Here is an 86,280-nt window from a genome sequence, read left to right on the forward strand (position 1 = left end):
CCATCAGGCGCGCCGCGGTCCTTGACGGGGATCAAAACCCACCGCCGCGACGCGCGCCAGCGCGAAATCGCCGCTCAGCCCGGCGTCGCACCCGAAGCGCGCACCACCGGCGCCCAGGCGGCGATCTCGGCGCGCACGAAGGCCTGCGCGTCATCGAGGAAGAGCCGCCCCGGCTGCGTCACCGTCTCCTGGTAGCGCCGGGCCACCTGCGGCGCGGCCATCGCCTCGCGGATCGCCGCGGCCAGCCGTTCCTGCAGCGCGCGCGGCGTGCCCGCCGGCGCCGCTATGCCCGCCCAGCCATCGGCGACGATGTCCGGATAGCCAGCTTCGACGAAGGTCGGCACATCGGGGAAGTCCGGCAGGCGCTCGCGCGTCGTGAAGGCGAGGACCCGCAGCTGCCCTGCCCGGATGTAGGCGGAAGCCGCCGTCAGGCTGTCCATCACCGAGGGCACGACGCCCGCGATCGCGTCCGTCGCGGCCTGCGCGCCGCCGCGATAGGGGATGTGCTGCAGCTCGAATCCCGCCGCCTGCGCCAGGCGCAAACCGACGAGGTGCGGCACCGAGCCGATGCCGCTCGTCGCGAAGGCAAGCCCCGGCGGGCGCTTCGATGCGTCCACATACTCCGCGAGCGTGCGATAGGGCGTCTGCGGATTGACCAGCAGGAGGTAGGGCGTGCCGAGGATCGTCGCGATATGCGCGAAGTCCCGGTCGGCATCCCACTGGATGCGGTCGCGGTAGAGCGTGTTCCCCACCGCCATGCCCGAGATGGTCGAGACGAGCAGCGTCGTCCCGTCCGGCGCCGCGCGCGCGACGAGACCGGTGCCGAGCGTCGCCCCCGCGCCGGGCCTGTTCTCGACGATGACGACGGTGCCGAGGCGCCGGCCCATCTCCTCGGCGATCAACCGCGCGATGATGTCGGTGGTGCCGCCGGTCGCGAAGGGGACGATCAGCCGGACGGGGCCGGGGTAGGATTGCGCGAAGGCCGGCCGCGCAAGCAGCGCGGCGGCGAGAAGGTGTCGGCGGCGCAAGGCGAAGCTCCCGGTCGCTGGTTGCGCTCCCGGTCTAGACCATTTCGCGACGGCGCGGCAGCGGCCTGTCGCACGTCACGCCCTCACCCTGCACGTCCGGGGCCCCGGCAGCCCCGGACGGCGGGGGGGGGCTCAGCGGCCGCGGCGGGCGGGCGCGGCGATGACGGCGGCCGCCTTCTGGCGGTCGAGCGCGGCGAGGTCGGCATCCATGTAGCCGCGCAGCGTCTGCGCGGTGTCGATGGTCGCGTCCGAATTGCGCTCGGCGCGGCCGATGTGCAGCGTCCAGTAGGTGCGGATCGCCTGGGCGCGGGACGCGAACCAGGCATCGCGATCGGCGGCCGATGCGAAGGAGGCCGGCGGCAGGGCGACGGTCGTATCGTAGAAGCGGCGGACGCGGCCGGTCTCGATGTCGATGCGGCCCTGGACGATGCCGTTCGGCCCGGTCGGCTGGTGATGGTGCAGGCCGAAGTCGCGCAGCGGACGGAGCGTCTCGGTCGTCGGCATGTGGCCGGCGGCGGTGCAACTCACCGTGGCCGGGCTGTTGCCACGGGCCAGTTGGACATTGCCCGGCGTCGAGGCGATCTCGGCGACCTGCGCGTTGTCGCGCGTCACGGTGCAGCGCGCGCCGGTCGGATCGGAGGAGATGGTGATCGTCCCGTTCCACTCCTGGGGCTTCTGCTGCCCGTCGAGCGCCGAGGAGTCCGCCCGGATATGGTAGGTGCCGCAGCCACTGAGCAGCATCAGGCCGAGCAGCGCGGGCACGACGGCTGCGCGGCGATGGGCGGGGACGGACGGCATCTGGCGGGCTCCTCGACTCCAGCGGACGGACCGCTGCCCCTGGCATGCGGTCACACACAAAATGCTAGATACCTCTCATTTTTTAGTCTGACTAGATAGATTCTTTACCATTTGTGGAATGGTTCGCCAATCCCCTGCTCTGGCGAAACGTACGGCGCCCTGCTATCGTGTCAGTTATGTCCAGGGTCCGGCACCACGCGGAGCGAATTACCGGCACGGCCGACTGAGGCTGCGCCCCGGGCGGGCGCGTCGCCGGCCGTTCGCCTTCCGCCGCCCGGCTACTCCCTTCCGGACACCCTGATCGCCATGACCGATTTTTCCGACAGCCACGTCCCCGCGCGCTTCCACGTGCTCGCGGAAGCCTCGCCCGGCCTGCTTGCCCGCCTGCTGCAACCGCTCGCCAAGCGCGACCTCGTCGCCGACCTCGTCCTCGCCCGACGCGAGGGCGAATGCGTCCGCGTGGAGATCGCGCTCGAGGCCATGCCGGCGGGCATGGTCCATCTTGTCGCCGGGAACATCGCCCAGGTGGTCGGCGTCATCGATCTGCGCGGCGGGGCAGAGGCGCGGCGCGCCGCGTGAAATGGCACGCCCGGCCGGACACGAAGGTCCGGCCGGGCGCCGTCACCCGACCTGTGCGGGGCCCGCCCACGCGCCGCGCGCGTCTTGCGGCCCGACGACGCTGGATCGGAAGACGATCCGGGACTCAGCGCAGCCGGTCGCGCGCCGCTTCGATCCCGGCATTGGCGCATTCCTCGTCGATCTGCCCGCTCGGGGCCCCGCCGACGCCGACGCCGCCGATCACCTCATCGCCCGCACGGACCGGCACGCCGCCACCGAGGGGAAGCACGCCCGGCAGGTGCACCAGGTTGCGCGCGCCCGGATTGTCGATCGTCGCCTGCTGCAGCGCCGAGGTCGGCCCGCGCAGCGAGGCTGCGGTGAACGCCTTGCGCACGCTCGATTCGACAGTGTGGGGCCCGGCGCGGTCGCCGCGCAGCGTCGCGCGCACCAGGCCGGCCCGGTCCACCACGGTCGCGGTGACGTTGAAGTTGCGCGCGGCGCAGGCCTCGACGGCCACCTGCGCGATCGCAACGGCCGCGGCGAGCGAGATGTTCCTCTCCTGCAGCACCTGCGCCTGGGCGGCTCCGGCGCCGAACAGCAGGGCGGCGGCAGCGATCGTGATGCGTGCGGTCATGGGCGTCCCCTCGGGCTTCCGCGGCAGGGCCGCCGCGTCCGGGCGGACCATGCTGCCCCGCACGCGCCCGCGGTATCGCGACCGCCACGGGACGCCCTCCGTAGCGCTACGGACGCGCGAGCAGCACCACCCGCGCCATCTCGGCGACCGACGCCGTGCCGAGCTTCGCCGCGATATTCGCCCGGTGCGTCTCGACCGTGCGCGGGGAAAGGTCCAGCGCGCGTGCGATCTCCTTGGTCGCGTGGCCGTTGCCGACCATGGCGAGGACCTCGCGCTCGCGCGCCGTCAGCCGCGCCAGCAGCGCCCGCGCCTCGACCCGCTCGGCATCGCGGCTGCGCGCGCCGTCCAGGCGCGCGAACCCCGCCTGAACGGCCTCGATCAGGGCTTCCTCGTCGACCGGCTTGGTCAGGAAATCCACCGCCCCTGCCTTGAAGGCTCGCCGGCAGGCCTCGAGCCCGCCATGGCCTGTGAGGAGGATGAACGGCCAGTCGCACCCGCCTGCGAGCAGCCTTTCCTGCAACTGCAGCCCCGACATCACGGGCATGCGCAGGTCCAGCACCAGGCAGCCCGGCGGCAAGGTCGGCAGCCGCGCGAGGAAAGCGGCCGGATCCGCGTGCTCCTCGACCGTCATCCCCACCGTCCGCAGCAGGAGCGCGAGCGCCGCGCGCACCGCCGCGTCGTCGTCGACGAGGTGCACGACCGGCGCGCTCACGCAGCCGCACCCGCCAGCCGCACCACGAAGCGCGCCCCGCCGCCTGGCGCCGCCTCCGCCTCGATGGCGCCGCCCATGCGCTCGACCAACGTGCGGCACAGCGGCAGGCCGAGCCCCATGCCGCCGGGCTTGGTCGTGAAGAAGGGCTCGAACAGCTGGTCTCGCACCGCGGGCGCGATCCCCGGGCCGGTATCCTCCACCTGGATCTCCGCCCCGCCCCCGGGCAGGGCCCGGGCCACCAGGCCGACCCGCCGCGGCGCGCCCGACGGGTTGCCCTCCAGCGCATCGGCCGCGTTGCGCAGCAGGTTGTGGACCACCTGCTCCGCCTGCACCGGCTCGGCCAGGGCGACCGGCGACGGCTCGGGCAGGTCGAGCTCCACCTCGACGCCGCGCGCTTCCATGTCCCGCGCATTCAACGCTGCGACGCCGCGCAGGATGGCGTTCAGCGCCACCGGCCGGGGCGGCGGCAACTCGTTCGCCGCCCAGTCGCGCAACCGCGCCAGGATGTCCCCCGCGCGGCGCGCCTGCGCGACATTGGCTTCCAACGCCGCGGCCAGCAGCGCGCCGTCGCCCTCCCCGCCCCGCTGTGCCAGGCGCAGCGCCGCCTGGCTCTGGCTCAGCAGCGCCGTCAGCGGCTGGGTCAATTCGTGCGCGATGCCCGAGGCCATCTCGCCCAGCGCGTTGATCCGCCCCGCATGCGCGAGCCGCGCCGCCTGCTCGCCCAGTTCCGCCCGCCTGCGCGCCTCGCGCGCCGCCCGTCGGGACCGCAACAGGCCGAGGCCGAGTGCCACCACCAGCGCCGCCGCCGCGCCGAACCCCGCGACCAGGCCCCAGGGCACCAGCGCGACGAGGGATGGCTGGCGCTCCAGCCGCAGCAGCATGGGCTGGCTCGCGCTGCCGATCGGCGCCGCGAAGGCGAGCCGCGTGGCGAAGGGCCCGCCCGGCCCCTCCCCGACCCGCTCGAGCAGCAGCGTCCCGTCCGGCAGGTAGAGCGTCAGCGTCGCGCCCGGCGCCGCCTCGCCGGTCGCCGCCTCGGCCTCGAGCAGCCGCGCGGCGTCGATCTCGAGCGCGAGGGCGCGTGTGCCGGAGGCATCCCGGACCCGCTTGGCGAGGCGGTAGCGGCCCGGTCCGAGCGGCAGGGGCACCGGCCGCGCATCGATCGCGGCGGCCGCGCCGCGTGCGACGGCGGCGGCGCAATTGGTCCCGGCCGCGCAGTCGGGCCGCGTGGTGAAGACGAGCGCCGGCGTCCCCTCGGCCGTGACGGCCGCCACGTCGGCAGCCAGGACGCGCGGGTAGAAGCGCAGGATGCCGTCGGCAAGTTGCGCCAGCGGCTCCCGCGTCACGGGCAGGCCGACGGCGAGCGCCGAGATGGCCGTCAGATGCGCATCGTGCTGGTCGGCGCGCTGCGCGAGCAGGCGTTGCAGCCGCCGGCCTTCCTCCTGGAGTTGCGCCTCGGCATCGGCGCGGCGCAGCGCCGTGCCGCCGGCCGCGAAGGCCAGCGTCGCGGCGGCCCACAGCAGCAGGGCCGGCAGCAGCGCCCGCTTCACGCGGCGTCCTCCGGGCAGGTCGGGCACAGTGTCATGGGGCGGACCTCGCGCAGCCTCCGCCGCGGAGGATGCGTTGCCCGCCGCCCCGGTTCAACGCCGCGCGTCAGCGCAGCGCGAGCACCAGCAACATCACGACGCCGAGGCCGATCCGGTACCAGCCGAAGGGCGTGAAGCCGATCCGTCCGATCACCGCGAGCAGGGTCCGCACGGTCAGGAAGGCCACGATGAAGGCCGCGACGAAGCCGACGCCGATCTGCCCGAAGGCCGAGAAGTCGAGCTCCGCGCGCGCCTTCCACAGCGAATAGACGGTCGCGGCGAGCATGGTCGGGATGGCGAGCACGAAGGAGAACTCGGCCGCCGCCTTCCGCTCCACGCCGATCAACAGAGCGGTGATGATCGTCGCCCCCGACCGCGACGTTCCCGGGATCATCGCCAGCGCCTGGCCGAACCCAACCAGCAGCGCGGCGAGTGGCCCGATCTCGGGCACCGAATGGATGCTGGGCGCGGGGCGGTTGCGCTCGATCAGGATGATCGCCGCCCCGCCCGCTATCAGCGCGACGCAGACGACCCAGGGATTGAACAGCACGGTCGTGATCGTCTTGTGGAGCGTCGCCCCGAGCACCGCGGCCGGCAGGAAGGCGAGGATCAGGTTGATCACGTAGAAGCGCTGCAGCCCCGGCCGCCACATGTTGACCAGCAGGTCCAGGATCAGCCGCCGGTAGATCACCACCACGGCCAGGATCGCGCCGAGCTGGATCGAGATCTCGAAGGTCTTGCCCGGAGGTCCCTCGAAGCCGATCAGTTCCCCGAGCAGGATCAGGTGCCCGGTCGAGGAGATCGGCAGGAACTCCGTCAGTCCCTCGACGATGCCCATCAGCAGGGCGGAGAACAGCGAGCCGATATCCATGGGCGAATCCGGGTTCAGGGGCGCGCCACCTTATGGCGCGCCCAAGATGGCGTGAATCGGGCCCGGACATGAAAAAGGCCGTCATCCCGAAGGATGACGGCCCTTTCATCTGCCGGCCGCTCAGCGCGCGGCGGCGGCGGGGTAGGCGAAGTTGTCGAAGGAATTCTCGGCCACGCGGAACCACTGGTATTCCTCGTCGCGATAGGCGCGATAGGCCTCCCAGATCCGCTTGAAACGGGCGTTGCGCGTGCCGGTCTCGTCATAGACCTCGTGCGCGGCGCGCCAGGCGGCCTGCATGATGTCGCGCGGCCAGAAGCGCAGCTGCGCGCCGGCGGCGACCAGGCGGCGCAGCGCCTTCGGGTTGAGGTCGTCGTACTTCGCGAGCATCTCGGAATCCTGCTCGTTGCAGGCGACCTCGATCGCGTGCTTGTAGAGGTCCGGCAGCGCATCCCAGGCGCGCTGGTTCACCAGCAGGTGCAGCCGCGCGCCGGGCTCCCAGAAGCCGGGGGCGTAGTAGTAGCGGGCGACGCGCACGAAACCGAGCTTCTCGTCGTCATGCGGGCCGACGAACTCCACCGCGTCGAGCGTGCCGCGCTCCAGCGAGGGATAGATGTCGGCCGCGGCCACCTGCGTCGGCGCGGCGCCGAGCTTCTGGAAGACCTGCCCCGCGAAGCCGGCGATGCGGAACTTCAGGCCCTGAAGGGCCTGGAGGTTCGGCACCTCGTTGCGGAACCAGCCGCCCATCTGCGCGCCGGTGTCGCCGGCGGTGAAGCCGATGCAGTTGTAGTCGCGGAACAGCTCGTTCCCGAGGTCGCGCCCGCCGCCATGCCGCCACCAGGCGGTCATCTGCCGATTGTTCAGCCCGAAGGGCAGCGCGGTGAAGAAGGCAAAGGAGGGATCCTTGCCGACGTAGTAGTAGGAGGCGGTGTGGGCGCATTCGACCGCACCCGACTGCACGGCGTCCAGCGCCGCGAGCGGCGGGGCGATCTCACCACCCGGGAAGGCGCTGATGCGGAACTTGCCGTCGGTCAGCTGCCCGACGCGCCGCGCGATCGCATCGGCCGTGCCGAACAGGACATCGAGGTTGCGCGGGAAGGAGGAGGTGAGACGCCAGCGGATTTCCGGCATCTGGGTCTGGGCCAGGGCGGGCGCGGCGAGGGCGACGGAGGCGGCGGCGGCCGCGGCCCCCATCAGGGCACGACGGTTCATGCGGGGTTTCCTCCCGTTGGGACATGGGACTGACGCCCGCCACATAGGGGATCGCGCGGCGGGGGAAAAGGATCAGGCTGGCGCAGGCCGCGGCGGGCCCGGCTCCGGCGCGGGCGGGCTCGCCTCCCGGAGCGCGAAGACCACCTGCACCGCCCCGGCGAACAGCCCCATCCCCACGCCAAGCTTCCAGGCCAGCACGTAGTCCCCGTTCAGGTCGAACAGCAGCCCGCCCCCGAAGGCGCCGAGAAACGACCCGACCTGGTGGGACATGAAGGCGAGGCCCTGGATCAGCGCCTGGAAGCGCATCCCGAACATCTCGATCACCATGCCCGACACCAGCGGCGCCACGCCGAGCCACAGGAACCCCATGATCGACGCGAAGACGAGGGTCGAGGCCTCGCTGGGCGCCCAGGCGAAATACAGACCCAGCACGAGTGAGCGCACCAGGTAGATCCCCCCGAGCAGCGCGCCCTTGTTCCACCGCCCCCCGGCCCAGCCGAAGAACAGCGAGCCGAGCACGTTGAACCCGCCGATCAGCCCCAGCGCCTTGGCCGACAGCATCGGGTCCTGCCCGCAGAGCGCGAGGTAGGAGGGCAGGTGCGTCGTCAGGAAGACGAGTTGCAGCCCGCACACGAAATAGGCGCCGGCCATGACCAGGAAGGGCGGATGCGCCATCGCCCGCTTGAGGGCGAGCCCCATGCGCGGCGCCTCCCCCGGTGCGAGCGGCGGCACCGGCACCTTGTCCACGCGCCCCGCGATCCAGGCCGCCGGCACCATGGCGAGGCCCAGCAGCAGGAACCCCCAGACGCCGGCCCGCCAGCCCCAGCCCTCCGCCAGCACCTGGCCGACCGGGGCGGCAACCAGCGCGCCCACCGACCCGGCGGCCGAGACGATGCCGAGCGCGCTCGACCGCAGAGCGGCCGGCACGGGGCGCGAGGCAACGGCGAGCGCCATGCCACTGCCCGTGCAGGCGAGGGCGATGCCGATCAGCACGCCGGCGCCGACCAGGATCGCAAAGGCGCCCTGCGCCATCGCCATGACCGCGAGGCCGACAAGGTACGAAAGAACGCCCACCACGAGGACCGGCCGGAACCCCCAGCGCGCCGCTGCGGCACCCGCGAAAGGCTGCAGGAAACCCCAGGCGAGGTTCTGCACGGCGATGGCGAAGGTGAACTCGGCGACCGCCATGCCGATGTCGCGCGTCGCCGGGGCCATGAAAAGGCCGAGGCTCTGCCGCAGCCCCATGGCGAGGGAGAGCATGACCGAGACCCCGACGAGCATCGGCAGGGCGGGGCGCAAGGCATTCATGCGGCGCAGCGTGCGCTGCACAATCGTACCGCGTCGAGGACGAAGGCCATGCAACAGGCGCACAGGCCCATGCGCGGAGCCTAGGCCAGCGCCCGCACCGCCAGCCAGGCGCCGAGCAGACCCAGCGCGACCTGCACCACGCGACGGAAGGCAGCCTCATTGAGGCGCTGGCGCAGGCGCCGCCCGACCTCCATGCCCGCGAAGGCAGGCAGCAGCCCGGCGAGCGACATCAGGCCCAGATGCGCCGGCAGCAGCCCCGCCCCCGACAGCCCCGCCGCCATCGCCCCGTTCACCAGCACGACGCCGAGGCCGAAGCCCTGAACGAACTGCTCGCGCGGCAGCCGTATCGCCTGCAGCCAGGGGGCCGCGGGCACCAGGAAGCTGCCCGTGAACCCCGCGATGGCGCCGGAGACCGCGCCCATGGGCGGTGCAAGCCACCGTTCGGCGCGCGGCGAGGGCGCCGGCAGTTGCGGCGCCGCCAGCGCGAGCGCCGAGGAGCCCACCAGCACGACCCCGAGCATCCCCGACAGCAGCACCGCATCGGCCCGCGCGAGGTGTCCCGCCGCGAGGAAGGCCGCGCCCGCGGCCGACAGCAGGAAGACACCGATCCTCGGCGCGACCGTCGCGAGCGTCCCGCCCGCCATCGCCTGCCAGACATTCGTTGCGAGCGAGGGCACCAGCATCAGCGCGATCGCCTCCGGCAGCGGCCGGAACAGCGCGAGCAACGCGATGCTCACCGTCGGCAGGCCGAAGCCCGCCACGCCCTTCACGGCGCCGGCGATCAGGAAGACGAGGAAGATGGGGAGGAGGTCGGCCATGTGGTCATCCTGGCGCGGATGCGTTCCTCATCGGTCAGGCCCGCACCGAAACGTGGCGCCAGCCCGAGGATCGCGCCGAGCGGCAGCAGCCAGACGATCCGCGCCTGGTACCGTGCCGCTGGCCCGGACAGCGCCCCGGTCGCGAAGGCATTGACCGCGACGGCGATCACGAGGCCCGCCAGCACCCGCAGCCGCACGCGATCCCCCCGCCAGGCCGCGAGGCCGAGCGCGACGAGCAGCAGCGGCAGGCTCAGCACAAGCATCGGCAGATGCGGGGCGAGGAACGGCGCGGCGAGGTCGGGCAAGCGGCCCTGCATCTGCGCCGCGGCATCGAAGGCCGCGAGTTCGCGCGGCGGCAGCACCGCCACGGCGCGGCGGGCCGAGGCCGCGAGATGCGTGCTGCCCAGCGTGTCGGCGACCTCGACCAGTTCCAGTTGCCGCAGCGTGTTGCGCGCCATGGCGGCGGCGACCTCGGCGGGATGGTCTGCGATGGTCGAGAACACGATCGCGGCGGACTCCGGCGCCATGCGCATCGCCCCCATGGCGATCGGCCGCCCGTCCGCCGTGCGGTTCAGCGGCGAGTCCGGGTCCCAGAGGAAGCGGTCGCTGTCCATCGGCAGGCGCCGGAGCTGCGCGCAGAGCGCCCATCCGGCGCGCGGGCAGAAATCCCGCAGCGTCTGCGTCGCAGGCCCATCGGCCTGCAGCCGGGCCAGCAGGAACGTGGCCCCGTGCGGCGACACGGAAGGCTTGCCGAAGGCCCAGGAATTCGCCGCCACCAGCCCGGCGACCGCAATCGCGACCGGCAGCACGGCCCGCAGCGGCGGCCCGAAGCGGCGCGTCGCGATGGCCGCGAAGGCAACCAGCGCCAGCGCCGTCGGCAGGTGCGACAGATGCGCCGCCACCGCGAAGGCGCCGAGCAGCGTCAGCCAGGCGACCTCGAGCCGCGACAGCCTCTCCCGCGCGAAGGCCAGCAGCAGCAGGCAGAGCGGCCCGACCCCGGCGAAGACATCCGGCATCAGCGTCGCCGCGAACCACGGCGCCGAGGTCAGACCCGCCAGCGCGACGCACAGCAGCAGGTGCCCCGCCGCGGTGACATCACCCCTCATGGCTCGCTGCGTCACCCACAGGAGGTGCGACAGGATCAGCACCTGCCCGGCCAGCGCCGCCCAGAGCGACCAGCCCCAATGGAACAGATGCAGGAAGGGCCCATAGGCCGCCGTCTTGTCCCAGGGCCATTCGGGAAAGAGCGTGTGGCCGAGGTAGGAGACGCTATCGATGAAGACCAGCGGATAGCCGTTCAGCAGCGCGGGCCAGGCGAGCAGCGCCGCACCGACGAGGATCGCGGGCACAGCGATCATGCGCGCCTCCGCAGCAGCAGCAGCACCGCGACCACCGGCAACAGCCAGGCGACCCGCGCCTGGTAGCGCGGAAAGACGCCGGACAGCCCGCCCGTCGCCGCCGCATTCGCCACGATGCCGACGACCACCGCGACCGCGATCCAGATCCGCGTCGCCCCGCCTTGCAGCCACAGCGCAAGAAGGATCAGCGGCACGGCAGCCAGCAGGGCGGCGGCGTGCAGCGGCGCGAGCCAGGCCACGGCGTCGCGCAACGTCCCCCTCGACTGCCGCGCCGCATCGAATGCCGCGACCTCCCGCGCCGGGAAGCCCTCGCGGATGCGCGGCCGCAATGCCGTTGCCAGGTGGTCGGTGCCGAGCGTGTCGCCGATCCCCGCTGTCGCCACCTGCGCCGCGGTGTTGCGCAGGATCGCCGCCGCCACGGCAAGCGGGTGCTCGCGCAGCGTGATCGCGACGATCTCGCCCGCCTCCGGCGACAGCAGCGCGCCGCCGAGGAAGCGGGCGCGCCCGTCCGCATCGCGGTTCACCGGGCTGTCCGGCGCCCAGAGGAAATCGTTGGCATCCATCGGCAGGCGGTCGGCGAAGGCGCAGAGATACCACCCGGCCGCCGGGCAGCGCGCCTGGATGACCTCGGCGGCCGGCCCATCCGCCTGCAGCCGTGCGAGCAGGAAGGTCGCCCCATGCGGCGACAGCACCGCCCGGCCATGCCCGACCGCATTCGTGACCAGCAGCACCGCGACCGCCGCGACGAGTGGCACGGCGGCCGCGACGGCGCCGCGCCACCGCCCGCCCAGCACCGCCACGCCCACCATCGCGACCGCCAGCGGCACATGCGCCAGATGCGCCGCGATGCCGATCGTCGCGACCACGCCCAGCCACACCCGCTCGGCCCGCGACAGCGACGATCCCGCGAAGCCCAGCAGCGCCAGGGCCAGCACCACCACCGGCGCGAAGACATCCGGCATCAGCAACGCGACCGTGAAAGGCGCCGTCGTCGACGCCGCCGCGACCAGGCACACGCCGATATGCCCCGCGGCGGTCGCCCCGCCGCGCAGCACCCGCTGCGTCACCCACAGGATGTGCGAGACGATCAGCGCCTGCGCCGCCATCGGCAGCCACAGCGTCACGCCCCAATGGAACAGGTGCAGGAACGGGCCGTAGACCCACGGCTTGTCCCACAGCATCAGCGGACCGAGCGTCTGGTGCAGGAAGCCGCCGGTGTCGCTGAAGACCAGCGGGTAGCCGTTCAGCAGCGCAGGCCAGACCAGCAGGACGGTCCCGAGAAGGATCGGGGGGAAGGGAACTTCCCCCCGAGCCCCCCAACCTTCTTTGGCATTTGGGGACGGAGCAGCGTCGGGGAGGTTCACCCTCCCCGGCCCTCACCAGCGGGCGGCGGCGGCGTCATCCTCGGCCCGCGCCTCGACCCAGCGCTCCGTGCCGCCGGCGAATTCCTCGCGCTTCCAGAACGGCGCCCTGGTCTTCAGCCAGTCGATCAGGAAGGCGCAGGATTCCAGCGCCGCCGCACGGTGCGAGGACGCCGTCAGCACCAGCACGATCGGTTCCCCAGGCAGGATCCGGCCCACCCGATGGATCACCGTGCAGCCGGTCAGCGGCCAGCGGCCCTCGGCCTCCGCGGCGATCCGCTCGATCGCACGCTCGGTCATGCCGGGATAATGCTCGAGCACCATGGCATCGAGGCCGTCATCGCTGCGGCAGACGCCCAGGAAGGACGCGACGCCGCCGACATCGGTGCGCCCGGCCGTCAGCGCGGCGGTCTCGGCGCCCGCGTCGAAGGGCGCCTGCTGGACAAGGACCTTCGCCATCTCACCCCCCGGTGACGGGTGGGAAGAACGCCACTTCGTCATTCGCCGCGACCGGATGGTCCGGCGTCGCGAAATCCTGGTTCACCGCCGCGCGCAGCTGCTTCGGATCGGCGAAGGCCGCCGCGTGGCCGGGCGAACGCGCCGCCAGCCAGGCGACCAGGGTGGCGACGTCGCGCACCTCGGCCGGCGGCGCCACATCCTCCTCGGCGATGCCGACCTTCTGCCGCACCCAGGCGAAATAGAGCACGCGCATGGCGGTTCAGCGCGGCGTCGGGACGGTCGTCACGCGCCCGCCGGGCTGGATGACCGTGGTGGTGCCGCCATCCTGGATCGCGACGCCGCCCGCCGGATTACCGGGCTGGGTGATCGACTGGACGCGGCCGGAACCGCCGGTGACGACGGCGGGCGGCTGGCCCGGGATGTTCAGCACGCGGCCCTCGACGCGCTCGGGCTCGGGCACCGGCGGCGCGGCCGGCACGCGGGTGCGCGGCGGCGGACTCGGCGGCGGGACGGAGGCCACGGGCGGCGGCGTCGAGCTGCCCCGCGGCCGGACCGGCGTCGCATCCGCACCGCCGGGCGGCGCCATCTGGCGCTCGAGGTCCGGGCGCGGCACCGGGCTGTAGTCCGGCACCCGCGTCATCGCCGCCTCGGGCGAGGTCGGGCGGGACGTCAGCAGCGCACCGACGGTCAGGCGCAGCTGCTCGATGTCCTGGCTGCGCACTGGCTCGAAGGGCGCGTCCTCGCCGGCCACGCGGCGCACGGTCAGGCCGTCGCCCGGGATCGCCGGCGTGCTCGACATGTTCCAGGACGGCTGCCAGTCCGGCCCGCAGCCGGCCAGCAGGGGCGCCAGCATCAGTGCCGCCACCAGTCCGCCGGTCGTTTCGCGTCGCATCGGTTCCAGCTCCGCCATTGTCCCGGGAAAGATGACCTTGCCGCGCCGCACGCTCAAGGGCGCGCTGCGGTTTCGCCGCGCGGCGCGGCGGCCGCGTCCTGCGCGCCGGCATGGCGCAGCCCGGCCTGGAGATAGTCCCATCCGGTCGCGAGGGTCAGCGCCGCCGCGACCCACAGCCCGACCTCCCCGATCAGGGAGACCGGCAGGACGCCCAGGCCGATCACGGAGGCCCCGCTGTCGCCTGCGAGCAGCGTCCCGAGAGCGCCCATCTGGAACCCGGTCTTCCACTTCGCGAGCCTGGTCACCGGCAGGCCGACCCGCAATTCCGCGAGGTATTCGCGCAGGCCGGAGACCATGATCTCCCGCAGCATGATCACGATCGCCGGATAGAGCGCGAGGTGCGAGAGCCGGTCGAGCCCGACCAGAAGCATCAGCGCGGCGCCGACCAGCAGCTTGTCGGCGATCGGGTCCAGCATCCGCCCGAAGGAGGAGGTGACGCCCCGGTCCCGCGCGATCTTGCCGTCGAAGTAATCGGTGATGCCAGCGGCGGAGAAGACCAGGCACGCCGCCAGGTCGCCCCAGGGCTGGCCGACCGCCGCGAAGACGACGAGCACCGGGATGGCCGCGATGCGGGATATCGTCAGCAGGTTCGGCAGGTCGGTCGGCATGCGTCCCTGTCTCTAGCAGAACCGCCGCGGCACGGCGAGGCAGCCGCCTCTACACATACCGCAGCGCGAGGAAGCCCAGCACGATCATCACCGCGGCCGTGGTCGTGACCAGCATCAGCCGCTTCTCGATGAAGTCGCGCACCGCCGGCCCGTAGCGCCGGATCAGGGCGGCCAGCAGGAAGAAGCGCGCCGCGCGGGTGACCAGGCTGGTCGCCAGGAAGACCGCGAAATCCATCTTCGCCGCACCCGCGGCGATGGTGACGATCTTGTAGGGGATCGGCGTCAGCCCCTTGATCAGGATCACCGCAGCGCCCCAGCGCTGGAACCAGTCCTCGAACCGCGCCAGGGCGTCGGCGTGGCCGTAGGCGGTCAGGATGGGCTGGGCGATGGCCTCGAACAGGAAATAGCCGATCGCGTAGCCCAGGATGCCGCCCAGCACGGAGGTGACGGTGCAGATCGCGGCCAGCCGCCAGGCCTGATCCGGGCGGGCAAGCGCCATCGGCACCAGCATCGCGTCCGGCGGGATGGGGAAGACGCTGCTTTCCGCGAAACTGACCGTGCCGAGCCAGAACCGGGCGCGGGGATGCTGCGCGAGGAGCATCACGCGGTTGTAGAGGGCATGCAGCACGGCGGTCGGCTCCGGGTGGGCGACGGCGTGTTACCGCGCGCCGGGCGTGCCGGCTACCGGGGCGCTACCCGTCGGTCGGGTGGAAGTGCTGGTAGATCTTCCGCGCGACGGCCGGGCCGATGCCGGGCGCCTTCTCGATATCCTCCAGCGCCGCGTTCCGCACGCCGCGCGCGGACCCGAAATGATTGAGCAGCCGGCGCTTCAGCGCGGTGCCGACACCCGGGATCTCATCCAGTTCGGATGTCGTCAGCGCCTTCGACCGCCCCGCGCGATGGGCCGAGATGGCGAAGCGGTGCGCCTCGTCCCGCAGCCGCTGCAGGTAATAGAGCACCGGATCGCGCGGCGGCAGCTGGATCGGCGCGCGCCCGGCCATGTGGAACCATTCGCGGCCGGCATCGCGGTCCGGCCCCTTGGCCACGGCGACCAGCGGCACGTCCTCGACGCCGAGTTCCGCCATCACCGCCTGCGCGGCCGAAAGCTGCCCCGCGCCGCCATCGATCAGCACCAGGTCCGGCCAGGATTCGGATTCGCGCGCCGGGTCTTCCCGCAGCGCCCGGCCGAAGCGCCGCTCGAAGACCTCCCGCATCATGGCGAAGTCGTCGTTGCCCTGTGCCGCCTTGATCGAGAACTTCCGGTAGGCCTGCTTCATGAAGCCCGAGGGACCCGCGACGACCATGACGCCATAGGGGTTCGCACCCTGGATGTGGCTGTTGTCGTAGATCTCGATGCGCTCGGGTGCGCCAGGCAGGCCGAACAGCCCTGCGACGCCGTCCAGCAGCTGCGCCTGCGCCGTGCCCTCGGCGAGACGGCGCTCCAGCGCCTCCCGCGCATTGGTGGCGGCGTGCTCGACGGCGTCCTTCTTCTCCCCGCGCTGCGGGCGATGCAGCTCGACCTTGCGGTTGGCCTTGAGAGACAGCGCCTCGGCGATCAGCCCGGCCTCGGCAGGTTCGTGCGACAGCAGCACCAGCGGCGGCGGCGGCAGGTCGTCGTAGAGCTGCGCGAGGAAGGCGCCCATCACCTCCTCCGGGCTCTGGTCCTGCTTCGCGGTGCTGAGGAAATAGGGCCGGTTGCCGTTGTTGCGACCGCCGCGGAAGAAGAAGACCTGCACGCAGGCCTGCCCGGCCGCCTGGTGCAGCGCGATGACATCGGCATCGCCCACGGCCTCGAGGTTCACGCGATCCTTGCCCTGGACATGCGTCAGGCCGCGGATGCGGTCGCGCAGCGCGGCCGCGCGCTCGAATTCGAGATTCTCGGCCGCCTGCTCCATCTCGGCCGCCAGCCGCTTCTGGATCGAGGGCGTGCCGCCCGAAAGGAATTCCTTCGCCTCCCGCACCAGCGCCGCATAATCGTCGTGCGAGATGCGCTCGACGCAGGGCGCCGAGCATCTCTTGATCTGGAACAAGAGACAGGGCCGCGTGCGGCTGTCGAACACGGTGTCGCGGCACGACCGCAGCAGGAACACCCGCTGCAGCGCCGTGATGGTCTGGTTCACCGCCCAGGCCGAGGCGAAGGGCCCGTAGTAGGAGGCCCCCTTGCGCCGTTCCCCGCGATGCTTGGCGATCTGCGGATAGGCATGGTCGTCCGTGATGACGAGCCACGGATACGACTTGTCGTCGCGCAGGACGATGTTGAAGCGCGGCCGCAACCGCTTGATCAGGTTGGCTTCGAGCAGCAGCGCCTCGGCCTCGCTCGCGGTCGTCACGACCTCGAGGCTGCGCGTCTCGAACACCATGCGCCGCAGGCGTTCGGACAGGCGCGAGACCTGGGTGTACGAGGTGACGCGCCGGCGCAACGACCGCGCCTTGCCGACATAGAGCGCATCGCCCTTCGCATCGAGCATGCGATAGACGCCCGGCGTCAGCGGCAGGGTCGGCAGCGCGGCCTCGATCACCGCGAGGCCGTCGGCGACGGGGGGTTCGTCGGGCGTGCTCATGCGACGGTTTCGTTACGATGGAGGCGCGCCGCGTTGTCCACGAATCCTGTGGAAAACCCTGTGGGCAAACTCCGGGTCAAGCGCCGCTGTCCCAGGCCTGAGACGGGATTCAAAGAATTGCTACAAATGCAGCCAGCGAAGGCGCAAGCCGTCAACTCGTTGGTTTCGCTGGAAGTTTGCTGAATCAACAGGTCGGGGAATAGGTCAAGAGGCATTTTCTGCTTGACCCGCCGACGCGACTGGCCCGTCCGGGGCGGCCAGTGGACAAAATCCGGCCCCGGCCTGTTTCAAAATCGCGTCCTTTCAACGACAACGCCGACACTCGTTACATCCGCGAGTACATCCGGCTTCTCCACGGACACGCGCGCGACGAGCACGCGATCATCGTTCAGCAGCGCGATCGCGATGCGTTCGGCGAGCGTCTCGGCCAGGCGCACATGCCCCGCCGCGGCGATCCGGCGCGCGATCGACGCGACCGTCCCGTAGTCCACCACGCGCGACAATTCGTCGGGACCTTCGTTCATCGGCGCATGCGGATCACGCACCGACAGGTCCACCCCGATCACGACGCGCTGCGGCTGCGCCTGTTCATGCGCGTGGACGCCGAGCAGCGCCTGCACCGTCAGGCCGCGGACGAAGACATGGCGCAGCCCGCGCGCGGCATCCGGGGCGATGCTCATTCCTCAGGCTCCGCACCCAGGCTCGGCGCCCATTGCATGTGCTGCCCGCCATCGAGCGCGATCATCTGCCCCGTCATCGACGGCAGCGCGAGGATGGCGAGCAGCGCGCTTGCCACTTCCTCGGGCGAGGTGCCGTGGCGCAGCGGCACCGAATGCGCCTGTCGCGCGAATTGCTCCGGCGTCTGGCGCGGACTGGGCAAGGCCGGCCCCGGCCCGATGGCATTGACGCGGATGCGCGGCGCCAGCGCCAGCGCCATGGTCTGCGTCAGCGTCCACAGCCCCGCCTTGGACACGGTGTAGGAGACGAAATGCGGCGTCAGCGACCAGACGCGCTGGTCGAGCATGTTCACCACCACGCCCTGCCGTCCCTTGGGCAGCGCCTGCGCGAAGGCCTGGGTCAGCACGAAGGGCGCGCGCAGGTTGGGTTCGATGTGATGATCCCAGGATTCGCGTGTCGCGTCGTCCCACTCGTCGCGCTCGAAGGTCGAGGCGTTGTTGACCAGCACGCCGAGCGGCCCGAGCGCCGCCTCCGCCGCGGGCACCAGGCGCGCGACATCGGCCTCGCGTTCGAGCGCGCCCTGCACCGTCACGGCGCGGCGGCCGCGAGCGCGGATCGCGGCGGCGGCCTCCTCGGCCTCGGCGCCGCTGGTGGCGTAGTGGATCGCCAGGTCGAAGCCGGCATCGGCCAGCGCCAGCGCCATGGCCCGGCCGAGGCGCTTGGCCCCGCCGGTGACGAGCGCCGCGCGCGGAATGGTGTCGGGGATGGGGAAGGACATCGGCGGGGATGTAGCGCGCCGATGCCCCTTCGTCATCGGGCGGCGGTGCGCCACTCCACGGCCTGGCGTGCCAGGCCGCCCAGCATCAGCACGTCGAAGCCGTGCACCGGCAGGCGGTAGCCGCGGGCCAGGATGTCCTTCGTCTGCGCTTCGGTGAAGGCGATGGCGCCAAGCGGGATGCCGGCTGCGAAGACCGCGCGCTCGATCTGCGCTGCCGCGGCGCGGAATTCCGGCGCGTCGAACCGGCCCGGCACGCCAAGCTCGGTGGACAGGTCGAAGGCGGCGAGGATGGCGCAATCCACGCCCTCCACCGCGCAGATCGCCTCGATGTTCGCCACGGCGTCAACGGTCTCGATCAGCACCATGCAGACCGGGTCGTCCTGGTGGCGCGGCAGGTACTCGAACAGCGGCGCACCCCAGCGCGCATGGGCGACGAAAGGCCCCCAGCCGCGCCGGCCGCGCGGCGGATAGCGCATGAGGGAGACGCAATGCGCGGCGTCCTCGGCCGTGCGCACAAGGGGGAAGCAGATCCCCTCGGCGCCGAGGTCGAGGGCGGGCTTCACCCAGGCCTCGTCGCGCTTCGGCACGCGCACCAGCGGCGCGCAGCGCGTGCCCTGGGTCGCGGCGATCATCGCATGCAGGTTCTCGGGCCCGGTAGGGGCGTGTTCCTGGTCGATGATGACGTAGTCCGCCCCGGCGGCCGCCAGCGCCTGAACCGACACCGCCGAGGGGATGATGTTCACGTAGCCGCCCAGCACCTCGCCCGCACGCAGGCGCTGCTTCATGCCTGACATGGCCATGTCGCGTTCCTCCCGGCCGGCCCGGTGGCCGGCGGGGCGAAGCCTAGGCCTGCGGCGATGCCCGCCGCCACGGTCGCGTGTCAGGCCGCGGCGGCCTTGCGGACCTCCTCGCGGATCTCGCCCATCAGCCGCGCCTTCAGCGCGGCGAAGTCCGGGGTCGTCTTCATCGTCCAGTCGCGCGGATGCGGCAGGGGCACCGTCACCTCGGCCTTGATGCGGCCGGGCCTGGCAGACATGACCACGACGCGGTTGGCGAGGAAGATCGCCTCATCGATGTCATGCGTGACGAACAGCACGGTCTTGCGGTCGGCCTCCCAGATCTCGAGAAGCAGTTCCTGCATCAGTTCGCGCGTCTGGTGGTCGAGGGCGCCGAAGGGCTCGTCCAGCAGCAGGATCTCGGGGTCGTTCGCCAAGGCGCGGGCAAGGGCGCAGCGCTGCTGCATCCCGCCCGACAATTGCCGCGGCCAGTGATTCTCGAAGCCCTTGAGGCCCGTGCGGGCGATGAACTTCTCGGCGATGGCGTGCTGCTCGGTCTCGGGCAGGCCGCGTTCCTGCAGGCCGAAGCGGATATTCTGCGCGACGGTCAGCCAGGGAAACAGGGTGTAGGACTGGAAGACCATGCCGCGGTCCGGGCCGGGCCCGGCGAGGGTCATGCCATCCAGCGTGACGCTGCCGGCCGTCGGCGTGTCGAGCCCCGCGACGATGCGCAGCAGCGTGGACTTGCCGCAGCCCGAAGGCCCGAGGATGGCCACGAATTCACCCGGCGCGACGGTGAGGTCGGTCGGCTGCAGCGCGAGCGTCGGCTTCGCGCGCCCCTGCCCGGCGAAGGTGCGCGTCACGCCGGCGATGCGGAGGGTCTTGCCGCTCATCTCACAACACCGCCCACGGAAACAGTCGCCGGTTCAGCGCCTTGAACAGGAAGTCCGTCACCAACCCGATCAGCCCGATCACCACGATGCCGAAGATCATCTGCCCGGTGTCGAGCAGCCTCTGGCTGTCCATGATCATGTGCCCGATGCCCGAGGTCGCGCCGATCAGCTCCGCCACGATCACGTAGGTCCAGGCCCAGCCGAGCACGAGGCGCAGCGTCTCCATCACCTGCGGCGCAGCGGATGGAATGATCACCCGCCGGACGATGCCGCCCGACCGCGCGCCGAGCGTATAGGCCGCCTCGACCAGGTCCATCCGGGTCGCGCCGGCGATCACCGCGACCATGATGACGATCTGGAAGAACGACCCGATGAAGATGACCGACAGCTTCTGCGCCTCCCCCACCCCCGCCCAGAGGATCAGCAGCGGGATAAAGGCGCTCGCCGGCAGGTAGCGCGCGAAGGAGACGAAGGGTTCGAAGAAGGCCTCGACCGGCTTGAACGCGCCCATCATCAGCCCGAGCGGCACGCCGATCGCGGCCGCGATCAGGAAGCCACCGACGACGCGGAACACCGTGATCGCGATGTCGCCGGCGAAGCCGAACTCGGTCAGCAGCGACCAGCCGGCAAGCAGCGTCTTCCCGGGGCTCGCCAGGAACAGCGGCGGCACCCAGCCGGAATAGGTCGCCAGCGCCCAGAGGGCGACGAACATCACGAAGAAGCCGGCGCCCAGGACCACCCGCGCGCCGGCCGAGACGGGAACGAGAGGCTTCATCTCACCCGAGGAAGGAGGTGTTCAGCAGCGGCCCGAGGTTCACGTCCTGGCGCACCACGCCGGTCTCGCGCTGCACCAGGTGCGCCTTCTGCATGAACTGCGGCAGGCCGTTCGCGACGTAGTCCTTGTTCTTCGCCTGGTCGAGCCATTCGATGAACTGCGCGGACGCCTTGAACTGCTCGCCCGTCTGGTTGACGCGGCGGCCCATGATCTCGAAGGAGCGGTCGGGCTCGCGGGCGATCATCGCCACGGCGTCGAACCACGACTTCACCACGCGCCGCACCGCTTCCGGGTTCGCCTGGATGAAGGCGGGCGTGAAGCCGAGCGTGTCCACCACGCAGGGGTAGTCGAGCGTCGTCGCGAGGATCTTGCCCTTGTCCGCGCCCATGGCGCGCACCTGGGACAGGTAGGGCTCGTAGGTCGAGCAGGCGTCGAACTGCCCGGCGACGAAGGCCTGGGCGGCCGGCTGCGGGGCGAGCGTCGCGGTCGTCACGTCGCGGATCGACATGCCGTTCTCGCGCATCATGTAGGCGAGCACGAAGTAGGGCGTCGTGCCGGCGCCGTCGACCGCGACCGTCTTGCCCTTGAGGTCGGCCCAGGAATTGATCGCCGGCCGCACGCCGATGCCGTCCCCGCCGCGCGAGCGGTCGAGCACCAGCACCTGCGTCAGCGGCGCCGCGCTCGCCCAGAGGATCATGGTGTCGACCGTCGTCACGACGCAGTTCAGCGCGCCGGAGACGAGCGCGAGGTTGCGCTCCCGCTGCGGGACGAACTTGGTCTCGACCTCGATGCCGTTGGCGCGGAACAGGCCCGCCTGCTCGGCGAGCGTCAGCGGCGCGAAGCCGGTCCATCCCGACATGCCAATGGTGATCTTGGGCAGGGACTGGGCGCGCAGCGCGGCCGGCGCGGCGAGCAGGCCTGCGGCGGCGCCGAGGAGGTGGCGGCGATCCATGGTCTTCGCTCCGTCGGAAAGGGTCGGGCCCAACCTATCCGAGCGCCCGCCCGGCGCAAGCATTATGCCGGGCCGACTGCGCGCCGCGTCGCCGGTCCTGCCGAAGGCCGCGGCAATCGCCCGGGCCGCTGCGCGCGAAGCAGGCTTGCCATCGCCGCGCCGGCGGGCATAGGGTGCGCGCATGGTTGCGAACGGCATCCTGACGTCCCGATTTTGGTACCGCTGGTATCCACCAGCGGCCTAGGGATCCGTCACGCGACCAGATCTCCCGAAAGCCGCCGAGCCCTGGCGGCTTTCGCGCTTTCGGGACCCTGAGGTCCCGCATCCCGCAAGACACCAGGACCCGGCGGCCCCACCACCCAGAGGCACGCCATGCACCGCTCCGACTACGATTTCGACGTCATCTCCGGCCCGTCCACGCCGCAGCGCCCGCCCGCGCCGAAACCGGCCCCCGTACCGGCCAAACCGATGGGCAAGTGAGGCGCCCGCGCCGCTCATGCCGCGTTAACCAGCACGCGGCATGATCGGCGGCGTGGCCCCCCGAGCCGCGAACCGCGCCAGGACGGCGGATGATCCGGATGGAAACTCCATGCGGCCTGCCGACTGGACTCACCTCAGCGACGACCTGCAGCTCACCCTTTCCCGGGAAGCCTTGCGTCGCGCCGCCGAAACCCTTGCCGACCACGCCGAGATCCTGGCGCGGGAGATGGAGGACGGAGCGCTGCTCGATCGCGGCGGGCCGGACGCGCTGCGGCTGTTCGCCGCCGTGGTGCGGGCGACCAACCGCGACGCCTTCGGCACCGTCGGCCACGCCTGAACGCGGCCCTCAGCGCCGGACGATGTAGTAGTTGATCGTCAGGTCGATGGTGACCTGTTCCTCCGCCGTGCCCGGCGGGAAGGGCGGCAGGTTCGCGCCGCGGAAGACCGCCTGCGAATAGTAGTTCAGGTAGATCGAGCGCGAGGCCGAACGCAGCTCGACGCCCCGCACGCGCCCGTCTGCGCCGGTGGTGATCCGCACCGTGACCGGGCCTTCCTCGCCGAGGTCCGCGGCTTCGCGCGGATAGCGCAGGTTGCGGTCGAGCCAGGCGCGGAAGGCGTTGCGCCAGTCCGGGCCCGCCTGGGCGCCGCGCACGCGCAGGTTCTCGACATCGCCCGGCCCGGGGATCGTCGCGCCGGGCCGCAGGTCGAGCCCGCGCTGCGGCGCGCGGGCGCGCGAGGGATCGTTCTCGCCCAGCCGGATCGGCGGCCGGTCGGTCAGGTCCAGCGGCTGCTGCTGCGGCTGCGCCGGGGATGGCGGGGGCGGAGGCGGCGGGGGTGGCGGCAGCGGCACCTCGGCGAGCTGGCGCGGCGCCGGCCGGTCGGGCGGCGCGGGCGATGGCGTCGGCACCGGGGGCGCGGGCGGCGGAGGGGGCGGCGGCGGGCCGGCCTCCACCGGGCGGGCCGGTTCCGGGATGGTCGGCGCCGGGGGCGCCGTGCTGGGGGGCGGCGGCTGCGGTGGCGGCGGCGTCTCCGTGCGCGGGGCCGGCGGGGGCGGCGGTGCGGGGGGCGCAGGCGCCGGCGGCGGAGGGGGCGGCGGCGGCACGGGGGGCGCTTCCGCCAGACGCGGCGGCGCGGGCGGCGGCGGCGGGGGCGCGGGCGGCGGCGCCTCGGCGGTCACCACCGGGCCTTCCTCGGGCGCCTCGGCGCCGCGCGGAGCCTGGTCGGACCCGCCCTCGAACACCATGGCGAAGCTCGGCGGCGGCAGTTCCTGGGGGCCCCGGCGCGACCGCGGATCAAATTCGAGCAGCACGGCCAGGAAGAACAGCCCGTGCAGGAGCGCCGAGACGGCCGCCGGAATCCGCATGCCCGGCCCCGGGCGGCGCCGCATGGCGAGCCGGCCAGGCGGCACGGCCTCCTGTGGCGCCGCCGGGGGCGGCGGCTCGGTTCGGGCGCTAGGCGGGCGGCGCATCAGGAGGACCGGGGATCCTGCTCCAGAGTGTGGGCGGAATGTCCGAATCGGAGTCGGGATCGGGTTGCCGCTCGGTGGCGCTCTGCTACACCAAGGCGGCGCGCCGGGTTAGCACAGCGGTAGTGCAGCGGTTTTGTAAACCGAAGGTCGGGGGTTCGATCCCCTCACCCGGCATGGTCTTCATGACGATCCCGACATCTCCGGCACCTTGCGACCGGCGTGCCTCACGGATCGTCGCGCAGGAACGATCCGGCGGCGACGCATCGCCGTGCCCCCGGCCTGCGGCCCGCCGGACAGGTTGCAGGGAGTTGCCCAGCTTTGCACGCGCTCACCGCCCGACCGGGCTGGCGGCTCGGCGGCCTCGCCCTGGCGCTGCTGGCCGCCTGCGCCGCGACGCTGCCCCCGGCGCATGCGCAGTCCCGGCCGCGGCCCGAGCTCAACGGCATGGTCGCCGTCGCGGTCGTCGCCACCACCGATGGCAGCCCGGCCGACAAGCGGGCCTGCGGCGCCGATGCGGGGGAGATGGAACGCCGCGTCCTCGCCGTGCTCGCCCCGACGCGGCTGCTCGCCGCGCCCGGGGTGCGCGCCGTTGCCGACGCCGTGCAGGTTCACCCCGAGTATCAGCGCCTGTCTGCCGCGCATCGCGCCGCCGAAGCCACCCGTCGCGCGGCGGCACCGGAAGCGCGGCTCGAAGCCCAGCGCGCCGAGGAGGCCGCGCAGCGCGCGCTGACGCCGTGGGAGGAACCACCGCTGCTGATCGTCTCGGCCATCTCCCTCGTCGTCTCGCGGGGCGTCTGCGCGGAATATCTCGGGCTCGAAGTGACGGGGCGCGTCGAGCCGACGCGCATCGTCGGCACCGGCGCCCCGACGACGGGCAGCGTCACGCTGTTCCTGCGCGCGGCGATGATCAGCGGGCCCGCATCGAATTTCCGCGCACGTCGCGCCCGCGTCCTCGAGGAGATGGTCGGCGATTTCGCCCGGACCTGGGAACAGTCGAACCCGGCGCGGTGACGCCGCGCGCAACGATACGGCGCCGTTATCCAGGGGGTTCATCGCAGCCATGGCGCCGCGGCGGGACGACAGGACGGCACCGTTGCGCCTAGGCTGCGGCATCGCCTCACCTGCCGGATCACGACCATGCGCCGCCTCGCCCTCGCGCTCGCCTTCGCCACCACGCTCGCCGCACCCCTTGCCGCGCAGACGCTGCGCATCGGCATGGCCGCCGAGACCTCGGCCGCCGACCCGCACAACTACGCCGCCGCGCCGAACTCCACCTATCGCGACCATGTCTTCGAAGGCCTCACGGCGCTCGATGCGCGGCTGCGCCCCAAGCCGGCGCTCGCCACCGCCTGGTCGCGCCGCGACGACCGCACCTGGGTGTTCGATCTGCGCCAGGGCGTGACCTTCCACAACGGCCAGCCCTTCTCGGCCGAGGACGTCGTCTTCTCCTTCTGCCGCGTCCTGAACAACGAGAGCGAGGTGGTCGGGTCCTTCTCGCGCGAGGTCCGGCGCATCGCGGCGATGCAGGTCGAAGCCCCGCACCGCCTGGTGATTCGCACGCGGGAACCGGAGCCGCTGCTCGTCTCCGACCTCGCCTCGATCGCGATCATCCCGCGCGGCGAGCGCTCCGGCCTGACCTACTCCTCCGATGGCTGCGGCAAGGAAGGCCCCTGGCCGAGCGTCGCCGACTTCAACGAAGGCCGCGCCGCGATCGGCACCGGCCCCTACCGCCTGCGGTCCTACAACCGCAGCAGCCTGATCGAGCTCACCCGCAACGACGCCTATTGGGGCGAGAAGCCGCATTGGGCCGAGGTGCGCCTGCGCCCGGTGACGAATGCAGGGCCGCGCCTCGCCGGCCTGCTCGCCGGCGATCTCGACGTGATCGAGGCGCCGGCCACTGCCGACGTGCCGCGCATCCGGCAGAACCAGGCCTTCGCGCTCGCCGTCTCCCCCACCACGCGGCTGATCTTCCTGCAGATGGACCAGCGCGAGGCCGCGCCCTTCGTGCAGGGCCCGAACGGATCGAACCCGCTGCGCGACGTGCGCGTGCGCCAGGCGCTGTCGATGGCGATCGACCGCCGCGCGATCGCGGAGCGCATCATGGATGGCCTCGCCACGCCCGCCGGCCAGCTGCTGCCCGAGGGCATGCGCGGCACGGTGCCCGGCGCCGGCGTGCTGCCCTACGACCCCGCCCGTGCCCGCGCGCTGCTCGCCGAGGCGGGCGTGCCGAACGACTTCTCCTTCACGCTGCACGCCACCAACAACCGCTATGTCAACGATGCGCGCGTCGCCCAGGCGCTGGCGCAGTATTTCCAGCGCATCGGCGTGACCGTCGCGGTCGATGCCATGCCCTCCAACGTCTTCTTCCCCCGCCGCGGCCGGAAGGAATTCTCGGTGCCGATGGGCGGCTGGGCGGCCTCGGCCGAGGAGACGCAGCTCTTCCTCCGCGCCTGGGTCACGACGATGGACCGCGAGCGCGGCTTCGGGATGAGCAACTACGGCGAGTTCTCCGACGCCGAGATCGATCGCCTCGCCCGCACCGCCTTCGCCACCATGGACGAGGGCGACCGCGAGCGCCTGATGGAACAGGCGAGCCGCCTGGTGATCGAGCGCCTGCCGGTCATCCCCGTGCATTTCGAGAATGCCGCCTGGGCCTTCCGCCGCGGCCTCGCCTTCGAAGGCCGCATGGACCAGACCACCCCCGCATCCGAGATCAGGCCCGCCCGATGATCGACCCGCAGCATCTGGCTCGCGCGCTCGCCGCGCCGGGCCGCCTCGCCTTTCCCTTCACCGACGAGACGCATGCGCCGGGCAAGGAGCTGATCCTCCAGGCCTACCGCGCGCCGGGCGCCACGCCCGACAGCCCGGTCGTCTTCGTGCAGCACGGCATGGGCCGCAACGGCGACGAGTATCGCGACTTCTGGATCGAGGCCGCGGACCGCCACGGCCTGATGATTCTCGCGCCGACCTTCGCGGCGGAGACGCATCCCGGCGCCGAACCCTACAACAATGGCGGCGTGCTCGATGGCTCGGGCGCCATCACGGACGCGGCGACCTGGGCCTATCACATCCCCGCACGCGTCTTCGCCGCCGTGCAGGCCGGCGGCGTCACGCGCCGTCGGCAGGCCTTCCTGTTCGGCCATTCGGCGGGATCGCAATTCGCGCACCGCATGGCCTCCCTGACCGACCGCTCGCCGTTCTGCGCCATCGGCTGCGGCAATGCGGGCTGGTATTCGCTGCCGACACTCGACCGGCGCTTTCCGGAGGGCCTCGGTGGCCTCGGCGTGACCGAGGCCGACCTCGAGGCCTGGCTCGCCTATCCTTTGCTGATCCTGGCTGGCGACGCGGATGTCGAGACTTCGGGCCCGTCCCTACCGTCGAACCCCGAGGCCATCGCCCAGGGTCCGCACCGCTTCGCCCGCGCCCACAACTTCCTGCGCTTCGCGCGGGAGGAAGCGGCGCGCCGCGGCGTGCCCTGCCATTGGCGGCTCGAGGTCGTGCCCGGCATCGGCCATGACGGCAACGCCATGTCCAAGGTCTGCGCGGCGATCTGGTTCGAGGGGCGCCAGCCCGACGCGGCGCGGATGGCCGCGCTGGCCGGCAAGGTCGCGCTCTAGACGCCCGTGAGTTCCGCCAGCGGCCAGCGCGGCCGGGGGCTGTGGTCCATCCGATCGGTCAGCCCCGCGCGCAGCCGCTCGATCCCCGCCCAGGCCACCATGACAGCGTTGTCGGTGCAGTAGCGCAGCGGCGGGGCAAGCATCGGCACCCCAGCCATCCCCGCCACCCCGGCGAGCGCCGCCCGCACCGCCTGGTTCGCCGCGACGCCGCCAGCGACCACGATGCCCGTCGCCTCCGGCACCATCTCGAGCGCATGGCGCGCCCGGTCGGCCAGCACCGCGGCGACCGAGGCCTGGAAGGCCGCCGCGATGTCGGCGTGCGACGCGCCGCCCTGCGCCACCGCGCGGGCCACCGCGGTCTTCAACCCGCTGAAGGAAAAGTCGCAACCCGGCCGGCCCAGCAGCGGCCGCGGCAGCGGCACCGCCTGCGGATCGCCCCCGGCCGCCAGCCGTTCCAGATGCGGCCCGCCCGGCCAGGGCAGGCCCATGAGCTTCGCGGCCTTGTCGAAGGCCTCCCCCACCGCGTCATCCAGCGTCGAGCCGAGCCGGCGATAACGCCCGAGCCCTTCCACCGCGACGCATTGGCAATGCCCGCCCGAGACCAGCAGCAGCAGGTAGGGAAAGGCCGGTGCGCCCTGCGGCAGCAGCCCCGGCAGCCGTGCCGTCAGGGCATGGGCCTCGAGGTGGTTCACCGCCACGAAGGGCAGGTCATGGGCGATCGCCACGCCCTTGCCGAAGCAGGCCCCCACGATCAGCCCGCCGATCAGCCCGGGGCCCGATGTCGCCGCCACGGCGCCGAGATCCCCGAAGCCCAGCCCGGCCCGTCTCAGCACGCGCTCCGCCAGGCCCGGCAGGGCTTCCAGATGGGCGCGCGCGGCGATCTCCGGCACCACGCCGCCGAACACGGCGTGTTCCTTCTCCTGGCTCAGCACGCCCTCGGCCAGGATGCGGCCGTCGGGGGCGAGCACGGCCGCCGCCGTCTCGTCGCAGCTGCTTTCCAGCCCCAGCACCGGCCTGTCCAAGTCGAAGCCACCTTCCGCGCCCATGGGCGGGGTTCTATGACGATGCAATGTCGCTTGCCCACCCCGCCGCCGTGCCCAAGCACCGCCGGTCCCTGCCGCTGCGCGTCGGCACGCGGGCCTCGCCGCTCGCCTTGTGGCAGACGCGGGACTTCCTCGACCGCGTGACGCGCTTCTGCCCCGTGCTGCGCGACGCCAAGGCCTTCGAGGAACACCAGCTCATCACCTCCGGCGACCGCATCCAGGACCGCGCGCTGGCCGAGATCGGCGGCAAGGGGCTGTTCGCGAAGGAGATCCACGAGGCGCTGCTCGACGGCCGTGTGGATTTCGCGGTGCATTCGCTGAAGGACCTCGAGACCGAGATGCCGTCCGGCATCGTGCTGGCCTGCACCCTGAAGCGGGAGGATGCGCGGGACGTGCTGCTGCCCGGCCCCGCGCTGGCGGCGGCCGACCCGGGCGATCCCTTCGCGATGCTGCCGCACGGGGCGGTGATCGGCACCTCCTCCGTCCGACGGCAGTCGCAGCTGCTGCACCGTCGGCCGGACCTGAACGTCGTGATGTTCCGCGGCAATGTGCAGACGCGGCTGCGGAAACTCGCCGAGGGCGAGGCAGCGGCGACCCTGCTCGCGCTGGCCGGCCTCCGCCGCCTGGGCCTCGAGCACGCGGGCAGCGTCCCGATCGACGCGGAGGTGATGGTCCCCGCCGCCGGCCAGGGCATCGTCGGCGTCACCGTCCGCGCCGACGACACCGAGCTGCACGAATTGCTCTCCGGCATCGAGGACCCCGAGGCGCGGGCCGTGTCCTCGGCCGAGCGGGCGCTGCTCGCCGCGCTGGACGGGTCCTGCCGCACGCCGATCGGCGGCCATGCGCGGGTGCTCGCGGACGGACGGCTGCGGCTGACCGGGCTGGTGGCGCGCGCCGACGGGTCCTTCCTGCTCCGGCGCAGCGAGGAAGGCAGCGCGAAGGACGCGATCCGGCTGGGCAGCGAGCTCGGCCACGCGCTGCGGCGCGACAGCCCCGCCGATCTCTTTGCCTAGGCCCGGCGTTCTCGTCACGCGGCCGGAACCGGGCGCGGCCGAGACCGCCGCCGCCGTTGCCGCGCTGGGCTGGACGCCGGTCCTCGCCCCCGCCCTGCTGCTGCGCCCCTGCGCGCCCGCGCGCCTGCCCGCCGCCCAGGCCCTGCTGCTGCCGAGCCGCGCCGCCGCCCGCGCGCTGGACCCCGTCGCCATGCCGGTCCTGGCGGTCGGAGAGGGCACCGCCGCCGAGGCCCGTGCGCGCGGTTTCACCGACGTCATCGCCGCCGAGGGCGAGGCGGCGACGCTGGCGATCCTCGCCGCCGCCCGGCTGGATCCGGCGCGGGGCCCGCTGCTGCTCGCGGTGGGGCGCGGCTACAGCGTGGACCTCGCCGCCGCCCTTCGTGCCCGCGGCTTTCGCGTGCTTCGCCGCGTGACCTATGAGGCCGTCCCGGCCCCTGCCCTGCCGGCCGAGGCCGAATCCGCCCTGCGCACCGGCCAGGTCGACGCCGCGCTGTTCACGTCTCCGCGCGGTGTCCGCATCACCCTGGGTCTGCTGCGCCGCGCCGGCCTCGCCGATGCCGCCCGGGCCATCCGCGCGCTGGCCATCAGCCCCCGCATCGCCGAGGCCCTGAAATCCCTGCCCTGGGCGGAGATCGCGATCACGTCGCGGCCCGATCCGGCCCTGCTGCCGGGGCTGCTCGGTCCGCCTGCGGCATGACGTCACGCCGCGCGCGCCATCGGCCGCGCGGGTTGCTATACCGCCCGCCCGCCAGCCATAGGACCGGGCATGACCGACCAGACCCCGCCCCCGCGCCGCTTCCTCGATCCCGCCGCCATCCCGCTGCTGGCCGGCGGGGCGGTCCTGGTGCTCGCGGCGGCCTGGCTCTGGATGACGCCGCGCCCGGTGCCGCCGCCCAGCCCGACCGCCGCCGCCGTCGCCGCGCTGACCGCCCGCGTGGCGGCGCTGGAGGGCGTCGAGGCCCGCCTCGCCACCGTCGAGCGCCGCCGCGGCCCTGACCTCGCCCCGGTCGAAGCGCGCATCGCCGCCCTCGAATCCCGCCCGCCGGTCGACCTCGCCCCGATCGAACGGCGCATCGCCGCGCTGCCCGCGCCCACCGACACCCGCCCGATCGAGGACCGGATCGAGGCCCTGACCGCCCGGCTCGCCGCGCTGGAGGGCCGCCCGGCCGTCGATCCCACCGCCTTCGCCCCGCGCAGCGCGACCGACAGCCTCGCCACCCGCGCCGAGCGCTTCACCGAACGCCTCGATGCCCTGGCCGCCCGCCAGCAGGCCGCCGATGCCGAGGCGATCCGCCGCACCGAGGACCTGGCGCGTAGCCTCGCCGATCGCCTGGCCCAGGCCGAACGCGCCGAGGCCGAGCGCGTCGCCGCCGCCGGCAACGCCATGGCGCAGCGCATCGCCGGGGCGGAATCCGCCCTCGCCCGCCGCATCGCCGCGCTGGAAGCCGCGCAGGAGCGCATCGCCGCCCTCGAGGCGCGCGCCGCCCGTGCCGCCGCGCTCGACACGCTGCGCCAGCGCCTCGAGGCCGGGCAGGCGCTCGGCGAGGCGCTCGCTGCCTTGCCAGGCGCGCCGCCCGCGCTGACCCGCTACGCCGGCATGGCCCCGCCGACCGAGGCGGCGCTGCGCCTGACCTTCGAGGACGCCGCCCGCGCCGCGCTCGCCGCGAGCGAGCCTGCCCGCGAGGGCCAGGGCGTGCTCGACGCCGCCGCCGCGCGGCTCTCGGGCCTCGTCACCGTCCGCCGCGGCGAGCAGGTGGTCTGGGGCGACGCCGCCGCGGCCGAGGTCGAGCGCGCCCGCCGGGCGCTCGATGCCGGGGACCTCGACGGCGCCATCGCGCGGCTCGGCCGCCTGCCGCTGCCGGCGCAGGAGGCGATGCAGCCCTGGACCGAGCAGGCGCGCGGGCTGATCGCCGCACGCGCGGCCCTCGCCGGCCTGTCGGCGCGCTGAGGCCCCGCCATGCGTCGCGCCCTCCTGCTGCTGGCCGCGCTTTCGGCCGTCACCGCAATCGCCCTTTGGCTCGCCCGCGTGGGCGGGACCGTCGAGATCGCCGTCGGCGAGGTCTGGATCGGCGTCTCCTTCCCCGTCGCCGTGATGGGGCTGGTGGTCGCCTTCTTGCTGCTGCACTTCGTGCTGTCGGTGCTGGGCTGGTTCCGTCGGCTGCCGGAACGCCGCCGTGCCGCCCGCGCGGCCTCCCGCCGGGCCGATGGCGATGCGGCGGTGACGCGCGCGCTGATCGCGCTCGCCGCCGGCACCGCGCAGACCGCGCGGATCGAGGTCCGCCGCGCGCGGCACCTGCTCGGCGACACGCCGCAGACGCTGCTGCTCGCGGCCGAGGCCGAGCGCCTCGGCGGCCGCGAGGATGGTGCGGCCGCTGCCTTCAAGGCGCTGGCCGAGCGGCCCGATGCCCGCTTCCTCGGCCTGCGCGGGCTGCTGCGCCAGGCGATGCAGCGGGAGGACTGGGCGGCGGCCCAGCGCCTGGCGAGGGAGGCCGAGGCGGCCCAGCCCGGCGCCGCCTGGCTGCGCGAGGAACGCCAGTTGCTCGCCCTGCGCACCCATGATTGGCGCGAGGCGCTGGCATTGTCGGCACCGGATGCGCCACGCGCGGCCCTTGCCCTCGCCGCCGCGCTGCAGGAGGAAGACCCCGCCCGCGCCGCCGAGTTCGAGAAGCAGGCCTTCGCCGCCGACCCGGCCTTCGCGCCCGGCGCGCTGGCACACGCGAAGCGGCTCGCCGCGGCGGGGTCTGCGCGCAAGGCGCGCGGCGTGCTGGAACAGGCCTGGCAGGCGCGGCCGCATCCGGATATCGGCGCGGCGTGGCTGGCCGGCGAACGCAATGCCCTCGCCCGCGTGAAGGCGGTCGAGGACCTGACGCACCGGAACCGCGAGCATCCGGAAAGCCGGCTGCTGATGGCGCGCGCGGCGATCGATGCCGGCCTCACCGGACGGGCGCGGTCGGAACTGGATGCGCTCGTCGCCGGTGGCGCGCCGGACCGGCGCACCTGGCTGCTGATGGCGGAACTCGAGGAAGTCGAACACGGCGACACCGCCGATGCGCGTGCCGCGCAGGCGAAGTGGCTGCGCGCGGCGGCGAACGCCGAAGGCGCGCCGCGCTGGCGCTGCGCGGCCTGCGGTGCGGAGCATAATGCCTGGAAGGCGGAGTGCGCGTCCTGCGGGACGGTCGGGCGGATCGGCTGGACGGCAGTCTAGGCGTCGGAGGGGCGCTGCCCCTCCGAACCACCCCGCCAGGGGGCTGCGGCCCCCTGGACCGCGGGAACTTGAGTGTTGGTTTCCAAAGGCCTCTGGGCCTTTGGCGGGGAGAGCCCGAGAGGGGCAGCGCCCCTCTCGGTATCCGTCAGGCCGCCCTCACGGCGCTCAAGGCCTTCCACACCGTCTCCGGCGTCGCCGGCATGTCCACCGCGACGCCGAGCGCATCGACCAGCGCGTTGATCACCGCCGGCGGCGAGCCCACCGCACCGGCCTCGCCCGCGCCCTTCACGCCGAGCGGGTTGGTCTCGCAGGGCACCTCGATCAGGTCGACATCGATCGGCGGCAGGTCGTCCGCACGCGGCAGCGCGTAGTCCATGAACGACGCCGAGACGAGCTGCCCGCTCTCGGAATCATAGGCCGTGCGCTCGAGCAGCGCCTGGCCGATGCCCTGCGTCACGCCGCCATGCACCTGGCCGCGCACGATCAGCGGGTTCAGCGCATGCCCGACATCGTCCACCACGATGTAGCGCGGAATGGAGACGACGCCGGTCTCGGGGTCGACCTCCACCTCGGCCACGTGGCAGCCATTGGGGAAGGTGTGGGACTTGATCTCGGCCGTCTCGGTGGCGTCGAGCAGCGTCGCCTCGATCCCCGCCGCGGCCTTCTTCCGCTGCACGGCCGCGAGTTCGAGGATGCCGACCGCGCGGTCGGTGCCGACCACGCCGAAGGTGCCGCCCTTCGAGGAGAACTCGATGTCGGCGACCGAGGCCTCGAGATGCTCGGAGGCGGCGATCTTGCCCTTCTCGACGACCGAGGCGGTGGTCACCAGGATCGCCTGGCCTTCGGAATAGAGGCTGCGCGCGCCGCCCGTGCCGCCGCCATCCGGCAGCGTATCGGAATCGCCCTGCTGGACGCGGATCTTCTCGATCGGGATGCCGAGCTCGAAGCTCGTCATCATGGCATAGGCGGTCTCGTGCCCCTGGCCGGTCGACTGCGTGCCGACATAGACGTCGACGAAGCCGTCATCGGCGAACCTCACCGAGGCATTCTCGGTCGGCGCGCCGCCGGTGGCCTCGAGGTAGTAGGCGAGGCCGATGCCGCGCTTCTTGCCCCGCTTGGCCGCTTCCGCCTTGCGCGCCCCGAACCCGGCCCAGTCGATCTTCGCCAGCGCCGCGTCCATCAGCTTCGCGAACTCACCCGAGTCATAGCGCTGCCCCATCGCGGAGACGTAGGGCATGCGGGAGGACGGGACCATGTTGCGCTTGCGCAGTTCGATGCGGTCGATGCCGATCTCGCGCGCCGCGGTGTCGATCAGGCGCTCGACCAGATAGTTGCTCTCGGGCCGGCCGGCGCCGCGATAGGCGTCCACCGGCACGGTGTGCGTCATCACGCCGATTACCTGCGCGTGGATAGCCTGGAAGTCGTAGACCGAGGCCAGCACCTTGGTCCCCGCGCCGGTCGGGATGAAGGGCGCGAAGGTGTTGAGGTAGGCCCCCATCCCCGCCCAGTTCTTGGTCCGCAGCGCGAGGAACTTGCCGTCCTTGTCGAGCGCCAATTCACCGATGGTGATGTTGTCGCGGCCATGGGTGTCGGACTGGAAGGCCTCGGTGCGCTCCGACGTCCACCGCACCGCGCGCTTCAGCTCGCGCGCCGCAAAGCAGGTCAGCACGTGCTCGGGGTAGATGAAGATCTTCATCCCGAAGCCGCCGCCGACATCGGGCGTGACCACCCGGAAATTGTCGCTCGACAGGTTGAAGATGTTCTTCGCCAGCACGTTGCGGACCAGCCAGGACCCCTGGGTGTTGGTCGTCAGCGTCCAGTGGTTGCGCGCGGCGTCGTAGTCGGCGAGCGCGGCGCGCGCTTCCATCGAGGCGACGACGACGCGGTTGTTCACCACGCGCAGCCGCGCGACATGCGCCGCGCCCTTGATCAGCCCGTCCACCTTGGCGGCGTCGCCGACGTGCCAGTCGAAGCACGTGTTGTTGGGCGCGCTCGCCCAGACCTGCGGCTGGCCCGGATCGGTCGCCGTCGCCAGGTCGGTCGCGGCAGGCATGATGTCGTAGTCGACCTCGATCGCCTCGGCGGCGTCACGGGCCTGCTTGATGGTCTCGGCGACGACGAAGGCGACGGGATCGCCGACATGGCGCACGACACCCTCGGCGAGCGCCCGGCGGGGCGTGTCGGAGGTCGGGCTGCCGTCGATCGACTTCACCGGCGCGAGGCAGGGCAGGTGCCCGATGCCGGCCGCCGCGAGGTCCGCCCCGGTCCAGACGCCCAGCACGCCCGGCATCGCCTTGGCCGCCGCGGTCGAGATGGAATTGATGCGCGCATGCGCATGCGGGCTGCGCAGGACGTAGCCCTCGGCCTGGCCGGGGACGGCCACGTCGTCGGTGTAGCGGCCGCCGCCCTTCAGAAGGCGCGGATCCTCGACGCGGCGGATGGATTGGCTGAGGCCGAACTTCGCCATGCGCGGGGTCTCCCTTGGTTCCTCGCCCCATCATCTGCGATGCGGGCCGGGGATGGGAAGGGGGGGCGCGTCAGCCTTCGGCCGGCGCCCGCCCGAACATGCGCTTCGTGCGTTCCCGCATGGACTGGAACACCACGTAGAGCATGGGGATGATGAAGATGCCGACCAGCGCCGCGGCGATCATGCCGCCGAACACGGCCGTGCCGACGGCGCGGCGGGAGAGCATGGCGGCACCGGTTGCGAAGACCAGCGGCACCAGGCCGAGGACGAAGGCGATCGAGGTCATCATGACCGCGCGGAACCGCAGCCGCGCGCCCATGATGGCGGCGTCGCGGATCGGCAGGCCTTCCTCCCGCTTCTCCTTGGCGAACTCGACGATCAGGATGCCGTTCTTGGCCGCCAACGCGATCAGCACGACGAGGCCGATCTGGGCATAGATGTCGAGCGGCATGGTCGCCACCCACAGCGCCCCGAAGGCGCCGAGCACGCCCACCGCGACCGACAGCAGCACCGGGATCGGGATCACCCAGGATTCATAAAGCGCGACCAGGAACAGGTAGGCGAACATCACCGCGAGCGCGAGGATGTAGGCCGTCTGGCCGGAGGCCTGCTTCTCCTGGAAGGCGGTGCCGGTCCATTCGTAGCCGTAGCCCGGCGGCAGCACGCGTGCCGAGATCTGCTCCATCGCCGCGAGCCCGTCGCCCGAGGAGACGCCCGGCCGGGGCGCGCCCTGGATCGAGATGGCACGATAGTTGTTGTAGCGGAAGATGGTCTGCGGCCCGACGCGGGTGCGCACGTCGGCGACCGCGCGCAGGGGTACCATCTCCCCCCGCGCGTTGCGGACATGGATGCGCCAGATGTCGCTGATGTCGCGCCGGTCGGATGCCTCGGCCTGCAGGTTCACCTGCCAGGTGCGGCCGAACAGGTTGAAGTCGTTGACGTAGAAGCCGCCCAGCGTCGCCTGCAGCGCGGTGAAGATATCCGCGATGCGCAGGCCGAGCGCCTGCGCCTTGTCACGGTCGAGGTCGAGGAACAGCGTCGGGTTGGTCGCGTTGAAGGTCGAGAAGGCCGCGGCGATCCGCGGGTCCTGGTTCGCCGCCGCGATCAGCCCGAGCATGGTGGCGCCGAGTTCCGCCGGCGGCCGGCCCTCATAGTCCTGCAGGATGTATTCGAAGCCGCCGCCGGTGCCGAGGCCGATGATCGGCGGCAGGTTGAAGGCGAAGACATTCGCCGTCCGCACCCCCTGCCCCGCGCCGAACACGCGCCCGATCGCCGCCTGGACCGACATGTCGGGCGCGGTGCGCTCGGCGAATGGCTTCAGGCGGGCCACGAGGAAGGCGGAATTCGACTGCGCCCCGCCATCGATCAGCGAGAAGCCGACGATGGCGAGCGTCCCCTGCACCGAGGGGATCGAACGCAGGATCTCCTCCACCTGGACGACGGCCTGACGCGTGCGCGCGACCGAGGCGCCCTGCGGCAATTGGATCTGGACGAAGAAGGCGCCCTGGTCTTCCTGCGGCAGGAAGCCCGAAGGCGTACGCTGGCCCATGTACCAGATGCCGGCGAAGAAGCCGCCGGTCAGCACGATCGACAGCAGCGAGACCCGCACAAGCCTTCGCACGACCCCGGCATAGCGGTCTCGCACCCAGTCGATGCCGCGCAGCCAGCGGCCCATGATGCCGGGGCGGTGCCCGCCCGCATGGGCGTGCGGCCGGAGGAAGACGGCGCACAACGCTGGCGATAGCGTCAGCGCGTTGATCGCGCTGATCACCATCGCGGCCGAGATCGTCACCGCGAACTGGCGGAACAGCTCGCCCGACAGGCCCGGGATGAAGCCGATCGGGACGAAGACCGACAGCAGCACCAGGGTGATGGCGATGATCGGCGCGGTGATCTGCGCCATCGCCTTCTTGGTCGCCTCGGCGGGGGTGAGGTGGGGTTCCTCCTCCATCACCCGCTCGACGTTCTCCACGACCACGATGGCGTCGTCGACCACGATGCCGATGGCCAGCACCATGGCCAGCAGCGAGATGGTGTTCGCCGAATATCCAAGGGCCAGCAGGATCACGAAGGTGCCGATCAGGCTGACCGGCACCGCGACCGTCGGGATGATGGTCGCGCGCATGTTCCCCAGGAACAGGAACACCACGATCACCACCAGCACGAAGGCCTCGAGCAACGTCTTGATCACCTCGTGGATGGTGTCGCTGACGAAGTCCGATGTGTCGAAGAAGATGCGGTGGTTGACGCCCGTGGGATAGCGCGTCCGCAGGTCCGCCATGGTGCGGCGGACGTTCTCGGCCGCCGCGACGGCGTTGGCACCCGGGGCCAGGTAGACGCCGAAGGTCACCGCGGGCTGGCCGTTGTAGCGGCTCTCGGTGTCCATGCTCGCCGCGCCGAGCTCGATGCGCGCGACGTCGCGCACGCGCAATGTCGAACCGTCGGGATTGGCGCGGATCACGATCTCCCCAAACTGCTCGGGGGTGGTCAGGCGGCCCTGGGTCTCGAGGTTGATCTGGAACTGCTGGTCGTCGGGGATGGGCCTGGCGCCGATGCGCCCGACCGGCGCCTGGACGTTCTGCGCCTGGATCGCCGCGACCACGTCGGACGGCGTGAGGTTCAGGCTGATCAGCCGGTCCACCTCGAACCAGATGCGCATGGAATAATCCATGGCGCCGAACAGGTTGACCTGGCCGACCCCCGGCACGCGCGCGAGCCGGTCGATGATGTTGATGGTCGCGTAGTTCGACAGGAAGAGCGGCGTGTGCTCGCCGCTCTCGGAATAGAGGAAGATGAACTGCAGCACCGCCGAGGACTGCTTGCGGACCGTGACGCCCTGGCGCTGCACTTCCTGCGGCAGGCGCGCGAGCGCCGCCTGCACCCGGTTGTTCACGTTGACGGTCGCGATGTCCGGGTTGGTGCCCAGCGCGAAGGAGACGTTGAGGCTGTAGGACCCGTCATTGGCGCTGTTCGATCGCATGTAGATCATGCGGTCGACGCCGTTGACCGAGGATTCGATCACCTGCGCGACGGTCTGTTCGACCACCGCGGCCGAAGCGCCGGGGAAGCGCGTGGTCACCGAGACCTGCGGCGGGACAATGTCCGGCAGCTGGGAGACCGGGATGCGCAGCATCGCCAGCGCGCCGGCGAGGGCGGTGACGATGGCGATGACGATCGCGAAGCGCGGCCGGTCGACGAAGATCGCGGAGAACACCGGCGCTCAGCCCCGACCCGGCACCGTCTGGGGCACGGTCGGTCCGCTCGCCGGCCCCGGGTTCACCGGCTGGCCCGGGCGGACGCGCTGCAGCCCCTCGACGACGACCGTCTCGCCGCCGTTGAGCCCGCCCTCGATCACCGCCGTCTCGGCCGAGGACCGCCCGAGCGTCACGTTGCGCCGCGTCGCGACGTTGTTCTCGCCGACCACGAAGACGAAGGACCCCTGCTGGTCCTGCAGCACCGCCGCGCGCGGCAGGGCGATTGCCATGACCGGCTCGGCACCCTCGACGGTCACGCTGACGAACTGGCCATCGACCAGTTCGCGCGGGGAGACGCTGACCTCCCCGGTCTGCAGGCGGCGGATCGGGTTCGGGATCAGCGCGCGCACCAGGATGGTGTCCGTATTGCGGTCGATCTGGTTGTCGATGAAGTCGATGCGGCCCGGTTCGGGGTAGAGCCGGCCATCGGTGGTGCGGATGCGCACGATCGTGGCGTCGGCGCCCCCCCGCGTCTCGAACCGGTTGCGCATCTCGAGCGCGGTGCGCTGGCTGACCGCGAAGGCGACCCGCATCGGATCCTGGCTGACGATGGTCGCGAGGTTGCCGGCATCGGGCCCGACCACGTTGCCGACCGACAGGTTCGACCGGCCGATCTGTCCGGCGATCGGCGCCTCGATGTCGGTGTAGCCGAGGTTGATCTGCGCCACGCGCAGCGAGGCCTGCGCCGCGAGCACGCCGGCCGCCTCGGTGCGCTCCGCCGCCTGGGCGTTGTCGAGCGACACCTGCGTGCCCGCCCCGGTCTGCCGCAGGTCCCGCGCGCGGGCGAGGGCGACGCGCGCATTCTCGAGCCGCGCATTGGCCGCGGCGAGGTTCGCCTGCGCCTGTTCGACCTGGGCCTCGAAGGGCGCGCGCTCGATGCGGTAGAGCGTCTCGCCCTGGTTGACGTCACCGCCCTCGCGGAACAGCCGTTCCTGCAGGAAGCCGGTGACGCGGGCGCGGATGTTCACGCGGTCCGTCGCCTCGATGCGGCCGACGAACTCGATCGCTTCCGTGACAGGACGCCGTTCGGCGGTCATGACGCCCACCGCGGGCGGGCCCTGCGGCCCGAACTGGGCGGATGCCGGACCGGCGGCGAGGAGAAGGGCGAGCGCAGCACCCGCGACGAGACGCAGCATCGGCAGGTTTCCGATTATTTCAGTGTCAAATGTCGCCCATGATGCGCTGCGTCAAGCCGCGCGCGGCGCAAACCCGCGCGAGGACCGGGCGCGGCGCGTCAATGCGCGACGAAGACCGGGCAGGGGGCGGCATGCAGCAACCGCCGCGTCGCCGATCCGGTGAAGAAGGTGCGCAGCCCGGAATGCTCGTAGGATCCCATGACGAGCAGTCCGGCCGGCATCGCGGTCGCTTCCGCCAGCAGGGCGTCGACGGGGTGCGATCCCTCGACGCCGACCGCCTCGGCCTCGAAGGCATGGGTGCGGAGATAGGCCGCGGCGACCTCGGCGAGCCGCTGGGCCTCGGCGCGTTCTTCCGCGACCGACAGCACCCGGACCTGCATCTCGCCCGCCAGGCCGAGCAGCGCGAACAGCTGCAGCGCCCGCATCGCCGGCACCGACCCGTCATAGCCGACCAGCACCTTGCCCGAGACCGGCGCCTCGCCGGGCGGGACGACCACCAGCGGCCGCGCGCCGTCGTGCAGCAGAGCCTCGATCACCGGGGCAAGGCCGTCCGGGTTCTGCTCGAGGCCAAGCGTCGAATCGCGGCCAATCACGATCACGTCGTGGGCGGCGCCGGCGGCGATCAGGGCGGGTTCGGGCGCGTCGGCGAGGCGCAGCGGCGTGAAGGGCGTGTCCCCGGCGGCGGCGGTGCAGGCGGCGAAGGCGGCCTCCGCCTCGGCGGCCATCCGCTTCGCCCGCGCGGCGTCGCGCCGTTCCTTGAAGGCGCTCGCGCCCGGCGGCACCGCCTCATGCGCATCCATCGCGTGCGGGTTGTCGAGCACCGCGGCCGCGGTGAGTGCCGCGCCGGTGCGGCGGGCGACGGCGATCGCCAGGTCGCGGGCGCGCTGCGCGCCGGGCGTGTCGTCGAGCGCGACCAGGATGCTGCGGATCATGCGGCGGTATCCCCTCTTGGGGGCAATCTAGCCGCCCCGGCGGGGAATGCGGAAGCCGAGGTGCCTCAGCGCGGCCCGGGCAGGCGCAGGAAGGCCAGGCTGCAGACGGCCAGCGCCGCGGCGAAGACCAGCAGCGCCGCCCCGATCCCGCCCCACGCCGCCGCCGCGCCCGAGGCCGCCTGCAACACGGCCGCCCCCCCGAAGAAGGACACGTTCATCGCCGAGAGCGCCCGCCCCACCCGTTCCGGCGGCACCGCCGCACGCACCAGGGCGAAGCAGATCACCTGCAGCGAGATCATCAGGCCGAAAGCGACGAGCAGCACCGCGTCCGCCATGACCGGCCAGCCGAACGACCCGCCGGCCACCATCAGCGCGACCATCAGCGCCGCGCCCAGGTGCCCGCCCACCAGCAGCGCCCGGCGATGGGCCTGGAAGCGCCGTTCCAGGATGCCCGCGATCGCCGGGCCGGCGATCAGCGCGAAGGTGCACATCAGCAGGATGTTGCCCGCCGGCACGCGCGCCAGGCCCTTCACCTCCATCAGCCACGGTCCGCCCCACAGGCCCCGCACGCCGAGCACGGCGGCGAAGGACGCGAAGGCGATCACGACCGGACCGCGGATGTCGCGCGACAGGCCGAGGCGGATCACGTCCCGCGCATCCTCGGCCACGCTGCGGCGTGCCTGGAGGGGCGCACGCGCCTCGCGCACCAGCACCGCCACCGCCGTCGCCGCCCCGATCGCGAGCAGCGCGCAGGCGACGTAGCCCGCCCGCCAGCCCGAGGCGTCGACCAGCAGCGCGAGGGGACTCGCGGAAAGCAACATCCCGGTATTGCCGAAGGCCTGGATCACCCCGCCCCACAGGCCGAACTTCTGCGGCGGCAGGTTCTTCGCCGCATAGGTGACGGGGCACATCAGCATCCCCGAACACCCGATGCCGAGCACCACCTGCGCCAGAAGCATCGACCACGGCCCCGTCGCCACCGCGCCGCACAGCGACCCGACCGCCGCGATGGCCAGCAGCGCAAGCGCCGTCGGCTTCACGCCATAGCGGTCGAGTGCCACGCCCACCGGCAGCATCGCCAGCGCGAAGGCGGCGGGAAAGGCGCCGGTCAGAGCCGCGAGGCCATCCGCGGTGACGCCGAGGTCCCGCTGCAGCACGTCCGCCGCCATCGCCGGCAGCGTACGCACCGCGTTGGAAAAGACATGCCCGAGCGCGAGGGCGAGGATCGCCAGTCCGAGCGCGTTCACGCCGCGGCCACCGCCTCGATCTCGATCAGCCAGGCCTCGTCGAAAATGGCCGGCAGGATCACGGTCAGCGCGACGCGCCGTCCGCCGAGGATCTCGTTGCGGATGGCGCGGTTCTCCGCGGCGTCCTCGCGCCGGGCGAGGAAGGTCGTCACCTTCACGAGGTTGTCGAGGCCCATCCCGGCCGCCCGAAGCTGCGCCTCGAGATTGGCCCAGGCCTGGCGGCATTGCCCCGCGAAATCATCCGGGCGGCTGCCATCGGCGAACAGCGGCACCTGCCCCGAGACGAAGAGCAGCCGCGCCGCCGCGACGACCTCCATCGCCTGGGCGTAGCCGCCCTGCGCCGCCGGTGCATCCGGCGCGTCATGCGCGATCAACCGCATCGCCGTCAGTTCCTGAACATCTTCCCCGGGTTCAGGATACCGCGCGGATCGAGGCTCGTCTTCACGCTGCGCATCACGGCGAGCGCCTCGACGCCGTGTTCCTGCTCGAGGAACTCGCGCTTGCCGAGACCGACGCCATGCTCGCCCGAGCAGGTGCCGCCGAGCGAGAGCCCTTCGGCGACAATGGCACGGTCGAGCGCCCAGGCGCGCTCCAGCCCTTGCGGATCGTCCTCGGGGAACAGGATCAGGCAGTGGAAATTGCCGTCCCCGACATGGCCGACGATGCAGGAGGTGAGCCCGCTCTCGCGCGACTTCGCCTTGGCGCCGAGCACCGCTTCCGCCAGGCGCGAGATCGGCACGCAGACATCGGTGGTGATGCCGCGATGGCCGGGCTTGAGGTTCACCGCCGCCCAATAGGCATCGTGCCGCGCCTGCCACAGCCGGTTGCGGCTTTCGGCATCGGTCGCCCAGGCGAAACCCGAGGCGCCGAAATCGGCCGCGATGGCCTCGACCGATTCCGCCTGTTCCTTCACGCCGGCATCGGTGCCGTGGAATTCGAGGAAGAGCGTCGGCAGCGCCTCGAAGCCTTCCAGCTTCGAGTACTTGATGCAGGCCTCCATCTGGTCCTCGTCGAGCAGCTCGATGCGCGCGACGGGGATGCCGGACTGCATAACGGTGATGACGGTCTCGACCGCGGCGGCGAGCGTCGGGAACTGGCAGACGGCGGCCGAGATCGCCTCGGGGATGCCGTGCAGGCGCAGCCGCACCTTGGTGATGACGCCGAGCGTGCCTTCCGAGCCGATGAAGAGCCTGGTCAGGTCGTAGCCGTTCGACGCCTTGCGCACGCGCCCGCCGGTCTGGATGACGCGGCCGTCGGCGAGGACGACCTCGAGCCCCAGCACGTTCTCGCGGATGGTGCCGTAGCGCACGGCGTTGGTGCCGGAGGCGCGCGTCGCGCACATGCCCCCGATCGAGGCGTGGCTGCCGGGATCGACCGGGAAGAACAGGCCCTTGTCGCGCAGGAAGGCGTTGAGTTCCTGCCGCGTCACGCCAGGTTCGATCAGGCAGTCCATGTCCTCCTCGTTCACCTCGAGCACCGCCTTCATGCGGGAGAGGTCGAGCGAGATGCCCGCGCGGACGGGGTTCACATGGCCTTCGAGCGAGGTGCCCGCGCCGAAGGGCGTCACCGCCACGCCGTGCTGATGGCACAGCGCGAGGAGGCGGCTGACTTCCTCGGTCGTCTCCACGAAGGCGACGGCGTCGGGCAGGGTCGGCGGCGTGGTGTCCTCGCCGCGGCTGTGCTGTTCGCGGATGGCGCGGTTGACGCTGATGCGATCGCCGAGGAAGCCGCGCGCGGCGGCAATGACGGCATCGGCTTCGGTGGTGGTGGTCATGGTCACTCCTCCCGCTTGAGCGGGCAGGTCAGGCAATGGGGTCCGCCGCCGCCGGCGGTGAACAACGAGAGGTCGGGGTCGAGGACGGTCAGGCCTTCCGCGCGCAGCGCCGCGTTCAGCCCGGCCGAACCGCGCGCGGATACCACGCGCCCGCCACCCAGGGCGAGGATGTTGCACCCGAGCGCCATGGCGTCGCGATACGCCACGTCGATGCAGCGGATGCCGTGGCCCGTCAGCCAGGCGACGAAGTCCGGATCGAGCACGTCGAGGCACGCGACCGCCAGGCCCGGCGCCGCCATGCAGAACAGCACGTCGAGATGCAGGAAATGCTCGTCGAAGGGCTCGACCCGCACCTCCCACCCTTCGGCGCGCAGCCAACTCGCGAACTGCTCCGCGCCCGCAAGGTCGGTGCGCCCGCCCGACGCGCCGACCACGGCGACACCGGGCTTCATGACGTGGATGTCGCCGCCCTCGAGCGTGCCGGCGCTCGACTTGCGCCAGAACCGCGCCTCGTGGAAGTCGATGACACCGGCATATTCGCCGCGCCGCTGCGGACGCTCGAGCTGGCAGAGCACCGGCCCCCAGGGCGTCACCACCGCTGAATCGCGCGTGTAGACCATGTAGGGCAGGTGCGGTTCGGGCGGCAGCACATGGACCTGCGCGCCGCCCTGCCGCAGGGCGTGCACCAGTTCCTTGTGTTGCGCCGCAAGCGCCATCGCCGAGGGCTGCTGCGCGCCCGCCAGCGTGCGCCGCACGATCGTGTTGGTGGGGATCCAGCGGTAGTGGTCGGGCGGGCAGACGAGCACGTCGGTCAGCTCGCCGGTTTCCGAGGAGACGGTCCAGTCGGCCATGGCGCGCACCCTGCCTGCGGCATGCCTGCCCGTCCAGGGGCGCGTTTGACGCATCTGGGGTCGCGTCCTAGCGTCGCTGCCATAGCAGCCCGACAAGAGAGGAAGCGGCGCAATGGCGAACAAGGTCAAGGAAGCGTGGAAGGCCGGCAAGGCCGTGGTGAACGGGTGGCTGGCCATCCCCAACGCCTTCAGCGCCGAGATGTACAGCAAGGCGGGCTGGGATTCCGTTACCGTCGACATGCAGCACGGCGTGCAGGACTACCTGTCCTGCGTGGCCTGCTTCCAGGGCATCCAGCTGTCGCCCGCCACGCCGATGGTGCGCGTGCCGTGGAACGAGCCGGGCATCGTGGGCAAGGTGCTCGACGCCGGCGCGATGGGCGTGATCTGCCCGATGGTGAACACCGCCGCCGAGGCCCGCGCCCTGGTGCAATACAGCAAGTACCCGCCGGCCGGCACGCGGTCCAACGGCCCGATCCGCGCGGGCGCCTACGGTTCCTCGGGCAACTACCAGAAGACCGCGAATGACGAGATCCTCGTCATCCCGATGATCGAGACGAAGACCGCCATCGAGAACATCCGGGAGATCCTCGACGTCCCGGGCATCGACGGCATCTATGTCGGCCCGTCCGACCTCTCCTTTTCCTACGGCAAGGAGCCGAAGCTCGACGTCGAGGACCCCGAGATCCTCGCGATCTACGACATGCTGCTGGCCGAAACCGGCAAGCGCGGCATCGCGGCCGGGCTGCACAACGGCTCGCCGGCCTACGCGAACCGGATGATCCAGAAGGGCTTCAAGCTCGTCACCATCGCCAACGAGGTCGGGCTGATGGTCCAGGCCGCGACGGCGGCGGTGAAGGCGGCGCGGGGCTGATGCCGGACGGCGCGGGCGCGGGTCTGCCCACCCGCGCCGACTTCCGCTTCTTTCGCCCGCACCAGGTCCGCTACGTCGAGCTCGACACCCAGGGCATCGTCTTCAACGCCCATTACCTGACCTGGTACGACGAGGCGGTGTCGGACTACATCCGCGCCGCCGGCTGGAACTACCAGGCCGAGGTGAAGGCCTCGGGCGCCGATTTCCACGTCGTCCGCGGCCTGGTCGAGTACAAGGTCGCAATCGGCCGCGCCGCGCGGATCGAGGTCGCGGCGCGCACGACCCGGATCGGACGGTCCTCCATCACCTTCCTGCCCGCGGTCTTCCCGCAGGGCGAGGACACGCTGCTCGCGACGGGGGAGATCGTCTGGGTGCTCACCGACCAGGCGACCCGCCGGTCGATTCCCATCCCGGACCGCCTGCGCGCCATCCTCGGCGCCTATGAAGGGCGCGACTTCGGCACGTCACGCTGAGGCTGCCATGGACACGGATTACCTCGTCATCGGCGCCGGTTCCGCGGGCTGCGTCGTCGCCGCGCGCCTGTCGGAAACCGGCGCGCGCGTCACGCTGCTCGAAGCCGGGCCCAAGGATCGCCATCCCTGGATCCACATCCCGGCGGGGATGCTGAAGCTGCTGCAGAACCAGTCGCTGATGAACTGGGGCTATGTCGCGGAACCGCAGCCCGGCGTGAACGACCGCGAGATCCGCTGGCCGCGCGGGCGCACGCTCGGCGGCACCTCCTCGATCAACGGCATGCTCTATGTCCGCGGCAACCCGGCGGATTTCGACATCTGGGCGCAGATGGGCTGCCGCGGCTGGTCCTATGCCGAGGTCCTGCCCTTCTTCCGCAAGTCCGAGACCTATCGCAACGGCGGCGATCCGGAATTCCGCGGCACTGACGGCCCGCTGCAGGTCGAGGACTACCGCACCATCCTGCCGCTGACGCACCGCTTCATCGAGGCCGCGCAGCAGGCCGGCCATCCCTTCCGGAAGGACCTCAACGGCGAGGAGCAGGAAGGTGTGGGTTATTCCCAGATGACGCGCGTCGGCCGCTGGCGCGGGTCGACGGCGCGCACCTATCTGCGCGGCGCCGGCGACCGCGTGCGTGTCGAGACCGAGGCCCAGGTCAGCCGCCTGCTGTTCGACGGCCGCCGCTGCATCGGCGCCGAGTTCCGCCAGGGCGGCGCCATTCGGCGCATCACGGTCACGCGCGAAGTGATCCTGTGCGGCGGCGCGGTGAATTCCCCCCACGTGCTGCAGATGTCGGGCATCGGGCCGGCGGAACACCTGCGCTCCCTCGGCATCGAGGTGCTGGCCGACATGCCGGCCGTCGGCGCCAACCTGCAGGACCACTACGTCTCCCGCGTGCAGCACCGCGTGAAGGACAGCCTCAGCACCAACCAGCTCGCGCGCGGGATCCGGCTGGCGGGCGAGGTCGCGCGCTTCTTCCTGCGCGGCAACGGCGCGCTGACCTTCGGCGTCACCACCGCGCAGGTCTTCGCGCGGTCACGCGAAGGGCTCGCCAGCCCCGACCTTCAGTTGCTGTTCACGCCGGCCTCCTACGCGCTCGGCCAGTTCGGCGTGCTCGAGAAGGAGCCGGGCATGACCTGCGCCATCTGCCCGGTGAAGCCGGACAGCCGCGGCACGGTCATGGCGCGCTCGGCCGATCCCTTCGAGAAGCCGGCGATCCGGCCGAACTACCTCTCGGCACGGTCGGACCAGGCGCTGCTCGCCGCGGGCATCCGCATGGTGCGCGAAATCTTCGCGCAGCCCGCCATCGCGCAGCACAGCGTGCAGGAGATCCTGCCAGGGCCAGGCGTCACCTCGGATGACGAGATGCTCGCCTTCAACCGGCAATACGGCACGACGATCTACCACCCGGTCGGCACCTGCCGCATGGGCGAGGGGCCGGACGCGGTGGTGGACAGCCGGCTGCGCGTGCATGGCTTCGCCGGGCTGCGGGTGATCGACGCCTCGGTGATGCCGACGCTGACGACCGGGAACACCAACGCGCCGACCATCATGATCGGCGAGAAGGGCGCGGCGATGATCCGGGAGGATGCGGCGGCCTGAAGGTCGGGGGAGGAGAACCTCCCCCGAATCCCCCTCCCTTCTCTGGTCACTTGGTTCCAAAAAAGGTTGAGGGGGGTCCGGGGGGAGAAGTTCCCCTCTCCCCCCGTTCTTCCTTACCCGAGCCGCGCCAGCGCCCGCACGGCCACCGTCGCCGCGGCGAGGTCGCGCGCCGCCGCCGCCTCCCGCGCCAAGGCCGCGGCCTGCGTCGCATCCGGCAATCCGCCTGCCAGCTGCCGCGCCGCCAGCCGCGCCTGCGCGCTGCCAAGGTCGTCGAGCAGCGCCGCGCGCGCCCGCGGACCGAAAGCGCCGGGTGCCGGCGCGGCCGCGATCCCGGCGCGCAGCGCGTCGATGGCGAAGGCCTCGCCGACCGCATTCCATGCATCGGCCGCCGCGGCCACGCCGACACCGGTTGCACCGGCGAGGCGCACCACGGCCGGAGCTGCAGCCAGGCGCGGCGCCGCCGCGGCCAGCGCCGCCGCCGTCTCCGGCAATCCGGGCAGAGGCGCGACATCACCCGCCGCCGCGGCCGCGAGCGCCGCGATGCCGGGCCGCAATTCCGCCAGCGCCGCCTCCAAGGGCTGCGCCGGGGCGCCGAGCAGGTCGTGGGCCGCTGCCTCCTGCAGGCGCCGCAGTGCAAGCAGCGCGGGCAGCCGCGTCTCGGCCGGGGCCGACGCGCCGTCGATGGCGTCGCAGGCCGTTTCCAGCCCGAAGGCCTCGCTGGCCAGCAGCGCCGCCCGGCAGGCCGCGACGGGATCCGCCCCGGTCGTCAGCCGCCCGATCGCCGCGCAGCCGAGCCGGTTCGCGACGGCATTGGTGACGATCGTCGCCACCAGCTCCCGCCTCAGCCGGTGCCGCTCGATGTAGCGCCCGTAGCGCTCCTGCAGCGGCCGCGGGAAATACGCGACCAGCGCCGGCACCAGCGCGGGGTCGTCCGGCAGGTCGGAATCGCCCAGCGCATCGGTCAGCCACAGCTTGGCGAAGGGCAGCAGCGCCGCGATCTCGGGCCGCGTCAGCGCATCGCCCGCGGCGATGCGCCGCGCCATCACGGCCACATCCGGCAGACCGGCGACGGCGCGGTCCAGCAGCCCCGCCGCCTCGAGCCGTTCCATCAGCGTGCCCTGCGCGGCAAGATCGTCGGCTCCACCCATGGATTCGAGCGTGACGGCCAGCGATTGCTGGTCGTTGTCGCGCAGCACCAGGGCCGCGACCTCGTCCGTCATCTCGCGCAGCAATTCGTCGCGGGCGCGGCGCGTCAGCACGCCCTCCCCCTCTGCATCGGCGAGCAGGATCTTGATGTTCACCTCGTGGTCCGAGGTCGAGACGCCGGCCGAATTGTCCAGCGCATCGGTGTTGATGCGGATGCCCTGGCGCGCCGCCTCGATGCGCCCGGCCTGGGTGACGCCGAGATTGGCGCCCTCCCCCACCACCTTTACGCGCAGATCGCGGCCATCGACGCGGATGCTGTCGTTGGCGCGATCGCCGGCATCGGCCTGGGTCTCGTTCGTCGCCTTCACATAGGTGCCGATGCCGCCAAAGTAGAGCAGGTCGACCGGCATGCGCAGGATCGCCTGCATGATCGCGACGGGCTCCACGCGCTCGGCCTCGATGCCCAGCATCGCGCGGGCCTGTGGCGACAGCGGCAGCGACTTGGCGTTGCGCGGGAAGACGCCGCCGCCCTCGCTGATCAGCCGCGCCTCATAGTCGGCCCAGGAGGAGCGCGGCAGGCGGAACAGCCGCTCGCGCTCGGTGTAGGAGACCTCGGGGTCCGGATCGGGATCGAGGAAGATGTGACGGTGGTCGAAGGCCGCGCGCAGCCTGGTCTTGCGCGAGACCAGCAGCCCGTTGCCGAACACGTCGCCCGACATGTCGCCAACGCCGACCATGTCGAAGGGCGCATCCTGCACCGACCTGCCGAGCACTTCCTTGAAGTGCCGGTCGATCATCACCCAGGCGCCACGCGCGGTGATGCCCATGCCCTTGTGATCGTAGCCGGCCGACCCGCCGGACGCGAAGGCGTCGCCCAGCCAGAAGCCGTATTCCGCCGACAGCCCGTTGGCGATGTCGGAGAAGGTCGCGGTGCCCTTGTCGGCGGCCGCGACGATGTAGGGATCGTCGCCGTCGCGGCGCACGATGCCCGGCGGCGTGACGACTTCGAACCCGCTGTAGTTGTCCGCGAGGTCGAGCATGCCGCGCACCAGCAGCCGATAGCAGGCGATGCCCTCGGCCTGGAACGCCTCGCGGTCGGACATGGCGGGCGGCTGCTTCAGCACGAAGCCGCCCTTCGCCCCGGTCGGCACGATGATGACGTTCTTCAGCACCTGCGCCTTCATCAGGCCGAGGATCTCGGTGCGGAAATCCTCCCGCCGGTCGGACCAGCGGATGCCGCCGCGCGCGACGGGGCCACCACGCAGGTGGCAGCCTTCCATGCGCGGCGAATGGACGAAGATCTCCCGCCAGGGCCGCGGCGCCGGCATCTCGCCCGCCCGCGCGCTGTCGAGCTTGAAGGCGAGGTAGTCCTTCCCCTGGAAGTAGTTGGTCCGCAGCATGGCATCGAGCAGCGTGCGCAGCCGCGACAGGATGCGGTCCTCGTCCGGATTGGCGACGCCATCAAGCAGCGCCGTCCAGCGCGCGAGCAGCCTCTCCTCCTCCCGCGACCCACCCGGTTCGAAGCGTGCGCGGAAGATCGCGACAAGCAGCGAGGCCGCTTCCGGATGCGCGGCGAGCGCCGCTTCCACGCTTGCCTGCGCGAAGGGGAAGCCGACCTGCTTCAGCCAGCGGAACATCGCCCGCAGCAGCCAGGATTCGCGCCAGGAGATGCCCGCGCGCAGCACCAGGCGGTTGAAGCCGTCGGCCTCCGCCCGCCCGTCGAGCAGCGCGCCCAGCGCATCGAGCACGGCTTCGAAGCGGTCCTCGGCTGCCTGGGCCCCGGCCTCGAGCCGATAGACATGCAGCACCACCTCCGGCCCGCCAGCCGGACGCAAGTGATGCGGCTGTTCCTCGATGGCCCGCAGGTCGAGGCTTTCGAACAGCGGCAGCGCATCGGCGAGCGCGAGCGGCCCGCCGGGATTGGCGAGGCGCAGCGTGAGGACCCGTGGTCCGTCCCCGGGCGCGCGCGCCAGTTCCGCCCGCGCACCGCCGGCGGCGATGGAGCGTTCGGCCAGGCCGATGTCCGCCACCGCTTGCGCGGCCGTCGCGGATTCCAGATAGGCGGGGGCGAAGGCGTCGCGCCAGCGCGCCAGCGTCGCCGGCGCCTCGGCCTCGCCCTGCGCGGCGGCCAGCGCCTCGGCCAGCCGGTCGCCGAAGCCGCGTGCTGCCTGCGCCACCGCGGCCTCGAGCACCGGCACCTCGACCGCGGGCACCTGCCCCGGCCGCGTCGCGATGATGTAGTGCACGCGCGCCAGCGGCGCGTCGCCGAGCGCGATGTAGAAGGCCGAGAGCCGCCCGCCATAGGCGCGCGCGATCATCTGGCCGATGCGCTCGCGCAGCCTGGTGTCGAAGGTGTCGCGCGGCAGCCAGGCGATGGCGGAGACGAAGCGCTCGAAGGGATCGTGGCGCACCGTCAGCGCGGCGCGCGGGCGAATGCTGAGGTCGAGCGCGCGGCGCGCACCGGCGAGGATCGCTGCCTCCGGCGCCTGGAACAATTCGTCACGCGGCCAGGTGTCGAGGATGTTGCGCATCGCCCGGCCGTCATGGCTGCCCGGCTCGACGCCCGCCATTTCGAGGATGCGCTCGCACTTCATCCGCAGCAGCGGGATGGAGCGCGGATTACGGTTGTAGGCCGCGGCGGCGAACAGGCCGAGGAAGATCCGCCCGCCGACGACGCGTCCCTCTGCGTCGAAGATGCGCGTCGCGATGGCATCGGCGTGCTGCGGGCGATGCACCGTCGCGCGCATGTTGGCCTTGGCGACCGTCAGCGGCGTCGGGTCGGCGAGCGCGGCGCGCACTGCCGGCGGCAGGGCCGAAAGGTCGCGCAGCACGTCGAAGACCGGCACCGAGGGGTCGGAGAGCAGGCCCAGGTTCTCCGCCTCGTCGATCGCGATGGACCCGTCCGGCCGCACTTCCAGCCGGCGATGGCCGAGCAGGACGAAATTGTCCTCGCTCAGCCACTGCACGAAGGCAGCGGCCTCCTCCGCCTCGGGCCCGCCGGGCGCGGCGACCTCGGCCGCGGCGCCGCGCAGGCGGGCCAGCATGGCGGGGAAGGCCGAGGTCGCGACGCGCACATCCGACAGGGCGCGGGCGAGCGCGGCTTCCAGCGTCTCGAGCGTGTCACCGGCGCCGACCGGCATGCCCGAGAGCACCGGCCCCGCGGCGCCCAGCGTCACGCGCATCATGCTCTCCCGCGCCGGGGAGGCAGGGTCGAGCGCCTCGAGCCGCCCTGCCGCGTCGCGCCGGACGCCGAGGACCGGATGCAGCAGCGAGGTCACGGCGCGGCCGTGAAGCGCGAGCGCGGCGAGCACCGAATCGACCAGGAAGGGCATGTCGTCGGTGACGATCTCGGCGACCGGGCGCGGCCCGGTGCGCGGGCCCGGCGGCAGCACCCGGACCTTGGCCGTGCGCGGGGCGCGCTCGGCGGCGAAGGCAAACAGGCTGGCGGCGGCGGCCGCGACGGCCTCGGGCAGCTCGGTCGCGAGTTCGGCCGTGGGCACCCCGGCATGGAGCAGGCGCAGCAGCACGGCGGCATCGCCGGGCAGGCCCGGGGCGAGGCGCGCCAGGGCTTCCTCCGCCACCCGCAGGATTTCCGCGCGCGCCGTATCTGGCAGGGCCGCCGTGTCGTCCGGCATGTCGGGCCTCCGTGTTCCTCCGGGTCGCGCAGGGTGCGCCGGGCGGGGCGGGTCCGTCCACCATTCCCCTGCCGCGCCGCGCGGGGAGGGGCTAGAAAGGCGGCATGAGCATCACCTTCGAAAGCCTGCTCGCGCCCATCACGCCCGAGCAGTTCATGGCCGAGTACTACGACCGCAAACCGCTCCATATCCCGGGCGCGGCGGACAAGTTCGCGCAGGTGCTCGATTGGGCGGCGATCAACCGGCTGCTCGACATGACACATATCTGGACCGAGACGAGCTTCCGCCTCGTGATGGACAGCGTGCCGGTGCCGCCCGTCCAGTACAGCGTGAAGGCGACCTCGCGCGATGGCGCGCAGATCCTGCAGCCAGTCGCGGCGAAGGTGCTGGACTGGGTGCGGCGCGGCGCCTCGGTGGTGATGAACGACGTGGACAGCCTGACGCCCGGCCTCGCCGCCGTCTCCGCCGCGCTGGAAGGCGCGGGGCTGGGGAAGGCGCAGGGCAACGTCTACATCTCCTGGCAGTCGCACAAGGCCTTCCACGCCCATTACGACACCCACGACGTCTGGGCGGTGCAGGTGGAAGGCGAGAAGGCCTGGAACATCTGGGAAGGCCGCGCCGACTGGCCGATCGCCCACCCGCTCTTCCGCGGCCAGAAGCAGGAGCATCACGAACAGGCCAAGGGCGCGCTGCGCCAGCGCCTGGTGATCAAGAAGGGCGACATCCTCTACCTGCCGCGCGGCTGGTATCACGACGCGCTGGCCGAGGCGCCGAACTCCGTCCACGTCGCCTATGGCGTGCACGCCCCGCTCGGCCTCGACTTCGCGAACATCCTCGCCGAGCGCGCGCTGCACGACCCCGAGTTCCGCAAGCCGCTGCCGCTGCAGGACGGCAGCCCGGCGGCGAAATACGCGCTGACGCAGCGCGCCGCGCTGCTGGGCCAGAAGCTCGCGGAATTCGCGCGCGAACCCCGCGTGATCGAGATCCTGGAAGGCTTCGTGCGCGACTACCGCTTCCAGCGCGGCGGCTACGACCTGCTCGCCGCCCGCGGCGGGACGACGCCGGCCCCCGCCGCGGCGCCGACCGTGGCTGCCGCCGCCCCGGCCCCCGCTGCGCCCGCCGGCCCGTCGCTGCGCGTGGTAGGCGAGGCCCGCCCCGTGCGCCGCGGCAACGAGTTCGGCCTCAAGACCGGGACCGGGGTCATCGCCATGTCCTACGGGGAGGTCGAGGCCTCGGCCTGGATCCTCGCCCGGCCGAGCGTGTCGGAGGCCGAGCTGCGCGCCGCCTATCCCGCGCTCAACGCGGCGGCGCTGATCGGGCGGCTGCGGGATGCGGGGGTGCTCGCCGCATGATCCACCTCGCGGCGCTGCTGCCGCTGCTGCTTCTCGCGCTGCCGGCCGCGGCGCAGGTCCGCCCCTTCTCCTGCGTCGGCGCCGAGCAGGTGGAGGACGACGTCTTCTCCGTGCCTTTCGCGCGGGGTTCGGCGCGGATCACCGATGCGGCACGGACGGCGCTCGCCTCGGCCGAGGAGGCACTGCGCGCCAATCCGGATCGCGTCGCCTGCGTGCTGGGCCATTCGGGGCAGGAAGGCGGGGCGACCACGTCGATCCGCCTCGCCGCCGAGCGCGCCCGGGCGGTGGCCGAGACGCTCTCCACGCGAGGCATCGAGCGCGACCGCCTGCGCGCCGAGGCCCGCAGCGCCCAGTTCAGCCCGCGGATTCGCGCCGCGGAGCCGCCCTCCCGCACCGTGACGATCGTGGTCCTGCCCGCCCCCTGAGGCACCTCGATCACTGTGGCGCTTTTTCGCCACAGTGTTGCATCCATGTCCTTGCGCCGCAGCGCACAAGACTCGCATCCTGGACCCGCGTTTCCCCCGAAAGGCCCCCGATGCGCCTTCCCCCCATGGCGTTGGCCCTCTCACTCGCCCTCCTGCCGCTCGCCGCGCTGGGCCAGGGCGCGCCGCGCCAGGCCACGCCCCAGCCGCCGCCCGCGCGCGAGCGCGAACCCACCATCGCCAACCAGTCCGGCCTGACGCTGCGGGAGCTCTATGCCGCCCCACCGGGGGCGGCGGATTTCGGCCCCGACCTGCTCGGCGCCGACACCGTGCCCGACCGCGGCAACTTCCGCGCCCGCATCGCGGGCACGGCCTGCGACCTCGAATTCCGGGCGGTCTTCCAGGACGGGTCGGAGGAGCGCCGGCGCCAGAACATCTGCCAGAACCGCCGCGTCCAGTTCGGCGATCCCGCCATCCCCCTGCGCGAAGGCGTCGTCCGCAACGAGACCGACACCACCATCCTGCAGCTCTTCGCCGCGCCGCCCGGGACGGCCGGGCGCGGGCCGGACCGGCTTGGCGAGAACGTGGTCGATGCCGGGCGCGAGTTCCGCTTCCGCCTCGGCCGCACGCGGGACTGCGTCTTCGACGTCGTCGCGGTGTTCGAGGACGGGGAGGAGGACGCACGTCGCGGGGTGAACCTTTGCCGCGAGCCGCGCCTGGTGTTCGGCGACCCCAATGCGCCGCGGCGCGAGGCGCGGATCGACAACACCTCCGACCGCACCATGCGCGAGTTCTACGCCTCGACCCGCGCGCCCGGGGCCTGGGGGCCGGACCGGCTCGGCGCGGACCTGCTGCCGGCGGGCCAGGGCTTCACGCTGCGCGTGCGCGGCCAGGGCTGCCTGTGGGACCTGCGCGCCGTCTACGAGGATTCGGCCGAGGAGGTGAAGCGCGGCGTCGACCTCTGCACGACGCGCCAGCTCGCCTTCGACGGGTCGGGCGCGCCGCGCCCGCCGGAACGCCGCCTGACACTGGTGAACCGTCACGGCGCAATGGTGCAGGAGGTCTACATCTCGGGCTCGTCCGAGGAGGATTGGGGCCCGGATCGGCTTGGCGACGAGGTGCTGCCGCGCGGCGCACGCCGCGAGGTCTCGGCCCGGCTGCGCGACTGCGAGGCCGACCTGCGCATCGTCTTCGAGGAACGCCGCGCCGCCGAGGAGCGCGCGCAGATCAACCTCTGCGAGGTCGGCACCATCGTGCTGCGCCCCGGCTGGACGCTGGCGGAGCGGCTCGACGAGGGCGAGACGCCCGACGCCGGCCCCCGCCCGGGCAGCGTGCGCCTGCGCAACGGCGGCGCGGTGCCGATCGCCGAGCTCTACGCCGACGCGCCGGGCGCGCCGCGCGGGCCGGACCGGCTGGGCCGCACGGTGCTCGGCGCCGGCGAGACGCTCGACTTCGCCCCGCCCGAGGGCATTCCCTGCCGCGCCGACCTCACCGCCGTCTTCCGCGACGGGCGGGAGGTGACGCTGCCCGCCACCGACCTCTGCGCCGGGGTCGAGGTGGTGGTGCAGTGAAGCGCCTCCTCCTCGCCGCGCTGCTGCTCGGCGCCGTGCCGGCCGCGGCGCAGGGCATCCCCGAGGCGATGCGCGGCACCTGGTCGGTCGGCGACTGCGCCGCGCCCGACGCCCTGCTGCACGTGACCGCGCGCAGCGTCGCGCGGCTGCCTTCCGCCGGCCCGGCGCGCCTGGTGCGTTTCCGCAGCGTGCAGGCGCAGGACGGCTGGACGCTCGGCACCGGTGGGGGCGGCGAGGCGCCGCGCGTCATGCTGCGGCCCGCCGGCGACGGCATCGAGACGGTCGAGCCCGACCCCAAGACCCGCGACGACCGCCTGCCCGGCAATGCCCCGGTCACGCGCTGGGCGCGCTGCGCGGCGCCGCCGCCGGTCCTCGCGCTCCTCCATGGGGAAGGGATTGCCCTGCTCGGCGCCCTGGAACGTATCGAGGCCGCCTGCCAGGGCGGCACCGCGCCCGCCTGCCTGCAGGCCGTGGTCCAGGCGGGCGACGTCTCGGGCGACGGCCTGCTCGGCACGGCGGAGATCGCGCGGCTGCTGCGCGGGGCCGCCTGGGCGCTTGCCGCGCAGGATGGCGGCGAGGCGGACACCTTCGCCGCCGCATCGGGCCTGGGCGGCGTCGCGGCACTCCTGGCAGCACGGATCCTGGTCGAAAGCCTCGACTACGACGGCGACGGCAAGCTTTCGGCGGCCGAGCTCGGCCAGGACCGGGCGGCCTTCCCGCCGGGCACCGGCGCCGCGGCCGGGCAGCCGATGGCGGTCGAGGCGCTGGCCGAGGGCGCGGGCCTGCTGCGCGCCCTGCTGGAGCGGCTGGCGACACAGTAACCCTCAATGCGCGTGACGGTTTAGTTTTTCGGTTTATATTCGCGCATTATGCGAGGCCTGCTGACCCTGTTGCTGCTGCTGCCGCTCGCCGCCTGCGGCAATGCCACGGGCGCAGACCTGCTGCGGGCTGCGGTCTGGCCGATACCGCTGCCGGATTCGCTGTTCACGCCGTCGGACCCGGTGCCCCAGGGCGAATGGGACGCGGCGGAAGCCTCGCCGGAGGACGGCGAGACGGCCCTCGCGCTCGCTCTCGGCAGCCGCCGCGGCCTCGCTCGCCTTACCCAGGCGGAAGGGGAACGCCGCATGTGGCGGACCCAAGGCGGCGTGGTGGTCGCAACCGATGGCCCGCGCGTCGTCGCCACCGCGGGCCTGCGCCAGGTCCTCGCCGCGACGCGCTTCGACGGCGGCACCGACCCCCTCGCGCGGCTGTCCGAGATCGGGGACGGCACCTACCGCAGCGCCCGGGTGATCGACGTGATGCGCTCGGCGAGCGACCCGGCGCGGATGCGCTTCGGGCTGCGCCTGGACTGTGCGCTGCGCGCAGCGCCTTCCCCCGCCGAGGACACGCTGCTGTTCGAGGAATCCTGCCGTGGCGCCGCGCGCTTCACCAACCGCTTCTGGGCGGATGCGCGGTCCTATGCCGTGTTCCGGTCCGAGCAGTGGATCGGGGACGACCTGCCGCCGCTGGTGGTCGAGGTGGTGGGCGCGCCGCCGCCCGCCGAGGTCATCACCCTGCCCAGGTGAGCCCCGCCCGCCGCATCCGCCGCACGACATAGGCGAGCCAGGCCGCCTGCACCGCCAGCGCCGGCAGCACCACCATCGGCTTGCTGCCCACCGGCAGTTCCAGGAAGGCCCAGGCCAGCAGCCCGTGGAACAGCACGAAGCCCCAATGCACCGCGGCAACGGCCCGCACGCCAAGGCCCGATCGCTGCGCCATCTGGTAAAGGTGCGTCCGGTGCGCCGCCGCCACGCGTTCGCCCATCGCCGCGCGCCGCAGCAGCGTGAAGCCCGCGTCGAACAGCAGCCCGAACAGCAGCAGCGGCACGATCAGGAAGGAGATCTGCGCCGCATCGAAGCGCGCCGCCGCCACCGCCAGCACCGCCATCACGAAACCAAGGAACTGGCTGCCCACATCCCCCATGAAGATCCGCGCGGGATGCAGGTTGAAGGGCAGGAACCCCGCCAGCCCCGCCGCGAGGAACAGGGAGGCCGCATAGACGAACCACCCGCCCTCCTGCCCCGCGATCACGCACAGGATCACGGAGGCGAGGAACACCGACCCGCCGACCAGGCCGTCCAGCCCGTCCATGAAGTTCATCGCGTTGGTGCAGCCGACGATCCAGAACAGCGTCAGGCCCACGCCGATCCAGCCGAGCGGCACCTCGCCCCAGACCGGCAGCGCCACGCGCTCGAGCACCAGGCCCGATCCGATCGCGACCAGCGCGGCGATCGCCTGCGCCGCGAGCTTCACCGAGAAGCGCAGGTCGGCGACGTCGTCCCACAGCGACACGCCGGCGATCGCCACGGCCGCCGCGATCACGCCGACGAACTGCGGCGGCGGCAGCCGCGCGAAGGCCGCCGCGACATACAGCACCGCCATCCCCACCACGAAGGCGAGCACCACGCCCACCCCGCCGCCACGCGGCGTCGGACGCACATGGCTCGACCGCGCATTGGGATGGTCGAGGATCGGCCAGGCGATCATCGCCCGCACGGCCGCCGCGGAGAGCAGCGCCAGCGCGGCCGCGAAGGCCAGGTGCCGGAGGACGGCTTCGAGCAGCATGGGCGGGGGCTATGCCCCGCGCCGGGCGGGGCGTCCAGACGGGGAGGGCGCTGCCCTCCCCGGCCCCCACCCGCCAAAGGCCTAAAGGCCCTTGGAACCCTCAACATGGCCGGGAGAGGGGAGGGGCGCGAGGCGGCCGCCGAGCCCGGCGCGCGCACGGTGCCCCTCCCCTCTCCCGGCCATCTCCTGGTGTCCAGAGGCCCTTCGGCCTCTGCGGGCACCCAGTGACGTTGCGAAGCAACGCCACTGGGAACCCGTGGTGGGGGGAGGTCCGGCGGGGGGCAAAGCTCCTCTCCGCCCGGCACCCTCACCGCGTGAACCACCCCGCCCCGCGTTGCAGCGAGTCCTCCCGCCCGTCCCGCGTCAGGTCCCACAGTTGGTTGTCCACCTGCAGTCGCTGCCCACCGTCGCGCTGCGTCGGGCGGATCACCGCGCCGAAGGAGGAGCGGCTCTGCACCCCGAAGATGTCGAGCGGGATGCGGAAGAAGATCCCCTTGTCGAAGGACCCCTCGCCGAAGCGGGAGAAGGACACGTCCGTCAGCGTCGCGAAGGCACCGACCTCGATGCCGGAATCGAAGCGGCGCGCGATCTCGACCGTGCCGCCCCAGTCTCCGGCCAAATAGCGCCCGCCGCGCAGCGTCGTGGTCAGGTTCCACCAGGGCAGGTCGGCATAGACCGAGACCTGCCCGGTCGTGACCCGGTAGTCCTGCAGACCGAAGCGCTGGTCGTAATCGCGCTGCCCGACATAGGCGATGTCGAGCCCGAGCCCCCAGGGCCGGTCATGCGGCCGCCACAACACCTCGCCCGAGATGCCGGCGAACATCGGCTCGAGGTAGCCGGCGCTGGCGCGCGCGAAGACGTCGGGCGCGAGGGACCAGAGCCCCTCGGCATAAAGCGTCGGAACCGCGAGGGTGCGTCCTTCCTCCGCATAGAACGCATAGTCGGACCGCACATGCGGCAGCACGCTGTCGGACGGCAGGGCGCTGTTCAGGTTCTGTGCCACCACCTGCGCCACGCTGCCCGCGATCGAGACGCCGGCGCCGAGTTCGACCCGCGCGCTCGCCGCCAGCGCCACCTGCCACAGCACGGTGCGCGACGGATCGCCCAGGATCACCCGCGCCCGTGGCTCGAACCCCCAGTCGATGAATAGGCCGGTCGCGCGGGCGGCATTCTCGAAGGGATCGCCCGGGGCCATCAGCATCGCGGTGGCGAAGACCTCCTCCGCGCTGCCATGGCCGCGCGCGGCGGCTTCCATCGCGGATCGCAGCACCATCAGCCGCGCGATCTCGAGCCCGTCCCGCGACCAGGCGATGACCACGCGCTCGACCTCGGGCGGCAACACCGGCTGCACCGCGCGCACCACGCGCCCCGCGACCTGCGCCAGCGTCCGGAACCGCCCACCGGAGACAGCGATGCGCGCCTCCTGCCCCTCGATCGCGAAGGCGGTGCCGCGCAGCCCGGCCTCGTCGAGTGCTGCGAAGATGCGCGGCGCCAGCGCGCGCGATTCAGCCGAACCGCCCTCGGCCGGGCGCGACGCCATCGCCGGCGGCGCGGGCAGCGGCGCCCGCGGCGGATCGGCCGCATCCATGCGGATCGACGCCCGCAGCAGCACATCCGTCCCGTTCACGTAGTTCACGCCGATGTCGAGCCAGTCATTCGTCCATTGCAGCCCGGCATTCACCCGCGTGCGCGTCTCCCCGCGCAGGTTCGTCGTGTTGCCGGGATAGCCGCCGCGCTCGTCCCGCAGCCTGTCGCCGCTGACCTCGACCTTCGCGCGCAACCCCTCGAACACGCCCCAGGGCGTCGGGATCGGCGGGACGCTCCACTCCACGCCGCCGAAGAAGGCGATGTCCTCGCCGTGGAAATAGGTCCCCCAGCGCGGCGTGCCGCCCTGCCCCACATTGCGCGTGCGGTTCGCGAAGCCCGACCAGAGATCCGTCAGCGGATTGGGCGCATCCGCCTCGGTCCCGATCCGCCCCCAGCCAATGCCCAGCGAAAAATCGAAATCCCAGAACCGCTTCGACGCGACCAGGTATTCCCCGCCATAGATCCCCGTCCCCGCGATGTCCTGGATCCCGACGGCGAGCGCCGGCCGCCAGTCATTCTCCTCCCAGAGCCGGATCTTGATGTCGAAGGACCGGTCCGAGCTCATGCCCTCCCCGGTCGTGCCATTCAGCCGCTCCCCGACCCGAAAGGTCGTCTCGAGCCAAGGCAGCGCCTGGAACCCCAGGAAATAGAACTGCCGCTGGTGCCGCAGCGACGTCCCGGCCTCCATCGTCCCATCCGGCCGGAACCGCGCATTGCGCATCTCGATCAACCCAACCCCGCCCCAGTCCGACCCCGTCCCCTCCACGACCTGGGCTGCGACGCGCGCGGGAGCGAACAGGAGCAGGAGGAGGGCGAAGGTAGCGATGGCGGCGCGGGGAGGGCGCTGCCCTCCCCAAACCCCTCCCGCCAAAGGCCTAAGGGCCTCTGGACACCATGAATTGGGTGGTTGGAGGGAGGGGCTCGGAGCGACCGCTTGGCCCGTCGGCCCCGCGGCGCCCCTCCCTCCAACCACCCAAGTATCGGGTTCCAAGGGCCTTTCGGCCCTTGGCGGGGGGTGCAGGGGGGCGGCGTCCCCCTGCGGCCGACCTTCGCCTGCCAGCGCCTCCACCGGCTACCGGTTCGCCTCGCGGGCGATCACCGCCAGGGCGGCGGCGGAGACGGAGACTTGGCCGAGGACCTGGGTCAGGTCGCGCACGAAGCCCCAGGTTTCGTAGGGGCTTGGGTCCTGGGGGACGACGACGAGGCTGCCGGGCGGGACGGGCGGGCCGCCTTGCTGCCAGGCTGAGAGGCCGGCGGCGGTGGACTGGCCGTTGGGCAGCACGATGAAGCCGCGGGAGGGGTCGGCGAAGCGTTGCGTGCCGCCGGCAGCGCGGACGTAGTCGCTAGCGCGCCAGCCGGAGCGGAACTGCAGGGATCCGGGGTTGAGGACGGAGCCGACGACGGTGATCTCGCTCGGCCGCTTGGGCATGGCGATGACGTCGCCGGGCTCGAGGAGGACGTCGAGCTCGGGGCGGGCGGCGAGGATGACGGGATTGGCCTCGACCACCATGCGCCCGGCGGCGCGGGCTTCGCGGAGCGAGTTGGCGAGCTCGCGCCCGGCGGTGATGGCCGAGCCGACGTCGATGGTCGATCCGCGCGTGCCGGCGACGGCTTGGCCGGCGGCGACCTGGATCAGGCTGGTCTCGAGCTCGCGCGCGGTTCGGGCGAAGCCTTCCTGCTGGCGCTGGCGGACGGAATCGCGCGTGAAGACGGCGCCGTAGGGGTAGGCCTGGGGCGTCAGGCCGCCGGCGCGGGCGATGACCTCGGACAGGCGCTCGCCGCGGCGGATGTCGTAGGTGCCGGGGCGCAGGAACTCACCGACCAGGATGACGGGCCCGGTGTCGCGGTCGCCGAAGGCGCGCGGGATCCGCACGGTGTCGCGTGGGGACAGGCGCACCGCGGCGAAGTTCCGGCTGGTCAGGTCGAGCCGCGTCCGGGCGAGCGGGATCGCCCCGCCCTGGTCCGGCGGCTCGCGCGCGAATTCCACGACGCGCAGGTCGGCTGCGTCCGACAGCCCGCCGGCCGAGGCGATCAGCAGGTCGAGTCCGGTGTCGTCCACGATCGGCATCGGGCCAGGCGCGCGGACCTCGCCCGTCAGCACGACGGTCTGGTCGAGCAGGTAGGAGGCGAGGTCCGGGTAGTCGGCCATCACCTGCGGGCAGGTGGTCGGCCCGATCTCGGGGAAGCCGGCGCCCTTCACATGGGCAAAGCGCTGCGGTGACGCGCGCGAGGCGAGCGCGAGCGTCGTCAGCGCCGCGCAGTCGGGCGGCGGCGGCGCGCCGGGCTGCGGGATGGCCGCGGCGGGCGCCTCGCCCCGCAGCGCGCGCTGCACGGCGGGCGAGGCGAGCCAGGCGATGTCCGCGCGGCCGAAGACGATGACCTCGTCCCCTTCGTGCAGCGCCATGTTGGCGCGACCTTCAAGCACGCGGCCGAGGTCGAAGGGGATGAAGCCGCGACTGCCGGTCTGCCGGTCGGCGCGCCACACGACGCCGAGGCGGACGTAGGGATCGTTGCGCAGCAGCCGCCGGTCGGAGATCAGCCCGCGCAGCGTCTGGCTCTGCCGCCCGCCCGCCGCGGCGCGCGTCACCGGGATCGAGACATGCCCGGCGAGCCGCACCTGGTTCGCCACCACGTCGGCGCCGGGCTGCACCAGCACGGCATCGCCGCGCCGCACGGTCTGCGCGGGCGAAAGTTCGGCATAGGACCGCCGCCCCGCGCCGTCGTTCTGCTGCACCATCAGCCGGTTGCCGCCCTGGCGGATGGTGCCGCCGGCGAGCGCCAGCATGGCCGCGAGCGGCGCGCCGGACTGGCCCGCCGGCAGTTCGTAGATCGCCGGCCGCGCGACGTCGCCCGCCACCGCGACGGTGCCGCCGACGGGCGGGACGATGATGCGGTCGCCCTCGCGCAGCGAGAGGTCCGCATCGCCCGGCGCGTCGGCGATGACGCTGTAGAGATCGACGACGCGCCGACCCCGCGGTCCCTCGATGCGGATGGCGCGCAGCGATCCCGTCTTGCGCACGCCGCCGGCGGCCGACAGCGCGTCGAGCGCCGTCGACAGGGCGTTCAGCGGCTGGAAGCCGGGCCGCATGACCTCGCCGGCGACGAAGATGTTCATCTGCCGGACCTGGCCGATGGAGAGGAACACCTCCGACCCCGCCAGGTCCCGCGCGGCGAGGCCTTCGAGATGCGCGCGCAGGTCCTTGAGGCTGCGTCCGGCGGCGGGCACCGGCGCGATGTCGGGCAGCATCAGCATCCCGTCGCGGCCGATCCGCAGCGTCAGCGTCTGCCGCGCGCGGCCGCGGAAGGCGAGGATCACCTCGTCATCGGGGCCGAGCACGTAGTCCTCGGGCAGCGCGCCGAAGCCCGGCGGCGGCGCGGGGCCGGCACGGAAGGTCTCGTAGCCGAACTGGCGCAGCACCGGCGGGTCGAGCCGCGCGGCGAAGAAGGCCTCGGCGGCCGAGAGCGGTTCCTCGGGCGCAGCGGACGCGGCGAAGGCAGGCAATGGCGCAGCCTGGACGGGCGCGCGTGGTGCGCTGCCCGGCAGGCCGGATGGCGGGCCGCGCGTTGCGCCGGCATCGAGAAGCCGTTGCAGCACGTCCTGCTGCACCCCCGGCGGCAGGCTCGGCAGCGGCGCCCCGCCCGGCAGGACCGAGGGCAGCGTGGGCGGCGCGAGCAGCGGCGACGGCCCTGGGCCCGTCTGCGCCAAGCCGACCGTCGCGCCCAGGGCCAGCGCGAGCGCGACCGCCAGGCCCAGCCAAGATCGGGAGCGGCGCGGCGGCTTAGGCATGGACGGCGACGGATCTCCGGCAGAACTCGGAAGTGATTAATATAGACTCTATACAACTTATTGGCGATTGCGAGTATCGTCAGACGTCATTTACGGAGGCGGAACTGACGCGCGGCGCGACACTGGCACTTCCGTTCCGGCCTTCCGGCCGGCTGGCGCTGCTGGCCGATGCCGCGTGGCGGCTGGGGCCGCGGGCCTGCGGGCGGATGGCCTGGCACCGGCTGCGCCTGCGCGCGGGTCTGGCGCGCGCGGCGCTGCCGGACGCGAGCGTTCCGGACGGACCGCTGCTCGCGCCCGGCGCGGCACCGGGCGCCCCTGCGGCCGAGGACTGGCACGGCCCCTTCGATCCGGGCGTCCATGCGCTGGACCTCGACCTGTTCGGCCCCGGGGACATCCGGCCGGTCTGGGAGCGGAACCGGCTGCTGGCGGTGCCGCTGCTCGCGATGGACGGCCGTGCGGGGGAGGCCGAGGCGCTGCTCGCCGCCTGGCGCGACGCCAACCCGCCCTTTCGCGGCCCGGCCTGGGCCTGCGGGCAGGAAGCGGCGCTCCGGGGGATGCACCTCGCCCTGGCGCTCGCGCTGGCGGGCGCGGACCGCGCGCCGACGGCGGCGATGCGTGCGCTGCTCGGCGCCCATGCGCGGCGGATCCTGGCGACGCGCGCCTATGCCGCCGCGCAGGACAACAACCACGCGATCAGCGAGCCGGCGGCGCAGTTCGTGCTCGGCCTGGTGCTGGGCGATGCGGTGATGGCGCAGGACGGCGCGTCGGACCTGGCGCGCGCCGTGGCCCGGCTGGTCGCGCCGGACGGCGCCTTCGCGCAAGCATCGCCGGGCTATCACCGGCTGCTGCTCGACACGCTCGCCGTCGCAGAGTGGTTCCGCCGCCGCCATGGCGCCGCACCCTTCGCCTTCACCGATCGCGCGCGCGCCGCGACGATCTGGCTGCATCGGATCGCCTCGGCCGGCGGGGCGCTGCCGCGCTGCGGGCCGACCGACGATTCGGCCTTCGCGGACCTCTCGCGCGCAGGACCACACGACGCGCGTGCGAGCATCGAACGTGCTGCGCGACTGTTCTGCGATGCCGGCGCCGGGCGGCCCGAGGATCCCGGATGCGCGGCGCTCGGACTGCCCTGCCCTGCCTCGCACCTGCCTGGCACGGATGCCTGGCGCAGCGAGGGCTGGATGGGCGCACGCGCCGGCGACTTCGCGATGCTGCTGCGCACCGGCGCGCCGCTGCGCTTCCGCCCGGGCCATGCCGACCTGCTGCATCTCGATCTGCGCCGCGGCGAAGAAGCGCTGCTGCGCGACGGCGGCACCGGCGCCTACAACCCGCCGCCTGGCTGCGGCTGGTGGACGGAAGCACTCGCCGGATCCGCCGGGCACAACACGGTCGAGTTCGACGGCGAGGCGCAGATGCCGCGCCTGTCGCGCTTCCTGATGGGCCGCTGGCCGCGCTGCGAGGCGCTGCCCGACGGCGCCGCGCTGACCGACGCGCGCGGCCGCCGCCACGAACGCCGCTTCCGCCTCGGCGCGCGGCGGCTGGAGGTGGAGGACCACCTCTCCGGCCCCTTCCGCCGCGTGGTGCTGCGCTGGCGCCTGGCGCCGCGCGACTGGCGCACGACCGGCCTCGGCGCGGCATGCGACGACGTTGCGCTGACGCTCGCTGCCGATGCGCCCGCCCGCATCCGCCTGACCCAGGGATGGGAAAGCCCCGCCTATGGCGAGGTGCACCCCGCCCCGGTGCTGGAACTCGCGGCCGAGGCGCCGGTCAGCCGCATCACCACACGCCTCGAGGTCGCGCCATGACGCTTCCCGCCCTGCTCCGCGCGCTGTGGGAGATGCGGCGTGGCCTCGCCCTCGCGCTCGCCATCGTCTGGGGCGCGGGTGCGACAATCGTGCTGACCGCGCCGCAATCCTACGTCGCGCGCGCCGTGGTCGCGCCGGCGGAGACCACCTCCTTCGCGGTGTCGTCGCTGCTCTCGCCGAGCCCCTTCGCACCCGGCGGTCTGCTCGACACGCGGCCGACCGGGAACTTCGCCATCTACCTCGGCGCGCTGCGCTCGGCCGAGGCAGCGGCGATGCTGGCGCGCGACACGCAGATCCTCGCCGCCCTCGCCGCCATCCGTGCGCGCAGCCTGCTCGCGCCGCTGCGCGCCGCGCTCGGGGCCGACCGGCCAACGGATGCGGACGACGTGCTCGACTGGCTCGGCCGCAACCTCGCGACGACGCAGAGCCTCGTCTCCGTCACATGGACGATCGAGTTGCCGAGCCAGGAGGCCGCCCTGGCCCTCGACATGCTGCGTCGCCTTCATGCCTTCGCGGAGGCCAAGGTGCGCGCCGACCTCGCCGACCAGGCGGCGCGGCGCGTCGCGGCACTCGAGCAGCGGCTGGCGCGCGAGAGCGACCTTTTCGTCCGCAACAGCCTCTATGAATTGCTGGCGCAGCAGCAGCGCGCCGGGCTGGTCGTTTCGGCGGACGAGGCGGTCGCCGCACGGCTGGTCTCCGCGCCGGTCGTGGAAGCGCGGCCGTCGCAGCCGAACCGTCCGCTGCTGCTGGCGCTGCTCGGCGTCGCGGGGCCGGTGGCGGTGCTGCTGGGCGGCGCGGCGGTGGCGCTGCTGCGTTCGGCGCCGTCCCTGCCGCGGCCGCGGCGCGAACCGCAGATCGCGCCGCCAACGCCGGCCGAATGACGTTGCTCCCGGCACTCGTCGGCATCCTGGCCGCCACCCTGCACTTCGCGGGCGCGCTGAAGTCGACGCCAGCGCTCGCTTCGCTGCCCTTCGATCTCACGCTCGCGGCGGGGCTCGGGCTGCTCGCGGTGCTGCCGCTGCTGGTGGCCGCGCGCGACTGGCGGGCCGACCGCGCCATCGCGCTGCCCCTCGCCGCCGTCGGCACGCTGTGGCTCTGGATGGTGGTCGCAGGCAGCTGGAGCCCGGCGCGGCTGGTGCTGTCGGCGAAGCTGCAGGAAGCGGTGCTGGCCGGCCCGGCGATGCTCGCCGCCGGCATCGCCGTCGCGGCCGATGCCGGGGCGCTGCGCGCGGCGGCGCGGACCAGCCTGGCGATCGGGATCTTCACCGCGGGATCCGTGGCGCTCGGCATCGCGACGGACCAGGTGGTGCTCGGCGGCCAGGTCGGCGCCAATCCGGACCTGGTGCGCGTGCAATACCAGATCGCGGGGCTCGCCATCGCCTCGGCGGCCGGGCTTGCCGCGGTGCGGGCGGCGGAGGTGCGGCGCCTCCTGCCGGTGCTGGCCTGGGCGGCGCTGGTCGCGGGCCTCGGCGCAGCGGCGCTGCTGCCGGGCGGTCGGACGGCACTGGCGGGGCTCGCGCTCGCGGTGGCGATCGCGCCGACCGTCGCGCTGTGGCGGCAGGGGCGGCGCGCGCTGGCGCTGACCTGGCCGCTCGGCGCCGTGGGCGCGGCGCTGGCGGCGTTGGCGATCATCCTCGCCGATCCGTCGCTCTCGGCCGGGCTGCGAACGGTGGAACGCTTCACGGAAGGCGATTTCGAGACCTCCGGCCGGTCCTGGCTGTGGTCGGTCGCGGCAGACGAGGGTGGCGCGGCGCTGCCCTTCGGCCTCGGCACCGGCGGCTTTGCCATCGCCACCGGCAATGGCGACTGGCGCGGCGCTCACCCCCACAACCACGCCATCGAGGCACTGGCCGAAGGCGGCCTGCCGGGGTTGCTGCTCTGGCTCGGCGCCTTCGGCGGCGGGGCGGTGGCGGCGATGCGGCTCGGCCTGCGGGAGGACGGCTGGCGCGTCGCGCGGATCGCCGCGCTGGTGCTGCCGGTGGCGCTGACGGTGATGGTCTCGACCGACCTCGGCAACCGCATGGCCTGGTTCGCGCTGGGCCTCGCACTCGGCCTCGGCGTGACGGCGGACTCTCGGCATGTATGCGCGCTGCGGCAAGCGGATCGCTGACGTCGTCGGCGCGGCGCTGCTGCTGGCGGCGCTCGCGCCGGTGATGGCGGTTGTCGCGGTCGTGGTGCGGATCGCCCTCGGCGCGCCGGTGCTGTTCCGGCAGGACCGCGCGGGGCTCGGCGGCGCGCCCTTCACCCTGCTGAAATTCCGCACCATGCGCGACGGCCCTGGCGAGGACGCGGCGCGTCTGACGCCAATGGGGCGCGTGCTGCGCCGCTTCGCGGTCGATGAACTGCCGCAGCTGGTGAACGTGCTGCGGGGGGAGATGAGCCTGGTCGGCCCGCGGCCGCTGCCGATCGCCTATCTCGACCGCTATACGCCACGGCAGGCGCTGCGGCTTGTCGTGCGGCCGGGCCTCGCCGGGCTTGCGCAGGCGGCGGGGCGCAATGCCGTGGGCTGGGCGGAACGCCTGGAAATCGATGCCCGCTATGCGACGGCGCCGCCGCGCCTCATCCGCGATGCGGCCATCCTGCTGCGTTGCGCGATGCTGGCGCTCGCCGGCCGCGGCGCCGCGGCACCCGGGCATGCCACCATGCCGGAACTGACAACGGACCGAATATAACTCTTGGTTGATTTGAATTACTGTAATTAAATCCTGAGTGTGACGGTCCTGCTGCCTCCCCGACATGGACTCACCCTGCCCGACGCGACCGCGGAGGGCTGGGCCAGCCGGCGCATCCCCCTCTCCCCGCCGCATCTGACGGGGCGGGAACTGACCTTCCTCGCGGCGGTGCTCGACAGCGGCTGGGTCGCCCCGGCCGGCCCGGCCATCCAGGACTTCGAGGCCGCGGTCGGCGGGGCGACCGGCTTCCCGCATGTCCTCGCCACCGCCTCGGGCACCGCGGCGCTGCACCTTGCCTATCGCGTGCTCGACATCGCGCCGGGCGACGAGGTCTGGGCGCCGGGCTTCACCTTCGTCGCGACCATCGCTCCCGCGGTGCAGATGGGCGCGGTGCCGCGCTTCCTCGACGTCGATCCGGGGTCCTGGACGCTCGACCCCGACCTGCTGCGGCGGGAATTGCGCGCGGCGGCGCGGCGCGGGCGGCTGCCGCGCGCGGTGGTGGCGGTGGACATCTACGGCCAGGCGGCGGACCTCGATGCCATCGTCGCGGCCTGCGACCGCTGGGGCGTGCCGGTGGTCAGCGACAGCGCGGAAGGCCTCGGCGCGACGCTGCGCGGCCGTCCGGCGGGGCGCGGCGCACGCATCGCGACCTATTCCTTCAACGGCAACAAGATCGTCACCGCGGGCGGCGGCGGGGCGCTCGCCTCGGACGATCCGGTGCTGGTCGCGCGCGCGCGGCACCTGGCGAGCCAGGCCAAGGACCACGCGCCGCACTACCAGCATTCCACCACCGGGCACGCCTACGGCATGTCCTCGATCCTCGCCGCGGTGGGGCTGGCGCAGGTCGCGGTGCTCGCCGATCGCGTCGCCGCGCGGCGGGCGGTCTTCGCGCGCTATGTCGCGGGCCTCGCCGACCTCCCGGGCATCGGCTTCATGCCCGAGGCGGACTGGGGCCGCGCGACGCGCTGGCTCAGCGCCATCCGCATCGATCCCACGCGCTTCGGCGCGGACCGGGAAGCGGTGCGTCTCGCGCTGGAGGCGATCGGCGCCGAGAGCCGCCCGGTGTGGAAGCCGCTGCCCGACCAGCCGGTCTTCCGCGACGCGCCATCGGCCGGCGGCGCCGTCGCGCGCACGCTATTCGACGAGGGCCTCTGCCTGCCCTCCGGCACTGGCATGACCGCCGCCGAGCAGGACCGCGTCATCGCCGCCATCCGGGGCGCCTGCCGCGGCTGAGCATGCGCATCCTCTACCTGCACCAGCATCACTCCGGACCCGGCGGCAGCACGGCGACGCGCAGCCACGCCTTCGCCGAGGCGCTGGCCGCCGCGGGCCACGACGTCACCATCGCCTGCGGCCGCTACGCGGGTGCGGCGACCGGCCTCGACGGCCCCTTCCGGCGCGGGCGGCGCGAGGGCCGCGTCGGCCGCCACCACGTCGTGGAACTCGACATCCCCTGCGGCAATGCAATGGGCCTCGCGGCGCGCAGCGCGGCCTTCCTGCGCTTCGCCGCGGCCGCCGCGCCGCTCGCTGCCGCGCGCGGGACCGATCTCGTCTTCGCCTCCTCCACGCCGCTCACCGTCGCGCTGCCGGCGCTGGCCGCGCGGGCGCTGCGCGGCACGCCCTTCGTCTTCGAGATCCGCGACCCCTGGCCCGAACTGCCGCGCGCCATGGGCGGCGTGCCGGCGCCGTTGCTGTGGGGCATGGACCGCCTCGCCACCACCGCCTGCCGCCGCGCCGCGGCCGTCGTCGCGCTGTCCGACGGCATGGCGGAGACGGCGATCGCGCGCGGCGCCGATCCCGCCCGCGTGCATGTCGTGCCGAATGGCTGCGACCTCGCGCTGTTCGGGCCGCATGTCGCGCCCTGGCGCCCGGCCGAGGCCGCACCCTGGGAATGCCTCGCACTCTATGCCGGCGCGCATGGGCGGGCGAACGGGCTTGGCGTGCTGCTCGACGCCGCGGCGATGCTGCAGGCGCGCGGGGAGCGCAACATCCGCATCCTCCTGGTCGGCGAGGGTTCCGAGAAGCCCGCTCTGATCGCGCGCGCCGTCGCGCTCGGCCTGACCAACGTCACCTTCCTCGATCCGATGCCGCGCGCAGCACTCGGGGCGCTGCACGCGGGCTGCCAGGTCGCGCTGCACCTGCTGGCCGGCGTGCCGGCCTTCGCGGAATGGACCGCGCCCAACAAGATCATGGACGGGCTCGCTGCCGGCCTGCCGGTGGTGACGAACCAGCCTGGCCGCGCGGCCCGCATCGTCCAGGACGGGCCGTCCGGCATCGCCGTGCCGCCGGACGATCCGGGCGCGCTCGCCGCCGCGCTGGTGCGGCTCGCGCAAGATCACTCGCTGCGCGCGCGGCGCGGGGCCGCGGGTCGCCGCCAGGCGGTGCAGCGCTGGGACCGGCGGCTGCTCGCCACGCGCTTCGTCTCGATCCTCGAGGGCGCCGTCGCCGCGCCGCGCGGGCTGATCCCCGCGGCGGGCCAGCCATGAGCCTGCCGATCGTCCACCTGGTCGTCGCCGCGCGGCCGAACCTGCCCAAGATCGCCGCGCTCTGGCACGCGCTCGCCGAGGCGCCGCCGGTCTGCGCGCCGGTCCTTCTCCACACCGGCCAGCACCACGACGCGGCGATGTTCGGCGACCTGCTCCAGGATCTCGGGCTCCCCGCGCCGGCCATCGCGCTCGGCGTCAGCGGCGGCAGCCATGCCGAGCTGACCGGGCACACCATGATGGCCTGCGAGGCCGCCTGGCGGCAGGTGAGCCCCGATCTCGTCGTCGTCGCTGGGGATGTGGACGGGGCGCTCGCGGCTGGCCTCGCGGCGCGGAAGATGCGCATCCCCGTTGCGCATCTCGAAGCCGGACTGCGCTCCGGCGATGCCGACATGCCGGAGGAGATCAACCGCCGCGCGCTCGACGCCATCAGCGACATCCACTGGGCGCCGGACGAGGCCTCCGCCGCGCGGCTGCGCCGCGAGGGCCACGCCCGCGTGCGCGCCGTCGGCAACGCCATGGTGGACAGTCTGCTGCGCCACCTGCCGGCGGCGATGCAGCGCGCGCTGCCGAAGGGCCTGGCGCCAGGCAACTACGGCATCGTCACGCTGCACAGACCCGCCAATGTGGATGACCCGGCCGCGCTCGCCGCGCTGCTCGCCGCGCTGGAAGCGGCCGCGCGGCGCCTGCCGATCGCCTGGCCGCTGCATCCGCGCACACGGCAGCGGATGGAGGCCTTCGGCCTCGCGCCGCCGCCCGGCGTCACCATGCTGCCGCCGCTGCGCTACCTCGACTTCCTCGCCCTGCTCTCCCGCGCGCGGCTGGTCGCGACCGACAGCGGCGGCGTGCAGGAGGAAGCGGCGGCCGCCGGCGTGCCCTGCCTGACGCTGCGCGACAGCACGGAACGGCCGGTGACGATCGAGGCGGGCGGCAACCGCCTGGTCACCGCGGCGCAACTCCCGGGGGCGGTGGCCGATCCGCCGCGGCGCTCGGCGCCGATCCCTCTTTGGGATGGCAAGGCCGGGGCGAGGATGCGGGCGCATCTCGCGGAGGTCTTCGCGGATGCAGGTCGTTGAGAAGGGCGGGGGAGGAGAACCTCCCCCGCTCCCCCTCCCTTCTTTGGATCCTCAGGCGCCTGCCACGGCGGCCAGCACCCAGGTATCCAAGGAAGGAGGGGGGATTCGTGGGGAGTTCACTCCCCCCGTCCTTCTGCTGTCCGCCGCCCACCCCCCCGCAGACACCCGCGTGGTCCGCAAGGAAGGCGCGGCGCTGGCCGCCGCCGGTCATCGCGTCATCCATCTCTGCCCCGGTGGCGATGCGCCGGACCACATCGACGGCGTCGCCATCCACACCCACCGCCACCGCCGCATCCGTGGGCTGCTCGGCCTCGCGCGCGATGCGGCCGCGCTGCGTCCGGCCTTGATCCATGCCTCCGAGCCCGATGCCTGGCTGGCCGCGCTGATCGCGGCGCGGTGCTGCGGGGCGCGGGTCGTGCTCGACGTGCATGAACACTACCCTTCGCGGCTCGACGCCCGCCTGCCGGCGCCGCTGCGGCCTGTTGCGCGCGCGGCGATCGCCCTCGCCTGCCGGTTGATGGGCCGCGCGGCGGATGCCGTGGTCGTCGCGAAGGACGGGCTCGACGACGCTTTCGATGGTGCGCGCATCGTCAGCGTGCGGAACTACGCCCCCGCCCCGGCGAGGCCGCCGCGGACGCACACCAATGTGCCGCTGGTGCTGGGCCATCTCGGCGCCATCGGGCGGTCGCGCGGCTGGCCGCAGATGCTCCACGCCCTGGCGCGCTGCCCGCCCACGACCCGCCTGCTGCTGGTGGGCCGCTTCACCGACGGGACCGAGCGGGAGTTCCACGACCGCGCCGCCGCGCTTGGCCTGTCCGGGCGCGTCGAGGTGACGGGCTGGCTGCCCCAGGACCAGGCCATCGACCGCCTGCGCGCCTGCGACGTCGCCCTGGTGCTGTTCCAGCGCGGGGAGGAGAACCACCGCCTAGCACTGCCGCACAAGCTCTTCGATGCCATGGCCGCCGGCCTGCCGGTGATCGCCCCGGACTTCGCCGAGGAGGTCGCCGCCATCCTGCGCGCCGCCGGCTGCGGGATGCTGGTGGACACCGGCGACCCCGCCGCCATCGCCGGCGCCGTCGCGGCGCTGGCCGACCCGATCCGCCGCGCCGCCCTGGGCGAGGCAGGCTGGCGCGCCGCCCGCGGCCCCTATGCCTGGGAGGGCGAGGCGGAGCGGCTGGTGGCCCTCTACCGCGACCTCGGCGCTGGCCCCGGCGGCGCCGTGGGCCTATAGCGCGGGCATGGCCCGAGGCCCCTCGCACCGAATCCTGCTGAACCTGGCGCTCGACAGCCTGCTTGCCTGCGCGGCCCTGCCGGCGGCGGTCTGGCTCGCCGCGCCCGGCGCCTGGCCGCCCGGCGCCTGGTGGACGGGGGCGCTGCCCGGAGCGGTGTTGGCGCTGGCCGCGGCCGGGGCGCCGTTGCGCCTGCCGCTGCAATACTGGCGCTTCGCCGGGCTGCAGGACCTGCTTGCGGTCGCTGGCGCTGCCGTCGGGGCGGCAGCGCTGTTCGCTGCGGGGCTGTGGGTCGCCGGGGCCTGGCAGCCGTCCAACCCGGCCTTCCCCGTGATCCATGCCGCGACGCTCGCCGCGCTGCTGGTCGGCGGGCGGGTCGCAAGCCTGCTCCAGGCCGCCCGCCACGCGCGGGATGCCGCGCCCGACGCGCAGAACGTGCTGCTGGTCGGCGCGGCGGAAGGCACCGACCTGTTCCTCCGCGCCCTCGCGCATGACCGCCGGGCGCCCTACCGCGTCATGGGCATCCTGTCCCTGCGCGCGCGGCAGGCCGGGCGGCGGATGCAGGGCACGCCCATCCTCGGCACCGTCGAGGACATCGAGGCCGTGCTCGACACCATGCGCGCCGAGCGGCGGCTGCCCTCGGTCATCGTGCTCGCTTCCGGCTTGTCCGGCCCGGCGCTCGAAAGCGTGCTGGACGCCGCGGACCGCCAGGGCGTGCCGGTGCGCCGCGCCCCGGCGCCGACGCGCCTCGACCCCGCGGGGGGTGAGGAGGCGCGCCGCGTGGAACTGCGCCCCGTCTCCATCGAGGACCTGCTCGACCGCCCGCAGGTGCCGCTCGACCGGGAAGGCATGGCCCGGCTGGTCCAGGGTCGGCGCGTGCTCGTTACCGGCGCGGGCGGGACGATCGGTGGCGAACTGGCGCGGCAGGTCGCGGCCCTTGGCCCGGCATCCCTGACGCTGCTCGATCATGGCGAATACGTGCTCTACGAGATCGACCTCGAGCTGCGGGAGAAGCACCCCGAGGTCGCCCGCCGCGCGGTGCTGGCCGATGTGCGCGACGAGGCGCGCATCCGCCGCCTGTTCGAGGAGATCCGGCCCGAGCTGGTCTTCCACGCCGCCGCGCTGAAGCATGTCCCGATGGTCGAGAACGATCCGCTCGAGGGGCTGCTGACCAACGCGCTCGGCACGCGCATCGTCGCCGATGCGGCACGCGCGGTCGGCACCACGGCGATGGTGTTCATCTCGACCGACAAGGCGGTGAACCCGACCTCGGTGATGGGCGCGTCGAAGCGCCTGGCCGAGATGTACTGCCAGGCCTTCGACCGCGAGGCGCGGCATGGGCAGGGCACGATGCGCTGCATCACCGTGCGCTTCGGCAATGTGCTGGGCTCGACCGGCTCGGTGGTGCCGCTGTTCCGCCGGCAGCTGGAACGCGGCGGGCCGCTGACCGTCACGCACCCTGACATGCGCCGCTACTTCATGACGGTGCGCGAGGCGGTGGGGCTGGTGCTGCAGGCCTCCGTGGTCGGCACCACGGACCCCGAGAACATGCCGCCCGAACTCGCCGATGGCGGCATCTTCGTCCTCGACATGGGCGAGCCGGTGAAGATCGTCGACCTCGCGCGCCGCATGATCCGCCTCGCGGGCCTGCGGCCGGAGGAGGATGTCGAGATCCGATTCACCGGCCTGCGCCCCGGCGAGAAGCTGTTCGAGGAACTCTTCCACGGCAAGGAAGCGCCGCGCCCGACCGAGTATCCGGGCCTGCTGGTGGCAACGCCGCGCACCGCCGATGCCGCCCTGGTCGGTCGCGCCATCGACGAGATCGCCGGCGCGGCGCGCAGCGGCAATCCGCGCGCGGCGTTGCAGCAGCTCGGCCGGCTGGTGCCCGAATTCGACCACGCGCCCGAAGGCACGGTGGCGAGCCGGTAGTGGCGCGCATCGCGATCGGCAGCATCGTCCCCTCCTCCAACCGCGTGGTGGAGCGGACGATCGCGGCGATCCTGCGCCACCTGCCCGGGGTCGATTCCTGCATCGCGCGCATCCCCTACGCGCCGGACGGCAGCGGCCAGCCGGCGGGAACCTATGACGCGACTTCCTACGCCGAGGCGGCGCGGCTGCTCGGCCATGCCGGCGTCGCCGCGGTGGCGTGGAACGGCACGCGCGGGGCGGCGCTGGGCCTGGCGCAGGACCGCGCCCTGGTGGCGCTGATGGCAGAGGCGGCAGGCTGCCCGGCGACCACCACGGCGCTGCACGCGGTCCACATGCTGGGTCGGCTCTGGGCGCGGCGCATCGCGATCCTGGCCCCAGGCGCGGCGACGGAGGCCGATGCCCATGCCGCCGGCTTCGCGGCGGCGGGCTTCGCCACGGTCGCGACGCGCGGGCTCGGCTGCCCCGACAACCTCGCCGCTGCGGCGGTCGCGCCTTCGGCCATCGCCGCGGCGGTCCGCGCCCTGGCCATCGAGGCCGCCCCCGACGCCATCCTGGTCTGGAGCACCAACCTGCCCGGCCTCGACGCCATGGCCCCGCTCGAGGCCGAACTCGGCATCCCCGTGCTGGACAGCGCGGCGACCGGGCTCGCCGGGCTGCTCGCCGCGGCGGGCATCGCGACGGCGCCCCTCGCGCCGCTCGGCCGGGTCTTCGTCACCCCCTGAAACGCTTCAGCGCCCGGCCCGCCGGGCGGGGGCAGTCTCCCCCATCGCTTCCGAAAACCGGGGCAGGCCATGACCCGTCGTTGCGTCGCCGTTCTCGTCCTCCTGCTGCTCGCCGCGCCCGTCGCGGCGGTGGCGAACCCGCTCGCCGGCACCTGGCGCATGGCGGCGGACGGCCAGACGGTCGAGATCGAGCTGACGCCCGATGGCCGCTTCGCCCGCCGCGACATCGGCCCCGACGGGCGCGCCATGACCGTGACCGGGCATTGGAGCCTCGCAGGCCAGGCCCCCTGGCTGCGCCTGGTCATCGAGGACTGGGCGCCGCGTCGCGCCTGCGGCCTGACCGGCTGCGCCGAGATCCGCATGCTGCCCGGCGAGACCTATCGTTACGCGCTGCAGGGCCGCGACACCCTCGTGCTCGAGGACACCGGGGGGCGGCTCGCCCTCCGGCGTGCGGGATAGCGGCCATGGGCATGACCATCTCCCAGATCGAGGCCTCCCTCGCGCTCGCCGCCGATCTCGACCAATGCCGCGCGGGCTTTGGCGCGCTGCTCGCGCGCGCGGACCTGCCGGCGGCCGCGGCGACCGAGATCCGCCGCCGCCATGCCGAGCCGCACCGCGCCTATCACGACGCCGCGCATGTCGGCCTTCTGTGGCTGCGCCACCTGCTGCATGGCGGCGATCCGGGCGACCGCGACCTCGCCCTCGCGATCCTGTTCCACGATGCGGTCTATGATCCGATGGCGAAGGACAACGAGGCGCGCTCGGCCGCGCTGCTCGCCACGCTGGTGTCGGGCGACACGGGCTGGGCGCAGCAGGCGATCCTCGCGACCGCCGACCACATGGCCTATGCGGGGGCCGATTGCCGGGTCCTGCGGCTGCTCGACCTCGATCTGAGTCCGCTGGCCGAACGTCCCGCGGCCTTCGCGCGCAACACCGCCTTCCTGCGCCGCGAATACGCCGCGGTGCCCGAGGCAGACTGGCGTGCCGGGCGCCGCCGCGTGCTGGAACGCTTCGCGGCCGCGCCGACAATCTTCCGCACGCGCCTCGGCGCCGCCTACGAGGTGCCGGCGCGGGAGAACCTCGCCGCGGAGATCAATTCGCTCGCCGTGGCGGCATGACGCGAAAGGCGCCGCCGGTCACCAGGCCGAGCGCCAGCCCTTCCACCGCGCCGCCGAAGGCCGCGCCGGCCACCAGCGACACCGGCCCCATCGCGCCGAGGCCGAAGATCCAGCGCAGGCTCGCGACCAGCGTGCCGAGCATGATGCCGAGCGTGACGACCAGCGGCCAGCTGCCGCGCCGGTCGGTCACCGCGCGCAGCACCCGCGCCTGCCCGATGCCGAACAGCACGCCGCCCAGGACGCCGTGCAACACCGCACCCACTACGACATAGCCGGCGATCGACATCGCGCCGCCATGACGCGCCAAGGCCCCGATGACGAGGCCGGAGGACACCGCCACCGCAAAACCCGCCGCTGCCGAAACGCCGATCCAGGCCGCCGCGGGCAGGTCCGGATAGGCCCGCCGCAGCGCCCAGGCCTGCGCCGCGCCGAGCGCCGCGCCCGCGATGGCCCCGCCCACGGCCCGCACCACCACGAGCAAGGCCCCGAAGCGCCCGGCTTCCATCGCCAGGACCGAGGGCCGCATCGACAGCCCCCACAGCGTCGCCAGCGGCGCGCCGATCGCGAGCCCCGCCATGCAGGAGAGGACCCAGCGGCCGGCGAAGCCCTTGGGCGGCGCCCAGGAGTCCATCACCCCTCCTCGGGCAGCGTCACCGAGAGCCAGCCGCGCCCGTCCATGCGCGCGACATCGCCCTTCAGCAGCAGCACGGTCGTCGTGTCGCTCTCGACAATCGCCGGGCCCGCGACCTCCTGCCCCGCGGCAAGCGCGGCGAAGTCGAAGACGGGCAGGTCGGCTTCGGCACCGCCCAGGCGCGCGCGGCGCCGGGCGAAGGGTGCGGAGGGCTCGGTGCGACCCGCGCCCTCGGGCACGGGCATGGGTGGAAGCCGGCCGATCACCGCGAGGCGGGCATTGACCAGCACCACCTCCTCCCCGCGCAGCGCGTAGGTGAAGAGGGATTCGTGGCGCTCGTGGAAGGCCTCGGCGACGCGGCCGGCGAGGCCGGGTGCGTCCCAGGCCAGGTGCTCGAGCGGCACGGCGATCTCGAAGACCTGTTCGCCGTAACGCATGTCCGCGGCGCGCTTCGTCTCCACCTCGCCGCCGAACCAGGTGGCGACGCGGGCGCGGCCTTCCTGCTCCAGGCCCGCCCAGATGGTGCGCAGCGCCGCATCGTCCGGCACGCCGCCGGTGCCGAGCTCGCTCCGCGCCATCTCGTAGCGCAGGTCGGTGTGCAGCATGCCCCAGGCCGACAGCCCGGCCGCGAAGACCGGCACCGCGACCTTGCGCATGCCGAGCTCGCGCGCCACGGCGGAGGCATGCAGCCCCGCCGCGCCGCCGAAAGCGAGCAGGGTGAAGTCGCGCGGATCGACGCCGCGGCGCACCGTCGCGACGCGGATGCCATCCGCCATGCGGACATTCGCCAGGCGATGCACGCCCTCGGCCGTCGCCAGCGCATCGATGCCGAGCGTGGCGCCCAGCCGTTCGAAGGCGCGCAGCGCGCCATCGCGGTCGAGCTTCCGCGCCCCGCCGAGGAAGTTGCCGGGGTCGAGGTAGCCGAGCACCAGGTTGGCGTCGGTCACCGCCGGTTCCGTCCCGCCCTGGCCATAGGCGACCGGGCCCGGCACCGCGCCGGCGCTGCGCGGGCCGACCTGCAGCGTGCCGCCGGCGCCGACATGGCCGATCGACCCGCCGCCGGCGCCGAGCGTCACGATGTCGAGGCTCTCGAGCGCGATGCGCTCACCGGCCACGGTGCGACCGCGGCCCAGCGCTGCCTCCCCGTCCTGGACCAGTGCGATGTCGGTGGAGGTGCCGCCGACATCGAAGGTGATGAGATCCTGCCCGAGCCCACGTTCAGCCAGCGCCACGCCCGCCGCGACGCCGCCCGCCGGGCCGGACAGCGCCGTGCCGGCGGCGAGCCGCGCCGCTTCCTCGACCGGCGCGACGCCGCCATGAGAGAGAATGACGAAGACATTCCCGTCATAGCCGGCATCCGACAGCCGCCCGCGCAGCCGCGCCAGGTAGCGCGAGACGATCGGACCGACATAGGCGTTCACGCAGGCGGTCGAGAAACGCTCGAACTCCTTGATCTGCGGCAGGACCTCGGCCGAAGTCGTGACGAAGATGCCCGGCATCGCGGCGCGCACCGCCTCGGCGGCCGCGCGTTCATGCGCGTCGTCCCGCCAGGAATGCAGGAAGCAGACCGCGACCGCCTCGACCTTCTCGGCCTTCAGCGTCGCGATGGCGGCGTCGAGCGAGGCCTTGTCCAGCGCGATTTCAACGCGGCCTTCGGGGCGAATGCGCTCACGCACCGGCAGGCGCAGGCTGCGCGGCACCAGCGCGGGCGCGGCCGGCAGGCGGAGGTCATAGCGGTCGGGCTTGAGGCCCTCGCGCATCTCGATGACGTCGCGGTGGCCCTCCGTGGTGAGCATCGCGACCTTGGCGCCCTTGCGTTCCAGCAGCGCGTTCGTCGCGACGGTGGTGCCGTGGACGATGCGCTCGGTGCGTGCGAGCAGGTCCTTCAAGGACAGGCCGAGGCGATCCGCCAGAACGCCAAGGCCGTTCACGACGCCCTCGCTCTGGTCCGCCGGCGTGCTCGATGCCTTGGCGAGGGTCGTCACGCCATCCGAAGCGACGCAGACCACGTCGGTGAAGGTGCCGCCGACGTCGACGCCGATGCGATAGGTGGCGCTCATGGCTGCGCTCCGGAGAAAAGGACGGTCGGGGGAGGGGAACCTCCCCCGATCCCCCTCCCTTCTTTGGAAACTGGGGAACTGACTGCCGCGGCCAGCGCCGAGACGACAAAAGAAGGAGGGGGGCTCGGGGGGAGTTCACTCCCCCCGACCTTCATCGCCCGCATCACAGCAGCCCTTCCTCGGCATCGCGGGCGCGCGCCGCCGGATCGCGCTTCTCCGGCGGCCCCCATCCGCCACCGCCTCCCGCGCGCACATGCAGCGTGTCGCCCGGTGCGAGCGGAATGCCGACTTCCTTCGTCCTGAGGTCGCGCGACGTCCCGTCCGCGCGGTTCAGCGTGTAGTGGTGCGGCGCCGCGTCCTGGCCGCCGAGCATCCCCGCCGCGCCATACCGCACGCCGTCGCCCGCGGTGTTCGCCACGGAAGGACCATCGGTCTCGAGCCGCATGACGAGCTCGCCGCCGAGGCCGCCGCGATAGGTGCCGTCGCCGGCGCTACCGGGACGGAATTCGTGCTTGGCGAAGAACAGCGGGAAGCGCGCCTCGGCCATCTCCACGCTGCCGAACTTCAGGCCGCCAGCGGAATGCCATTCGCCCGCGGTGGACCAGCCGTCACCGCGGGAGGATCCACCGCCGCCAGGCCGCGCATGGAACAGGTGCCAGACGAAGGACCGGCCCGGCCGACGCGCGTCGCTGCCCTTGATCGCGACGCGGAAGCGCCGCCCCCAGCCGCCCATGGCGCGCTCGGGACAGGCATTGGCCAGCGCCTTGACCACCGCCTCGACGATCTCGTTCGAGCAGTGGGAGGTGCACATCGTCACCGGCGCGCCCTCGCGCGGCAGGACGATGGTGCCTTCCTTGGCGATGATCTCGATCGGGCGGAAGCAGCCGTCGTTCTTCGCGACCTCGGGGTCGAGGAGGAAGGCGATCGCCATGCGCACCGCGCTCGCGGTGTTGGGCCAGGAGGAATTGAGGAAGGAGGGTACCTGCGGCGCGGAATCCGACAGGTCCACCGTGATGGAATCGCCCGTCTTCGTGACGGTCGCGCGGATCGCGATATCCTCGTGCCCGAAGCCGTCGTCGTCGAGGAAGGCCTCGCCCTTCCATTCGCCATCCTTCCACGATGCGATGATGCGCCGGGCATGCGCCTCGGACAGCGCGAGGATGGCGGCAACCGCGGCCTCGGTCTCCGCCGCGCCATGCTTGTCGAGCACGGCGAGCAGCCGCTTCTCGCCCAGATGCGCCGCGCCGATCATCGCCATCAGGTCGCCGCGCACCTCGCGCGGGAGGCGGGTGTTGGTGACGATCATGCGCACCAGGTCCGGCCGCGCCATCCGCCCCTGGCCGAGCAGGATTGGCGGCAGGCGCAGGCCTTCCTGGAAGATCTCGGTCGCCGCGGGGTTGTAGGCGCCGTGGGTGCCGCCGCCGATGTCGGTGTGGTGCGCGCGCACCACCGAGAAGAACATCAGCCGCCCATCGGCGAAGACCGGCACCACGATGGTCAGGTCCGGCAGATGCGATCCGCCATGGTAGGGATCGTTCAGCAGGTAGATGTCGCCCTCGGCGATCCCGGCGCCGAAGGCTTCGGCCACCGCCTGCACGGCGAAGGGCATGGCGCCGACATGGACCGGGATGTGGTCCGCCTGGGCGAGCAGCCGCGCGCCCGCGTCGCACAGCGCAATCGAGAAGTCGCGCGAGGAGTTCAGGATCTGGGAATAGGCGGTGCGCAGCATCGCCTCCCCCATCTCCTCGACAATGGCGCGGAAGCGATTGTCGAGGACCGAGAGCGTCACGGGATCGGGCGTCGTCATGGGGCGGCACGCTCCGGCGCGGCGCGCGCGGCGTCAAGGCTTCGCAGCGGCACGATGCCGGGCCATGATCCGGCGCAAGACCCAAGGGGAAGGAAGCGCCATGACCGTCACCGTCGAGAACCCGGACCTGCGCATCGTCACGGAAGGGCTGCGCTTCCCCGAAGGCCCGGTCTGCATGCCGGACGGTTCCGTGGCTCTGGTGGAGATCGAGGCGCGGCGGATCACGCGCGTCGCGGCGAACGGCACGAAGTCCACCGTCGCGACCGTGACCGGCGCGCCGAACGGCCTGGCGCTGGGGCCGAAGGGGCTGCTCTATGTCTGCAACAATGGCGGCTTCTCCTGGCATGACGAGCCCGGAATGCTGCGTCCCACCGGCCAGTCCCCGGATTATTCCGGCGGCCGCATCGAAACGGTGGACCCCGCCACCGGCAAGGTCGAGACGCTGTATCGCGCGGTCGACGGCCGGCCGCTGCGCGGGCCGAACGACCTGATGTTCGACGGCCAGGGCGGCTTCTGGTTCAGCGACCTCGGCAAGGTGCGCGCGCGGGACCGCGACCATGGCGGCGCCTATTGGGGCGCAGCGGACGGATCCCGCGTGGTGGAGGCCGCCTTCCCCGTCTTCGGCGGCGCCAACGGCATCGGCATCAGCCCGGATGGCAAGACGCTCTACGTCGCGGAGACCGAGACCGGGCGGCTCTGGGCCTGGGACATCGAGGGACCGGGCAAGGTGAAGAAGGAACCCTGGCCGTCGTCGAATGGCGGGCGGGTGCTGTGCCAGTTCCCGGGCTACCGGCGGCTCGACAGCCTGGCCATCGCGGCCTCGGGCAACATCGTCGTCGCGACGCTGGTGAGCGGCGAGATCACCACCGTCTCGCCCGCCGGCGAGATCGTGCATGTGGTGAAGATGCCCGAGCGGATGCCGACCAACATCTGCTTCGGCGGCGCCGACATGCGCACCGCGTACATCACCCTTTCCACCAGCGGGAAGCTCGTCGCGATGCAATGGCACGAGCCGGGATTCCGCCTGCCGCACGGTTGACAGGCGGCGACGCGGGGCGGAACCTTTGCGCAATTAAGCAAATCCCCGTGGGAGTATCGTCCATGTCCGGTCCGCAGATCGCGCGCCGCGCCCTGATGGGCACGGCGCTTGCCGCGCCTTTCATCCGTCCCGTCGCTGCTCAGGGCAGCGATCCCTACGTGATCGGCACGCTGTTCCCGATGAGCGGCCCGAACGGCGAATACGGTACGCTGTTCACCAACGGCGCGGCGCTCGCCATCGAGCATGCCGCGCAGGACCGCATGCTGCGCCGCCCGATGCGCATCCAGGCCGAGGACACCCAGGCCCTGCCGCAGCAGGGCGTGATCGGCATGACCAAGCTCGTGAACGTGGACAAGGCGCATTACGTCCTGGTCGGCTTCACGGCCGTTTCCAAGGCGGTGGCGCCGGTCGGCGACCGGGCGAAGACCATCATGGTCAACGGCGGCGCGGTCGGCCCCGACCTCGCCGGCCTGTCGCCGTACTTCTGGAATGTCATTCCCCTCGCGCATCTCGAGACGCAGGCCTTCCTGCCTTTCCTGATGCGGCGGAACCTCAAGCGCATCGCTCTCGTCTACGTGGACGACCCGCTCGGCGATGCGATCCTCGGCCTGCTGCGGACCGAGTTGCCGAAGACCGGCGGCGAGCTGGCCGGCACCTTCTCGGTGCCGCGCACGGCGCAGCAGTTCGGCCCCGTCGCGGCGCGCGTGCGCCAGGTGCGGGCGGATGCGGTCTATGTCGCCTCCTTCGGCGCGCAGCAGGCGCAGATCATCAAGGGGCTGCGCGACAACGGCATCCGCCAGCCGATCGTCGGCTATTCGGCGCTGTCCATCGCCTCCGTCACCGCCCTGCCGGAAGCCGAGGGCGTGATCTTCACCAGCCAGAAGTTCGACTACACCGGCGGGTCCGAGATCACCCGCCGCTTCGCCACCGACTTCAAGGCGAAGTACGGCAGCGAACCCGGCGCCTACAATGCCAACTACTACAACGCGGTGCGGCTGTTTGCCCTGCTGGCGAAGGAGCTCGAGGCGCAGAACACCGAGGTGAACGGCGACAGCCTGCGCGCCACGCTGCTGCGGGTGCGGGAGTTCGACCTGGTCGGCGGCAAGGGCCGCTTCGACGACCAGGGCAACATGTCGGCCGAGATCCAGGTCAACGAGATCCGCGGCGGGCGCGTCGTCCCGATCACCTGAGATCCCGCGTGCTCTTCCTGCAACTCCTGCTGCAGGGCATCCAGACGGGTGCCCTGTATGCGCTGACCGCCGCGGGCTTCGCGCTGATCTTCGGTGCGACCCGCATCTTCCATTTCGCGCACGGGACCTCCTTCACCCTCGCCGGCTACGTCTTCCTGTTCTGCTGGAACGGGGGGCTGCCGGGATGGTTCGGCACGCTGGCAGGGATCGCGGTGGCGATGCTGTTCGGCCTCGCGATGGAACGCCTGGTCTACCGGCCGATCCAGCGGCACGAGGGATCCTTCTTCACGGTCTTCGTCGCGGCCTTCGGCGTCGCCGTCGTGGTGCAGAACCTGGTCGGCATGGTGGCCGGGCGCGGCTTCGCATCGGTGGATACGCGGCTGTCGCTCGCGACCGAGGTGCTGCCGGACGTCTTCCTCGCGCCGATCTTCTGGATCGCGATCGCGGTGGCGGTCGTGCTGTTCGCCGCGCTGTCGGCCTTCCTCACGCGCACCCATGCGGGCGTCGCGCTGCGGGCGCTGGCGCAGAACCCGGATCTGCTGCGGGCCTACGGACTGTCCTCGAACCGGCTGTCGATGCTGGCCTTCGCAGTGGGTTCGGCCATGGCGGCGCCGGCGGCGATCCTGACGGCGATGACGACCGGGTTGAACGAGGCGATCGGGCACCACGTCATGCTGATCTCCATGGCCGCGACCATCGTCGGCGGCGTGGGGTCGCTGCGCGGCGCGGCGCTTGCGGGGCTGATGCTGGGCGTGGCGGAATCCGTGGCCCTGCAGTTCGTCGACACGCAATGGGCCGAGGCGGTGTCCTTCCTCGTGCTGTTCGCCTTCATCATCTTCCGCCCGAGCGGCTTCTTCGGGGTGGCCCAGACGCGATGATCGCCTATGCCGCAAACCTCGCGACGATCGTCGCGATATTCGGGATCCTCGCCGCCACGCTGAACTTCGTGGTGGGCTTCGCGGGGATCTTCTCGGTCGCCCACGCGGTGTTCTTCGGCCTTGGCGCCTATGCCGGGGCGCAGGTGGCGCTGCACATCGTCCCCGACGCTCTGCTCGCCTGCGTCGTCGCGGCGGTGGTGGCGGGCGGGCTGTCGCTGTGCCTCGCCCTGCCGGCGCTGCGGGTGCGCGGGGAATACTTCGTCGCCGCCTCGCTGGGGCTGCAGATGATGGCGACGACGCTGTTCTCCGAAGCCAAGGCCTTCACCGGCGGCATCGGCGGGCTGGTCGCCATCCCGCGCCCGACGCTGTTCGGCGTGGAGGTCTCCGTGCTGCCGCTCGCGCTCGTCGCGCTGGCGCTGATCCTGTTCGCCACCGCGCTGCTCCAGCGCGGCGCCTTCGGGCGCACGCTGCAGGCGCTGCGCGACGCCGAAAGCGCGGCCGAGGCACTCGGCAAGAACGTCGCGGCGGCGAAGACGCTCGCCATGCTGTTTGCCTGCGCCGGGGCCGGCATCGCGGGCGCGCTGTTCGCGCTGCACCTGTCCTTCGTGAACGTCGAATCCTTCACCATGGACCAGTCGGTGCTGGTGATGGCGATGGTCATCATCGGCGGCACGGGCACGCTGTGGGGGCCGATCATCGGGGCGATCATCCTGCTCTCGCTGCCGGCGGGCCTCGCCTTCGTGCCCTTCATCCCGGCGACCGAGGTCGGGGCTGTGCAGCAGATCATCTACGGCCTCGCCATGACGCTGCTGATGATCTTCCGCCCGGCCGGACTGGTCGGCGACCTCTCGAAGGGGAGGGCCACGGCATGACGGACGAGGTCCTCCGCACCGAGAACCTGGCGCGCGCCTTCGGCGGGCTGCAGGCGGTGGCCGGCGTGTCGCTCTCGCTCTATGCCGGAAAGGTCACGGCACTGGTTGGGCCGAACGGCGCCGGCAAGACGACGACCTTCAACCTCATCACCGGCAACCTGCGCGCCGATTCCGGCGCGGCGCAGATCCGCGGCAAGCCGATCATGGGGCTGAAGCCGTGGCAGGTCGCGCGGCTCGGCGTCGCGCGCTCCTTCCAGGACCTGCGTCTGTTCACGCATATGACCGTGCGCGAGAACGTGCTCGCGGCGACCGAGACGGCCTCCTGGTTCTGGCAGCCCGGTGGCGGCGCGGCACGGCGTGCGCGGGAGGACCGGGCAGCGCGCGCCCTGGAGGCGACCGGCCTCGCCGCGCTCGCCAATGCCCGCGCGGTCGACCTCGCCTACGCGGAGCGCAAGTTCCTCTCCATGGCGCGCATCCTCGCCGCCGAGGCCGATATCTGGCTGCTCGACGAACCCGCCTCGGGCCTCGATCTCGCCTCACGCCTGCGCTTCGGGGAATTGCTGCGCGGCGCGACCGCGCGCGGCGTCGCGATCTGCCTGATCGAGCACAACCTCGACGTGGTGACGGAACTCTCCGACCGCATCGCCTTCCTCGACCAGGGGAAGGTGCTGGCGGAAGGCGACCCGCAGACCATCCTCCGCGACCCGGCGCTCGCCGCCATCTATTTCGGCGACCGCCCGCAGGAGGCTGCATGAGCCAGGACGCCATCCAGGCGAAAGGCCTCGCCGCCGGCTATGGCGGGCGCGAGGTGCTGCAGGATGTCTCGCTGACGCTGAAGGCCGGCGAGATCCTCTGCCTCATCGGCCACAATGGCGCGGGCAAGTCGACGCTGCTGCGCGTGCTGTTCGGGCTGCACCGTCCGTCTGCCGGCAGCATCCGCATCTTCGGCCAGGTGCCGGGGGCCTATACGCCCGCGGCCCTCGGCGCCATCGGCGTCGCGCTGGTGCCCGAAGGCCGCGGCGTCTTCCCCGACCTCACGGTGGAGGAGATCTTCGGCCTCGCCTTGTGGTCGGCCGGCGTCGCGAAGGCCGAGCAGCGCGAGCGCATCGAGGAGGTCCTCGAGGTCCTGCCGCGCATCAAGGAATTCCGCACACGCCGCGCCGGCACGCTCTCGGGTGGGCAGCAGCAGATGGTCTCGATCGGCCGCGCGCTGCTGACGCGCCCGAAGGTGCTGCTGCTGGACGAACCATCCATCGGCCTGGCGCCGAAGCTGTTCCAGGACCTGATCCGCCCGATCGCCGCGCTGCGCGAGACCCGCGGCATGTCGATCCTGCTGGTCGAGCAGAATGTGCGCGAGGCCTTCGCCGTCTCGGACCGCGTGCTGGTGATGCGCTCCGGCGCCTTCATCTACGAGGGCACGCCCGCGGACCTCGACGACCACGCGAAGCTGATGGAGTTGTTCTAGGCTCCAGCCTCAATCAGGTCCATCCGATGAGGATGGCGGCGATGGCGACGGCCGAGGCGAAATTGGCGGCGAGCTTGTCGTAGCGGGTGTGTATCCGGC

General features: G+C 72.8%; 75 protein-coding genes and 1 tRNA gene. 36 read left to right on the plus strand and 40 right to left on the minus strand.

Features of this window, described 5'->3' with window-relative positions; genetic code table 11:
• Positions 1-74 precede the first annotated feature (74 nt).
• Together GWK15_RS19770 and GWK15_RS19775 are read right to left on the minus strand one after the other, a co-directional pair.
• Positions 75-1,028: a Bug family tripartite tricarboxylate transporter substrate binding protein gene (locus tag GWK15_RS19770; protein WP_168043109.1), complete on the minus strand. Its 954-nt coding sequence runs from the start codon at positions 1,026-1,028 to the stop codon at positions 75-77.
• A gap of 132 nt (positions 1,029-1,160) precedes the next feature.
• Positions 1,161-1,826, minus strand: coding sequence for a hypothetical protein (locus GWK15_RS19775; RefSeq protein WP_168043110.1), 666 nt, complete (start codon positions 1,824-1,826; stop codon positions 1,161-1,163).
• Positions 1,827-2,132: 306 nt separating this feature from the next.
• Here GWK15_RS19775 and GWK15_RS19780 point away from each other — a divergent pair, with 306 nt between their 5' ends.
• Positions 2,133-2,405 carry a hypothetical protein gene (locus GWK15_RS19780; RefSeq protein WP_168043111.1) on the plus strand — a complete coding sequence of 91 codons (273 nt, stop codon included), beginning with the start codon at positions 2,133-2,135 and terminating at the stop codon, positions 2,403-2,405.
• A gap of 124 nt (positions 2,406-2,529) precedes the next feature.
• Here GWK15_RS19780 and GWK15_RS19785 read toward each other — a convergent pair whose 3' ends face one another.
• From GWK15_RS19785 to GWK15_RS19885, 21 genes are all read right to left on the minus strand, one after another.
• The gene (locus GWK15_RS19785; RefSeq protein ID WP_168043112.1) at positions 2,530-3,018 is read right to left on the minus strand and encodes a GlcG/HbpS family heme-binding protein; all 489 of its coding nucleotides are present in this window, start codon (positions 3,016-3,018) and stop codon (positions 2,530-2,532) included.
• A 106-nt stretch (positions 3,019-3,124) separates the two neighbouring features.
• On the minus strand, positions 3,125-3,730 hold the full coding sequence (locus tag GWK15_RS26605; RefSeq protein ID WP_168043113.1) for a response regulator: 606 nt from the start codon (positions 3,728-3,730) through the stop codon (positions 3,125-3,127).
• Positions 3,727-5,277, minus strand: a complete 1,551-nt coding sequence (locus GWK15_RS26610) for an ATP-binding protein (protein ID WP_168043114.1) — start codon at positions 5,275-5,277, stop codon at positions 3,727-3,729. The genes GWK15_RS26605 and GWK15_RS26610 overlap by 4 nt, the downstream gene beginning before the upstream one ends.
• Before the next feature lie 103 nt (positions 5,278-5,380).
• On the minus strand, positions 5,381-6,184 hold the full coding sequence (locus GWK15_RS19800) for an undecaprenyl-diphosphate phosphatase (protein ID WP_168043115.1): 804 nt from the start codon (positions 6,182-6,184) through the stop codon (positions 5,381-5,383).
• A gap of 120 nt (positions 6,185-6,304) precedes the next feature.
• On the minus strand, positions 6,305-7,393 hold the full coding sequence (locus GWK15_RS19805) for a TRAP transporter substrate-binding protein (protein ID WP_168043116.1): 1,089 nt from the start codon (positions 7,391-7,393) through the stop codon (positions 6,305-6,307).
• A 72-nt stretch (positions 7,394-7,465) separates the two neighbouring features.
• Positions 7,466-8,701 (minus strand): MFS transporter, encoded by a 1,236-nt coding sequence (locus GWK15_RS19810; protein WP_168043117.1) that lies wholly within the window; start codon positions 8,699-8,701, stop codon positions 7,466-7,468.
• A gap of 80 nt (positions 8,702-8,781) precedes the next feature.
• Complete coding sequence (locus GWK15_RS19815) at positions 8,782-9,519, minus strand: sulfite exporter TauE/SafE family protein (protein WP_168043118.1); 738 nt, start codon at positions 9,517-9,519, stop codon at positions 8,782-8,784.
• Positions 9,483-10,877: a hypothetical protein gene (locus GWK15_RS19820; protein WP_209442316.1), complete on the minus strand. Its 1,395-nt coding sequence runs from the start codon at positions 10,875-10,877 to the stop codon at positions 9,483-9,485. The genes GWK15_RS19815 and GWK15_RS19820 overlap by 37 nt, the downstream gene beginning before the upstream one ends.
• Positions 10,874-12,241, minus strand: coding sequence for a hypothetical protein (locus tag GWK15_RS19825; protein ID WP_338147302.1), 1,368 nt, complete (start codon positions 12,239-12,241; stop codon positions 10,874-10,876). Before GWK15_RS19825 ends, GWK15_RS19820 begins: the two co-directional genes overlap by 4 nt.
• A gap of 12 nt (positions 12,242-12,253) precedes the next feature.
• Positions 12,254-12,697, minus strand: coding sequence for a molybdenum cofactor biosynthesis protein MoaE (locus GWK15_RS19830; RefSeq protein ID WP_168043119.1), 444 nt, complete (start codon positions 12,695-12,697; stop codon positions 12,254-12,256).
• A gap of 1 nt (position 12,698) precedes the next feature.
• Positions 12,699-12,950: a molybdopterin converting factor subunit 1 gene (gene moaD / locus GWK15_RS19835; RefSeq protein ID WP_168043120.1), complete on the minus strand. Its 252-nt coding sequence runs from the start codon at positions 12,948-12,950 to the stop codon at positions 12,699-12,701.
• Between the two features lie 6 nt (positions 12,951-12,956).
• On the minus strand, positions 12,957-13,589 hold the full coding sequence (locus GWK15_RS19840; protein WP_168043121.1) for a hypothetical protein: 633 nt from the start codon (positions 13,587-13,589) through the stop codon (positions 12,957-12,959).
• 53 nt (positions 13,590-13,642) lie between these two features.
• Positions 13,643-14,257, minus strand: coding sequence for a CDP-diacylglycerol--glycerol-3-phosphate 3-phosphatidyltransferase (gene pgsA / locus GWK15_RS19845; RefSeq protein WP_168043122.1), 615 nt, complete (start codon positions 14,255-14,257; stop codon positions 13,643-13,645).
• Positions 14,258-14,306: 49 nt separating this feature from the next.
• Positions 14,307-14,885, minus strand: a complete 579-nt coding sequence (locus GWK15_RS19850; RefSeq protein WP_211844084.1) for a YqaA family protein — start codon at positions 14,883-14,885, stop codon at positions 14,307-14,309.
• 64 nt (positions 14,886-14,949) lie between these two features.
• On the minus strand, positions 14,950-16,818 hold the full coding sequence (gene uvrC / locus GWK15_RS19855) for an excinuclease ABC subunit UvrC (protein ID WP_168043123.1): 1,869 nt from the start codon (positions 16,816-16,818) through the stop codon (positions 14,950-14,952).
• Between the two features lie 287 nt (positions 16,819-17,105).
• Positions 17,106-17,498 carry a dihydroneopterin aldolase gene (locus tag GWK15_RS19860; RefSeq protein ID WP_168043124.1) on the minus strand — a complete coding sequence of 131 codons (393 nt, stop codon included), beginning with the start codon at positions 17,496-17,498 and terminating at the stop codon, positions 17,106-17,108.
• Positions 17,495-18,274, minus strand: a complete 780-nt coding sequence (locus GWK15_RS19865; RefSeq protein WP_168043125.1) for an SDR family oxidoreductase — start codon at positions 18,272-18,274, stop codon at positions 17,495-17,497. The genes GWK15_RS19860 and GWK15_RS19865 overlap by 4 nt, the downstream gene beginning before the upstream one ends.
• 32 nt (positions 18,275-18,306) lie before the next feature.
• Positions 18,307-19,074 carry an HpcH/HpaI aldolase family protein gene (locus GWK15_RS19870; RefSeq protein WP_168043126.1) on the minus strand — a complete coding sequence of 256 codons (768 nt, stop codon included), beginning with the start codon at positions 19,072-19,074 and terminating at the stop codon, positions 18,307-18,309.
• A gap of 80 nt (positions 19,075-19,154) precedes the next feature.
• Positions 19,155-19,943, minus strand: coding sequence for an ABC transporter ATP-binding protein (locus GWK15_RS19875; protein WP_168043127.1), 789 nt, complete (start codon positions 19,941-19,943; stop codon positions 19,155-19,157).
• Between the two features lies 1 nt (position 19,944).
• Positions 19,945-20,718, minus strand: coding sequence for an ABC transporter permease (locus tag GWK15_RS19880; protein WP_168043128.1), 774 nt, complete (start codon positions 20,716-20,718; stop codon positions 19,945-19,947).
• 1 nt (position 20,719) lies between these two features.
• Positions 20,720-21,670: an ABC transporter substrate-binding protein gene (locus GWK15_RS19885; RefSeq protein WP_168043129.1), complete on the minus strand. Its 951-nt coding sequence runs from the start codon at positions 21,668-21,670 to the stop codon at positions 20,720-20,722.
• Between the two features lie 589 nt (positions 21,671-22,259).
• Between GWK15_RS19885 and GWK15_RS19890 the strand changes: the two genes are divergently transcribed.
• A complete protein-coding gene (locus tag GWK15_RS19890) occupies positions 22,260-22,487 on the plus strand; it encodes a hypothetical protein (protein ID WP_168043130.1) in 228 nt (75 codons plus the stop codon).
• A gap of 9 nt (positions 22,488-22,496) precedes the next feature.
• On the opposite strand, the gene GWK15_RS19895 is transcribed toward GWK15_RS19890, so the two are convergent.
• Positions 22,497-23,513, minus strand: coding sequence for a TonB family protein (locus tag GWK15_RS19895; RefSeq protein ID WP_168043131.1), 1,017 nt, complete (start codon positions 23,511-23,513; stop codon positions 22,497-22,499).
• Between the two features lie 207 nt (positions 23,514-23,720).
• On the opposite strand from GWK15_RS19895, the gene GWK15_RS19900 reads away from it, so the two are divergent.
• The 4 genes from GWK15_RS19900 (at position 23,721) to GWK15_RS19915 (ending at position 27,235) form a co-directional block, all read left to right on the plus strand.
• A tRNA-Thr gene (locus GWK15_RS19900) sits at positions 23,721-23,792 on the plus strand.
• Positions 23,793-23,936: 144 nt separating this feature from the next.
• Positions 23,937-24,629, plus strand: a complete 693-nt coding sequence (locus GWK15_RS19905) for a hypothetical protein (protein ID WP_168043132.1) — start codon at positions 23,937-23,939, stop codon at positions 24,627-24,629.
• Positions 24,630-24,755: 126 nt separating this feature from the next.
• Positions 24,756-26,348: an ABC transporter substrate-binding protein gene (locus tag GWK15_RS19910; protein WP_168043133.1), complete on the plus strand. Its 1,593-nt coding sequence runs from the start codon at positions 24,756-24,758 to the stop codon at positions 26,346-26,348.
• On the plus strand, positions 26,345-27,235 hold the full coding sequence (locus GWK15_RS19915; RefSeq protein WP_168043134.1) for an alpha/beta hydrolase: 891 nt from the start codon (positions 26,345-26,347) through the stop codon (positions 27,233-27,235). Before GWK15_RS19910 ends, GWK15_RS19915 begins: the two co-directional genes overlap by 4 nt.
• Here the strand turns inward: GWK15_RS19915 and tsaD are convergent.
• Positions 27,232-28,281, minus strand: coding sequence for a tRNA (adenosine(37)-N6)-threonylcarbamoyltransferase complex transferase subunit TsaD (tsaD, locus tag GWK15_RS19920; protein ID WP_168043135.1), 1,050 nt, complete (start codon positions 28,279-28,281; stop codon positions 27,232-27,234). The two genes, GWK15_RS19915 and tsaD, sit on opposite strands and share 4 nt — an antisense overlap.
• 23 nt (positions 28,282-28,304) lie before the next feature.
• On the opposite strand from tsaD, the gene hemC reads away from it, so the two are divergent.
• The 4 genes from hemC (at position 28,305) to GWK15_RS19940 (ending at position 32,496) form a co-directional block, all read left to right on the plus strand.
• Positions 28,305-29,291, plus strand: coding sequence for a hydroxymethylbilane synthase (hemC, locus tag GWK15_RS19925; protein ID WP_168043136.1), 987 nt, complete (start codon positions 28,305-28,307; stop codon positions 29,289-29,291).
• Entirely contained in the window at positions 29,284-29,988 is a 705-nt protein-coding gene (locus GWK15_RS19930; protein ID WP_168043137.1) for a uroporphyrinogen-III synthase, read from the plus strand. Before hemC ends, GWK15_RS19930 begins: the two co-directional genes overlap by 8 nt.
• A 69-nt stretch (positions 29,989-30,057) precedes the next feature.
• Positions 30,058-31,239 (plus strand): hypothetical protein, encoded by a 1,182-nt coding sequence (locus tag GWK15_RS19935; protein ID WP_168043138.1) that lies wholly within the window; start codon positions 30,058-30,060, stop codon positions 31,237-31,239.
• A gap of 9 nt (positions 31,240-31,248) precedes the next feature.
• On the plus strand, positions 31,249-32,496 hold the full coding sequence (locus tag GWK15_RS19940; RefSeq protein WP_168043139.1) for a heme biosynthesis HemY N-terminal domain-containing protein: 1,248 nt from the start codon (positions 31,249-31,251) through the stop codon (positions 32,494-32,496).
• 145 nt (positions 32,497-32,641) lie between these two features.
• Here GWK15_RS19940 and GWK15_RS19945 read toward each other — a convergent pair whose 3' ends face one another.
• The 8 genes from GWK15_RS19945 to GWK15_RS19980 all read right to left on the minus strand — a co-directional run bounded on the left by GWK15_RS19945 (position 32,642) and on the right by GWK15_RS19980 (position 44,157).
• Positions 32,642-34,963, minus strand: a complete 2,322-nt coding sequence (locus tag GWK15_RS19945) for a xanthine dehydrogenase family protein molybdopterin-binding subunit (RefSeq protein WP_168043140.1) — start codon at positions 34,961-34,963, stop codon at positions 32,642-32,644.
• Positions 34,964-35,033: 70 nt separating this feature from the next.
• On the minus strand, positions 35,034-38,177 hold the full coding sequence (locus GWK15_RS19950) for a multidrug efflux RND transporter permease subunit (protein WP_168043141.1): 3,144 nt from the start codon (positions 38,175-38,177) through the stop codon (positions 35,034-35,036).
• A 6-nt stretch (positions 38,178-38,183) separates the two neighbouring features.
• Entirely contained in the window at positions 38,184-39,353 is a 1,170-nt protein-coding gene (locus GWK15_RS19955) for an efflux RND transporter periplasmic adaptor subunit (RefSeq protein WP_168043142.1), read from the minus strand.
• A gap of 98 nt (positions 39,354-39,451) precedes the next feature.
• Positions 39,452-40,285 carry a universal stress protein gene (locus tag GWK15_RS19960; RefSeq protein WP_168043143.1) on the minus strand — a complete coding sequence of 278 codons (834 nt, stop codon included), beginning with the start codon at positions 40,283-40,285 and terminating at the stop codon, positions 39,452-39,454.
• 65 nt (positions 40,286-40,350) lie between these two features.
• Positions 40,351-41,532: an MFS transporter gene (locus GWK15_RS19965; RefSeq protein ID WP_338147303.1), complete on the minus strand. Its 1,182-nt coding sequence runs from the start codon at positions 41,530-41,532 to the stop codon at positions 40,351-40,353.
• On the minus strand, positions 41,529-41,912 hold the full coding sequence (locus tag GWK15_RS19970; RefSeq protein ID WP_168043144.1) for a RidA family protein: 384 nt from the start codon (positions 41,910-41,912) through the stop codon (positions 41,529-41,531). The genes GWK15_RS19965 and GWK15_RS19970 overlap by 4 nt, the downstream gene beginning before the upstream one ends.
• 5 nt (positions 41,913-41,917) lie before the next feature.
• Positions 41,918-43,306: an FAD-binding oxidoreductase gene (locus GWK15_RS19975; RefSeq protein WP_168043145.1), complete on the minus strand. Its 1,389-nt coding sequence runs from the start codon at positions 43,304-43,306 to the stop codon at positions 41,918-41,920.
• A gap of 2 nt (positions 43,307-43,308) precedes the next feature.
• Positions 43,309-44,157, minus strand: coding sequence for a dimethylarginine dimethylaminohydrolase family protein (locus tag GWK15_RS19980; RefSeq protein ID WP_168043146.1), 849 nt, complete (start codon positions 44,155-44,157; stop codon positions 43,309-43,311).
• A gap of 112 nt (positions 44,158-44,269) precedes the next feature.
• On the opposite strand from GWK15_RS19980, the gene GWK15_RS19985 reads away from it, so the two are divergent.
• The 3 genes from GWK15_RS19985 to GWK15_RS19995 are packed head-to-tail and all read left to right on the plus strand — an operon-like array spanning position 44,270 to position 47,101.
• Positions 44,270-45,028: an HpcH/HpaI aldolase family protein gene (locus GWK15_RS19985; RefSeq protein WP_168043147.1), complete on the plus strand. Its 759-nt coding sequence runs from the start codon at positions 44,270-44,272 to the stop codon at positions 45,026-45,028.
• Positions 45,028-45,501, plus strand: a complete 474-nt coding sequence (locus GWK15_RS19990; RefSeq protein ID WP_168043148.1) for an acyl-CoA thioesterase — start codon at positions 45,028-45,030, stop codon at positions 45,499-45,501. The genes GWK15_RS19985 and GWK15_RS19990 overlap by 1 nt, the downstream gene beginning before the upstream one ends.
• A 7-nt stretch (positions 45,502-45,508) precedes the next feature.
• Positions 45,509-47,101 (plus strand): GMC family oxidoreductase, encoded by a 1,593-nt coding sequence (locus GWK15_RS19995; protein ID WP_168043149.1) that lies wholly within the window; start codon positions 45,509-45,511, stop codon positions 47,099-47,101.
• Positions 47,102-47,214: 113 nt separating this feature from the next.
• Here GWK15_RS19995 and GWK15_RS20000 read toward each other — a convergent pair whose 3' ends face one another.
• Positions 47,215-51,882, minus strand: a complete 4,668-nt coding sequence (locus GWK15_RS20000; RefSeq protein ID WP_168043150.1) for an NAD-glutamate dehydrogenase — start codon at positions 51,880-51,882, stop codon at positions 47,215-47,217.
• A gap of 104 nt (positions 51,883-51,986) precedes the next feature.
• On the opposite strand from GWK15_RS20000, the gene GWK15_RS20005 reads away from it, so the two are divergent.
• The 5 genes from GWK15_RS20005 to GWK15_RS20025 all read left to right on the plus strand — a co-directional run bounded on the left by GWK15_RS20005 (position 51,987) and on the right by GWK15_RS20025 (position 56,792).
• Positions 51,987-53,234 carry a cupin domain-containing protein gene (locus tag GWK15_RS20005; protein ID WP_168043151.1) on the plus strand — a complete coding sequence of 416 codons (1,248 nt, stop codon included), beginning with the start codon at positions 51,987-51,989 and terminating at the stop codon, positions 53,232-53,234.
• Entirely contained in the window at positions 53,231-53,659 is a 429-nt protein-coding gene (locus tag GWK15_RS20010; RefSeq protein ID WP_168043152.1) for an OmpA family protein, read from the plus strand. The genes GWK15_RS20005 and GWK15_RS20010 overlap by 4 nt, the downstream gene beginning before the upstream one ends.
• 110 nt (positions 53,660-53,769) lie before the next feature.
• On the plus strand, positions 53,770-55,227 hold the full coding sequence (locus GWK15_RS20015) for a hypothetical protein (protein WP_168043153.1): 1,458 nt from the start codon (positions 53,770-53,772) through the stop codon (positions 55,225-55,227).
• Positions 55,224-56,048, plus strand: coding sequence for an EF-hand domain-containing protein (locus tag GWK15_RS20020; RefSeq protein ID WP_168043154.1), 825 nt, complete (start codon positions 55,224-55,226; stop codon positions 56,046-56,048). The genes GWK15_RS20015 and GWK15_RS20020 overlap by 4 nt, the downstream gene beginning before the upstream one ends.
• Before the next feature lie 48 nt (positions 56,049-56,096).
• A complete protein-coding gene (locus GWK15_RS20025; RefSeq protein ID WP_168043155.1) occupies positions 56,097-56,792 on the plus strand; it encodes a YjbF family lipoprotein in 696 nt (231 codons plus the stop codon).
• On the opposite strand, the gene GWK15_RS20030 is transcribed toward GWK15_RS20025, so the two are convergent.
• The 3 genes from GWK15_RS20030 to GWK15_RS20040 form a co-directional block, all read right to left on the minus strand.
• Positions 56,776-57,831, minus strand: coding sequence for a glycosyltransferase family 4 protein (locus tag GWK15_RS20030; protein ID WP_168043156.1), 1,056 nt, complete (start codon positions 57,829-57,831; stop codon positions 56,776-56,778). The two genes, GWK15_RS20025 and GWK15_RS20030, sit on opposite strands and share 17 nt — an antisense overlap.
• Before the next feature lie 307 nt (positions 57,832-58,138).
• Positions 58,139-60,289 carry a YjbH domain-containing protein gene (locus GWK15_RS20035; RefSeq protein WP_168043157.1) on the minus strand — a complete coding sequence of 717 codons (2,151 nt, stop codon included), beginning with the start codon at positions 60,287-60,289 and terminating at the stop codon, positions 58,139-58,141.
• 201 nt (positions 60,290-60,490) lie between these two features.
• Positions 60,491-63,205: an SLBB domain-containing protein gene (locus GWK15_RS20040; protein WP_168043158.1), complete on the minus strand. Its 2,715-nt coding sequence runs from the start codon at positions 63,203-63,205 to the stop codon at positions 60,491-60,493.
• A gap of 32 nt (positions 63,206-63,237) precedes the next feature.
• On the opposite strand from GWK15_RS20040, the gene GWK15_RS20045 reads away from it, so the two are divergent.
• The 12 genes from GWK15_RS20045 to GWK15_RS20100 all read left to right on the plus strand — a co-directional run bounded on the left by GWK15_RS20045 (position 63,238) and on the right by GWK15_RS20100 (position 76,239).
• Positions 63,238-65,010, plus strand: coding sequence for a heparinase II/III-family protein (locus tag GWK15_RS20045; protein ID WP_338147304.1), 1,773 nt, complete (start codon positions 63,238-63,240; stop codon positions 65,008-65,010).
• A complete protein-coding gene (locus GWK15_RS20050) occupies positions 65,007-65,891 on the plus strand; it encodes a hypothetical protein (RefSeq protein ID WP_168043159.1) in 885 nt (294 codons plus the stop codon). Before GWK15_RS20045 ends, GWK15_RS20050 begins: the two co-directional genes overlap by 4 nt.
• Positions 65,888-67,120: an O-antigen ligase family protein gene (locus GWK15_RS20055; RefSeq protein WP_168043160.1), complete on the plus strand. Its 1,233-nt coding sequence runs from the start codon at positions 65,888-65,890 to the stop codon at positions 67,118-67,120. The genes GWK15_RS20050 and GWK15_RS20055 overlap by 4 nt, the downstream gene beginning before the upstream one ends.
• On the plus strand, positions 67,089-67,682 hold the full coding sequence (locus GWK15_RS20060; RefSeq protein ID WP_168043161.1) for a sugar transferase: 594 nt from the start codon (positions 67,089-67,091) through the stop codon (positions 67,680-67,682). Before GWK15_RS20055 ends, GWK15_RS20060 begins: the two co-directional genes overlap by 32 nt.
• Before the next feature lie 39 nt (positions 67,683-67,721).
• Entirely contained in the window at positions 67,722-68,915 is a 1,194-nt protein-coding gene (locus GWK15_RS20065) for a DegT/DnrJ/EryC1/StrS family aminotransferase (protein WP_338147305.1), read from the plus strand.
• A 2-nt stretch (positions 68,916-68,917) separates the two neighbouring features.
• On the plus strand, positions 68,918-70,168 hold the full coding sequence (locus GWK15_RS20070; protein WP_168043162.1) for a glycosyltransferase family 4 protein: 1,251 nt from the start codon (positions 68,918-68,920) through the stop codon (positions 70,166-70,168).
• A complete protein-coding gene (gene wecB / locus GWK15_RS20075; protein ID WP_168043163.1) occupies positions 70,165-71,241 on the plus strand; it encodes a non-hydrolyzing UDP-N-acetylglucosamine 2-epimerase in 1,077 nt (358 codons plus the stop codon). Before GWK15_RS20070 ends, wecB begins: the two co-directional genes overlap by 4 nt.
• A gap of 169 nt (positions 71,242-71,410) precedes the next feature.
• A complete protein-coding gene (locus GWK15_RS20080) occupies positions 71,411-72,472 on the plus strand; it encodes a glycosyltransferase (RefSeq protein ID WP_168043164.1) in 1,062 nt (353 codons plus the stop codon).
• Positions 72,473-72,479: 7 nt separating this feature from the next.
• Positions 72,480-74,399, plus strand: coding sequence for a polysaccharide biosynthesis protein (locus tag GWK15_RS20085; protein ID WP_168043165.1), 1,920 nt, complete (start codon positions 72,480-72,482; stop codon positions 74,397-74,399).
• Positions 74,399-75,121: an aspartate racemase/maleate isomerase family protein gene (locus GWK15_RS20090; RefSeq protein WP_168043166.1), complete on the plus strand. Its 723-nt coding sequence runs from the start codon at positions 74,399-74,401 to the stop codon at positions 75,119-75,121. Before GWK15_RS20085 ends, GWK15_RS20090 begins: the two co-directional genes overlap by 1 nt.
• A gap of 69 nt (positions 75,122-75,190) precedes the next feature.
• Complete coding sequence (locus tag GWK15_RS20095) at positions 75,191-75,580, plus strand: hypothetical protein (RefSeq protein WP_168043167.1); 390 nt, start codon at positions 75,191-75,193, stop codon at positions 75,578-75,580.
• A gap of 5 nt (positions 75,581-75,585) precedes the next feature.
• Complete coding sequence (locus GWK15_RS20100) at positions 75,586-76,239, plus strand: HD domain-containing protein (protein WP_168043168.1); 654 nt, start codon at positions 75,586-75,588, stop codon at positions 76,237-76,239.
• Here the strand turns inward: GWK15_RS20100 and GWK15_RS20105 are convergent.
• The 3 genes from GWK15_RS20105 to GWK15_RS20115 form a co-directional block, all read right to left on the minus strand.
• Positions 76,214-76,870: a hypothetical protein gene (locus tag GWK15_RS20105; protein ID WP_168043169.1), complete on the minus strand. Its 657-nt coding sequence runs from the start codon at positions 76,868-76,870 to the stop codon at positions 76,214-76,216. The two genes, GWK15_RS20100 and GWK15_RS20105, sit on opposite strands and share 26 nt — an antisense overlap.
• Positions 76,870-78,930 (minus strand): hydantoinase/oxoprolinase family protein, encoded by a 2,061-nt coding sequence (locus tag GWK15_RS20110; RefSeq protein ID WP_168043170.1) that lies wholly within the window; start codon positions 78,928-78,930, stop codon positions 76,870-76,872. The genes GWK15_RS20105 and GWK15_RS20110 overlap by 1 nt, the downstream gene beginning before the upstream one ends.
• A 163-nt stretch (positions 78,931-79,093) precedes the next feature.
• Positions 79,094-80,737 carry a hydantoinase B/oxoprolinase family protein gene (locus GWK15_RS20115; protein ID WP_168043171.1) on the minus strand — a complete coding sequence of 548 codons (1,644 nt, stop codon included), beginning with the start codon at positions 80,735-80,737 and terminating at the stop codon, positions 79,094-79,096.
• Between the two features lie 100 nt (positions 80,738-80,837).
• Here GWK15_RS20115 and GWK15_RS20120 point away from each other — a divergent pair, with 100 nt between their 5' ends.
• The 6 genes from GWK15_RS20120 to GWK15_RS20145 all read left to right on the plus strand — a co-directional run bounded on the left by GWK15_RS20120 (position 80,838) and on the right by GWK15_RS20145 (position 86,181).
• Complete coding sequence (locus GWK15_RS20120) at positions 80,838-81,776, plus strand: SMP-30/gluconolactonase/LRE family protein (RefSeq protein ID WP_168043172.1); 939 nt, start codon at positions 80,838-80,840, stop codon at positions 81,774-81,776.
• Positions 81,777-81,838: 62 nt separating this feature from the next.
• Positions 81,839-82,966, plus strand: a complete 1,128-nt coding sequence (locus GWK15_RS20125) for an ABC transporter substrate-binding protein (protein WP_245211773.1) — start codon at positions 81,839-81,841, stop codon at positions 82,964-82,966.
• An 8-nt stretch (positions 82,967-82,974) separates the two neighbouring features.
• The gene (locus GWK15_RS20130) at positions 82,975-83,844 is read left to right on the plus strand and encodes an ABC transporter permease subunit (protein WP_168043173.1); all 870 of its coding nucleotides are present in this window, start codon (positions 82,975-82,977) and stop codon (positions 83,842-83,844) included.
• Positions 83,841-84,716 carry a branched-chain amino acid ABC transporter permease gene (locus tag GWK15_RS20135; protein WP_168043174.1) on the plus strand — a complete coding sequence of 292 codons (876 nt, stop codon included), beginning with the start codon at positions 83,841-83,843 and terminating at the stop codon, positions 84,714-84,716. Before GWK15_RS20130 ends, GWK15_RS20135 begins: the two co-directional genes overlap by 4 nt.
• Positions 84,713-85,471 (plus strand): ABC transporter ATP-binding protein, encoded by a 759-nt coding sequence (locus tag GWK15_RS20140; protein ID WP_168043175.1) that lies wholly within the window; start codon positions 84,713-84,715, stop codon positions 85,469-85,471. The genes GWK15_RS20135 and GWK15_RS20140 overlap by 4 nt, the downstream gene beginning before the upstream one ends.
• Complete coding sequence (locus GWK15_RS20145; protein WP_168043176.1) at positions 85,468-86,181, plus strand: ABC transporter ATP-binding protein; 714 nt, start codon at positions 85,468-85,470, stop codon at positions 86,179-86,181. Before GWK15_RS20140 ends, GWK15_RS20145 begins: the two co-directional genes overlap by 4 nt.
• Positions 86,182-86,280 lie beyond the last annotated feature (99 nt).

The sequence above is a fragment of the Neoroseomonas oryzicola genome (genome assembly GCF_012163135.1).
Classification (GTDB): domain Bacteria; phylum Pseudomonadota; class Alphaproteobacteria; order Acetobacterales; family Acetobacteraceae; genus Neoroseomonas; species Neoroseomonas oryzicola.

Bases quoted from the DNA above. Each gene is read 5' to 3' on its own strand.
- GWK15_RS19775 (WP_168043110.1), bottom strand. From the start codon at position 1,826: ATGCCGTCCGTCCCCGCCCATCGCCGCGCAGCCGTCGTGCCCGCGCTG.
- GWK15_RS19780 (WP_168043111.1), top strand. From the start codon at position 2,133: ATGACCGATTTTTCCGACAGCCACGTCCCCGCGCGCTTCCACGTGCTC.
- GWK15_RS19785 (WP_168043112.1), bottom strand. From the start codon at position 3,018: ATGACCGCACGCATCACGATCGCTGCCGCCGCCCTGCTGTTCGGCGCC.
- GWK15_RS19800 (WP_168043115.1), bottom strand. From the start codon at position 6,184: ATGGATATCGGCTCGCTGTTCTCCGCCCTGCTGATGGGCATCGTCGAG.
- GWK15_RS19805 (WP_168043116.1), bottom strand. From the start codon at position 7,393: ATGAACCGTCGTGCCCTGATGGGGGCCGCGGCCGCCGCCGCCTCCGTC.
- GWK15_RS19810 (WP_168043117.1), bottom strand. From the start codon at position 8,701: ATGAATGCCTTGCGCCCCGCCCTGCCGATGCTCGTCGGGGTCTCGGTC.
- GWK15_RS19815 (WP_168043118.1), bottom strand. From the start codon at position 9,519: ATGGCCGACCTCCTCCCCATCTTCCTCGTCTTCCTGATCGCCGGCGCC.
- GWK15_RS19820 (WP_209442316.1), bottom strand. From the start codon at position 10,877: ATGATCGCTGTGCCCGCGATCCTCGTCGGTGCGGCGCTGCTCGCCTGG.
- GWK15_RS19830 (WP_168043119.1), bottom strand. From the start codon at position 12,697: ATGGCGAAGGTCCTTGTCCAGCAGGCGCCCTTCGACGCGGGCGCCGAG.
- moaD (WP_168043120.1), bottom strand. From the start codon at position 12,950: ATGCGCGTGCTCTATTTCGCCTGGGTGCGGCAGAAGGTCGGCATCGCC.
- GWK15_RS19840 (WP_168043121.1), bottom strand. From the start codon at position 13,589: ATGCGACGCGAAACGACCGGCGGACTGGTGGCGGCACTGATGCTGGCG.
- pgsA (WP_168043122.1), bottom strand. From the start codon at position 14,257: ATGCCGACCGACCTGCCGAACCTGCTGACGATATCCCGCATCGCGGCC.
- uvrC (WP_168043123.1), bottom strand. From the start codon at position 16,818: ATGAGCACGCCCGACGAACCCCCCGTCGCCGACGGCCTCGCGGTGATC.
- GWK15_RS19860 (WP_168043124.1), bottom strand. From the start codon at position 17,498: ATGAGCATCGCCCCGGATGCCGCGCGCGGGCTGCGCCATGTCTTCGTC.
- GWK15_RS19865 (WP_168043125.1), bottom strand. From the start codon at position 18,274: ATGTCCTTCCCCATCCCCGACACCATTCCGCGCGCGGCGCTCGTCACC.
- GWK15_RS19870 (WP_168043126.1), bottom strand. From the start codon at position 19,074: ATGGCCATGTCAGGCATGAAGCAGCGCCTGCGTGCGGGCGAGGTGCTG.
- GWK15_RS19875 (WP_168043127.1), bottom strand. From the start codon at position 19,943: ATGAGCGGCAAGACCCTCCGCATCGCCGGCGTGACGCGCACCTTCGCC.
- GWK15_RS19880 (WP_168043128.1), bottom strand. From the start codon at position 20,718: ATGAAGCCTCTCGTTCCCGTCTCGGCCGGCGCGCGGGTGGTCCTGGGC.
- GWK15_RS19885 (WP_168043129.1), bottom strand. From the start codon at position 21,670: ATGGATCGCCGCCACCTCCTCGGCGCCGCCGCAGGCCTGCTCGCCGCG.
- GWK15_RS19890 (WP_168043130.1), top strand. From the start codon at position 22,260: ATGCGGCCTGCCGACTGGACTCACCTCAGCGACGACCTGCAGCTCACC.
- GWK15_RS19895 (WP_168043131.1), bottom strand. From the start codon at position 23,513: ATGCGGATTCCGGCGGCCGTCTCGGCGCTCCTGCACGGGCTGTTCTTC.
- GWK15_RS19910 (WP_168043133.1), top strand. From the start codon at position 24,756: ATGCGCCGCCTCGCCCTCGCGCTCGCCTTCGCCACCACGCTCGCCGCA.
- GWK15_RS19915 (WP_168043134.1), top strand. From the start codon at position 26,345: ATGATCGACCCGCAGCATCTGGCTCGCGCGCTCGCCGCGCCGGGCCGC.
- tsaD (WP_168043135.1), bottom strand. From the start codon at position 28,281: ATGGGCGCGGAAGGTGGCTTCGACTTGGACAGGCCGGTGCTGGGGCTG.
- hemC (WP_168043136.1), top strand. From the start codon at position 28,305: ATGTCGCTTGCCCACCCCGCCGCCGTGCCCAAGCACCGCCGGTCCCTG.
- GWK15_RS19935 (WP_168043138.1), top strand. From the start codon at position 30,058: ATGACCGACCAGACCCCGCCCCCGCGCCGCTTCCTCGATCCCGCCGCC.
- GWK15_RS19940 (WP_168043139.1), top strand. From the start codon at position 31,249: ATGCGTCGCGCCCTCCTGCTGCTGGCCGCGCTTTCGGCCGTCACCGCA.
- GWK15_RS19945 (WP_168043140.1), bottom strand. From the start codon at position 34,963: ATGGCGAAGTTCGGCCTCAGCCAATCCATCCGCCGCGTCGAGGATCCG.
- GWK15_RS19955 (WP_168043142.1), bottom strand. From the start codon at position 39,353: ATGCTGCGTCTCGTCGCGGGTGCTGCGCTCGCCCTTCTCCTCGCCGCC.
- GWK15_RS19960 (WP_168043143.1), bottom strand. From the start codon at position 40,285: ATGATCCGCAGCATCCTGGTCGCGCTCGACGACACGCCCGGCGCGCAG.
- GWK15_RS19970 (WP_168043144.1), bottom strand. From the start codon at position 41,912: ATGCGGTTGATCGCGCATGACGCGCCGGATGCACCGGCGGCGCAGGGC.
- GWK15_RS19975 (WP_168043145.1), bottom strand. From the start codon at position 43,306: ATGACCACCACCACCGAAGCCGATGCCGTCATTGCCGCCGCGCGCGGC.
- GWK15_RS19980 (WP_168043146.1), bottom strand. From the start codon at position 44,157: ATGGCCGACTGGACCGTCTCCTCGGAAACCGGCGAGCTGACCGACGTG.
- GWK15_RS19985 (WP_168043147.1), top strand. From the start codon at position 44,270: ATGGCGAACAAGGTCAAGGAAGCGTGGAAGGCCGGCAAGGCCGTGGTG.
- GWK15_RS19990 (WP_168043148.1), top strand. From the start codon at position 45,028: ATGCCGGACGGCGCGGGCGCGGGTCTGCCCACCCGCGCCGACTTCCGC.
- GWK15_RS19995 (WP_168043149.1), top strand. From the start codon at position 45,509: ATGGACACGGATTACCTCGTCATCGGCGCCGGTTCCGCGGGCTGCGTC.
- GWK15_RS20000 (WP_168043150.1), bottom strand. From the start codon at position 51,882: ATGCCGGACGACACGGCGGCCCTGCCAGATACGGCGCGCGCGGAAATC.
- GWK15_RS20005 (WP_168043151.1), top strand. From the start codon at position 51,987: ATGAGCATCACCTTCGAAAGCCTGCTCGCGCCCATCACGCCCGAGCAG.
- GWK15_RS20010 (WP_168043152.1), top strand. From the start codon at position 53,231: ATGATCCACCTCGCGGCGCTGCTGCCGCTGCTGCTTCTCGCGCTGCCG.
- GWK15_RS20015 (WP_168043153.1), top strand. From the start codon at position 53,770: ATGCGCCTTCCCCCCATGGCGTTGGCCCTCTCACTCGCCCTCCTGCCG.
- GWK15_RS20025 (WP_168043155.1), top strand. From the start codon at position 56,097: ATGCGAGGCCTGCTGACCCTGTTGCTGCTGCTGCCGCTCGCCGCCTGC.
- GWK15_RS20030 (WP_168043156.1), bottom strand. From the start codon at position 57,831: ATGCTGCTCGAAGCCGTCCTCCGGCACCTGGCCTTCGCGGCCGCGCTG.
- GWK15_RS20040 (WP_168043158.1), bottom strand. From the start codon at position 63,205: ATGCCTAAGCCGCCGCGCCGCTCCCGATCTTGGCTGGGCCTGGCGGTC.
- GWK15_RS20050 (WP_168043159.1), top strand. From the start codon at position 65,007: ATGACGCTTCCCGCCCTGCTCCGCGCGCTGTGGGAGATGCGGCGTGGC.
- GWK15_RS20055 (WP_168043160.1), top strand. From the start codon at position 65,888: ATGACGTTGCTCCCGGCACTCGTCGGCATCCTGGCCGCCACCCTGCAC.
- GWK15_RS20060 (WP_168043161.1), top strand. From the start codon at position 67,089: ATGTATGCGCGCTGCGGCAAGCGGATCGCTGACGTCGTCGGCGCGGCG.
- GWK15_RS20070 (WP_168043162.1), top strand. From the start codon at position 68,918: ATGCGCATCCTCTACCTGCACCAGCATCACTCCGGACCCGGCGGCAGC.
- wecB (WP_168043163.1), top strand. From the start codon at position 70,165: ATGAGCCTGCCGATCGTCCACCTGGTCGTCGCCGCGCGGCCGAACCTG.
- GWK15_RS20085 (WP_168043165.1), top strand. From the start codon at position 72,480: ATGGCCCGAGGCCCCTCGCACCGAATCCTGCTGAACCTGGCGCTCGAC.
- GWK15_RS20095 (WP_168043167.1), top strand. From the start codon at position 75,191: ATGACCCGTCGTTGCGTCGCCGTTCTCGTCCTCCTGCTGCTCGCCGCG.
- GWK15_RS20100 (WP_168043168.1), top strand. From the start codon at position 75,586: ATGGGCATGACCATCTCCCAGATCGAGGCCTCCCTCGCGCTCGCCGCC.
- GWK15_RS20105 (WP_168043169.1), bottom strand. From the start codon at position 76,870: ATGGACTCCTGGGCGCCGCCCAAGGGCTTCGCCGGCCGCTGGGTCCTC.
- GWK15_RS20110 (WP_168043170.1), bottom strand. From the start codon at position 78,930: ATGAGCGCCACCTATCGCATCGGCGTCGACGTCGGCGGCACCTTCACC.
- GWK15_RS20115 (WP_168043171.1), bottom strand. From the start codon at position 80,737: ATGACGACGCCCGATCCCGTGACGCTCTCGGTCCTCGACAATCGCTTC.
- GWK15_RS20120 (WP_168043172.1), top strand. From the start codon at position 80,838: ATGACCGTCACCGTCGAGAACCCGGACCTGCGCATCGTCACGGAAGGG.
- GWK15_RS20125 (WP_245211773.1), top strand. From the start codon at position 81,839: ATGTCCGGTCCGCAGATCGCGCGCCGCGCCCTGATGGGCACGGCGCTT.
- GWK15_RS20135 (WP_168043174.1), top strand. From the start codon at position 83,841: ATGATCGCCTATGCCGCAAACCTCGCGACGATCGTCGCGATATTCGGG.
- GWK15_RS20140 (WP_168043175.1), top strand. From the start codon at position 84,713: ATGACGGACGAGGTCCTCCGCACCGAGAACCTGGCGCGCGCCTTCGGC.
- GWK15_RS20145 (WP_168043176.1), top strand. From the start codon at position 85,468: ATGAGCCAGGACGCCATCCAGGCGAAAGGCCTCGCCGCCGGCTATGGC.